Here is a 115343-nt window from a genome sequence, read left to right as displayed (position 1 = left end):
ACCCCGCGGTGCGTAGGCTGGATAAGCGCAGCGCCATCCGGCAGTTCTTATACGCCGTACGCTTCGCGATACGCCCGTACTGCGGCCAGGTGTTCTGCCATTTCTGGTTTTTCTTCCAGATACGCAATCAGATCTTTCAGGGTAATGATAGAAATCACCTTGCAGCCATAATCGCGTTCCACTTCCTGAATCGCTGAAATCTCGCCGCGACCGCGTTCCTGACGATCGAGAGAAATCAGTACCCCCGCCAGCGTAGCGCCGTTAGCCTGAATAATTTCCATCGACTCACGAATAGCCGTACCTGCAGTGATAACATCATCCACCAGCATTACACGCCCCTCAAGTGCGCTACCTACCAGATTACCGCCTTCACCGTGGGTCTTCGCCTCTTTACGGTTAAAGCAGTACGGCAAATCTTTATCGTGGTGTTCCGCCAGCGCAACAGCCGTGGTGGTCGCAATCGGGATACCTTTGTAGGCCGGACCAAACAGCAAATCGAACTCAATACCGGAATCCATCAGCGCTTCGGCATAAAAACGGCCTAACAGTGCCAGGCAGCGCCCGGTATTAAACAGCCCGGCGTTGAAGAAATAGGGGCTTTTACGCCCGGATTTCAGCGTAAACTCGCCAAACTTTAGTACCTGCTTGCTAAGCGCAAACTCAATAAACTGGCGCTGATACGGTTTCATGGATTCGCTCCTCATCTCACTTTATTACAGACAAAAAAAAGGCGACTCATCAGTCGCCTTTAAAATCAATTTTCTAACGCCGCCTTCTGCGTCGTTACAATGGATTCGATTCCCCCTCGGGCTAACGCCAGTAGGGTGAGAAGTTCTTCATGGCTGAACGGCTCGCCTTCTGCCGTACCCTGCACCTCTATAATGCGTCCGTCTTCAGTCATCACCACGTTCATGTCGGTTTCTGCGGCAGAGTCCTCAACGTATTCGAGGTCACAGAGCGCTTCACCGTTCACAATGCCCACGGAAACCGCGGCGACCATCCCTTTCATCGGGTTAGTTTTCAGTTTACCGCTCGCAACCAGCTTGTTCAGCGCATCAGCCAACGCCACACATGCGCCGGTAATTGATGCAGTGCGCGTACCGCCATCTGCCTGAATAACATCGCAGTCCAGCGTAATAGTGAATTCACCGAGCGTCTTCAGATCAACGGCGGCGCGCAGCGCACGAGCGATCAGACGCTGGATTTCCATGGTACGACCGCCCTGCTTACCTTTCGCCGCTTCACGGGCGTTACGGGTGTGCGTGGCGCGTGGCAGCATGCCATATTCTGCGGTGATCCAGCCCTGGCCCTGACCTTTCAGAAAACGCGGTACGCCTTCATCAATAGAAGCGGTACACAGCACTTTGGTATCACCAAATTCGACCAGCACGGAGCCTTCAGCGTGTTTTGTATAATTACGGGTCAGGGTGACGGGACGCACCTGGTTGGCACTACGACCTGCTGGACGCATGATAAAATCTCCGGCTTGAAACGAATGTGGCTGCGCATTATACGGACTTCCGACTGTTATTCCTATCCTGACAAGACGTGGATGGCTATAATCCTCCAATCTCATCTTTAAAAACAGGAACGTCTATGATCCGCAGCATGACCGCCTACGCCCGGCGTGAAATCAAGGGTGAATGGGGTAGCGCTACCTGGGAAATGCGCTCGGTAAACCAGCGTTATCTGGAAACTTATTTTCGCCTGCCGGAACAGTTCCGTAGTCTTGAACCCGTTGTTCGCGAACGTATTCGCACGCGTCTGACGCGCGGTAAAGTCGAGTGTACGCTGCGTTTTGAGCCTGATGCCAGCGCCCAGGGCGAGCTGATTCTAAATGAAAAGCTCGCTAAACAGCTCGTTAGCGCTGCTAACTGGGTCAAAATGCAGAGTGATGAAGGTGAAATTAACCCAGTTGATATCCTGCGCTGGCCAGGCGTAATGGCTGCCCAGGAGCAAGATCTGGACGCCATTGCCGCCGAGATCCTCGCCGCGCTTGACGGTACGCTGGATGACTTCATCGTCGCGCGTGAAACCGAAGGTCAGGCGCTGAAAGCGCTGATCGAGCAGCGTCTGGAAGGCGTCAGCACTGAAGTCGCTAAAGTGCGTGCACATATGCCGGAAATTCTGCAATGGCAGCGTGAGCGTCTGGTAGCCAAACTGGAAGACGCCCAGGTGCAACTGGAGAATAACCGCCTTGAGCAAGAACTGGTGCTGATGGCGCAGCGCATCGATGTAGCAGAAGAGTTAGATCGTCTGGAAGCCCACGTCAAAGAAACCTACAACATTCTGAAGAAAAAAGAGGCTGTTGGCCGTCGTCTGGACTTCATGATGCAGGAATTCAACCGTGAGTCGAACACTCTTGCATCCAAGTCTATCAATGCCGAGGTGACTAATTCCGCAATTGAACTGAAGGTATTGATCGAGCAAATGCGCGAGCAAATTCAGAATATCGAGTAAACTCCATTCCACGTAGCCCCCCCATAAACGGCGGGGCTACGTGTTTTTCCCAACACTTCGGTTGTGACCCATCCACTTCGAATTATATTTTCTCATCATTTATTGTCACCATTCATAAAGTAAAGCGCATGCCATAACGCATTTACAGCAAAATCACATTAGCTGTAGTTATTAAAATCGCTTCACCTTAGAAAATCTCAATCGTGACAATGCGCACAAATCGTTAACCTTAGCCCCAGCAAATCAGGGGGGAATACATGCTGTTACACGTTTTATATTTAATTGGTATTACTGCCGAAGCCATGACCGGTGCGCTTGCGGCTGGGCGTCGTCGTATGGATACATTTGGCGTCATTATCATTGCCACCGCGACGGCCATTGGCGGCGGCTCGGTACGCGACATCCTTCTCGGCCACTATCCGCTCGGCTGGGTAAAGCACCCTGAATACGTCATTATCGTGGCGACCGCTGCGGTACTCACCACCATTATTGCCCCCGTCATGCCCTATCTGCGTAAAATATTCCTCGTCCTGGATGCGCTGGGCCTGGTGGTCTTTTCTATTATTGGCGCCCAGGTGGCGCTGGATATGGGTCATGGACCGATTATTGCCGTGGTCGCGGCGGTCACTACCGGGGTCTTTGGTGGTGTATTACGTGACATGTTCTGCAAACGCATCCCATTAGTATTCCAGAAAGAACTGTATGCCGGCGTTTCATTTGCCGCTGCTGTGCTGTATATCGTGCTGCAACATTATGTCTCCAGCCACGATGTGGTGGTGATCTCTACCCTGCTCTTTGGCTTTACCGCCCGACTGCTGGCGCTACGCCTGAAGTTGGGGCTGCCGGTATTTTACTATCGCCATGAAGGCCATTAAGGCATAAAGCCCGTGATCCGCTGAGCAGCTAACCAGTTGTTCAGCGCTGTGATCTCTTTATCCTCCAGCCACTGAATAACCTGTCGTGCCCGTCGCTCCCCCATGAAAGGAAGTTGCCGCCAGCTTTGTTCACTGCGTTCCCGTAACTGCTGCCACGATCCATCCCGACTGCCATTCAACGTTGCCTGTGTTAACGGTATTCCCATGGCAATCACCCAGCGCGTAAATGGAAGATGGCGTGACAGATTGAACTGATGCCACAGCTTCCCCCCTTTGTTCACGCCAAATGTGGACTGTAGCTGCTCCTGCGTTAATCCAAGCCAGGAAAAGATATGTTCAAAGCGATACGTCTGATGTAGCTCCCGCCATCCCGCCTCGCCCATACCCTCCAGCCCTAACACATCTTTGGCCCCCAGCCAGACGAGCCTGGCAACAAACTGTTCCTGACACTCCGCTGTGGCATAAAAACAAGTTAGTGAATTGAAGCGCCCCTCAGGTGGTGCTGGCTTATTACGCTGGGTGCTGCGCCAGACCACCTCATCTATACGGGGAATCCCCTGTCCGGCCAGACTTATCAGAATCTGATCGCCAGGCGCAATATCCCATTCATTCCAGCGCCGTACTGAGCCAATATTGACGCGCTGCACCCGCTTATCATCCAGCATGACGGGGACCAGCAATGCAACCACCGCAATTTTCCCACTTTTGCCAACGGAGAACTGGATACCCGTCACCTCAGATACCCTGGCCACGGGAGGATATTTCCACGCAGCCAGCCAGTCTCCCTGTCCGGGTAGCCAGTATTGCGCCCGCGGTTCTTTTCCCGTTCGCACCACCACACCATCCGTCACAAAAGGTAATGCTGAAGTCCACCACCCGGCGCGCGCCTGCTCGACGTCATCCGCACTCTTCACGGCCTGAGTATATCGTTGCGTGAAACTGAACCCGGCAGCAGTGAGTTGCTCAAGTCTTTCCGACATGGCAACTGGACCATCAGGCCAGGCCCAGATAAAAATAGCCAGCGAACGTAACATTTCCGGGTTGCTCTGGCGCATCATCATTCCAGCAACCTTTGAGCGGGCGTTCATTCCCCCTCTCTGCTGCTGAATATGCCCTTGTTGCTGCAAAAATATCTCCCCCTGCAACGTACTGTCAGAGAGCAGCCCGCTGGTAGTACGTGGAACGGAAGGGATCTGAAGAACCTTTTGCGTCCAGTCTTCGCCTTTCAGACCGTTACCACGGCTAATCGCCCGTATCAGATTGCCATTGCGATAAACCAGCGTGACCGCCACGCCATCCACCTTCGGCTGCACCCAGAGATCGCTACGAGCATGCATCCATTGTTGTAGCGCTTGCTTATCGGCAAGTTTTCGAACTCCCGTGTGGGGAACGGTGTGCGAGACGGTTCCACTTATTGGGGGCGCAGATAGATCTGATGGGGCTTCATCGCCAAAACAGCGCTGCCACTGGATGAGCTGCGCATTGAGCTGGTCATAAACGGCGTCGTCTACGACACTTTCCCCTTGTTTCCAGTAACTGTCATTCCACTGTGTTATCTGCTGCTGTAGTCGTGAAATTTCCTCTTGTGCCCTGGCAGGCGACCAGACGGGGCATACCGCCCATGAGGGTAGATACCACATTAGCAAAACCAGCCCTATGCATTTCCATAATCCCATGCTATCTCCGCTGAACAGTACGTTTCCCGGCAGATATAACGCGAATTAAAATGGAAACAGAGCGGCAAAAACTCATCCTGCGCGCAACGTTCCTGACATTTGCACGAATTGCTGCAAATCGCGGATAAAACAGGAAACTGGTACGCAAAACGCAATAAACATGCGCAAAAAGTGTGACAAGGGCTACGTCACATAGCGGCTACGTGTATAATAAGCCCGTATGTAGGCTCTCTTTCGACAATCACATACATTAAGATACTCATGGCTCAAGGCACGCTTTATATTGTTTCTGCCCCCAGTGGCGCGGGTAAATCCAGCCTGATTCAGGCTTTATTAAAGACCCAACCGTTGTATGACACCCAGGTTTCTGTTTCGCACACCACGCGCGCACCGCGCCCGGGGGAAGTGCACGGTGAACACTATTTTTTTGTGAACCATGACGAATTCAGAACCATGATTGGCAGAGACGCGTTCCTGGAACACGCTGAGGTTTTCGGTAATTACTACGGCACCTCGCGTGAGACCATTGAGCAAGTATTAGCATCCGGCGTAGACGTCTTTTTAGATATCGACTGGCAAGGTGCGCAGCAGATTCGTCAAAAAATGCCGCATGCGCGCAGTATTTTTATTTTGCCGCCATCTAAGATTGAGCTGGATCGCCGTCTTCGTGGCCGCGGTCAGGATAGCGAAGACGTGATCGCAAAACGTATGGCGCAAGCTGTTGCAGAAATGAGCCATTACGCCGAATATGATTATCTTATTGTGAATGATGATTTCAATACCGCCCTGGGCGATTTGAAAACTATCATTCGCGCCGAACGTCTGCGCATGAGCCGCCAAAAGCAGCGTCATGACGCTTTAATCAGCAAACTGTTGGCAGACTGAACCCACATTCAGTATCATGCCCAGTCATTTCTTCACCTGTGGAGCATTTTAAGTATGGCACGCGTAACTGTTCAGGACGCTGTAGAGAAAATTGGTAACCGTTTTGACCTGGTACTGGTCGCCGCGCGTCGCGCTCGTCAGATGCAGGTAGGCGGAAAGGATCCGCTCGTACCGGAAGAAAACGATAAAACTACCGTTATCGCGCTGCGCGAAATCGAAGAAGGTCTGATCAACAACCAGATCCTCGACGTGCGTGAGCGCCAGGAACAGCAAGAGCAGGAAGCCGCTGAATTACAAGCCGTTACCGCTATTGCTGAAGGTCGTCGTTAATCACAAAGCGGGTCGCCCTTGTATCTGTTTGAAAGCCTGAATCAACTGATTCAAAACTACCTGCCGGAAGACCAGATTAAGCGTCTTCGGCAGGCGTATCTCGTTGCACGTGACGCTCACGAGGGCCAGACACGTTCAAGCGGTGAACCCTATATCACGCACCCGGTAGCGGTAGCCTGCATTCTGGCCGAGATGAAACTCGACTATGAAACGCTGATGGCTGCGCTGCTGCATGACGTGATTGAAGATACCCCAGCCACCTACCAGGACATGGAACAGCTTTTTGGTAAAAGCGTTGCTGAACTGGTAGAAGGGGTGTCGAAACTTGATAAGCTTAAGTTTCGCGACAAGAAAGAGGCGCAAGCTGAAAACTTTCGCAAGATGATTATGGCGATGGTGCAGGATATCCGCGTCATTCTCATCAAACTCGCTGACCGTACCCACAACATGCGCACGCTGGGCTCATTACGCCCGGACAAGCGTCGCCGCATCGCCCGTGAAACCCTCGAAATCTATAGTCCGCTGGCACACCGTTTAGGTATTCATCACATTAAAACCGAGCTGGAAGAGCTGGGTTTTGAAGCGCTGTACCCGAACCGCTATCGCGTGATTAAAGAAGTGGTTAAAGCCGCTCGTGGCAACCGCAAAGAGATGATCCAAAAAATCCTCTCGGAAATCGAAGGGCGTTTACAGGAGGCAGGCATTCCGTGTCGCGTAAGTGGCCGCGAGAAGCACCTGTACTCTATTTACTGCAAAATGGTGCTCAAAGAGCAGCGTTTTCACTCCATCATGGATATCTACGCTTTTCGCGTTATCGTTCATGATTCCGATACCTGTTATCGCGTACTCGGCCAGATGCACAGCCTGTACAAACCTCGTCCTGGTCGCGTGAAAGACTATATCGCCATTCCGAAAGCGAACGGATATCAGTCTTTGCACACCTCAATGATCGGCCCTCACGGCGTCCCGGTTGAAGTACAGATTCGTACCGAAGACATGGACCAGATGGCAGAGATGGGTGTAGCAGCGCACTGGGCTTACAAAGAGCACGGCGGCGAAAGCAGCACCACCGCACAAATCCGCGCTCAACGCTGGATGCAAAGTCTGCTGGAACTGCAGCAGAGCGCCGGTAGCTCGTTTGAATTTATTGAAAGCGTCAAATCTGATCTCTTCCCGGATGAGATTTATGTTTTCACACCGGAAGGGCGCATTGTCGAACTGCCTGCCGGTGCAACGCCTGTCGACTTTGCCTACGCCGTGCATACCGATATCGGTCACGCCTGCGTCGGCGCACGCGTCGACAGACAACCTTACCCGCTTTCGCAGCCGCTCTTTAGCGGCCAGACCGTTGAGATTATTACCGCTCCGGGCGCCCGTCCGAATGCAGCGTGGCTCAACTTCGTCGTCAGTTCGAAAGCGCGCGCCAAAATTCGCCAACTGCTGAAAAACCTCAAGCGCGATGATTCCGTCAGTCTGGGTCGTCGACTGCTCAACCATGCCTTAGGCGGTAGCCGTAAACTGGCTGAGATCCCGCCAGAGAGCATCCAGCGTGAGCTTGAGCGCATGAAGCTCGCCACGCTTGACGATCTGCTCGCGGAAATCGGTCTGGGTAACGCCATGAGCGTGGTGGTAGCGAAAAACCTCCAGCAGGGCGAAGCAATGGCAAACGTGCCAGCACAATCTGGTCACGGTCATCTGCCGATCAAAGGCGCAGATGGCGTGCTGATCACCTTCGCGAAATGCTGTCGTCCGATTCCTGGCGATCCAATCATTGCCCACGTCAGTCCGGGTAAAGGTCTGGTGATTCACCATGAATCCTGCCGTAACATTCGTGGCTATCAAAAAGAGCCAGAGAAGTTTATGGCGGTGGAATGGGATAAAGAGACAGAGCAGGAGTTCATCACCGAGATTAAGGTGGATATGTTTAACCACCAGGGTGCTCTGGCGAACCTGACGGCGGCAATCAACACGACCACCTCCAACATTCAAAGTCTGAATACGGAAGAGAAAGATGGCCGCGTCTATAGCGCCTTTATTCGCCTGACCGCTCGCGATCGCGTGCACCTGGCGAATATCATGCGCAAAATCCGCGTCATGCCGGACGTGATAAAAGTCACCCGTAACCGTAACTAGAACACGTTTTATGAATACTCAACGTTATGCACGTATTTGCGAGATGCTCGCACGTCGTCAGCCCGATCTGACCGTCTGCATGGAGCAGGTCCACAAACCTCATAACGTTTCTGCAATCATTCGTACTGCAGACGCGGTCGGCGTGCATGAAGTCCACGCCGTCTGGCCTGGTAGCCGTATGCGCACCATGGCCTCTTCTGCCGCAGGCAGCAACAGTTGGGTTCAGGTGAAGACTCACCGCACTATTGGCGATGCGGTCACACATTTAAAAAGCCAGGGTATGCAGGTTCTGGCAACACATCTGTCAGATAAAGCCGTGGATTTTCGCGAGATTGATTACACGCGCCCCACCTGCATCCTGATGGGCCAGGAGAAAACCGGCATCACTCAGGAAGCGTTGGATCTGGCGGATCAGGACATCATCATTCCCATGACTGGCATGGTGCAGTCGCTGAACGTTTCGGTCGCCTCCGCGCTGATTCTGTACGAAGCACAGCGCCAGCGGCAAAACGCCGGCATGTACCGACGAGAAAACAGCATGCTGGCGCAAGATGAGCAGCAGCGTTTGCTGTTTGAAGGCGGTTATCCGGTGCTGGCGAATGTCGCTAAGCGCAAAGGTCTTCCCTACCCCCACGTAAACACGCAGGGCGAAGTTGAAGCCGATGCAACGTGGTGGGCCACTATGCAATCTGCGAGATAAACGCGATGAAAGGCCGTTTACTGGATGCCATCCCACTCAATTCTCTGACCGGCGTTGGCGCTGCGCAAAGCAGTAAACTGGCGAAAATTGGCCTGCACACCGTGCAGGACCTTCTGCTCCACCTCCCTCTGCGTTACGAAGACCGCACGCACCTGTACCCGATTGGCGAACTGCTGCCGGGCGTTTATGCCACCGTAGAAGGCGAAGTGCTGAACTGCAATATCACCTTCGGCGGACGCCGGATGATGACCTGTCAGATCAGTGATGGCTCCGGCATTCTCACCATGCGCTTTTTCAACTTCAGCGCCGCAATGAAAAATAGTCTCGCCACCGGTCGCCGGGTGCTGGCCTATGGCGAAGCCAAACGCGGAAAATACGGCGCAGAGATGATCCACCCGGAGTATCGCGTGCAGGGCGATCTCAGCACGCCGGAATTACAGGAAACGCTCACACCGGTGTATCCAACCACCGAAGGCGTGAAGCAGGCCACGCTGCGCAAACTGACCGATCAAGCGCTGGACCTGCTCGATACCTGCGCCATTGCCGAACTGCTACCGCCAGAGTTGTTGCAAGGCATGATGAGCCTGCCGGAAGCTCTGCGCACATTGCACCGTCCACCGCCGTCACTGCAGTTGAGCGATCTGGAAACCGGTCAGCATCCAGCACAGCGACGTCTGATTCTGGAAGAACTGCTGGCGCATAACCTCAGCATGCTGGCACTACGCGCCGGGGCGCAACGTTTCCACGCCCAGCCGCTGCTCGCAAACAACGCGCTGAAAGATAAGCTGCTGGCGGCTCTACCGTTTAAACCCACCGGCGCCCAGGCCCGCGTTACCGCTGAGATCGAACGCGATATGGCACTGGATGTCCCTATGATGCGTCTGGTGCAGGGCGATGTCGGCTCCGGCAAAACGCTGGTTGCGGCGCTGGCCGCCCTACGTGCCATCGCACATGGTAAGCAAGTTGCACTGATGGCCCCTACCGAATTGCTGGCTGAACAGCACGCCAATAACTTCCGCAACTGGTTCGCGCCACTGGGCATTGAAGTAGGCTGGCTGGCAGGTAAACAGAAAGGCAAAGCGCGCCAGGCACAGCAGGAAGCTATCGCCAGCGGTGAGGTGCAGATGATTGTCGGCACGCACGCAATTTTCCAGGAACAGGTGCAGTTCAACGGACTGGCGCTGGTTATCATCGACGAACAGCACCGTTTTGGCGTACATCAGCGCCTGGCGCTGTGGGAGAAAGGCCAGCAGCAGGGTTTCCATCCACACCAGCTAATCATGACCGCCACCCCAATCCCGCGTACGCTGGCAATGACCGCCTATGCCGATCTCGACACGTCGGTCATTGACGAACTCCCTCCGGGGCGTACGCCGGTCACCACGGTGGCAATTCCGGATACCCGCCGCAGCGATATTATTGACCGCGTGCGCAACGCTTGTACCCATGAAGGGCGCCAGGCGTACTGGGTCTGCACGCTGATTGAAGAGTCTGATTTGTTAGAAGCTCAGGCCGCTGAAGCCACGTGGGAAGAGCTTAAACTGGTGCTGCCAGAGCTGAATATTGGCCTGGTACACGGCCGTATGAAGCCCGCAGAGAAGCAGTCGGTAATGGCGGCGTTTAAGCAGGGCGAACTGCAGCTGCTGGTTGCCACCACGGTGATTGAAGTGGGCGTAGACGTACCTAACGCCAGCCTGATGATTATTGAAAACCCGGAGCGCTTGGGCCTGGCGCAGTTGCACCAGCTACGTGGTCGCGTAGGTCGTGGCGCGGTGGCCTCCCACTGCGTCCTGCTCTACAAATCGCCGCTGTCAAAAACCGCGCAAAAACGTCTGCAGGTTCTGCGCGACAGCAACGACGGATTCGTGATCGCGCAAAAAGATTTAGAGATCCGCGGGCCCGGCGAGCTGTTGGGTACGCGCCAGACCGGAACGGCAGAATTCAAAGTCGCAGATTTGCTGCGCGATCAGGCGATTATCCCGGAAGTTCAGCGAATTGCCCGTCATATTCACGAACGTTACCCGCAACAGGCTGTGGCGCTGATTGAACGCTGGATGCCGGAAACCGAGCGCTACTCCAACGCATAGTAGATTCATAGCGGCGGCGGATGTGACTCCGCCGCACAGACATTATTGCGCAAAAATCGGCAGCAGCAGATACAGCTTAATCACCAGCGCATTGACGATATCGATAAAGAACGCCCCCACCATCGGCACCACCAGAAACGCCATATGGGATGGTCCAAAACGTTCTGTAATTGCCTGCATGTTGGCAATCGCCGTGGGTGTCGCACCGAGGCCAAAACCGCAGTGTCCGGCTGCCAGCACGGCGGCATCGTAGTTCTTACCCATCATGCGCCAGGTGACGAATATCGCGTACAGCGCCATGAAAATGGTCTGCACAACCAGGATTGCCAGCATCGGCAGGGCCAGAGAAGCCAGCTCCCACAGCTTCAGACTCATTAGCGCCATCGCCAGGAACAGCGACAGGCTAACGTTACCCAACACCGAAACTGCGCGCTCGAACACCCGATAAAAACCCATTAACGCCAGGCCGTTACTGAGGATCACCCCAACAAACAGCACGCAGACGAAAGTCGGCAGTTCCAGCACCGTTCCGACCAGCATTTGTGCAACGATTTTACCCACCGTCAGACAGATGGCGATCAGCGCAATGGTTTCAATCAGCACCAGCGAAGTGATTATGCGTCCGACATCCGGCTTTTCAAATGCGGTAGGCACAGCCTGATCGTCCGGCATGCCGTCTGGCGTGGTAGAGTGTTTGACCAGATAGCGGGCCACCGGGCCGCCAATCAATCCACCCAGCACCAGGCCAAACGTTGCGCAAGCCATCGCCACTTCCGTCGCATTAGCGAAACCATAGCGCTCAATAAACAGTTTGCTCCATGCTGCCCCGGTTCCATGCCCGCCAGAGAGGGTTATCGAACCGGCGATCAGACCCATCAGCGGATCCAGACCCAGCAGAGTCGCCATACCAATACCGATGGCGTTTTGCATCAGCAGCAGGCCAACAACCACAATCAGAAAGATACCCACCACACGGCCACCCGTGCGCAGGCTGGCGATATTGGCGTTCAGGCCGATAGTGGCGAAGAATGCCAGCATCAGCGGATCGCGCAGGGTCATATCGAAGTTCACTTCCCAACCCATGCTTTTTTTCAGTACCAGCAGCGCAATCGCCACCAGCAATCCGCCAGCTACAGGTTCGGGAATGGTGTATTTTTTCAGGAAGGAAACAGACTGGACGAGCTTACGTCCCAGCAGCAACACAAGGGTTGCCGCAACCAGCGTTGATAACGTATCGAGATAAAACATTTACAACTCCATTAGTGCGTTTAGCACAATCACGCACGATGCATTCCAGACCGATTTTTAGCTCTTATTGAGTTTTCGGTGTGGATTTTAAGCAGAAAATCATGAAAAGTTATATAAAAATGTTTGTTTATCCGTTTTAAATATTAAGAACACCTGGTAGCAAACGTTTGCATTTCCGCCATGGTCAGATAAAATCACCGCTTTTCCACCATGGGATTGCCTCTGATGTCCGTTAACGCCGTAGAGTCAACAAATGCGCAACCGGTTGCGCAGACTCACAACAGTGAACTGATTTACCGTCTTGAAGATCGCCCCCCACTAGCCCAGACCCTGTTTGCCGCCTGTCAGCACCTGCTGGCCATGTTCGTCGCGGTAATCACCCCAGCGCTGTTAATTTGCCAGGCGCTCGGTTTACCGGCTCAGGATACTCAACACATAATCAGTATGTCGCTGTTCGCTTCCGGCGTGGCTTCTATCATTCAGATCAAAGCCTGGGGGCCGGTCGGCTCAGGGCTATTATCCATTCAGGGCACCAGCTTTAACTTTGTTGCGCCACTGATTATGGGCGGTACAGCGCTAAAAACCGGTGGTGCAGATGTCCCAACCATGATGGCGGCGCTGTTCGGTACACTGATGCTGGCAAGCTGCACTGAGATGGTTATCTCACGCGTACTGCATCTGGCGCGTCGTATCATTACCCCGCTGGTCTCAGGCGTGGTGGTGATGATTATCGGCCTGTCGCTGATTCAGGTGGGTCTGACGTCGATTGGCGGCGGCTATGCGGCAATGAGCGACAACACCTTTGGCGCGCCAAAGAATTTACTGCTGGCAGGCGTCGTGCTGGCGCTGATTATCCTGCTTAACCGCCAGCGCAACCCGTACCTGCGCGTTGCGTCACTGGTGATTGCGATGGCGGCAGGTTACCTGTTGGCGTGGTTTATGGATATGCTGCCGCAAAATACCGCGCCGGTAAGTCAGGACCTGCTGATGGTGCCAACGCCGTTGTATTATGGCCTGGGTATCGACTGGAGCTTACTGCTGCCGCTGATGCTGGTGTTTATGATTACCTCGCTGGAAACCATCGGTGATATTACGGCCACCTCAGATGTCTCCGAGCAGCCCGTTTCTGGTCCGCTGTATATGAAACGCCTGAAAGGCGGCGTACTGGCGAACGGTCTGAACTCGTTTGTTTCAGCCGTATTTAACACCTTCCCGAACTCCTGTTTTGGACAAAACAACGGGGTTATTCAGTTAACGGGCGTTGCCAGCCGCTACGTTGGTTTTGTGGTTGCGCTGATGCTGATCGCGTTGGGCCTGTTCCCGGCGGTCAGCGGTTTTGTACAGCATATTCCTGAGCCGGTACTCGGCGGCGCAACGCTGGTGATGTTCGGTACTATCGCGGCATCCGGCGTGCGTATCGTATCCCGCGAACCGCTGAACCGCCGCGCAATTCTGATTATCGCGCTGTCGCTGGCCGTCGGCCTCGGCGTTTCCCAGCAGCCGCTGATCCTGCAGTTCGCTCCGGACTGGGTGAAAAACCTGCTCTCTTCCGGCATTGCCGCAGGCGGTATTACCGCTATCGTTCTGAATCTGGTGTTCCCACCAGAGAAGCAATAAGCAAAATGCGGCGTTGGTTCTGAATCAACGCCGCTGTAACGCTCTTTCACCATTCCCGCCTTGAGCATTGCGCCTAAATCGTGCATAACTTGACTATGTGCACTTCGCGGGATGGAAGACCATGAAATTTATTGGAAAGCTGCTTCTTTACGTGCTGATCGCCCTTGCAGTGGCGATCCTCGGCTTATATTTTCTACTGCAAACCCGCTGGGGCGCAGAGCACGTCAGCGCCTGGGTTTCGCAGAACAGCAGCTACCATCTGGCATTTGATGCCATCGATCACCGGTTTTCTTCTCCTTCCCATATTCTGCTGGAAAACGTCACCTTTGGCCGGGATGGTCAGCCCGCAACGCTGGTCGCCAAAACGGTCGATATTGGACTGAGCAGCCGCCAAATCACCGACCCGCTGCACGTAGACACCATTCTTTTGCAAAACGGCACGCTGAATCTTTCCCAGCAAACTGCGCCGCTGCCGTTCCAGGCCGATCGCCTGCAATTGCAAGATATGGCGCTTAACAGTCCCGGTAGCGAGTGGACCCTGAGCGCGCAGCGCGTTAACGGCGGAGTCATTCCCTGGAGTCCTGAGGCGGGTAAAATTCTCGGGAGTAAAGCGCAAATTCAGCTCAGCGCCAGTTCGTTGACGCTGAACGACGTCCCCACGACCAACGTATTGATTGAAGGCAGTATTGACCATGACCGTGTGACGCTGAGCAATATTGGCGCAGACGTGGCGCGTGGCGCATTAACCGGCGTGGCACAACGCAATGCCGACGGTAGTTGGGTAGTGGAGAATCTGCGCCTGAACGATATTCGGCTGCAAAGCGATAAATCGCTGGCCGAGTTTTTTGCTCCGTTAAGCACTATTCCTTCCCTGCAAATTGGTCGTCTGGAAGTAACAGATGCCCGTCTGCAAGGCCCTGACTGGGCGGTGACGGATCTCGATCTGAGCTTGCGCAACATGACCTTCAGCAAGGACGACTGGCAAACTCAGGAAGGAAAACTGTCGATGAACGCCAGCGAGTTTATCTACGGCTCTCTGCACTTTTTCGATCCGATTATGAACGCCGAGTTCTCGCCGCAGGGCATAGCGCTGCGTCAGTTCACCACCCGCTGGGAAGGGGGAATGGTCAGAACATCCGGAAACTGGCAGCGCAACAACAAAGCGCTGGTCCTCGATGATGCTGCCATTGCCGGTCTGGAGTACACGCTGCCGGAAAACTGGAAACAGCTGTGGATGAAACCTCTACCAGGCTGGCTAGCCAGCCTGACGCTGAAGAAATTCAGCGCCAGCCGTAATCTGGTGATTGATATCGACCCGAGCTTCCCATGGCAGCTCACCGCGCTGGACGGCTACGGTGCTAACCTCGGGCTGGTGCAGAACAATCAGTGGGGGATCTGGAGCGGGAGCGCTAACCTCAACGCCGCTGCCGGCACCTTTAACCGCACCGACGTGCGTCGTCCTTCGCTGGCGCTGACGGCGAACAGCAGCACCATCAATATCAGCGAACTAAGCGCCTATACGGAAAAAGGGTTGCTGGAGGCCACTGCCAGTATTTCACAGTTGCCTCAGCGTCAAACTCAGGTCAGCCTGAACGGGCGCGGCGTGCCAATGACGATTCTGCAGCAGTGGGGATGGCCCGCACTGCCGCTTTCCGGCGACGGTAACATCCAGCTTACCGCCAGCGGCAATATTCAAGCCGATGCGCCACTCAAGCCAACGGTCAGCGGCCAGTTGCATGCGGTGAACGTGGAGAAACAGCAGGTAACGCAAACCATGCAGGCGGGCGTGGTATCCGGTAGTGAAGTTACCGCCCCACCCGCTGCGCAGTAAAATCTGACGGCCCGGCGGCGATTTGCCGACCGGGTCGCCGTTTATCGCTGTAAGCGCGCATATTCACTGCACAACAGCCACTTCACCGGCTCATCCTCTTCTATCGCCGGGAAGCGACCGCCTGGCTCAAGGAAGTGATTGTCATGCAGGTCGTCATTGACCATCGAGATCTCCCAGCCCAGCACGAACGCTTTCTCCGCCCAAAAGCGATGATACAACCGCGGCGGCAGGCATACCCCCTGCCCCGGTTTCAATACCAGCGTCTCGCCAGCGTCAACGGAACGCCGCTGACCATCGACGCTAACCTCAACAATGCGCCGGGCATCATACCCGTCATCGGGCGTAGCCCACGCCAACTGCATACATAAATCACCGCCGCCGCGGTTAACAATATCTTCCATTTTATGGCGATGAAAATGCCATGGCGTCTGCTGATCCTGCTGAATCTGCAGCATCTTTTCGGCGTACGGTTTGGGGTAGCTGGCTGACCCTAACTGACCATTGCGCAACGTCAGTAACGTCAGCCCCGTTTGCGCAAAATCTCCGCGCCCAAAGTCGGTTATATCCCAGCCCAGTTGGAGATCGAGCACTTCACGCCACAGAGTGTGATCCTGTTGCCGCCAGGCGTCAGCCGTAAAATACGCAAAGTCAGGCAGGCAAACCCGAAAAGTCTCGGCGATGGCATGCGCTTTATCGACGGCATAATTAATGTGTGAACGCTTCATTCCACTTTTCCTTGTTGCGAACAAGGCGGGTCACCCCGCCTGTATGCGGTTAGTAAAGTGACGCTTTGCCGGTTGAGCCGAACAGTTTCATTTTGTGACGGATCACATCCCGCGCGGCGCTAATGGCTTCCGGGTAAATAACGTTCGGGTCCCACCAGGTTTCTTTCGCCAGGATTTCGCGGACTTTCTGGAAGTAAGCGTATTTCATATCGCTGGAAATGTTGATTTTGCCAACGCCCAGCGTAACGGATTCGGCAATTTCCGCATCCGGGTTCGCGGAACCTCCATGCAGCACGAGCGGAATGTCCACTCGCCCGGCAATCTCGCGCAGGATGTGCATTTGCAGCTCTGGCTGCATCCCTTTCGGGTAGATGCCGTGTGCGGTTCCAATCGCCACCGCCAGCGTGTCCGCGCCGGTACGGGCGATAAAATCCTGTGCCTGATCAGGATCGGTATAAGTGACCTTCGATACGCCACCTTCCACTGACGTCCCGGTTTGACCAATCGTACCCAGTTCCCCTTCCACCGAAACGCCTACCGCATGCGCCAGCTTGACCACTTCGCGGGTCAGCGCCACGTTCTCTTCATACGGCAACAGCGAGCCATCAATCATCACCGAGGTAAACCCACACTGAATCGCCCGCAGGACATGCTCGACCGAAGCGCCGTGGTCCAGATGCAGAGTAAAGGGAACCGGGCTGCGCAGAGTGATATCACGGACGTAGCTAAAAAACGCATCGCCTACAAAATCATGTTCGCTGGGGTGAATGGAGATAATCGCCGGGGTATTGGTTGCTTCCGCTTCTTCCACTACTGCACGTACAAAGCAGCTGTCCGCCACGTTGAATGCGCCGATGGCGAAACCGTGCTGACGGGTAGGTTGCAGTAATTCTTTCATCGAAACTAACATGTTAATTCTCCAGTTTCAGGGTGTAGAAAGCCCTGCCAGTGCGTCGTCGCAGAGGCATAGAAGGCGTTACAGAAAATGAATCAGGCTTTGTCGATAGCGCCGCTGGCCTGCAGGTACGGAATAATGGCTTCCTCGCAGGCCTGCTCCATCAGGGCCAGGGCATCAACGAGTTCACCGGATGTGTCGCGACACAGAGTATGCAGTAGTGCAGCCTTTCCGGCTTCGAAAACCGCCGCGCCAACGTTTATCTTGGCGACGCCAAACGTCGGGCAGCGCTGTAGCTGGTCAAACGGCGTCCCGCTGCCGCCATGCAGCGCCAGCGGCACCGTTGATAAACGGGCAATTTCCTCCAGTCGCTGGAAATCAATGGCGGGTATGACACCGGGCGCGTACATGCCATGTGCCGTGCCGACCGAGACCGCCAGTAAATCGATACCGGTCTGTTGGATAAAGGGCTCCACATCGGCGGCCTGGGTCATCAAATCAGCGTTAGCTGCGTGATCATAGCGCGGGGCGTCGGCCAGATGCCCCAGCTCACCTTCCACGCACAGAGAAACGCTGGTCGCGAGCTCAACCACCGCCCGGGTCTGGCGAATGTTCTCCTCCAGCGCAAAGGCGGAGGCGTCGATCATTAACCCGCTGAATCCGGCGCGAAAAGCCTGGCGAATGCGCACTGGGTCCTTTCCATGATCCAGCGCCAGCGCGACCGGTACCGACGCTTCCTCTGCCAGCGTTTTGACGACCGCCACCGCTATCGGTGCAGGAAAATGGCCCAGATGCCCCTGATACAGATTCAGAATGATGGGCGCACGGTGTTTCTCAGCCGCCCGCACCGCCGCACGGGCGCTTTCCAGGTTCATACAGTTGATGGCCAGCAGCGCGTACTGCTCGCGCCAGGCTTTCGTCACCATGCTTTTCATATCGGCAAACATACGGCCTCCGGTTATTCCAGGGTGAAGGTGATCTCTTCGTCTTTCAGCTTTTGATCGCTAAGTTCATCAAACTCTTCGTCACGTTCGGTCACCGGTTTCTTCCACAACGACAGCATGACGCCGCAAATCACCGTGCCGATCCCCAGCGCCAGGCAAAACAGTAGCGGATGCGTAAAGAGCGGGACCACGAACATACCGCCGTGCGGTACCGGGCTTTCGACGCCCCACACCATAATCAGACCGCCCGCTATCGCCGAGGCCACCACGCAGGACCCCACCACGCGCAGCAGGTCGCGCGCCGCAATGGGAATGACCCCTTCGGTAATCATGCAGATCCCCATCGGGAATGCCGCTTTCAGCGCCTCGCGCTCCGCACGGGTGTACTTGTGACGCGTCAGCAAAAAGGAGAGCGTAATGCCGAACGGAGGGATTATCGAACCGACAAACTTCACCGCTTCCGGACCGTACACGCCGCTGACTAACATGCCGTCAGCAAATAGCGACATGGTTTTATTCACCGGTCCGCCAAAGTCGAATGTCGCCATTGCGCCAAGGATGGCCCCCATTAAAAAGCGTGACCCGCCCTGCATGGACTCCAGCAGATGAATCAACGCGTCCTGCAGCCAGGCTATCGGTTTGCCAATGAGCGTCATCATCAACAGGCCACCAATGACGGTACTCAGTACCGGCAGCACCATGATGGGCATCAACCCCTGCATCGACTGCGGCAAACGGATATAGCGCTTGAGCAGCAGGACGGTATAACCGACCAGAAAACCGCCCAGCATCCCGCCGATAAAACCGGTATGAATTTCACCGCAGACAAAGCCGACAATCAGACCCGGCGCGAATCCGGGGCGGTCAGCAATAGAGTACGCAATCGCCGCGCTAATCAGCGGTACGATTAACCCCATCCCCCAGCCGCCAATCTGGTTGAGCATCCAGGGTATGGTTCCTGTTTTTTCACCCACGTTAGTACCGCCAAGTATTTGCCCGAGAGCAATACAGATCCCGGCGGCAACAATTAACGGGATCATCCACGAAATCCCGGTTAATAAATGTCTTTTTATTTCCTGAGATAGCGGAATTTTATTTTCACTCATGTGAAATCCCTCCAGAATGGGGATCGCTACTGGTTATTATTAACTAATGATTTTTCGACCTTTTCAAGAAACTGAATGGGCGACTTTATGACAATTTCAGTTTTCACTCGCACAATACGTTTATTTAAAAATCGTTCCTCCCCTTTTATTTTTACATCCACAGCAAGAATCACGACATCAGCAGCAGAAATGTCCTCTGTCAGCAGTTCGTTTTCCGTGCCGATAGTCCCCTGGGTTTCCACTCTTATATTATGACCAAGCGCTTTAGCACCTTTAATTAACTTCTCACGGGCAATATAGGTGTGCGCAATACCCGCCGTACAGGCGGCAACACAAACAATATTCATAACATGCTCCACGTTTTATTTAGCAGACATTGGATTCAGCATATTGGCTAAAAAGCTCAATAATTTTCTGTGGACTGCTTTCGACTAACAGTTGTTCAATAATGTCGTCATCCGCCAACGCGCCGGCAACCTGCGAAAGCAGACGAATATGGGTGGTGTTTTGATCTTCAAGGCGTACGGCAAACAGAATGATGCAGCGCACGTTGCTGCCGTCCAGGGTTTCCCAGGGAATATCCTGGCGGGTACGCCCAATCGCCAGCGTGGTATTGACCACCGCCGAGGATTTCCCGTGCGGAATCGCAATATGATTTTCGAAGCCGGTCGAGCCTTCTGATTCACGCTGCCAGACATCCTGAATAAACGTTTCCCGACAGCTAATTGCCCCATCTTTTTGCAGAATATCCGTCAGTTCCTCAATAACCTCCGTTTTGTTTGTGGCCTTCATGTCCAAAATAACGCGATTCGTATTGAGTATTTTCGTGATGTCCATAAATCATACCTCATGGAGTTCAGACATTAATTTTCAACGACCAGCGACGTCGCCCGATGTAATTTTTCCGTAATAACCGTTTCTGTTACCCGCTTAATATCCGCATCATTGAAGAAGGCGGTGACATACACGACCGGTATGGCAACGGCAGATAAATTGATCGTCGATACCACCAGTTCAATATCGTCCGTCAGGACGGAGGGCAAGCTGCCTGCCGACACCACGCCGACGATGGTCCAGTCCGGAAAGGCGCGCAGAATGCGGCTTTTGAGTAAGTGAGAGGTGCCGATACCGGTTGAGCAAACCAGCAGCACACGTTTACGCGCTATCTGACGCTCCATCGCGGCCTGAAAATGCACGGTTAAATATCCCACCTCATCATCCGACACGGCCCGTTCGCCCCAGCCGCTAAACACCCGATTCACCGCGCACTGAGTCAGACGCCAGACGTCCTGCAACTCGCCTTTAATGTCCTCCAGCAGCGGATTACGAATGCGGATCTGGTAGTTGAGGCGGTTAATCAGCGGCTTAATATGGATCAGCAATCCGTCATACAGCGCAGTGTCCTGGCTAAGATCGCAGTCAACCATTTCGGCGAAGGTGGCAATCAGCCGATGGGTGATCAAGCGTGCTTCGTCGCTGGAGTGCATATGGCCAATTACGCTCACATCGTTATGCTCTTCAATCACCATACCGGAAGAGATAATATATTGATAAATAAACCAGACTTCGTCTTCCGGCAGCGGGTGGGCAATGCGTTTTTCGATATGCTGAATCATGCGACTGGCAATGGAAAAGATGTTCTCATCACATGACGTGATGCTTTCTTCTTTTCTCGGTAGCGCATTGCCCCGCGTAATGCGGTACATCATGATCAGAATATGAGTAAAGATATTGACGTAATAAGGCTCGCCCAGCGACCAGCACAGATCGTTCTCCATTTCCTGCAACAGCGTCTGGACAAATAAAACGTCTTCTTCGCCAAAGTAATGCACTAACGCTTTATAACTGCCCGGATCAAGTCGTGAATAAATCACGCTTCCAGGTTCATTATGGTTAATCACACCGTTAATCAGCGACGCCATCGCCTGGCGCACGCCGCTCTCGCTGCCTTCAATGTGTGTGCCGCTCTGGCTGCGAATCAGCGACAGGCCCAGCGGGGTAATCCACGATTCAATCACTTTCAGATCGTTAACAATCGATGCACTACTAATAAAATAACGTTCGGATAATTTATTGATCGATGTTTCATGCGGCGTTTCACTTAATAATTGCGAGGCTATCTTAACCCGCCGTGAATTATTCATCATGCCGTCAGCATCATCACCCTCCGACCCTAATAACTGATCCAGATATAAAAGGTCAGTAATGTTATCGGCACTTAATATCACGCCCGCACCGGCACGTTTATCGATGGATATTTTCCATTCCGATAACCATTGTTCCAGTAACCGCAGATCGCGCTGGACGGTCTTCTCTGAAACAGATAAATATTCGGCAATTTTTAGCAGCGTAACATATTCCTTCCGGGACAGAAGAAACTTTAATAATCTGTTTTGTCGCGAGGTAATCATTTGCATTATTTACCCTTATTACATACCAGATTAAATATCTATACCCGTCATACTTCAAGCTGCATGTGCGTTGGCTTTCCTCGCTCACCCCTGTCACGTACTTATGTACGCTCAGGGGATTCGCTGCGTCGCCGCCTTCCTGCAACTCGAATTATTTAGGTTATAAAGAAGCGTTTATGCTCCACGTGTAATCCGTGATGATAAATATAAGAGGACTACGATGCGCCAACAATACTAAATCGTGTCCTGTATTCCGGACAGAAATAAGACAAAAAGAGGAAATAGTGAGATATTTACGGCGCAGATCACATTTTTCGCGGGAATTAGAGTGATAGCGCTCGCAAATATGGTGAGGTAAAAATTTAAGTCGGGATGTTTTTGATTTTCAGATCTGGAACGCTGCTCGCGGTGTGGGCCGGATAAGACGCATCCGGCACCACGTCGACACATGCTTACAAGGTAATCGTCAGCTCACTGCCCTGTGGAGTAATAACTACACCCAGCTCGCTGCCCATATGCGACCCGCATTTAATGCCGCCAATTTTCTGAATATTTCGCAGGCACAACGTCCAGTTACGTGCCTCACCATTCCCTTTCACAGTGATGGTATTACCTACACGCGTCGCCTTCAGCGTGAAGATAACCGAGCCGTCAGCAGCCGGAACTTCACAGAGTGCTTCCCGCCCCTCCTGCAGATGGAACAGCTGGAACGCTGTCCCTTCGTGCCAGGCGTAGTCCGGCTTCTGGTTATTGCTACCCAGCGCCAGCAGGGTATTGTCACGCACATAAACCGGCAGACTCAGGAAGTCATGCTGCTGCTTATGCCAGCGGCTGCCGGCCACCTCATCATTACGCCACAGATGCGTCCAGCGTCCTTCCGGCAGGTAGAACTGCACATCGCCCGCCTCGCTAAACACTGGCGCGACCATCACGCTATCGCCCAGCATGTACTGGCGGTCGAGATAATCACACGCCGGATCGTCCGGGAACTCCAGCATCATCGCGCGCATCATCGGGGTGCCCTGCGCATTAGCGCGCGCTGCTTCACGATACAGGTACGGCATCATGCGGCATTTCTGTTCGGTGAAGTAGCGCACCACATCGCAGGATTCGTCATCGTACGCCCATGGCACACGGTAGGATTTACTGCCATGCAGGCGGCTGTGGCTGGAGAGCAGCCCAAACGCACACCAGCGCTTGTAGACGTGCGCCGGAGCGGTATTCTCAAAGCCGCCGATATCGTGGCTCCAGAAGCCAAAGCCGGACAGGCCAATAGACAAGCCACCGCGCAGGCTTTCCGCCATCGATTCATAGTTGGCGTAGCAGTCGCCGCCCCAGTGCACCGGAAACTGCTGTGCGCCCACGGAGGCCGAACGGGCGAACAGCACCGCCTCTTCTTCACCGACGGTTTCTTTCAGCACGTTCCACACCAGTTCGTTGTAGATGTACGCATAATGGTTGTGCATCTTCTGCGGATCGGCACCGTCAAACCACTGCACATCCGTGGGGATGCGTTCGCCAAAGTCAGTTTTGAAGCAGTCAACGCCGATATCCACCAGACCTTTCAGCTTGTTGGCATACCACTCGCAGGCTTGTGGATTAGTGAAGTCATAAATCGCCAGGCCCGGCTGCCATTTATCCCATTGCCACAGGGAACCGTCCGGGCGCTTGAGCAGATACCCTTTCGCTTTCAGTTCATTGAACAGCGGGGATTTCTGACCGATGTAGGGGTTTATCCATACGCACACCTTCAGCCCTTTCTCTTTCAGGCGGCGGATCATACCTTCCGGGTCCGGGAAGGTCACCGGGTCCCACTCAAAGTCGCACCACTGGAAGGCCTTCATCCAGAAACAGTCGAAGTGAAAGACGTGCAGTGGCAGATTGCGCTCGGCCATGCCGTCGATAAAGCTGTTCACCGTCGCTTCGTCGTAATTGGTGGTGAATGACGTGGTCAGCCACAGACCGAACGACCAGGCTGGCGGCAACGCCGGACGGCCGGTAAAGCGGGTATAGCGATCCAGCACCGCCTTCGGCGTTGGGCCGTCGATGACGAAATATTCCAGATACTCGCTTTCAACGCTGAACTGCACTTTCGACACTTTCTCAGAGCCGATTTCAAACGACACGCACTGCGGATGGTTCACCAGCACGCCGTAGCCGCGGTTGGTGAGATAAAACGGGATGTTCTTGTAAGACTGCTCGGTACTGGTGCCCCCATCGCGGTTCCAGGTTTCCACCGTCTGGCCGTTACGTACCAACGCGGTAAAACGCTCGCCCAGCCCGTACACCGTTTCCCCCACGCCCAAATCCAGACGCTCAAACATATAATTACGCCCGCTGTGGGTATCCTGCACGTAACCGCTATTCTTTAGCTGACTGCCGGTAATACGTTCACCATTACGCAGGAAATCCAGCGACCAGAACTCGCCTTTGGTCACCCGAACGCTCAGATTGCCGCTCTTCAGTTCGGCAAATTCAGCGGTGTTTCGCATCTCAACATTGACGTCCTGCAACACATTCAACGGGTAATGTGGGCCGGTATCCAGCGCGCCCAGGAAGTGCTCCATACGTACGCCCACCACCCCTTCCTGCGGCGAGAAAAAGCGTAAGGTGAAGAGTGGGGTATCCAGTTGCCAGGTACGTTCACGCACATCGCGCGGCGCAACGTAGACAATCATCTCGTTACCCTGCTGTTCAACGTCGAACACCTGAATTGGGTGTATTAAATTCAGTCCAGGTTGGGTCAGCCAGTTTCCATCGCTAATTTTCATCGTCAGTTCCTTAGTTCTGTAATTCTTTCGTCGTGAAATCCTGCTGGTTGCGGCGCGCGCCCTGAGCCAACTGATTCATAATTTCCGTCAGATACGGCGTTTTCAGGGTATAGAAGCGTTTGGCAATCACGGCACTCAGCAGGTAACAAATCGCCGGGACAATGGTGAACAGGGCGATGATGATGCTAATGGTGGCGCTGTTCTGGGTTTTCGCGGCGGCGTCGTAGCCCCCGCCCGCCAGCATCCAGCCGATCAGCGCCCCGCCGAGCGCCAGACCCAGCTTGAGCACGAACAACGTGCCCGCAAAGCTGATCCCCGTCAGGCGTTTACCGTTGCACCATTCGCCGTAATCAACGGTATCGGACATCATTACCCACTGGATTGGCGTAACGAGCTGGTGCAGTACACCGATGACAAAAATAAAGATAAACATGGTGATGCTGGCGTGCATCGGCACAAAGAACATCGCCAGGCTCGCTACCGCCAGCGCAGCGTTGGTCCACCAGAAGACGCTGACTTTGCATTTCCAGTCGGTCAGCGGTTTTGCCAGCGCAGAGCCGATCAGGTTGCCGACGCAATAGGCGGTGAGAAAGGCGACAAACACCTCCGGCTTACCCAAAATCCAGGTGACGTAATACATCATCGCCCCGCCACGAACGCAGACGGCCAGAATATTGAGGATGGTCAGCAGGCCGACGATGCGCCATTGGTCGTTTTGCCAGATGTCGCGCAGGTCTTCACGCATAGAGGTGGTGCTCGGCGGCGCTTCCACGCGTTCTTTGGTAGTGAAGAAGCAGAACGCCAGCATCAGGAACGCCACCACGGAGAGCACCGCAATCCCACCTTGAAAGCCGAACGCTTTATCTTCGCCACCAATCAGATTCACCAGCGGCATCATCATCACGGTGGAGAGCATGCCGCCCGCCGTCGCCAGCACAAAGCGCCATGATTGCAGGGAGATACGCTGCGTTGGGTCATTAGTGATCACGCCGCCCAGCGCGCAGTAGGGAATATTGACCACGGTATAAAGCAGGGTCAGCAGCGTGTAGGTGATTGCGGCATAGATCATTTTGCCGTTCAGGCTGAGATCCGGCGTGCTGTAGGCCAGCACGCAAACCAGACCAAACGGCAGTGCGCCAAACAACACCCATGGGCGGAATTTCCCCCAGCGCGAACGGGTACGGTCAGCCAGCAACCCCATACAAGGGTCTGAGATGGCATCCAGCGCGCGGGCCAGTAAGAACATGGTGCCGACAAATCCGGCAGGAATACCAAAAATATCGGTATAGAAGAACATCATATATAACATGACGTTATCGAAGATAATGTGGCTAGCCGCATCGCCCATTCCGTAGCCAATCTTCTCTTTAACAGACAGAATTTCACTTTTCATTACGCATCCTTGTTAGCACTTTCACACGCCCTGATACCGGTTACAGTTCTTGTAAACCATCCCTGTGAGCGCGGGTATTCCGATATCTCGTTATCAAATTACGATTCTTGTTTTCTGTGATCAGCGTAGCGTCTAAAAATGTGTCTAAGTGTAAGTAATGGATTTTGCGGGGATTTATTTGAAACTGGTCATGGTATAGAGAAACGGAAGTTAAAAAAGTGAGTGAGGGGGTGTGGAAACGTTTGGAAGTAGCTATAATGCGCCCCGCCTCCATGTAGCAATCGAGGCGCGGAAGATCGTCATCTCCGGTGAGGTGGCTGGACTTCAAATCCAGTTGGGGACGCCAGCGTTCCCGGGCAGGTTCGACTCCTGTGATCTTCCGCCAATTAGCCTCAACTGAACTCCACTGTCTCAAGTAAATCCCCTATAATACCCGCAATTAACGCTTATTATGTTCTCCCGAGGTCTACTGTCTCTACCAGAATCAAGTGAATTCTGGGGGCATAATGGGGGGCATGATTTACAGCCCTATTTTGAGATGCCCCCAATGAAGCTAACAGTCAGACAAATTGATACAGCCAAGCCCAAAGAGAAGCCGTATAAGCTATCTGATGGTGGAGGCCTCTACCTAGAAGTAACTACCAACGGCTCACGTTACTGGCGTTTAAAGTATCGCTACGCTGGTAAAGAAAAGCGTCTTGCTTTCGGCGTTTATCCCGAGGTTTCTCTCGCTCAAGCACGCGAAAAGCGTGATGCTGCGAAAAAGCTGCTGTCTGCTGGAAGCGATCCCGGTGAAGTAAAGAAAGCAGAGAAAATTGCCCAAAAGCTTAACTATGAAAATACCTTCGAAGCTATTGCGCGTGAATGGCATCAGTTGAGAGCGGATCGTTGGTCATTACGCTATCGCGATGAAATTATTGATACCTTTGAAAAGGATATTTTCCCCTACATCGGTAAGCGCCCTATAGCTGAAATTAAGCCCATGGAATTGCTGGAAACCCTTCGTCGTATGGAAAAGCGTGGTGCATTAGAAAAGATGCGCAAAGTCAGGCAGCGCAGCGGTGAAGTATTCCGTCATGCGATTGTGACCGGACGCGCGGAATACAATCCAGCACCCGATCTCGCCACAGCCCTCGCAACACCAAAGAAAACACATTTTCCATTCCTGACTGCCGAAGAACTCCCTCACTTTCTTAGGGATCTTGCCGGTTACACCGGTAGCGTTATTACCAAGACTGCGACTCAAATCATCATGCTTACAGGGGTACGAACTCAGGAATTACGTTTTGCCCGCTGGGAGGATATCAATTTTGAAAAGCGGCTTTGGGAGATCCCCGCTGAAGTGATGAAAATGAAACGACCACATATCGTTCCGATGTCGAATCAGGTTGTCTCACTTTTTGAGTCACTAAAGCCTATTACGGGGCTATACCCACTGGTTTTCGTCGGACGCAATGATCGAACGAAGCCGATCTCAAAGGAAAGCGTTAATCAGGTGATTGAGCTATTGGGATATAAAGGAAGGCTGACGGGGCATGGTTTCCGCCACACGATGAGTACTATCCTTCATGAAAAAGGCTTTAACTCAGCATGGATAGAAACGCAGCTTGCGCATGTGGATAAGAATGCGATACGTGGGACTTACAACCATGCTCAGTATTTGGAAGGGCGGAGAGAAATGATGCAGAAGTATGCAGATTATGTAGAAAATTTAGCCTCTCAAGGTGTGTGAAAATTCAGCAGTATAAAGATTCTCAACCCATATTAGCATTCTTATAATAGAGATTGAGAATCTTTTTTTTTCCCACCTAGCTCAAAAGCTAAATACTTTATATTTAACTTACCCGAGCCCTGGAACGCTCCTGCTCACGAATTCGTGCCTCAATTTCGGCATAAAGATTAGCTTCAGCGTTTTCTCTGTCCGTTGCAGTAACAACTAATGCATAAGATTCATGTTGGCTATTAAGTGGGGTGCCCCACTCACGATCATTTCTAGTTACAACCACAAACCACTTTTCATCTGGAGACCTTTGCTTAAAAGTCCAACTAGAGGATTGTACTGTACCATGATCACGTTGTTGTGCAGTAATAGAACGATTGCTTACCGCATCGTCATTCCTAGAATCAGTACCATCTTGTATATCATGATTAAAGTATTGCTGAACTTCTTGCAACGAAGAACCTTTAACAAGCCTGTAAGATATTTGTGTTGCTGTATAATCTAATCGCGTTGTCCTGACTACTGGTGAATACGCTAAAGTAATGTGCAGTTCTCTTACTGCTCGCTGAGTTCTTAAAAAAGATGTAGGTAATGGAAGCTCAAAGAATTGATGAGTGTCATCAGAGATTTGCTCTTCACACATCATCACAACCACTTCCTCGGACGAGCGATATAAACCATCTTCCTCAACAATTCCATATCCAACGACATCTCGAATAACACTACGATTTCGGGTTGAAGGTTCAGATTTATAATTTTCTGTAACCTCTTCTGAGAATGTATTCTCCATCTGAGATGTCAGCGCAGCGTGATTGACAAGCATAGCTCGCAACATATTAGCAGACATATCTGGATATTCATTGAGTAAACGCGCAGCGAGGTGCGTGATATAAGGTGCAGAAAAACTAGTTCCACTTTGTTCAGAGAAAAGTGTACTTCCTTGGAATTGATGGTGGCAGCTTAGCACACCAAGTCCTCTTGCATGTTGTCGCCATTGACCCCCAGCATTACGCATAGGTGCCGCAAAGTTTCCACCGTGCGCAACTATTTCTGGTTTAAATGCACCTTTCACAGAAGGTCCATGCCGTGTGAATGGCGAAGGTTGATATTCACCTGCTGGGCTTAAATGGCTAATTTCATCAGCACGACGTTGAGCGTCAAATGTTGCATTATGCCTTGCATAACTTCCTGCCGTTAGAACATTGAGTGCGGGCGCTGGATCAATAATAACTGAGCTATCGTGGATTAAATAGATGGGATACTCTGTCCGCCAACTTTCTGCTGGAACATCAGGGTCGCTGCTACCATTAAAATTACCTGCGGAAACTACGAAAAGGATATTGTGACGCCTCGCCAGCACATCAAGCACATAAGCAATACCTCGGATGTGTTTTCCATCGTAAGGCGCATTTACATTGCCAAGTGATAAGTTAAAAATACGACATCCTAGACCAACGAAATATTCTACTGCTTCGGTCAAAGTTGTTTCAATCGTAGCAGTATCAAATTCCCCTTGGGCATTAAGAATTTTGCCATTATATAACCACATTGATGGTTGCCAGAAATTACTAGCGTCGCAAGCCTCAACATCACCATATAGGGCAATACCCGCAACAGCAGTACCATGTCCAAAATGGTCAGATTCATCTTCATTATCCACGAAGCAGGCACTCTCAGCTATTGCACTACGCAATAATGGATGTGCGGTATTAATTCCACTATCAAGGATGCAAACTTTTACGGCATTAGGTAATGGAGATGGGATATATTCGGGGATGAGATTGATATCTTTGTTCAATTTCTCATACGAGATTCCACTGACAGGGAGACGGTCCACCATTCGAACATCACGGTGCTCAAGCAGTTTTTCAGCTTGATCTAAATTTACTCTAACCCGGTACATCAGCAAACTATCAAGATTAATTCTATCCAAGCGATGAATCATATTTTCACGGAGCCAGTTTTCAAATTCTCCGCAGATCCGGTCTCGAGAAGGATGGTGTGTCGTTTCTACCGGCCACAGCTCAACATCTAGACCGAAGGTATCTGAATCAGGAAACCCATACTGTTTCACTGACCAGCTTTTGCGATCCTCATTAGTCCAAACATCAACGCTATCCAATGCGGTTAAAATTTGCTGGTAGGTTATATGAGCGTGACCAAGCTGTGAAAGGTGTTCCTCAAAAAGAGCGATTCCTCGTTCATCAGCAAAGGCAATACATATTGTTTTATCTTCTTGACTGACGAACTCTATTCCATGCCTATCCATATGAGCAATATCTAACATCCCGGTATACTGTAACTTCAGCATATACCGACCATCATTATCCTTTCCTGGAATTTGTGGATTAGCTAATTGTGTAATACTTCGTAATTGCTCAGACAAAATGCGTCCATGCAAGCGCAAGTCAGAACGCTGTGTTCTCGGAATTTTGAACTGGCGTGTGCGTCTAGGGTTCTGAAGAGATTCTTTAGCAATAATAAGATGTTGATATTGTTCCGTCATTTATTATCCCTGACGAGTTTTGTTTATATTTTCCCGTAAAAGTGCATTCTTAAGATCTTTGAGAGTCAAAAACTCTTGGCTACGTAAAATCATTCTCTTGATTGCACGTCTTACAATCCGTTCTAAATCAGCACCACTTTTTCCAATGAATAATGAGAGAACCTCATCGTCTTCAAGCTCAAACTGGCGGCGAATACCACGAAGTTTGAGTTTCATCAATTCTGACAACTGATGTTTATCGGGTAGTGGGAACTCGATAGCATCGTCAAAACGCCTCCAAATAGCACTATCCAGGATATGTTCATGGTTTGTTGCTGCAAGAATTAAGCTTTTTCCTTGGTACGCATCCATCATTTGTAAAACAGCATTCACAACTCGTCTTAACTCACCATGATCCCCACTATCCCCACGTTCTTTACCTATAGCATCAAACTCATCGAAGAGTACAACCATTGGGTATTGAGAGATAAAATCAAATATTTGGCGTAAGTTAGCAGCAGTTTCACCAAGATATGAAGAAACCAGAGTATCAAGCCTGACGATGGCCAACGGCATATCCAATTCACAAGCCACTACTTCTGCAGCAAGAGTTTTACCGCACCCAGGAGGACCAAAAAAAATAACTTTGCTGATAGCTTTCATTCCGTAAGTGCGTAACACATCAGCCCTACGATTTTCTTCAAGTATCTCTTCGACAGCATCTGAACTTGATTCAGGTAGTACGATTTCATCTAAAGAACGACTTGGCTGTCTAATATCTAGCAAAGGCAAGCCTCGCTCTTTGTCCACTGGCACTGGAGGTGCAGTTGGCACTCGAGAGGTTTGTATCGCGTGATCCCCATAAAGAATATGTTCAAGGTCATTGGCAAGAAGATGATGTTGTTTTTGTCGTTCTTCTTCAATGATCACTTCCGAAACACGACGGAAGGCCGCGACATCACCCGTCGCTCCAGCTTTTATAAGCTGTCTGAGAACCTTACCGTTAGCCATCTTTTTCCCCTGAGCATACCCATACAAACAAAACCTTTAGTTCAGTTTAGCATCGGCGTAACGCCATAAGAAGTTCGTTCTATCAACATTTCTTGAATCCCTGAAGATTTTATTTGCATATCAGAATGGGGGTTACATCCTTTAGGTAATTTTATAAAAATATGAATATCAATAAGTTAAGCAACTTACTGATATCATGATAAAAAAATCCCACAATAAGCGTTCCATCGACCCGTTGAACTCACAGTTCTAATGACTCTTCACATTAAGGCTTTTTAATCACTTCAACATTAACGCTCGTGGTGCCATTCTCACGGCTTATCTGCCCGCTCACCCGCACCAGATCCTGCGCATCGAAGTGCTGCCCGTTCCAGACTTTCTGCGGAATACGAACTTTGATGGTTCCGGTTGGATCGCGGAAGGTGTACCACTCTTCCTGCTGCTGGCTGATGACATTGCCTTCCAGCGTGATCCACGCCCCTTCGTGCATTGACGACACGGCCTGAATGCGACTTTGACTGTTTTCCTGTTGAACCTTATGACCGGCATACATGCGCTCAGTGGCGACTGGCTCTTTCTCTGCGGAGAAACCGCCTTGCGCCGCAAGGGCTGGAATGGCGATGAATGAAGTGAGCAACACGCCGGTGACGTTGATGAACTGACTGAAGTATTGTTTTTGCATAGCAGGTTCCATTTATGATTTTACATCCTCCCAGGGAGGATGTTTCGATGATAAATGAGCGCCTGTAAAAGCTCAATTGCTATCCCCGGTAGGGGGATAAAAATGTGACGGGCTTCAGAGATAAAAAACCCACCGATGGGTGGGTTCAGAGATGAGTCTCGTAAGGCGAAATCAGCGAGTCACGCCGATCCAGCCGTGATAACCCATGTAGATGCCGACCAGGGCAATCAGTACGCTTGAGAAGTACGGTGCCCGACGCGCCAGCGTATCCAGGCCACTCCAGCGTTTTGTCGCCTGACGAACGCTGAAAGCCGCCGCCGCGCCTACTGATACCAGCGTAATCGCCAGGCCGATACTGAAACACAGTACCAGTGCAGCGCCGAGCGTAAATTCCTTCACCTGGATGCAGAGCAGCAGAACGGTGATGGCCGCCGGGCAAGGAATGAGTCCACCGGTTAGCCCAAACAGGATAATCTGCCCTGTGGTTACGCTGCGATTGGCAAAACGTTTTTTGATGTCGTTAGCATGGGCTTTTTCGTGAGCGTCCTGGTATTCGCGGGAATTAACATCCAGCCCCTCCAGCGCGGAGTGGTCATGGTCGTGACCGTGCTTATGCTCACGAAACTCCACATCATAATCGTGTACATGCCCACGATGGCCTAAAGACAGGCGCACATCGAAACTGTGTGGCTCAGGGATTGCCAGGACTGATTCCATAAACCCGTCTTTTTCAACGAAGTCGAAAACCTGAGAATACGTTCCAGTCCCCCGCCTTGTGGCCACAGATATATTGCTGGCTTCCCATTTCCTGCCGCTGAGTGTGCGTAAACGCCAGTGAGGCGGTTGCCCTTCCTCGAAAATAGAGAGTTCAACGCTGCCGTGGCCGGTATCGATTATGCGGGTTTCGTCATGTTCGTGATGGCCGTGGCCATGTTCCTCTTCCTGCTCCATTTTCCACAGTTTTTCACCGCGCCAGGTGCGCCAGAACATCCATGCCGCCGTGACAAGAATGATGATGGCTGAAATCAGCTGGAACCAGGGTTCAGCGGACTCGGCGGTGAATTTCTGACTGATGTACATCCCGCCCATAGCAATGAGCCAGACCACAGACGTATGAGAAATGGTCGCGGCAAGCCCCAGTAATACGGCTTGTTTCACCGTTCCCCTGATAGCCACAATAAACGCGGCCATCATCGTTTTGGAGTGTCCCGGCTCCAGTCCGTGAAGCGCACCCAGCAGGATCGCACTGGGGATGAACAGCCAGGCATTCGCCACGCCTTGCTGTAAAAGAGCAGAAAAATCAGTCATGTTTCGCTTGCCTTAAAGATATTTAGTTATCTCTTTAAATTCGCTAAGCGTGTTATCAGACTCACTGTGGTCGGCATGAAGGGCGTCCTCCAGGCAGTGATCCAGATGGTCATGAATTAAGGTACGCTTCGCATTCGTTATCGCCTTTTCCACTGCGTGCAGTTGCTGGGCGATATCCAGACAGGCTCTTTCATCTTCGAGCATCTGGATGGTACTTTTCAGGTGCCCTGCGGCACGTTTAAGTCTTTTAATAATGTCAGGGTGTGATGCGTGAACGGTCATGATTTATCCTCTCCAGGTGGAGGGGATAAGATAATGTGTATCAACGCCAGGGTCACACTTTTTATCGGCTTATCCTCTCCTGATTCTTTGTCTTTTTGGGTTAATTACTTATCTTTCTTCGGCCATGACGGATGTTCATCGTCGATGACGAAATCATGCTCATGGGTTGTGTCTGAATCGGTATGACGGTGAATCTGAGCGTAAGCTTCATGCTCAGGACGCCAGATCAGTACGGCGGCAAGCAGCGACAGCACGGCCACAATAGTCAGGGCGACAAACGAAGCCTGTGTTCCCCATGTGGCACCTACCCACCCGGCCAGCGGATAAGTGACCAGCCAGCAGGAATGCGACAGTGCAAACTGGGCAGCAAACAGCGCAGGTCTGTCTTCAGCCGTTGATGAGCGGCGCAGCAGGCGACCACTTGGCGTCTGAGAAAGCGAATAGCCCACACCCAGCAGCGCCCACAGCACAACCAGCGTGACGTAATCCTTCAGGAAAATACCCAGCCCAAGTCCAATCACTAAAAGCGCGGTCCCCACAAGCATCGGCATGCGGTCGCTCATTTTGTCGAGGAGTTTTGGGAGAACCAGCGCCGACACCATGGAACCCACACCGAAGAAGGCCAGAGCAATGGCGGTAGATCGCTGTGAGAAACCAAAATCAGCCTGAACCAGAACAACGGTGTTGACGATAACCATCGCGCTCGCCGCTGCTACGGCCATGTTGAGTGCCAGCAGGCCACGCAGTCTTGGTGTTTTCAGGAAGATACGCATGCCTCGCGTCGTTTTGTCATAGATGCTGCGTTTAACCGTTAACGCTTTCATCTTTGGTAATGTGACGGAAACAACCAAAGCCGCAGAGGCGAGGAACCCGACCGCCGTCCCGGCAAACAGATTGTGGAAGCTCATGACCGTCAGCAGCGCCGCCGCCAGCATCGGGCTGATAACGCTTTCCAGATCGTAGGCCAGACGCGACAAAGACAGCGCCCGCGTATATTCGCGTTCGTCAGGAAGAATATCCGGGATAGTTGCCTGGAAGGTTGGCGTGAACGCCGCTGAGGCAGACTGAAGTACGAAGATCAGAATATAGATTTCCCAGATCTGGGTGACGAAAGGCAGCGCGATCGCCACCAGAGCGCGGACTAAGTCCAGCGTCACCAGCATGGCGCGGCGCGGGAATTTGTCGGCAAAGGCCGCCGCTACTGGCGCAACCAGAATGTAGGCGCTCATCTTGATAGCCAGCGCGGTACCCAGCACAGCACCGGCCCTGTCTCCGGCCAGATCATAAGCTAGCAACCCCAGCGCAACGGTCGCCAGACCGGTGCCGATAAGGGCGATAACCTGTGCCATAAACAGGTGGCGATAGGTACGATTAGAAAGAATATTGAGCATCAGGAATTCTCTTGGCTTAAATTTGCATCCCCCTGGGGGGGATATTGGAAGCATAGAGGGACCTGAAAAAAATGACAAGCATTATCCTGGTGGGGAGGATGAGTGATTTGTCAACCATCTGATATGTTGAATAAAAAAAGCTTCAGGTATCCCAGCGTTATACCTGAAGCAGCATAAAAAGTGTCGAAGGTGTTATCACCGCTTCCTTGCGAAGCCCCTACTGACGAGAAAGGTGTTAACTCAGAAGTCCCAGGCAGGTTTTCAGACTCAGCCGCGTGGCTTCAACATCGCTATGGACGATAGTGCACCAGTCATCACGGTTAGCCCGAACGTCGTCCAGCCAGCTATTCAGCGCCTGGTTGAAGGCCATGGTTTTCTCGCGCTGAGGCCAGCTCATCTGGTTAGCGCTGTAAATATCCTGCCCGGGCTGTGGCATCTGTACGGTTTGCTGCGTCGACATCCGGGAAGTCACCGACCAGGTATCAGAGTTGCCATCCCAGGAAGGCATCACCGGGAAACCCGCGCCGCGCAGGGCGATATCCCAGGTGGCATCAAACAGGCATGTTTTCCCGTTTAACTCAAAAGTCACTGTGTCATGAAATCCCTGGGTTTGCGGCAAAATAGCCAGTATTTCCGGAGGAACGGGCAAATCAGCCCAGTCAAACTGCACCAGTTTTCTCTTCGCCGTAATCCCACCGGCAACCAGCAATCGTTCGGCCGTGGCGGCTTTATGACGACAGTCGCCAAAACCCTGCTCAAACAGGCTCATGCTTTGGTTATTCCATGACCCCAGCTGATAGGGCACGCGCCTGACCAGTTCAAAAATGGCTCTCCGCAGTTCCGTTGAGCCCGGCTGAAGCCCGAGCGACTGCAAAATCCAGCCCGGCGTTATCGTCTCCTTAGCAGTGCGGCGAGCGATAATTCTTTGCCATGTATCACTGACTTTTTCGGCCAGAGAGGCTGCCAGGGTTTCCCCCGGCAGTAATGTTGTCATCAGCAACGCTCCTGTGGTGGTGAGAAAATGTCTGCGCGTCAACATATCGGGCGTTACACCTCCACGCTGCGACGAAGTGCCGACATAACCAGTGATTCACAGACCACTTCATCGTCCTGTTCCCGGTTTACGCCGGGGAAAACCATTTGACTCACTGGGGATGAACGAAGCCGGTGATAACGGGCAATCGCGCCATTCATTCCGCCCATTTGCTTACGTCTGACCAGCCGGAGTCCGTGCTCCCACGCGACTTCATCCATCGAGCTCGCCAGAACAGGATCATGGTTGAAGATTAAGACGCCATCCCCTTTCAGCAGACGGGCTGCGCTGCGAAGGAACGTTGTGTAGTCCTGCTCGAAATAGGCTGCGGCCTGGGAATAAATAATATCGACCCCACCGGCCTGAACGCCGCGATTTTCCAGTGCGCAGAGACCGGCTGCCGTCACGTAGGGATGCTCAGTCACCCCCTTTGGCAGCGATTCGTGCCATGGCGTGAGATTGGTGAAATGCAGGAATGCACTCTCCCCAAGCTGCTCCCTGAAACTCTGGGCAAGCCCGGAAATCGTCGCCTGATGGCTGGTCGCTTCTTCAGCACGAAAACCTGCCCAGGCAGCACCAATTTCAAGGAAGGTGACGGTACCGTTTTTGTGGTGAATATTTTTCGCATGGTGGGCAATGTCGAACCCAATTTCTCGCGCCAGACGAAACGAACCACCGCTGGAGGTCCAGGGACCATCGAAACCAAAAGCAAGAATAGCTTTCAACATCGAACCCGTTTCTTTGTGCATCATTTTCAGGAACGGAATGACCTTACGCCGCGAAGGAACAGGGACGTTCGGACGCAGTTTTTTGGCCTGGAGATCGCGATTCACGCCCATGCACAGTGTCTGCCAGTGCAGAGGGTTAATGCGATAATTAAGTTCAGTAAAATTACGCGCAATCTCACGACGCGCCTGTATGGAGTCTGTGTACATAGCTTCTCCGCTAAATCTGAAGTTGGTAAACGCCAGGCAGCAAACTGCTACCGGCAACAGCGATCAGATCTTGCGGGTGCTTGGAGGGCGGTAAATGATGTCCGTGGCCTTAACTGGGCAGCGAAGATCGGCAAGCGGCAACCATCTGTCTGCTACAGGAGAGAGGGAGATCTCCACAGAGGGCGGCTGCTGAGGGGTTTCATGGAAATGGTCTGTCTGATGATGGCCTGCGTGGCCAGACTGAGGGATGTCAGAGTCATGAGAGTGATCCAGCATTGACATGGTGACTTCTGCATCGTGCAGATTCATCTCGTAGCCTGTCAGGCCGTTTGTACCGTGCGACGCAAACGTCCCCATCGACGATATCATCATGCCAACGGCCATGATGACAATCATCAGAATATAACGGGGTGAACGTTTAAACATCAGGTACATCGCTGAGGGCTTCTCTCAATGGACAGTGACAACGGTTTAAAAATATTAGCATCCCCCTAGGGGGGATGTAAGAGGCTGGAGTGTAAAGTCTTGTATTGCCGAAGTGTGTAAAAAGGCCCGCATAATGCGGGCCTGATTAATCAGATTACGCGCTTAATGCTCTGGTATTCGCCATTGGTATCAAGCTGGATAGTAATCGTTTGTGAACCACGATTTCGCCAGAACCAGCCGTGCTTACCGTCAAAGGCGGCCTGCAACACACCATCCCTTGAGGTTATCTGCCGGTCCTTACCATAGCCGTGGTAAAACCCCTTCGGTGCGTTAACCGGATCGCCGTGTGCATCCACGTTGACAGGTCCAGAGCTTGTCCACTGGTAAGTCACCCGGGCATCCTTACGCATTTCCATCTTAACTTCAGCCGCTTCATTCGGTTTCAGAGTAATTAACAGTTGATTGCGCTGAGAACCGGCAGTTGGGGCTTCTGGCGCACGAGTTGTCGCCGGAACGCTCAGCTCCGGATAGTTGTTTTGCGTGATTGTCGGCGGGTTATCTGGCACCGGACGTTCATTCACCGGAGTGGTTGACTGTCCCCACTGGCTCGTACTCGCCTGTTTGTCCGTGGCGGCTTCCTCCGCCAGCTGCGTTTTGATTTCGCCCATCTGTTTAAGGCCCAGCAGACGGCCAACGCCCGTTGGATCGATACCGTATTCTGAAGGCATCACGATGGTTATCAGCAGCGTCAAAGCGACGATAGCCGCCAGAATAGTGGACTGCATCAGCTTCATTGCAGACGGCAGCTCTGCGCGGGTAGGTAAATCGGTGTTATACATTCTCTTTTCTCCCTCAGGCTAAAATGTAGCCACAAATCTGGTAACTCATTAACAGGAAACCGGCGCTCATCATCACCACGTTGGCGGTGTAGGCATGGCGGAAAAAGCTCGCCGTCTGCCGCCAGTAACTCATGATGATAAGGATGGCGCTCAGCGCCAGAAGCTGACCTATCTCGACCCCGACATTGAAAGCAATCAGGTTGACGAAAAGGCCATCGGGGGAAATTTCGAACTCCTTGATTTTGGTCGCCAGGCCAAAGCCATGGAAGAAACCAAAGATAAGCGTAGCCATCTTCGTATTAGGCTGAAAGCCAAACCAGCGCTGGAATGCGCCAAGGTTATCAAGGGCTTTGTAGACCACGGACAGTCCGATAATGGCATCAATGAGATAGGCGCTGACGCTGATATCAAAGAACGTACCAATAAGCAGCGTCGTGGAGTGCCCGATAGCAAACAGGCTGACGTACAGCCCGATATCACGCATTTTGTAGAGAAAGAAAATCACGCCGAACAGAAATAGCAGATGATCGTAGCCGGTGACCATATGCTTCGCGCCAAGGTAGATAAACGGGATGATGTTAATACCAGTGATTTCCTGGATATACCCTTTGTCGCCTTCGGCTACGCCATGTGCGGCCGCACCCTGGCTGTAGAAAAGCAATAACAATAAGAAAAACAGACAAGCCGAACGCGCCTGAGTCGAAAACAGGCCACCGCTCAACCGGCCTTGTAAATTAAGGCAGGTGTTCATACAAAATCCTTACAGTTTGAATAATAACGAATTAACAGCAGTTATTACGCAGACAGGGATCTCGGAGGGCGTTCGGGGGTGGCCTGTGGCATTCGCAGAATTTGTTCTGAACTCAGTGCAAACGTCGCGCGCATACCTGCGTTCCAGGCCTGCAAGGCAGTCAGAGTGAAGAGCTTGTTCAGATCGTGGGAATGATCGGCATTGAGGTGATGCACATTACCGTGCGAGTGGAACAGTAGCGGATCGTGTTCATTCAGCGGCTCATCGCTGTCGTGCTGATGCTCACTGACAGACGTTGTATCCTGAACATTATACATAGCCTGTGGTTTTGCCATAAGCGAACTGCTCAGCACGGCAACAGCCATGATGATAAGCACGATTCTGGAAATGACTTCGCGGCTAAAAAACACAGTCAACGACATCCTGATGATACAAGGTAACAACGTGCGTAATGTATCTGTTTTGCTGACCGCATTTCAATAGGTCTTTTGGAGCCGGATGTTGTTTTAATAATTACTTGGCATAACTTCCGCTTTTTGGCGTCAAGCAGTCGATACAGCTCTTACACATCAGTTGCATAGATCCAGTCAGCACATTGAGGACATATCTTCTCTCCATGCCAACAAACATGGCACCAACAGCATCGCCATTGCCTTATCGTCGTGTTAGTAGGTCGAATGGACTTTTCCGAAGATGGGATGATTTTTGGCGAGGTTTGCTCTGGTGCTGTTTGTAGCTTGTTAAATCGACATGTTTTGAGCCGAGCAACATTATTGATATGTCCCGGTAGGTGCACAAACGTTTTTGTAGATGTCAGTGGATCAACTTGAACGCCGATCTGCAGTTTGCAGTAAATACAATACATTGAATCAAAATCAACCTGTTGAACAGATTCTGGTGTAACCCATTCGCCCTTTGCGGTGACGGCATGAGTGGCTAAAACGAAGTAATTCATCATGAACTCCGGAGAAAAATAAAAAAGCCAGCATGGTTAGCTGGCTTTGTGTGTGGTTGAGAGATGTGGCTAGCGGTAACACTCTGACCAGCCCTTGTTCGATCAAGACTGGCTACAGCCAAATGACCGTTCCTCATTGCTGTATACTTTCGTACGTTCCTTTGCCAGGTAGCTAAGGCGGTACATTAAACCGTTATATGACTCAGAGTAGGCTGGAGGATTATTGATATTCAGGTGATAACAGGGGTTCTCAGGGAAGTGAATCAGCGTTAAATATTCAGTAGCTAAAGGTAGCTTTAAAGCGCTCAACCATGCAGCCTGAATCATAGAGGCCACGTTATAATCATTCCCCGTATAATCACCGAGACCGAGAAAGGCATCCTTATTGAGGAATAACACCACATGCCAGTGTGGTTTATCACTTTTATCTTTATCAATTTCTTTAACCCAGGCGTAGCGTAAATGGCACGGATAGACTCTCATGCCATTTTTAATTTTGTTCTTCAGGAATATCTGTATACGGGAATCAAGTGCTTCAATAAAACGGGACATGAGTCCTTTATTCATATCGATAATGCAAGAAATGCTATCACCGGTATCTTTATAATTGGGTACATGAAGGTCAACACGAATGGCTGTTGTTCTTGGATGTTCACGCACAGCGTTATGAATGACATTCGACAATCGATGTAAGTAATGAGTGTTGAATGGTGCATGGTTCATATTGAGTGTATAGATATTATTCATTGTTTCTTTTCTCAGAATGAAGAGCATCATTGCTGATGCCATAATGTTTTAAAGGATGGGAGTGATATCACTTCAGATTGTTAGAGTGTAGATGCCATGTTTAACTGATAAACGTATCGGACATATATCACTGATGTGATATTAATGAAGTTTATGTGGTAGTTATTGTTGCTTATTTTAGTGTAATGCTTGGTGTTGATTTTTATATTACGCATGTATAGCAGGTATGTACTGATGAGTATATATTACCATACCAACACAACTGGTGTATTAAACGACCGCTGAATTCCAAGAGATATTCACATTCTATATTTAGAATTCACTCCGAAGTTAGCTAGTTTTTCATAAGGAAAGGGCTTACTTGTTTTCCTCATTAAAGATTACAATAGAACCAGAACGCGATAATTTAATCCTCTCCTCGATCCACTCTTTTACTTCACTTTCAATCCAGCGGGAGCTGCGACCAAACTTCACCGGCTTTGGAAACTTACCTTCATGCACCAGCTTATAAAACCATTTATCAGATAACCCTGTTAGTTCAGTAATGAACTGCATGCTAACGAATTTATCTTCGTGAATATTAATAGTGCTCATGACATGTTTCCGTAATTTATTAGGAGGACACCGGTCGGCATCCTTTCATGTCATTGGTCGCGTATGTACGATTTAACATTCCCAGTGATCTGGGCAGCATTTGAAAAGCTGCAACCTTTTACTGCAGATGCTCAGAAGTCACCCTGTCGTCACACTATGATAAACTGGAAGCAGAAATCCATGCTGAAATCACATCCATAAATATGGTAAAAGCCCTGACGTTACGAGACTTACAGGCCAGTCATGTACTACATTTTTTACTACATAAAAAGCTACGTTTATAGCTATGAAAATAACTAGTTTTCGCTCTTCTTTTTTGACTATTTTTATACCTGACCTTATGATGATTGAAATTTAATCGAAACGTATTACAGGACGTAACTTGTGGAAAATTCACTGCACAGTGCAATAATAAATAACAGGAGAGCCATGAGATTATTCTTGTGGTATCTATCTGATCAGGATCTGGCCATACTGACCAATAAACTGGCATCAACTAAAAACATTTACAATGCAGATGACATATTTGGCAGTAATATTGAAATCGCTGAAGAGGCAATTAATCAGGCTGTGCGACTGATAAAAGATAATGAGGTCAAGAGGATCTACACAATAGATTTTAATGAGTTTAAATCACTCCAGATGCCCGCATCTGAATTTTCTTGGGTAAAAAAATCACCTGATGCTTGCTACTTCACATGGCTGTTTATCAAAAGCCAGATACACGATTCATTCAAATTGCTTGAGTTGGACGTTTTTATAGTTGGTAGAATAAGGAACCAACGCTATTCCAATATACATGATTCCCTTTACAATAAACTGGAACTGGATGCTTACCCTGTCGATAATAAAGAGCGTCTATCAGTTATAGAGGATTTTTTTGACCGTGCACCTGCGACCCTCAAAGCCAGGCTCGATCTGATGCGCCAGATTCGTAACAAGTGGGAGGAAATTTATCCTTCGAGTATAAATTTCCCTCTTTCACCAAAAAGCAAGAAAAAATGCGACTGGGCATGGAAATACATTCAGAAAGACAGAAGTCGAATGAATACCCGGAGAAAAGACCGTGAGGGGCATTATACAGGAGAAACCAATCCGGCACCTTTTACTAACAGCAGTATGCTATCCATGCTGAGGCCGTCAGGCTCCTTTGAAAAATACATGGCTGTTAAGTTTTATTTTTTGTTCATTTATTTGTTTTTAAAAGATGAACTATTTATGCAACGTTTTAAAAAGGCATGGCAGGTACATCAGTACAGAGCAACTTCTGATACCAGAGAAAGAAAAGCATCTTTGCGTGCCCGGATAAAGAATAAAACATCCGCGCCCAATCCCGTTTCTGAACCATTTACAGTCACAACACTTACCGAACTTGCTACTATCAGTAACATGTCCTTCATACCGGAAATACAGTCCTATAGCCAATATGCTCCGGTCAATGAAATAACGGAAAAGGAAGAAAAGGACTGTCAAACTCATAATGCAACGGTACTGCACGCCTCTCCTACTGATAATTCCAGCGATGGCCAGGTTACGCATATTTCCATTGGGGAAGCTCTGAAACGTATGGGGAAATTACCTCGCAGTGATGAACACTCAGCACCGATGCCAGATAAAAATCCGGGCTCAACCTCAAAAAGAATCTGGACGAGGTTGCAAAAAGCGATGATGGAAGGTGACAAGGACGAAGACTGAGCATCCCCGCGTTCTGACGCATCCCATTTTTTTTCAGACCTGTATTACCACGGTGAGATCATTCCGGACAGATTCTGGAGTGTCTCACCGCATTGATCTGCAACACCGATCGATACTTCAAGTGGTGATAATTGATACCTATTGATAGTGAATTATTGATCGCTATTTACATAGATAATAACGATCAATTTCTGGTAACTGATCTGTAATAACGATTATCCCGCCCCGGACAAAATGCATACGATCGAATGGCCCTTTGTACAACAAAAGGCCATTTTTCGTTTGTAAAACAATAGTAAGGAATCTCTATGTTGAAGATCACATCTGTACTTCTTTTCGGTGCAACATTGTTTAGCTGTGTTGTGCATGCCATGGGTCAGGAGCAGCAATGGGGCAACTGGTTTGGCACTGTCAATGCGATGGAGTTTGAACTTAACGCCGACAATAGCGCCGGAGAACGTATGACGATCACCTGCCGGGACAGCAATTTGATAGTGAGCTATAGCGGGTCTGATAAGGAGCCAATGGATATACCAGATAATGGACAAGAAGCCATGGGAATCAATATCGACGCTGTTCATTACCCGCTAGATGAGGCGGCTTTTATAGCGCTCAAAAGCACAGGCAACCATGGGCAAATTGAAATCACCCGGAAGAATAAACCCGTATCTCACCCGTTCAAAACCGCAGGGCTCAGGGACGCTCTGTCGGACCTCAACTGGGAAGACTGCATCAGCCATTAATCACCCCTTCCAGTAACTCATGCTCCCACATTGTTAATCATCAGTAAGGATATCTTTTATGGCGACATTCATTTCACGCCTGGTTTTAGTCTGCACCCTTTCGCTCCCGGCATTCAGCTCTGCCATCACCATTCAGGGGAACATTCATCCTGAGCGCTATACCTTCTTTCTGACAGAAAAAGGCGGCGAAATGCTGCGGGACATGAACAACGAGGCCGTGAACGTAAAACATAGCGGAAAGGCCAGTGCTTCGGTTGATGCGCAAAATAAGGCTGCGGCTGCAAACATATCGCCCCTGCTGTACCCGGGTGCACCGCTGGAGCAAAACTTTATCCGCTACGACGGTAAGCCAGTGAAAGCTCTGACCTGCCTTATTACCACCCGCACCATGCCGGGCCAGAATAAAGACTATGCATGGGAGGAAACTTACTGCCTGGATGAAACTGGTGCAGCCTACATTGGCACTAAAGGCTGGCCGTCTCGTACTATTTTCAGTAAGAGCTGTGCAGTGGGTGCTGCTGACTGCCCTGTTTACCTGAGCATGAACAACGACCCGCCAACCATGCGTAACGACGCTGTTCAATATGTTCCTTACAGCCGCGAGCGCGTAAGTGGGCAGACAGGACGTAGCCCTGAGCCAAAACTAACGACGACTGAAACCGTCGCTGAGCAGGACGGTTATGTAGTGAGTTTTGTTAAAGCCAGCAACTGTGCAGACAATAAACTGATTGTGAAAAATAAAAACTCAGGGAAAACTGCTGCAATTGCAGGATTAAATGGTTGCACTTTTGATCCGAAGAATAATGCAGTAATTATCTTCCCTCTAAATGAATACGTCGGCGTTTACAGTGGCCCCACAAACGCTTCTGAGGAAATAGCTTCCGTCGATCTCCCCTAATTATTTACCCGGTCCGGTATACGCTACCCGCGATACCGGACGTATTATGGACAGTCCTATGAAATACCCGAAATTCCCTGACGATATAGATACACAATCACTGGATCTGACCTGGCCCGTTGTTTTTAGCGTTGCAGGACTCACTCTGCTAAGGAGTAAGTCGGTCGTATGCCAAACATTGGGAGCCAGCCTGATGACCCTTAGCCTGATAAGGCTCATAAAAAAACTCGCTACTCTTGCCTGAAAAAGCCCCTATCTGGCAACACGGTTTGTGTGCCAGCTCCTGGATCACACGTACTATCGCCTTCCGACGTTCACCTGAAAGCTAATTCTCGACAAAAGCTGAAGCGCTCCTTTATCAAAGGGCTGGCTGCAATAGCAGAGGACAGAATTAATGATGATGCCTTTGTTTTATCGGTGTGCAGCAAAGCGTATGAACGCTTGCCTCTGATCATAAGGCGAGTCGTGAAGTACGAATGGTGTCTTCGATACATCCAGTACAGTAAACCCTTTATTCTGCAGCGATTACAACATTACCAGATCGACAAGCTAACTCCGCCGACATTACCTGACAGTGAACTGTCGCCACAGCAAGACCAGCCACCAGCTTCTCCCTGAATATTTTATCTTCCATCCGAAGCCACTCCAGTGGAGTGGCTTTTTTATGCCCATTTTTAAAGGAATTAACTATGACACGTTTAGCCAGCCGCTTTGGTGCAGTCAACCTTGTACGTCGGGACCGCCCATTAACCCGCGACGAACTGGCCCATTATGTGCCAAGCGTCTTCAGCGAAGAAAAGCATGAATCCCGGAGCGAACGCTACACCTACATTCCCACTATTACTTTGCTGAATAACCTTCAACGTGAAGGGTTTCGTCCGTTCTTTGCCTGCCAGACCCGCGTCCGGGATGAAAGTAAACGAGAGCACACGAAACACATGCTTCGTCTGCGCCGGGAAGGACAAATTACCGGCAAACAGGTGCCAGAAATTATCCTGTTGAACAGCCATGATGGTTCCAGCTCTTACCAGATGCTGCCGGGGTTATTTCGTGCCGTATGCCAGAACGGGCTGGTATGCGGGGAGAGTTTCGGTGAGGTGCGGGTGCCGCACAAAGGCAACGTAGTCGAGAAAGTCATTGAAGGAGCCTACGAAGTACTGGGGATATTTGACCGCGTAGAAGAGAAACGCGATGCCATGCAGTCGCTTTTGTTGCCGCCACCCGCACAGCAGGCAATGGCGAAAGCAGCATTAACCTATCGCTTTGGAGAAGAGCATCAGCCGGTGACGGAATCGCAGATACTTTCGCCACGTCGCTGGCAGGACGAGAGCAACGACCTGTGGACCACTTACCAGCGTATTCAGGAAAACCTGATTAAAGGCGGGCTATTGGGGAGAACAACCCAAGGAAAGCGCTCCCATACCCGAGCAGTGAAAGGTATTGACGGTGATGTGAAGCTCAACCGTGCCCTCTGGGTGATGGCTGAGAATATGCTGCAGCTTGCTTCATGAACCATTTCACCATTTTCCCTTAACGCCTTTCCGAAGATTCGGAAGGGCTTTTCTTTCTAAGGAGCAACCATGTCTACGATCAATTTGTCCCCGGTATTTCCTGCAAACGAGCAGCGAGTCATCCAGCGAGCATTACGTCTGCTGGAGAAATACCAGCGTCAACCGAGTGAGTCATTTACCTCAACCAGCCTCACAAAAACTTGGCTGCAACTACAGATGGCTCACCTGGAGCGGGAAGTCTTCGTCGTGATGTATCTTGACAATCAGCATTGCCTGCTGGAGCGAGAAACACTGTTTACCGGCACGCTCAGCCATACCGAAGTGCATCCCCGTGAAGTGGTTAAATCAGCCCTGAAACATAACGCCGCTGCGGTCATTCTGGCGCATAACCATCCATCCGGCACGACAGAAATCAGCCAGCAGGATAAACATGTTACCCAGCGGATTACTAAAGCCTTGGCTCTGGTGGAAGTGCGTGTGCTGGATCATCTTGTGGTCGGGAACGAAGTGGTGTCTTTTGCTGAATGTGGCTGGTTGTGAGGTGCAGAATGAAAATCATCAGTAAGCGCCAGGCGATGCATATTTATCGTCAGCATCCCGAATCCAGGCTATCTGCCTTCTGTTCAGAACACTACCAGTGGCATGGTAGTGTCCGCCATTACTACGGACGTGAAGTTCAGGATATAAGCGGTGTACTCGCTGTTTTTGTTGAACGTCGTCAGGATCGGGCAGGCCCGTACGCCATTCTTCGCAGCGTGACGGTGAACTAATCATCCCACTCAGTCATTAAGGAATATGTTAATGCAGTCGACCACCTTATCCGACACATCGGCGGAGAACGCAACCTGCCTTCAGTGGGGATTAAAACGTAATATCACGCCGTGCTTCGGCGCTCGCCTGGTTCAGGAAGGCAACCACCTATACTTTCTGGCTGACCGGGCAGGGTTTAATGGCTCATTCAGTGATGATGAAGCATTGAGTCTGGACCAAGCGTTTCCACTAATGACGAAACAGCTTGAGCGGATGCTGACCACTGGCGAGCTTGATACTCGCAGCCAGCACTGCGTCACACTGCATCACAACGGACTTACTTGTGAAGCTGACACTCTCGGCTCTTATGGTTATGTTTACATCGCTATTTATCCCCAGTCAGCTATAACCAGGTAACGCCTTCCTCTTCTTTTATCAGGGAATCAACTCATGCATATTTCAACTGTACCGGCAACAGTGACGGTTTCGTCACGCCTGTCTCCTGTCCAGATTTGGCAAAAACTATTAACGTATCTTTTAGAACATCATTACGGCCTCACGATCAACGACACACCGTTCAGTAACGATACGGCGATTCTTGAACATTTAGAGGCGGGAGTGAATCTTACTGATGCTGTTAATTTCCTAGTAGAACGATTCGAGCTTGTACGCATTGACCAGAAGGGTTTCTCCTGGCAGGATCAAGAACCTTGGCTAACACCTTTGGATGTTCATCGGGCACAGTTCAACCTTGGCTTGAAACGCTCATAAATCAGCCAATTGCTCCTTAAGGAAAAACATGTGGGGGCATAATTGGGGGCATGTTAGAAAAGTACATAGGAAAATAATTAATAAATTCAACATGATTAACTATCAAATGCGACTCCTGTGATCTCCGCCAAAATGCTCATATCATCCTCAAAGATTTTATTTCGTCTCAATTGTCATAACCTTCAGAATTAAGGAAAAGACAATAAATTTAGCACTAACTGCCGCTACTGTTTTGCTACACTTTTAAGTCCTTTGCTCGCAGTCCGAGTACAAAAACTTATCGAAAAACACTCCTTTATGCACACACTTTCCAGAAAGTGAGAGTGGTAACACGATATGGGATCAGACTAGCCATAGACTTTTTGCGAATTTACTTTCTGTTATGGCTAAAGATATAGGCTACGATTTTGATCGAGTTCATTTGCAGAATACTATTTATATAGCTGTTGCTCACGGGCAAATAAATTTAGATAATCTAAAAATTCGCAAAGGGATGGCTTCAATTTTCTCTGGTTAAACAGCATTGAAAATGGATGTAGTTTCTTTTCCCGAATCCTCTGACGCTCAAAATTCTTAATAGAACTAACCTACATTTCTGGCTCAATACCTAATTTACGTAATTCATTTCTCCCCAAGGTTTTGAGCCAATTCCCCAAACTCATCCCCTCTGCCTTTGCCGCAGCCTCGAACTGCGCCTTTAACTCGGGTGTGATACGAATCTGGAAAGTTGGTGCTTTTCCGGATTTAGACTGATTTGGGTCGCGTTTAGCTGTTGACATGTACGTACCTACAAGAGCAGTATACCACCAATCAGGTACGTACCTTTATATCTGACGACCTGACTCATAAACGCTCTCGCCCGGTATTCGCAGTACCCGACGAGAGCTAACCTCACCAACTATCAAGGAGTTGATTATGGCTGATTCGCATTCTACCCCAGACACCGACCAATCTGGAACCGAGCGTTCGGTAATTGTGGGATATCGCCCGAATGTTTTCGACAAATCCACACCCAAAATTATTCTTTCCGGCAAGTGGCTACGCGAAGCGGGGTTTGATACCGGGCAACAGATTACCGTAAAAGTGATGAATGGCTGCATCGTCCTGATGGTCTATGGTGAGCAGGAGCAACGGTTGCAGGATGAGTTGAAAGAGGCAAATCAGAAGCTGAATAGAATTGGGAGCACGCTGGCGACTCTTCAGTAACATATAACTGAACCTGTAAGCGTTACTTATAGGTTTACCAGGTGCCGGATGGCGCTAACGCTTATCCGGCCTACTTTCAAAATGAATCACTCTTCCATAACCAATCATCCTAATTATATATGGCTATTTTAAATTTAACTGTGGAATGATTTATTTATTTTTCTCTATTATTAATGTTTTCACTATTGCAAACCAATCGTAAAAACCCTCATATATTATTTTTCAACAAAATGAGTTGTTAAAATGGCAATTACTGTTTATCTCTGTCTCAAAGACGTCAGAGGTAAAGATAAGCTATGGTAAGTGATGATGATATCATCGCCTGGTACGATGAAACATTTAATAAACCCAGCTTATTCTTTAAAAAGCGTTGGCCAGTCACTCTCGATACCAGTCTTTCAACGGGAGATTATGTGTGGGCCAGTGAAACGGGCGCAGACATCATGGATGCTTACTTTGCAACTTTCAATGTTGATTGCGTCAATTTCGATTTCTATAAATATTGGCCTATTGAGACATTCATACTTTATGCAATGTTTACCTGTAGCAGAGATGACGATGAGCCACAGCCATTAACACTCCGCATGCTGGCAGAGTCTGCAAAAGCGGGTAAATGGCTTTATGACTGAACCTTATTGACGGATGCCATTTATCCGACCTACCGCTTCCCCAAAAAATAAAGCCGCCGATCGGTTAATCAGCGGCTTTCTGTCACCTGCAGTTACGTCAGAAGTTATATTTCACGCCCAGCATACCGCGAGTATCGCTGTAGCCTTTGTCACCAACCTGTTGGGCCACGTTGCTCCACACGTTGAGGCGCGGAGTGATTTGACCTTCAACGCCGACTTTCAGCTCACCAATGTTCTTGGTGCCACGCATGTCGTTGCTCACATCGTCCATCTTCACGCGAGTCGTCTGCGTGTTGTGGATCCAGTTGGCTTCAACAAACGGCTGGAACTCACGAGATTTACCGTCGTCGATGGCGTTGTGACCGTTAATAAAGGCTTTTACCCCCAGACGGGTCATCAGGTTGCCATCGGTGTTGTCCTTCACGCGGGTGCCGTTCGCTTCGCGGTGGCTGTCGGCCTGCACGTCCATCCACACCACCTGAGCTTTCGGTTGCAGCCAATAGCTGTTGCGCTCGTTTTCACCCAGTTTGAAGCTGTAACCGGCTTCAACAGAAGCGGTGATCCCGCTGGATTTATATTTCTCCGTCGCCTGCTCCTGACCCATCACCTTGTTATCAAACCAGTTGTACAGCATCCAGGTGTCTACATAAGTGCCGGTCTTGTCAGCGTCATTGGCATACCAGGTGCCGTACAGTCCCACGCTGTAACCAGTGACCTGACCACGTGAATGGTAGCCGGTCAGACTGGACTGCGTACGGTTCTGGCTGTTGGCATAACCAGCCATCGCGCCGAGGTGCCAGCGGTCGAGGCCGTCGCTGCTCCACTGCGCCAGGTCACCGCCTAACTGCAGGACATAGCTGTTGCTTTGGGTTTTCAACTGTCCGCTACCGTCTTTGAAGCGGGTATGTGCCCCGACGTTACGCATCCACAGACTGGTGACTTTTTTCTCGCCCGTCAGCATATCGACGTACTGCGTTTCCCCCAGACGATCGTGGAGTCGGGTCATGAACAGCGTGTTAGCAGCGTAGTTGTTCGCCAGATAACTGCCTGCTTCCGGGCGGTACTGCTGCTCAGTGACAGGGGGCTCAACAGGTTCTTCCGGCTCAGGGATAATCGGGTCGACAGGATCGACCGGGTCCGGGTCAACAGGACCTGGGTCAATAGGGTCAACCGGGTCCGGGTCAACGGGATCTGGGTCAATAGGGTCAACCGGGTCCGGATCGACAGGGTCCGGCTCTTCCGGATCCGGCGGAGCAGGAATAAAGCTGGTCAGATACCAGTTGCTGCCCTTTTGCACCACGTTATAGTCGTACGCACCGGCAACAATACGGCCCGCTTTCTCAAAAGTACCGTCAGAATTACCGGCCACTTCGATGATCTCAATTCCCTCAACGGTTTGCGCCCCGGTTCCGCCAATATTGTTCACCGCCACAAACGCGTTACCCGCGGTGTTGCCGAGCACTTTCAGCTTGTCGGTTTCGGAGGCATCGTCATTCAGGACGGTATTGAAAACGAGTTTTCCGCCGTTGCCGGTAAAATCTTCATTGATAGTAAGCGTCTGCCACGGTTCGCCGTCAGCATGCCCAAAGTTCACCACTGACCCGCCGTTCAGCGTCAGGTCAGTGAGCGTTGAGCTGTTGGTCATGTTCCAGGTCGCATCGCTCATTTGCAGCGAGATAACCCCCGTCCCGGCAGTGGCGCTGGTGACGTATGACGCCCCACTCCACAACGAGTTGTCAGTCATATTGAGTTTGATGGTACTGTTTTGCTGCGGCTGGGTGTTGTTTGCGGCAGTAGCACCGGCGGCGTGAAGATCGCCGTCGATAAGGAAACGCCCGCCAGCAGAACCGTCGACGATGCCGCCCGTTTCTGTACTGATGGCATAGCTTTCATTGCTGTGATTGCCCGCCATAGCAATAGTAGCGCCGCCACCGAGATTTACCGTGCCGCGTGAAATCGCATACAGGCCGCGTGGGGCCTTGCTGAATGAGTAAACTTTATCGATGCTGTTAACACGAATCGTCGCATTATCACCCAGATTCACCGTCGCATTATAGGAATAGACCGCATGGGCGCTGGCTCCGCTCACCGAAATAGTGGCGTTATTGCCCAGTTCCGTTTTGGAAGATGAGGCGGCGTAGACCCCTATTGAGGAAGTGCCCGATGTCTCGATGGTGGCGTCATTGCCAAGGCGGATTGAGGACCCGCTCTGTCCGGAGCGGATTCCCTCTGAGCTGTTACCGGTAGTCACAATGTGGGCACGATCGCCGACAATAATCGTATTTTTGGCAAGCGTTGCGTCTCTAAACGCGTTGGCGGTGATGCCACGTCCCTGGTTACCGGTGGTTTGAATATACAGATCGTCGCCGACGTAGATGTTTGCTGAGCCTATCCCACCCTGACCGATGGCGTTGTATCCGGCGTTAATACCATCACCATCCTGGCCGTCCACATAAATACTGGTGCGATCCCCGGTGATAATAAAGACTGGATTATCCGGCGTATTAGCCCCGTGCGTGCGGATACCGTCAACATCTTTACCATTATTAGCGGCATTCTTTGACTGTGTGCGAATCGTAAGGTCGTCACCGAAAATAACGCCCGGGCTACCCGTCGCGCTGTTCTGAATAACGGTAATGGTGTGTTCGAAGGCTTCTCCTCCTGGCCCATTCAGCGTTAATCCATGACCATAAACGGGAATGGTACCGGCACTCCACTGATAAACATAATTCGGCGTTTCGCTGTTTTTTTTGAAACTGTCATTCGTCTGTGCAGGAAATAAAGCCTGCAACTCCGGCGAAAGACTGCTCACCAATCCACTGGCAGGAAGACTATCAATATCAATCCAGGCCGCGTGGGTTGAAAATACCATTGACGTTAACGCGGTTGATACCGCTATCGCAATGCGTGAGTAATGCTTAGGTTTTTTCATAATAGCCTCCTGCTTTCGGGCGTAGGGCGTCCACCACATCGCAAAGATGTGAAAATAGTAAGAATCAAAAATGCGTTATAAAATATTCGACAGTATTTGATGAATGCTATGGCCTAATTTATCTTCAAGCCTGAGCTTGTAGACATATATTTTCTTAATATCTATATTATCTATTTTGGTAATTTGCTGAATACTTTTCCCTGACACAAACCGCTTCAGTAATATCATTTCTGTATAGTTGAGTGAGCGTCCGCGTTTACTGTTCGCAAGGTGGCCGGTAAATAATCGGCGAATTTTCTGATGCTGAACTTCATCATCATCATCGGAATATATAATCCCTTGTATTTTATTGCTTTTCGACAGCCAGTAGTTGGCTAACGGCGCGAGATTCCTGTCCGCTATCAACACAATATACATACCGCTGTAGGCCAGCCGGTCAACCCATTGCGGATCGGCGAACAGGCGCAGGTTTGGGAAGGAAAAGTCCACAAAAATAAACCCACGCGACAAATGATTTTGATTATTAAGGAGAAGTTTTTCAATAATTCCTTTTTGCAGAAAACTATTTCCCTCTGGCCAGATCGCAAAAGTGGCTCGGTGACAGTAGCTGGCGCGTACCACAGTATCCGGAAATAATTGACAGGATAATTCACAGCTTATGCAACGAACACTCTGTGATGGTGATCTCTTCATCAAAAATGACTCCTGTTATTTTTCCATAAATATTTCATTGGTAAATAAATGTGTCAATCCGACACGTGTGACATTCCTTGTCAGTTAATAACAGTGACACCTAAAAAATGTAATAAACTCCTGATATGTTATTATGTATAGGGTGTAAGTAATGCGATTGCGCTAAGCTTTTTTCTGCTTTATCTCAGAATAACAGTCTGGGTATTAGGAATTTTATGCATAAATCCAAATCCCAGAATAAAAATTAAAAAAGCACTATTTGCTAAAAATTAACCAATGAAAGGGGCTCTTATTAATTACACAATCCTGATAACTCAATCCCCCTTGAAGTGCTGTTGATAAATATAATGAGAATTCAGATAAAACTGTAATGAATTCTCATTATTTAACATTAGTTAATACTTACCTAAGAATTTACACATGTAACGCATTGTATTTAAAGTGTTTTTAATCCTTAAGTGAAATTCTTATCTTCGATCACGTACAAAGAGTGAGGCATATTCACGATTTGGATGTAAAATTTAAGGTATGTGTAGGCACACGCGGTGATACGTTATAGTTACTGAGGGCTGGGCAATTGTACCTTATCAATCAGTTGGTCGAATTTAATCCTGACAGCAAAAGTCTGGTCAATCGTCAGACCGGGCGCGCAATACAACTTCAGCTCCCAGCTTCGCTTTGCTTTCTCTATTTAATTACTCACGCAAATGACATTGTTTCGCAGAACACATTGATAAAAGTGGGTTGGGGTGAGAGAAATAATGTGACCACAACCAACACATTTTACCAGGCTATTCTGACGCTACGTAACGCGCTGGCGGATGTGGGTCTGCCACGTGATACGGTGAAGACTATTTCACGACGCGGACTCAGATTAAATGGAAATACGCAGGTAGAGGCGATAACGCATCCTCAGAGTGAAGTTTTCCAGCCTCCGCTAATAGAGGAATACGCCCCCCCAAAGATAATTCCTCCCGCGGCACAACAAACGACGCGGGTCCCCTGGTGGAATATTATATTTAGCGCTGGCATCGTTATTGCCACATTGGTTATCTGGCTGGTGTGGTATCAGACACGTCCTGTTATGCCGTTTAGTAAATTCATTTCTGTTTCTATGCAGGTCCCATCTCGGCAAAACTGTAAAATTTATTACTCACTGAATGATCACGATCAGGGAAATTATTTCAATCTGATGCAACTGCACCCTTCTCTCTGTGAAAACAACAAGCATGTTTTCCTTTCCGGCTACCGTAAAGCGGAGAGGATCGTGGCATTTGTTTGTGATAAAGATGCACGGGTAGATGCGTACGCGTTTTGTACTACCCATTATTACTGGATGCGCGGGCAATGAAAAAAATACACCACCTTATTTTAATCGTAATCGGCGTGGCGACATTGCTCGGCTCAGGCGGATGGCTATGGCATTCACGCTATGCCGAAAAGCAGCTAAATTGCGTTGGAAATGTCGAATGGAATATTGGCAGCAACCGCTTTGCAGGTACGGTTTCATTTCGGATGTACAAAGATGCAGGGCTAGCGACCATTACCGGAAAACTGTACGGACGTAATACCTCAGACATTAGCAGGAACATCTATTTCAGTTATACCCGGCAGCACGAAGCCCGAGTGCTACAGGCAATGCAGGTGGTCAAAACCTTCGCTGATAGCGCCGATGAAGCTGATATTAACAACACATTACCCGGATTTTACCGTCAAAGCGGACGAAACCTGAGCCTGGTCATGGAGGAGTATAAGGGCGCATGGATTTTTGCCAGCTCAAATGTCCCCTCACTGTATTGCCGCAAAAGGTAACGTCATATCCGGATACAAAAAGCACGCCCCCTTCAATAGAATTCATATTTGCCATCATCGACTTACGCGACATGGGTCACTGAATCCACTCATATCCCATTGCTATTCTTCATCCCGAATCAGGAAACATCCTGAATACCACGATATCCATTGCGCAATAATTAAGCGAAATGGGCGTTTTATTTTGCCCAGAAGACTTCAACCTACGGATGGATATTTGGAGAAGACGTGGACAGGGGCGTTTATCTCTCTCGCGAGCAATGTCTGAGCGTTCAGGCGTTATCGCATTTCAGGAAACGGTGTGTTTCCGGTGTATTTTTGGCGTACATATGAGGGATACGTAATGTTTACTTTTAAAAAGTGCCTGATTGCACTTTCTATAAATTTGGCCGTTGTTTCATCAGGTTTTGCTTGTACGACCCTATTGGTCGGTAATGAAGCATCAGCGGACGGTTCCATGCTGGTAGCCCGTAGCGCTGACAGCGATGCCCTGAAAGCGCAGCATTTTGTCATTCATCCGGCCAAGCAGAATCAGACCGGGATATACAGCACCAAAGCACATAATGGCGCGAATGACTTTACCTGGCCGCTACCCAAAAACTCTCTGCGTTATACCACCGTTCCAAACTGGAAAACCCAACTGCACGGCGCGACCGGATTTAACGAATTGGGCGTTGGCGTGAGCGGTACAGAATCTATTTTTGCCTCAGCAAAAGCGCTGGCTGCCGACCCCTACGTTGAAGATAAAGGGATCACCGAAGATGATATCCCGGATATTCTGTTGTCCCAGAGCAAAACCGCGCGTGAAGCCGTGGCGCTACTGGGTCATATCGTTGAGACCGTCGGCGCTGGGGAAGGTTTTGGCGTGGCCGTCGTCGACGATAACGAAATCTGGTACCTGGAAACCGGCAGCGGTCACCAGTGGATGGCGCAGCGCCTGCCGAATAACCAGTATTTTGCCACCGGTAATCAGGGCCGCTTACAGGATTACGACCCTAAAAACCCGGACATGATGGCGTCAAAAAACCTGATTCAATTTGCGACCGAAAAAGGTCTGTACGAACCGGCAAAAGATGGCAAATTCAACTTCTCTAAAGCCTATACCCGTGATGATGAGCGTGACCGCACGTATAACGATCCTCGCGTATGGACCATCCAGAAAGAGTTCAATCCTTCCGTAAATCAGGATATGGCCAAAGGGCGCGAATTCCCGGTGTTCATGACGCCAGAGAAGAAGATGACGCTGGACGATGTGAAGGCCGTGCTGCGTAACCATTACGAAGGCACCAGCCATGACCCGTACACCAACGGTCTGAACGGCAAAGAGCCATGGCGTCCGGTTAGCGTTTTCCGCACCTATGAAGCGCACGTGATGCAGGTCCGTCCGTGGTTGCCAAAAGAGATTGGTGAAACGACCTACATTGGTCTGGGTATGGCCGACCTCACCGCGTTTGTTCCGTACTACAGCGGCCTGAAAGCATATCCGGCAAACTATACGATGGGTACCGATAAAGCGGACGATCAGTCCATTTACTGGAAATACCGTAAGTTACAGACGCTGACGATGACCGATTATCCGAAGCTCGCGCCAATCGTCAAAAAAGCCTACAAAGCATGGGAAGATAAAGTGGCGAAGGAGCAAAAAGAGGTCGAAGCAAAATATCTGAAGATGGCAAAAACCGATAAACCTGCCGCAGATAAGATGCTGAATGACTTCAACTTGCGCATCATGGCCGATGCCGAGAAGCTGACGGAAGATCTGACTAATCAGCTCTTTACCATCCGCACTAAGGACATTCAGTCTGATATCTTCTTTGCAAACGCTGCGAAAAAAGACTGAGTAACGACACGATGACATGCTGGCGCAAAGTAAGCTTCAAAACTTTGCGCCAGTAGTACGGCTTACATTTCCTTCCGCGGCAGTTGATCGAGAACCAGGCTTCTTAGATGCAAATTGGCCCAGCAGGCTGCCTGTGTTCGGTTATTCACAGATATCTTTTTAAAGATATTATAAATATGCGTTCTCACTGTATTTTCACTAATAAAAAATGCGTTAGCAATTTCTACATTAGACGCACCTTTCGACAACTCGGTCAAAATTTCATATTCTCTTTCGGTTAAAACGCCGTAGTTATTATCTGATGGCGTGAGGTTTACATACTCTGGCAGCGGTGACAGTGAGCGTGGTGGACGGGAGGTTTTTAGCCCCTCTTTAAGGAGTTCTAACAAATATTCTGTAGAGCAATTATTTGGTACGATCGACTCAAAATTTGGCCATAGCATGCTCTCATAGAGTGGGAGCGACCGCAGGCAGTTAATAATATAAACGCGCAAACTATATGCGCTGTCATTGAGTAATTTTGACCAGACATTTTTTAATTTACGGCTTGATGCCTGTATATCATAGAGGATGATACTTCCCTCAACGATAAATGACATGTCTGGTCTGCTAATGTTAACAAAATCAACCAAGATATCGTTTTGCTTATTGAGATAATCCAGCAAGAGTTGCGTCTGTATTGATTGGTTACTAATGAGTATTATCTTACTGTCCATGTTAAGCATATGTAGCCTTCATTCAAATGATGATTGACAATATTCCTTATCGTTATTGCATGCCAAGCCAATAACAAGTCACTACTTAAGATTAAAGATAATCTGATTGAATTATAAGAATTTAGCTAATTGTGCAATTCGATCATTCGCTTTTTCCGAGCGCAGGATTCGATTTTTCTTTATAGCACTTAAAGAAGTATCACAATACAAACATAACATATTGTATTCCAAGTATTTTTATTTGACCTTTGAGTAAAGGACTATCTTACTCACAATCTGCTTATAGATAATAATAATTCATTAATACTCATAGTTAATGATCATTATTAATATTATAGGATGAGTGAAATACGTCCAATCTACGATGTACAACAATAATTTATCTAACATAATTGATAGCGGGCGACTGCCTTACGGGGCGCAAGAAAAAAGGAGCCCAGACAATGTTACTGATAATAGGGACGATCTATCTCTAAATGAGGAGCGCATTATGAGTAAACTATCCATTATAAATTTAATTAGCTGTGCCATCGCAATTCCTTCCGCTATGGCAGATGTTGGACATGGCCCCAACAGGGATCAAAAAGGCGTTGTTAATTTTTCCGGTCATGTTTATTCCAATTCGTGCATAATTGAAGCCGGTGATAAAGATAAACAGGTAAAATTAAACCCAGTTCTCAATACATTAGTTAGCAAATTACATGCAACGCAACTCCAGCAATTCAGTATTAAAGTGAAGGGTTGTTATATTAATGAAAAAATAGTTCCCAAATTAGCCTGGAATGTTAATTCCCCTCTAACTCACGATGGATATCTCAAAAATACGACAAGGGGTGGAGCCCAAAACGTAGCGCTAGTCCTTAAGGATAATCGTGAAAAAAATATTAACCTGAGGAATAAGAATGACCGATTTGAACCTGAGAAAGATTATCTCCTACATGGCAATGATAGCCCGACTTTAACTTATAAATTCAGCGTAGGTTACATTATACCACGTGAAAATAGTGGTTCATCATATGTTCAACCGGGACCGGTAAGCGCTCAGGCAAACTATAGCATTACTTATCTCTAAATACACAATGCTATAGCTGCCTTGCGCTATAGCATTTATTTTAATAGAGGCTTCATGAAAATTTTCATTTATTTATTAGCTCTATTTGCTCTCTCTACCGCACATGCAAATAATATCATTGTCAATGGCACCCGATTTATTTACTGTGAAGATTCCGCAGAAATCACGATACTAATGACGAATACGGGAAACTATCCATCGTTGGCCCAGGTATGGTTGGATGACGGAAATCCAGAAAAGTTACCGGAAGAAATTTCCACTCCATTTATTATTTCTCCACCCATTGCCCGCGTTGACGCAGGCAATGGGCAATCACTCAGAATAAAAAAAGCCGTTGATAAAAATATTGTCGCCACCGACCGTGAGTCTATGTGGTGGCTTAACATACTGGATATTCCTTCCGTGGATAAGAATAGCGTCACGGACAATTCAGCTGTGCTCAATTTAGCCATTCGCTCACGCTTTAAGTTTTTCTGGCGACCCAGTGGGTTAGGTGACCGTCAAAACGCGGAAAATAAGATAAAAATTATTGCTAACCAACGTGACATAACGCTGGTAAACCCCACCCCCTTCTTCATCACGGTTGCGGATATTGTGACGTCATCAGGCCATGGACTCATAAACGAAGGGGTCATGGTCGCCCCGAAAAGCAGAACGACTATCAATGCAAAACAACAAGTCAGCCAGGGTGAATCGGTTGTTTTACAAGCAATCAGCGATTACGGCGGAATTGTGGAACACAAAACAACCATTAATTAATAAAAAGGGATAAAAGGAATTAGTAATGGGTTTATGTAAAAGGATCCTCACCATACCCTGTTTCATTATTTTTCATGGTTCATTATTTTCCGTTGGAGCTCACGCAGAAGACAGCACTCGCTACGAGTTCGATAACGCCATCTTAATGGGCAATGCTTCACTTAACGATTTGCAGTCCTTTAATGTCGCAGGCTTATTGCCCGGGACATATATCGTAGATATTTATATTAATGATAACTGGCGTGGACGTCGTGAACTCTTATTCAAAAAAGATAATCACGGCGATTTAGTTAGCTGTTATTCAGAAGCATTTCTCAAAGGCATGGGCATTAACCCAGAAAAAATGAATCAAACGCTGGCAGCTCACCCTTCACGCTGCGGCAGCATTGCCGATTGGGACACCAGCGGGAAAGCAACGGAGAGACTCAACACCAGCCAGCTTGAGCTGCGCATCACCATCCCGCAGGCTTATGTTGATAATATCGAAAACAATTATGTCCAACCTGAACTCTGGCAACCAGGGGCGCCGGCGATTAATTTCAGCTATAACGCCGATTACTACAGCACCCAGCAACGTGGTAACGATCGTTCAAGTACGGACAGCGCCTGGGTGGGAATGGATATACGAAGCTCTGCTGGAGGGTGGCTAATTGAACATTTTGGTAGCCAAAATTGGGACAGCAAAACAGGTAGCCATTACGCCAATAATCGCACGACGCTAAAACGGCCCATCACTCGTTGGAAATCCATGTTAAGCGCTGGCAAGTTCTATACTGACAGCCAGATGTTCGACAGTATGGCTATTCTCGGAGTGGGATTGGCTTCTGAGGATTTAATGCGCCCGGATAGCACGCTGAACTGGGCGCCGATTATTCGCGGCGTAGCTGAGACCAACGCCCGCATCACCGTCACCCAGGATGGTCAAACCATTCATCAGTCCTCGGTTCCGGCTGGGCCATTCTCGATTGATTCCGTGTTGCCCGCGAATACTGGCGGCGAGTTGTTGGTCACGATTCAGGAATCAGACGGGCGTATCCGCCGCTTTACCGTTCCATACTCTTCGGTACCACAGCTACTAAAACCCGGCATTTCGCGCTATGGCATCACTCTCGGGACCGTCGATGAAGATAATTATGATGAAGATCCGTTTTTAGCCCAGGCCTACTGGCAGTATGGCCTGAACAACTATTTAACGTTGTATACCGGGGCCTCTGGATTCGAGCGCTATCAGTCAGCCCTCATCGGTAGCGGTCTGAACACCCAGCTCGGCGCATTCGCCCTTGATATCACCCAATCGCGCCTGAAGCTTGAGGACAATCGTCAACAAGGACAACAGTATCGTCTGACATGGAATAGCACCCTACCCTGGTCGGCAACCGCGCTCTGGCTGGAAGCAAAATACAGTTCACATCACTTTTACGGTCAACGCGATGCCCTGGATGCACAGGCATTCGTCAGCCAATATTTCTCGTCACGCGAGAAGCAGTCGTTTAGCGCCAGTATTAATCAGCCGTTATCCGATACCTGGGGTTCATTCTATTTATCCGGCTCTCTTAAGAAGTTCTGGGATCAGCAGGATAATTATCGCCAGTATGCCGTGGGATACACCAATGCCTGGGGCAACCTGACCTGGAGTATATCCGCCCAGCGTTTCTGGAATGAGGATCAACAGGGTTCGGTCACCAAAGATGACCAAATCATGCTCTCATTCAGCTATTTCCTGCCCCGGGATAACGCCGGTTTTACGCAGATCTCCTCTGATAGCTACAGCAATAACGGCAAAGCCAGCAATACACGCCTCGGCTTCACGACCTCGACTGATGAGGAAAACAATATCGTTTGGGGGGTCAATACCGGCTATCTCCGCGGCGGTAGTGTGGAATGGGGAGCAAACGGCATGGTGCGTACGCCTTATACCTCGCTGAACGGGACGTGGAGTCAGAGTAACTCATGGCACCAGGTAAGCGGTGGAATGAGTGGCATGCTGGTTGGGCACGCGGGGGGAATAACCTTCTCGCCAGAGCGCTCAGATACCGTCGCGCTGGTCTATGCGCCTGATGCGCATGGCGCTCATCTTGAAGGCGTACCTGGAACCCGCTTCGATAAAAATGGCTACGCCATTCTGCCCTGGCTTCGTCCGTGGCGCGTGAATGACGTTACTATCGATCCAAAAGGTTCAACTGAAGGTCTGAACTTTACTAAAACCCAGGCCAAGATTGCGCCTTACGAAGGTAATGTCATTCCAGTCACCTTTGAAACGACGCTCAGAAAACAGAACATTATTTATCCCCGCCTGCAGGGTCAGCAGAGAATGCCATTCGGTGCCATCATCCGCGACAATGCCAATAATCATGTCGGCTACGTCGGACAAGGCGGTGCGCTTTATATTGATGAAACCACCTCACCAGAAGTGTTCGTTTCACTGGAAACAGGGAAATGCACGATCGTGTTAAAAAACCAGGAGGCCACATGTCGGTAATACGTACCGCTTTAATTCTGGGCTGTGCCTTGGGCATTCATCAGACAGCCAGTGCTGCATGTACCCTGACCACACAAAAGTTTATTTTGTCGCCGGAAATCGTTAACGATAAGCAATCAATCCAGTCAGGGGGAGTTATTCAGACGCGCACGCTTTCGCTACAGAATATTCAGGCGTCAGGCTGTACTGACAACCAGCCTTTTTCCGCACAGATTATTGGCGATCGGTCCGCAATGAAACAACCCGGTATTATACGCAGCAATGTGAGTGGAATTGGCATTAAAGTCACTCTGGAAACCTCAACCGGACAAACGATCCAGTGGCCATCAACTTTCAGAGCGACGGCAGATGAATTCAGGAACAGCAAAATAAAGATTGAGCTGATCAAACTGGATGATCAGCTTGCGGCAGGAGCCGCTGCGGGTTCCATCAACCTGCAAATCAGAAGTGAGGCTCAATCGTTGCCCGTGGTGGATATCATTGTGCCGGCAAAATATATCACGATGCTCAACCGGTCATGCGCAATCAAAGGTAACCGCTCGATCAACGTCAAACTGCCCGATATAGCACTTGAGCAATTCAGAGGCTATGGAAGCACTGCGGGAAGAAAACCATTTACTATCGACCTTCTCTGTAAAAGTGATTTTACGACGCCTTCCCGGGTTATTCTAAGCTGGAGCGACACAGAGAATGGTCACCGCAGTATTATCGGTGTACTTAAGAATATCCACCCCAAAGGTGCTGCTGGCATCGGCATTCAGGTGTTAGATCAACAACAACAGCCTGTTAAATTCAATACACCTTCATATGTCTATTTAGCGCCTCAAGATAAAGGTAATCATTCCATCCCGTTTTATGCTCAGTATTATCAAACAGCTAACAATGTCAGTCCCGGCATTGTACGTTCAGTTTTGTATTTCAATGCTGAGTACCAATAATCAATCCTAATCTAGGTGTACTGCGATGTCTTTGCTCCACGCAAGTGGAGCTTTTTTACATTACACATCTATCGGAATGTAATGTTCACAGGTGATTATTTTATTTTTAAGATCCTCTTGGTTATAATGGAATATTTCAATATCATAGCCTGCCTTTCTTTTTAATTTACTCTCCGGCAACATCTTAAAATAAATATATCTTGAATAGAGTGGATAGTCCTCTTTCTTGAATCTGAATGAAAAACAGGCATACGTTCCCGAAGGACACTCATAACGATTATAGGCATTGGGCGAATGATGACTTTTATTACCAATGATGCTTTTAACTTTCAACCGCATCATTGAGTTTGGATTAGACGAGAAATCAGTTAATGCCCACACATTTTGTTTTGAACTGGTAAGTTGCTCAAATATTAGATTTAATCGATGCAGATGTGAGTCACTGGCAGGCGGGATTGGTGTGTCATAATTGTACTGAAATCCATGCACGGTATCAGCAGGTAAGGTACGTAGTTGCAATTCGCCGACAACAATATCACTGCGCAGTACAAACGACATTAACGGCGAAAGGTCCCAACTGGGATTTTTACGGTATTCTGTGGGGGTATAACCGGTTAGTTTTTTAAATTCACGGCAGAAAGATTGCTGAGAATCGAATCCCACCCGCACTGAAATATCGATAATATCCATATGAGTAAGGCGTAACAAGCTTGCTGCTTTGGTTATCCGTCGCCTACGAATATAAAGCCCCACAGGCATATTTATTCGCTGCTTTAAAATATTCTGTATATGTCTGCGACTGTATCCGGAAAACTGTGAAATGTCATCAATACCAATGCCTGAAACAAAATTATCTTCTATATAATACAATACATCATTTATAGTCTTTGACTTCAATGGCCCTCTCCTACCCCAATAAATAACGTAATAACAAAAAGCATCAATGCGTTTAACAATCAGGCAAAGAAATAGGTATGTATCGGGGCTATTATGTTTTATATCGTAGCGGAAGGTATCTCGTCAAATACCTTTTAATAAATATACAAGTCATTAAATCATCGACCAAAAAATTCTTAACATAAATATTATAAACACTGCATTAATTTAAGAAATAATATTTATCGAAGAAACTATACTCAATGAAACAATTATCACTAACTGATCGGCGTTCCGATCAGATTAATGCCTGCAACAGAGATTAGCTATTATTTATGCGTATGGCTATCGAATAATATTCCTGCGATTGAACACTTCACGGGGAAATGCCCAACGTGTCACACCGCGCCTTCACGGCGTCATGCAGCAGACGGACAGCCGTTGAAAGCTGCTTACGATGTGGGCAAATCATATTCAGCGGGGCTTTCTCGCCCAGGTAATCAGGCATCAGTAGCTGCAATCGTCCATCACGCACATCCTCGCTGACATCCAGCCACGACTTGTACGCGATGCCTTCTCCGGCAATCGCCAGCCGTCGGATTACTTCAGCATCGTCGCTCATAATGGTGCCATTAACCTGCACACTGCTAACCTCGCCGTTATGCGTAAACGTCCAGCGATCGTGCAGGCGTCCGCGTAAGACGAAGGTCATGGCGTTGAGCTGTGTTAAATCATCCGGAGTTTGCGGCGCGCCGTTTTGCACAACCCATTCCGGTGATGCCACCAGCACGCGTCGGTTACCCGGTGCGACAGGCAGCGCAATGTAAGATGCGTCTTCGGTGTTGCCATAGCGAAACGCTACATCGACGGGGTCTTTGAAGACATCCGTCACCTGGTCGGAGAAAAAAATCCGCAGGCGCAGCGCGGGATAGCGGCGTCGAAACGACTGAAAGACCGGCAGCAGTAGGTTCCGACCGAGATCGGAAGGTACAGCGATTTGCAGCGTGCCTGAAACTTCATTTTCCGGGGTCTGAATTTTTTGCAGTCCGGCATGCATCACGTCCAGCATCTGGCGGGCATAGGGTAGCCAGACCTCACCTTCCGGCGTCAGGCGCAGACTGCGCGTGGAGCGGGCGAACAAGCGGATAGCCAGCGTAGATTCCAGGCGCTTAATAGCAGAACTGACCTGAGCAGGCTGAACGCCGACTTCGCGTGCGGCATCGCTAAAACTATTCAGCGCCGCGGCGCGGACAAACAACGTGAGATCTTCAAGCCGGAACATTTTCACTCCCCGAGTATAAGTCCTGTCGCCGAAGGGCTATTTTTCCCGTTCTGCTACCGGTTTACCATCGAATTATTCAACAGATAGAAGGTTTATTAACCGGAGAGATTATGAAAGCCATCGCTATTACCCGCGCCGCAACCGACGGCAGTAACATTGAATTTTTACAAGAGATTGACCTGCCCATGCCCGTCGCCTCCGGGCACGATCTGCTGGTTGAAGTGAAGGCCATTTCCGTCAATCCCGTTGACACCAAGGTCCGCGAAGGTTTTAACACTGATGTGCCCCGCGTGCTGGGTTGGGACGCCGTTGGCGTAGTGAAGTCCGTGGGTGAAGCAGTCACTCTGTTCGCTCCTGGCGATGAAGTCTGGTACGCCGGTGCGCTGGGTCGCGCTGGCAGTAACAGTGAATTTCAGCTGGTTGATGAACGTATTACCGCGCTGAAGCCGCAATCTCTGGACAACGCTTCTGCTGCGGCACTGCCGCTGACCGCCATCACCGCCTGGGAAATGCTGTTCGACCGCCTGGGCGTTGAGGAAAATGGCAATGAAAATGATGTGTTATTGATTGTTGGCGCTGCTGGCGGCGTCGGTTCTATCCTGACGCAACTGGCCAGTAAGCTGACCAAAATGACTGTCATCGGTACCGCTTCACGTCCACAGAGCCAGAAATGGGTACGTGAAGCAGGCGCTCATCATGTGATTGACCACAGCAAGCCGCTGATGGAAGAGCTGGCTCGGATAGGCATTAAAGAGGTGACGCACGTTGCCAGCCTGAACAATACCGAGCAGCACTACCCGCAAATTATTGCCGCCCTGGCGCCGCAGGGCAAACTGGCGCTGATTGACGATCCGCAAACCCTCGATGCACGTCCACTGAAGGCCAAAAGCATTTCGCTGCACTGGGAATTTATGTTTACCCGTTCGATGTTTACCACCCACGACATCATTGCGCAGCATCAGCTATTAACCCGCGTGGCACAGTTGATCGATGACAACACCATTCGCACCACGCTGGGCGAGCATTTTGGCGCAATCAACGCGGCGAATCTGCAAAAAGCGCACGCGCAAATTGAAACCGGTCGTTCAGTCGGCAAGATTGTGCTGGAGGGGTTTTAACATGTCTGATTCAGAGGTGATTTCAATTATTGCGGTACTGAAAGCCAGACCGGGGAAAATCGACGCACTAAAACAGGCGCTGCAGGCTCTGCTGCTGCCCACGCGCCAGGAGCCGGGCAATATTGAGTATGCCCTGTTCCAGTTGCGCGACACACCGGATGTCTTCTACGTTCGTGAATCCTGGCGCGGTCAGGCCGGTCTGGACGAGCATATCGCCCTGCCCCATTTCCAGGCGTTTATTCTGCAAATGAACGAGCTGCTGGCCGAACCGCTACGACTGGATTATCTGACGCCGATTGCGCCGTAAGATGACTGCCGAAGCCCCCTGCGGTGTGGGGGGCTGTGCCCGTCATGTCTCACTCGCTTCGCTATCTCTGCTATGATGCCTGCACACAAATAAAACAAAACAACATGCAGAGGGAAAGATGAGTTCCACCAGAAGAGGGATGATGAACGTCCTGATTGCCGCCGTATTATGGGGAAGTTCAGGCGTTTGCGCGCAGTACATCATGGAACAAAGCCAGATGTCGTCGCAGTTTCTGACCATGACGCGCCTGATTTTCGCGGGGCTAATTCTGCTGATGCTCTCTTTCGTTCACGGCGACAACGTATTCTCCATTATCAAAAACCGCAAGGACGCCATCAGCCTGCTGATTTTTTCCGTGGTCGGGGCACTCACCGTACAGCTAACCTTCCTGCTGACCATCGAAAAATCCAACGCCGCCACCGCGACGGTGCTGCAATTTTTGTCACCGACCATTATCGTGGCGTGGTTCTCCGTGGTGCGCAAAGCGCGGCCGGGGGTTTTAGTGCTGACGGCGATCTTCACCTCGCTCATCGGTACTTTCTTACTGGTCACCCACGGTAACCCGACGTCGTTATCTATCTCAGCTGCCGCGCTGTTTTGGGGAATAGCCTCGGCGTTTGCTGCCGCGTTCTATACCACCTACCCCTCAACGCTCATCGCGCGCTACGGCACGTTGCCGGTCGTCGGCTGGAGTATGTTAATCGGTGGAATGATCCTACTGCCGTTCTATGCCGGGCAGGGAACTCATTTCGTGGTGAATGGCAGTTTAATTCTGGCGTTTTTCTATCTGGTGGTCATCGGCACGTCACTCACGTTTAGCCTGTACCTGAAAGGCGCGCAGATGATTGGCGGACCGAAAGCGAGCATTTTAAGCTGCGCGGAACCGTTGAGCAGTGCGTTGCTGTCCCTGCTGCTGTTAGGCATCACCTTTACCCTGCCAGACTGGCTGGGTACGCTTTTGATCCTCTCATCGGTAGTGCTTATCTCAATGGACTCACGTCGCCGCGCCAGAGCGGTTTAACCCCAACCGGCGCGGCAACGGGTGACGATTACCAGCCCGGAACTGCGCCGCCGTTAAAGATAGTTTCTGCCGCCTTCGCCACTTCCGGTGACTGATAAGATTGCAGGAATTCTTTCACATTCTCGGCATCTTTATTGTCTTCTCGCGCCACCAGAATGTTCACGTACGGTGAATTTTTGTCTTCGATAAATACGCTGTCATGTACCGGAGAAAGCCCGGTTTGCTGGATGTAGGTGGTACTGATAATCGCCACATCCACTTTTTGATCGTCCAGCACGCGCGGTAGCTGCGCCCCTTCCAGTTCCATAATTTTCAGATGTCGCGGATTATCCGTAATATCCAGCGCCGTTGGCAGCAGGCCGGTATCCGCTTTCAGAGTGATTAACTTCTCTTTTTGTAGCAGCAACAGCGCCCGCCCAAGGTTGGTCGGATCGTTAGGTATCGCAATCGTCGCACCGTCTTTTAGTTCAGCAACGGTTTTGATTTTCTTCGAATAACCCGCCATCGGGAACACAAAGGTATTGCCCACCGCTACCAGCTTATAGCCGTGCGCTTTATTATCTTGTTCAAGGAACGGACGATGCTGGAAGACATTGGCATCCAGCTCACCATGATTAGTGGCATCGTTGGGCAGCAGAGAACCGCTAAACCCCACCAATTCCACCTCCAGGCCATATTTTTCTTTAGCGACTTTCTTCGCGACTTCCGCCACATCCTGCTCTGCACCGTTAATCACGCCCACTTTAATATGCTTTGCATCATTGTTCTGCTGATCGCATCCTGCCAACAATAATCCCGCCAGTAATAACGCCGCCCCAGCCCCGAAATAAGGTATCTTCAGTTTCACGTTTTTTCCTTTTGCAATAACCGCCTGATGAGTAATGAAATGACTATAGCGGGAAGGCCGCTGCGGTTTAAAAAACGAAAAAGCATCAGCAAGAAGAAAAAAGCATAATGCGAAAAGGAAAATGAGTCGGAATGTGCCGTTAGGTCATCAAAGGAAAGCCCAGTAATAATTAGCACCAGTTCACGATCAATCCCCTTTTCAAGCATGGCTTGGGCTATCCGCAACGCTTCTTCCTGTTTGCCTTCAAGTCATCCCTTTTGCAGTCCTTCCGGTCATCAAAACGTTTTCGACAAATAATGGCGCGCGGAACCGGTTTCTGGAAAGTTATCGAGGGTCATTTGCAACTGATAGCCGTTTTTCTGATAAAACGGCAGCGCCTGGAAACTCATCGTGTCCACCAGCGCATGCAGGCATCCTCTCTCACGCGCCGTCTGTTCAGCGGCCTGCATCAACTTTGTGCCGTAACCGCCTTTACGCAGCGAGTCATGCATCCACAGGAAATCAATACACAGCCATTCGCCTTTGATTTTACCGATCAGCCCGCCCAGTATTTCATTGTGCTCATCGCGCCAGTACACCGCCAGGTCGCCAAAATTGGTGGTCCTCAGGAACTGGCGATTGTAGGCGCGCAGTCCAACAAGCAGAGCATTTTGATCGTCTTCAGTAATGGTATCTGTAATCTGTATTTGCATCCTATCCTCCTGAAAAACTAAAACTTCTGGCTGATTTTCTTTTTAGAAATTAACACAGGCTGATGAGTGAGGCGCATGCCGTCTACACTTACTCTTGAGATGATGCGCATCGACAACAAGGATTATTATCATGAAACAAGCCGTTTTACCGCTTATTGCCATTCTTTTCATGCTGCCGGGTTTGGCGCAGGCCGATTCGGCTTATGGCTCTCTACAGTCCGTTCATGAAAAAAACACCGTATTGAAGGATTTACGCAAGATTTGTACCCCGCAGGGGTCGCCATCGGATGAGGTGTGGGAAAAAACGATTATGGCTGATACGCGTAATCAGCAACACATCCGCGAAGCCATTCTGGCAATACAAAGAAACAATCAGAACAACTACTGGGAAGCGCTGGGCAAAGTTGAATGCCCGGATTTGTAACTATCGCATTGAAAAACGAGTGCTGTAACCGGTTTCTGTTTTGCAAAATCGCCTATTGTGTAGGGAAATGAAACACATCAAGGAGCAAGATAATGCGATACCGTTTTCCCGAAAACTTTTGGTGGGGCAGTGCCTGCTCGGCGCTGCAAACCGAAGGGGATAGTCTGAACGGCGGCAAAAGCCAGACGACATGGGACGTGTGGTTCGACCGCCAGCCAGGGCGTTTCCATCAGGGGGTTGGCCCGGCGAACACCTCGACCTTTTATCAGCACTGGAAACAGGACATCGCACTGCTCAAACAGCTGAAGCATAACAGCTTCCGCACTTCAATCAGTTGGTCACGACTGATCCCGGACGGTACTGGCGACGTCAACCCGCAGGCGGTTGATTTCTATAACAACGTCATCGATGAGCTGCTGGCGCAAGGCATTACGCCATTTATCACCCTGTTCCACTTCGATATGCCGATGGTGATACAGGAGAAAGGTGGCTGGGAAAACCGTGATGTGGTTGAGGCGTTTGGTCGCTACGCACAAACCTGTTTTACCTTGTTCGGCAATCGGGTGAAGCACTGGTTCACCTTTAACGAACCGATTGTCCCGGTAGAAGGCGGCTATCTGTATGACTTCCATTACCCTAATGTGGTGGATTTCAAACGCGCGGCCACCGTGGCGTATCACACCGTACTGGCGCATTCCACGGCAGTGCGCGCATATCACGCCGGTAGTTATGACGGTGAAATCGGTGTGATCCTGAATTTAACGCCCTCTTATCCGCGCTCACAACACCCGGCAGATGTAAAAGCTGCGCACCATGCGGATCTGCTGTTTAACCGCAGCTTCCTTGACCCGGTGCTAAAAGGTGAATATCCGGCGGATCTGATAGCGCTGCTAAAAGAGTACGATCAACTCCCAGCATGTCAGCCAGGTGACCGTCAGCTCATCGCCGATGGCAAAATCGACCTGCTCGGTATTAATTATTATCAGCCGCGCCGCGTGAAATGTCGTGATACTGCCGTCAATCCTGACGCGCCGTTTATGCCGGAGTGGCTGTTTGATTATTACGAAATGCCAGGGCGTAAAATGAACCCTTACCGTGGCTGGGAAATTTACGAGCCAGGTATTTACGATATTATTACTAATCTGCGTGATAACTACGGCAACCCGCGCTGTTTTATTTCTGAAAACGGCATGGGAGTCGAAAATGAGCAACGTTTTATTCAGCAGGACCAAATCAACGACAGCTACCGTATTGAATTTGTTTCCGCGCATCTTAAATGGCTACATAAAGGCATTAGCGAAGGGTGTAATTGTCTTGGCTACCATATGTGGACCTTTATTGATAACTGGTCCTGGCTCAACGGATATAAAAACCGCTACGGTTTTGTCCAGTTAGATTTAGATACGCAAAAACGTACGGTGAAGAAAAGCGGCGAATGGTTTGCCCATACCGCCGAAAACAAGGGTTTTGATTGAGTCAGTCGTCAGATAGCGGTGTTGCCTGAAAGCTGCGCGCCATCAGGCAACAATCTCACTGTATTCTGACCTTCATCGTGACCAGAAGCGCCGTCAGCAGCATCAGGCTGCCGGACAGCATCAGGGGTGAAAGCAGTCCGAGGTTATCGAGCGCATAGCCTCCCACCGCTGCCCCGCAGGTATTGGCAAGTTGGATCACGGCGACCTGGACGGATCCGGCTTTTTCTGCCTGATCGGCAAGCGATCGGGTGATCCACGTCGACCAACCGACCGGAACCAACGCAAACGCCAGGCCCCAGATAATCGCAATACCTGCCGCCACAACTTTGTCGCTACCCCACAGGATCAGGACCAGCGCGCTAAGCGCCAGCACCAGCGGCGCACCGGCTAAGGCCAGTTTGACCGATTGCTTCAGGACCACCGAGGAGAGCGACGTCCCGACAAAGCTGGCGATACCAAAACTCAGCAGCACCAACGTCAGGCCATCAACTTCAAAGCCTGCCAGATTCATATAGATCGGGCGAATATAGGTAAAGAAGGCGAACTGTCCGGCAAAGGACATAAAGATGGCAATCATCCCGGCCATCACCCCCGGGCGCTGCAGCAGGCTGAACATATTTTGTTTCTGATGAGAAGGTTCACCTGGCAACGACGGCAGCGCTCTCACCACCCAAATCGTGCACAGCACGCCCATTACCGCCGCCGCATTAAACACGTTGCGCCAGCCGATAATACCGCCCAAAAAACTCCCCAGCGGCGCGGCAATCACCAGCGCGACAGAGACCGCGCCAAAAATCACCGACAGCGCTTTCGGTACCGTACGGGCGGGAACCAGACGCATGGTCAGCGACGCTGACATCGCCCAGAATCCGCCAAGCGCCAGACCGAGGCAGGCGCGGCCAATGAGCAGCAGTGAAAAAGAGTTGGCAAAGGAAACCAGCAGGCAGGAGAGCGTCAGCAGCACCGAAAACACAATCACCACGTAGCGACGATCGGTCGCCTGGATAATTTGCGTCACAAACAGGCTGGCGAACATGGCAACAAATGCCGTCACAGTCACCGATTGTCCGGCAACCCCTTCAGAAATCCCCAGATCCTGCGCCATCGGCGTTAACAGGCTAACGGGCAGAAACTCAACGGTTATCAGGCAGGCAACGCAGAACGCCACGGCGAATACCGCCGACCAGTTCGGTCGGGTATTTGCCTCAGCGCGGGATTTTTGTTCAACAGCTTCACTCATTTTGTTACCTGCGTGGGGTTATTGCAGAAAAGTTACGCAGTGTAACATTAAATTTGTGACGCATTTAACGTTTTGGCAACTTTACCGCTGAATGTCGACGTGTCTTATTCGACCAGCGGCAGGGTCCCTTTGTCGGCCTGAGTCACGTAACGCCAACAGGCATGACTGTCAGTGCAGCCAGTGCACGCCATCTTCGGGCTGGAAAAAGGCGTTATAGCGCATCTGAAACGCATTAAACTCCTGCATATCCGGCTCTATCTCGCGCAGAAAACCGAGCGCCAGACGCACCTGTGCGTCAGTAATCGGCGTGGCCAATCGGGCTTTTTGCAGCCAACGGTGCCATTGCAGCAGATTCGACTCACTGCCGTCGACAATAACGATTTGCCAGATCAACAACACCTGGGCAGCATTTTGCAGATGTGATTCATCTGGGCGGTGGAGGTACTGTAAAAAAGCCTCACCCTGTACTTTTCCCATCTGATCGATCATCGACTCTACCGGCACAACATCAATATTCAGTCGCTCGCTCAGACGGCGAATTGCCCGTCGAGATCCGGACGTCAACACCCGAAAACCCACTACAAAAACAACGACCAATGTGGCCAGCATTATCCAAATCATGCGCACATCCATTACCAGACAGGATGCCCATCATAACGGCAAATTCCTCTCTGTCGACGACTGAACGTATCAACACGATTCAGGATGGATCCGCGACATAAAAAAGCCCGCCATCCAGGCGGGCAAAAGTTACCAATGCACACTTAACTTAAGCGACTTTCAATTGTTGAATTTTTTTCTCGCGGCGAATTTTACGTTCTTCAAACACGGCCACGATGGCCATCAGGCAGATACAACCGATGGCGGCGGTATCCAGCGCGGCGAACGTGCCCGCCCAGCCGGTCAGACCAAAAATCGGCGTGCCGTCAGCAATCATCCCCAGACCCAGCTTGGCGAAGCTGTCACCAATCAGATATGCGAAGGTGCCTTTAATCCCATCGGCTGCGCCGATCGCTTTTTTCGGTACGAATCCGACGGCTGCAACGCCGATTAACAGCTGAGGACCAAACACCAGGAAGCCCAGCGCAAACAGCGAAGCCAGATAGACATACTGGTTGCTGGCGTGCTGATAAACGCCCAGGGTCGCGATAATCAACGCCAGCGCCACGCAGGCTACCAGCGCACGACGACCGTTAGCCAGGTCAGAGAGCCAACCCCACAATAGCGTGCCGACCAACGCGCCCACTTCAAACAGGGTAAAGCCCTGAATCGCCACCTCTTTGGAGAGCTTCAGCTCCTGGAAAGCGTAGACAGTGGACCACTGGTCGATACCGATGCGCACCACGTACAGGAAAATGTTGGAGAAGCACAGCAGCCAGATCACTTTGTTTTTCAGCACGTATTCAACAAAGATCTGCCATTTGGTCATCTCATTTTCTTCAGTCTCTTTGTCTTCTTCGCTTATCTCCTCGCCGAACAGCTCTTCAGCTTTACCGAGGCCATAAGACTCCGGGGAGTCGCTGCCGTAGCGCAGGCCGATAAAGCCGACAATCAGGGCGATAATTGACGGGAAGATAAACATACCAATGACGTGACCGTCGAACAGATAGTTGGCGCCAAACAGCGCCACGCCAGCCGCACCCGCACCACCGAGGTTATGGGAGATATTCCACATACCGAGGTAAGAACCCCGCTTGCGACGCGGCGTCCATTTGGTGATGGTGGAATAGCTACACGAGCCACCGGTACTCTGGAAAAAACCGCTCAGCGCGTAGAAGGCGATCATCAGGAACAGGCTGGTTGAACCCGCCCCCATGCTGGCGCTGAAGCCGAGCATACAGATGGCGGAGAGGATCAGCATAAACGGCAGGAACTGCTTGGTATTTTTGCCGTCGGCATAGTAAGAAACCAGCGTTTTACCCACGCCGTAGGTGATGGAGAAGCCCAAGCCAATCATCCCCAGCTGCGTCATGCTCAGCCCGTAGGTGGAGATCATGTCGTTCTGCGCGATGTTGAAGTTTTTGCGGATCAGATACATGGTCAGGTAGCCAATAAAGACCACCAGATAGGACTGCATGAACGGTTTGAACCACATTTTGCGCCGCACATCGAGCGGCAGATCCAGGGTCGGCTTGCGTACCTGGTTTAGAAAGGCCAGCATTTGACACTCCCGAGCTAATTTTTATACCTGCGAATGGCAGGCATTGTAAAAATCAGCCGGGGGACACGCCTGAGACAGCGTCCAGGTGAAACCGGGAAAATTTCTTAGTTTTACCTTACTCGGGGCAAAAAGGTGAGGTGCATCACGCTTCGTTGAGTTCGCGTGGAGCCTGGGCGTTCAAAAACGGCAGCAGCAGCAGCGCGGAAATCCCCGCCGCAATGGCGATCACCACAAAGAATCCGGTCCAGTGCCAGACCTCCATCACCTTCGCCAGCGGCCAGCCGGAAAGCGATGCCCCCAGATAGGCAAACAGCCCGACAAATCCGGTTGCCGCGCCCGCTGCCTCTTTGTGCGAGCACTCCGCCGCCGCCATGCCGATCAGCATTTGCGGGCCGAAGACGAAGAATCCGGTGGTGAAGAAGCACGCCGCCTGCATCACGTAACTGGCGAACGGCATCAGCCACAACGAGCCCACGGAGAGCAAAATTCCGGCAGCGAAAATCAGGTTCATTGGACCGCGGTTGCCGTTAAACAGTTTGTCCGAGCCCCAGCCTGCGACCAGCGCGCCGATAAATCCGCCCAATTCGAACATGGTCACGGCGGTATTGGCGGTCACCAGATCCACGCCGAGCGTCTCCGACATATACAGATTGCCCCAGTCGTTGATGGCGGCGCGGACGACGTACACCAGCACGTAACACAGCGACAGCAGCCAGATGTAGGGATTCAGCAATACATAGCGGGTGAGAATCTCTTTACGGCTCAGCCCTGCGCCTTCCTGCTGCTGGGCGATTTCCAGCTCATCATGGCGCCAGTCGCCAATCGGCGGCAGACCAATCGCCTGCGGCCTGTCGCGCAGCCGCCAGCAGAGAAAAATCCCCACCACAATCGCCAACAGCCCAGCGATCATCATCCCGGCACGCCAGCCGTAGTGCAGCGCCGTCGCCGCCATCACGATAGGGATCAGCGCCCCGCCAACATTGTGCGCAGTATTCCACAGCGCCCACCAGCCTCCGCGTTCGGTACGCGAATACCACGAGGTCAATAAACGCGCGCAGACCGGCGATCCCCAGCCCTGGAAAAAGGCGTTCAGCGCCCAGAGCACCGCAAAAGCCCAGAGCGAGGTGGAGAAGCCAAACAGAATGTTCACCACGCCGGTGGCGATAAGCCCAAACCCCATAAAATAACGGGCGTTGGAACGGTCACTGACGATACCGGAAACAAACTTCGACAGGCCGTAGGTGATGTAAAACAGCGTCGCCAACAGACCAATGTCGCTGCGGGTCAGCACGCCGCTGGTGAGGATATCCGGTACGGCGGCGTTGAAGCTCTTGCGTGTGAAATAGAACAGCGCGTAGCCGAGCCAGATAGTGGTCAGAATATGCCGCCGCCAGTAGCGGTAGAGGGCATCCACTTCACGCTTATCGGTGATGAGCGGCGCGCTGACTGGGGATTTTAAAAACGAAAACATGACCGCTCCTTACACATAACGCTGGGGTAACGACACGCTGACCCGCGTGCCGTGCGTACAGGAAATCGAGAGCGATCCCCCGAGGGCGGTAATACGTTCACGCATCCCGGTGAGGCCAAATCCCTGCTGATTCGACCCCGGCGGCAGGCCGCTGCCGTCGTCCTCAATCACCAGCATCAGCCGTTCATCCTGCTGCCAGCCCTGAAGCGTCACCGCGCTGGCGTTGGCGTGCTTAACGATGTTGTTCAGCCCTTCCTGACAGACGCGAAACAGCGTCACCCGCTGACTTTCGCTGAGTGCAGATTCGTCAATTCGCCAGTCAAGGTGGCTGACAATGCCACGGCTTTCCAGCTCCATTTCACGCATCAATGAGCGGATCGCTTGTTCCAGCGTGAGATCATCCAACTGGCGCGGACGCAGACGACCCAACAGACGACGCACCGAATCGTACACGCCAAGAGAAAGTTGTTCGATATGCGCCCCGCTGCGCTTCACCCCTGCGTTTTCCGGTGCCAGCCGCTGGACAATGCCCGCCTGGGTGCGAATGGCGGTGATGGTCTGACCGATATCATCGTGCAGTTCGCGCGCCACATCCCGGCGCACGCTCTCTTCGGTCTCCAGCAGGCGTTCAGCCAGACGGTGGTTGCGCGCTAATTCGTTTTGCAGCGACTGGTTAAGCTCGCGCAGACGCTGGATCCCCGCGCCGAGCAGCAGCCCGGTCAGGCTTTGCACCAGCAGGGAGAGCAACAGGTCGACGGGATGATCGTGCCAGGTCTGGCTGGCAATCAGCGCAATGGCGTTCATTAACGTGGCAATCAGTGCCCCCTGCCAGCCGTAGTGCCAGGCGAGCGCAATGATCGGCAGCGCGAGGCAAAACGGCGTGAAGCGCGACAGTTCATCGGGCAGGCCAAGCTGCAACCACAGGCTGACGCTAAACAGCAGCAGATACCAGACCAGATGCCGCCCGCGCCAGTTCACCGGCTGAGACACCACCGCCGGACCCAGCGGCAACCAGGTGGTGCTGGTAAGATAGTGCCAGAAAACCAGACAGATCGGAGCCAGCGTTAATCCACCGGTGAGCGTCAGCAGTAGGGCATTCCACGCCTCTTCGCCTTGCCCAAGCCAGGGCAGCGATTGCAGCAACGCCGCCGCCGTCAGCGCCGCGCCCTGCAACAGCAGCGTGCGCCAGTCGCGCTGATGGCGGTAGCGCGAAATCAGCATCACCGGGAGTAACGTGAGGAAGCTCCCGATCATCAAAAGTGGCAAGTGAGCCAGCGCCACTTCCTGCGCCAGCCAGAAAAGAAGCAGCCATTCCGCACCCAGCAGCACCGGCCAGTAGCCGCGTGGACATTGCAGCATCAGCCCCAGACGCAGGCCAAACGGAAACAGCAGTACCGCCAGCTCCGGGCGCTCAACCAGGTGCAGGCTGATACTCCACAAGCAGAACCACGCGGCAGAGAAGATAAAGAAGCAGGCAACAACGGTGATTAACCGGGAACAGAGCGTGTTCATTGCCAGCCGTCAAACATCCGGCGGGCCAGTTCGACATCGTTGCTAACGCCCAGTTTTTCCATCAGGTTAGCGCGATGCACGTGCACCGTTTTCGGCGACAGGCCCAGTTCGGCGGCAATCTCTTTTACCGCCATGCCTTGCGCCAGTTTCTCCGCCACCTGACGTTCGCGTTTGGTCAGCGGATCCTGACGACCAGCCGCCAGTTTGACGGCGATATCCGGCGTCAAATAGCAGCCGCCGGTCGCCACGGTATGCACCGCCGCGATCAGCTCATCAGGACTACAGCGTTTAGAAAGGAAACCACGCGCGCCCGCGTTGAGCGCCTGCTCCACCAGCGCGGGGCTGTCGTGGACGGAGAGCATGATAATCGCCATCCCTTTTGGCAACTGGCTTAACAGTTCAAGACCGGAGATATCAGGCATCGAGATATCACAGATACATACCTGCACGCCACGTCCCGGTAATCCCACCAGCGCCTCACTGCCTGAGCCGAACTCAGCCACAACCTGCAAATCAGGTTCCAGCCCCAGCAACTGGGCAAAGCCGGAGCGGACGATAGTGTGGTCGTCAATAAGGGCAACGGTGATCATGGGTTCTGTCCTGGGGGATAAAAAACGTGCTTACCTTAACGATATACACTTTATCCTTCAAGCAGCCTCTGCGTTGGCTTGGTCTGCTCACCCGAGTCACTGACTTGAGTAAGCTTCTGAGGTGAGCAGACTTGCCGCCTTATGCAGCTTGAAGGATTTTGTGTTCCGACGCGCTGCTGTTTAAGCCTTGAGCGATCAGGCGATGCCAGTTGTGACGGTAAATGTGCGGGTGTGCTGCGGTTCTAGCTGAATCAACGTGCCTTTTCGCTGCGCCGCCAGGAAGCCTTCAGGGCGACAGGTCGCAGGTAGGGCGAAGGCTGCCACCTGTTGATCGCCGTTATAGAGGATCCAACGGGTGACATAATTCAGCTCCGCGCTGGAGAAACGCGTCACGAACGTGGTGCCATCAGGTGCGATCATGCGAAATTCAGGCTTATCCGTGTATCGGTCCAGTTGGTCAGCGAAGAAAACGATTTCCGGATCGTAAAAATCGGGCTCGTTGAGGCGCCCCAGCGAGGTCTCGCCCTGGATGATCCGCTGATTAAACGCCAGCCACTGCTCGGTAGGCTTAACATGCGCGGGTACCGACTCACGCAACTTCATGGCTTCATCCGGGATATTCTGGCTGAAGGTCGCTTCCGGTACGTAGGCATAGTTCATATGGCACATATACTGTAAAGGCATTGCCACTGAGGCGAGGTTGGTGACCGCCATCTGAATATCAAACAGCGCACTCGCTTTGCGCATAACCACCGCAGGATGCGCCTGATAATGATGACCGAACCCCATCACATACTCGTAGCGTCCGCTCACGCGCAAATTCTCTCCCTCCAGCTCCAGCCAGGCCTCATCCATCGCGGCACAGGCCATTTCGCCATGCAACGGGTGAGAATCTTCCGGCGAAGGGCAGCCATTAGCCAATATACCCGAGTGGAAAGCAAAGCAGCCGTAAGTCGCTACCACTTCCGCAGCCGGTTTTGGCTGACTGAACATGTTGCGCATGGTCAGTTCATGCCCGTCAAACTGAGCATCCCAGATCATCTGCCCCATCCAGGGCAGAATAACCAGATGTCCACGACTGTTTTCTACCTTCAGCCCTTCCACACCGCTGGCGTAACGAAATGCGGTAACCGTGAAGTCGCTATTCTTCAGTAAGATTCGCGGATGCTCTGCAAAGAGTTCCCGCCACAGCGTGATACGTGTTGTCATGATCGCTCTCCTCAGGAAACAGTCGCTTCAGCCAGGTTATTGCGCACTTTGCTTTCACGCCAGAAGTAGATACCGACGTACACGAAGCACAACATGGAGACCAGGAACGAGAGTTGTAGCGAGTGGAACATATCGGCCACATAGCCCTGAATTGCCGGAACCACCGCTGCACCAACAATCGCCATGACAATGACTGCTCCCGCCATTTCAGTATGTTCGTTATCCACGGTATCCAGCGTACCGGCATAGATTGTCGCCCAGCAGGGTCCAAACAGGACGCTCACCAGTACGGCAACGTACACGGCGCTGAAGCTTGGCGCCAGCGCAACATAGACCAGAAACAGTGCGCCAATGATGGAGTAGAGGATCAGCACTTTTTCCGGATTGAAGCGTGTCATCAATATGTTGGCGATAAACTTGCCGATAAAAAAGCAGGCAAAGCTATAGACCATGAAGGTTGAGGCGTCGCGCTCGTTGATATCACCCAATTCCAGCGCCAGACGGATGGTAAATGACCACACCGCGACCTGCATCCCCACGTACAGGAACTGCGCCACAATCCCACGGCGGAAACGGGCATTGCTGGCCAGATAACGCAGCGTATCCATCGCTGACGGACGTTTATGACTCGCCGTTTGCGCGACTTTACAGGTCGGGAAGCGGGTCAGCAGGAACAACACCATCACCACAACCAGCACCATAATCATGTACTTGTAAGGCTCAAGGGTATTTTCCAGCATCAACACTTTAAAGTTGTGGATCTGCTCCGCGTTCATCCCAGCCATCTGTTTTTCCAGACTCTCGCCTTCAGAGAAGACCAGATATTTACCCAGCAGAATACCGGCGGCTGCGCCAATGGGGTAAAAGGTCTGGCTGATGTTCAGGCGCAGGGTGGCATACGCTTTTGGGCCAATCATGGAGCTGTAGGTGTTGGCTGCGGTTTCCAGGAAGCTCAGGCCAATCGCAATCGCAAAAATTGCCGCGAGGAACATGGTGTAGGTGGCCATGTGCGATGCCGGGAAAAAGAGCGTACAGCCAACAATATAAAGGGTCAGTCCCATTAAGATGGCGATTTTATAACTGGTCTTTTTAATCACCAAAGATGCCGGAATCGCAATTAAAAAATAACCGCCATAAAAGGCACTCTGAACTAATGCCGAAGCAAAGTTGCTGAGTGAAAATACGCTTTTGAATTGCGTAATCAGAATATCATTTAATGCGGCTGCGCATCCCCATAAAGGGAATAAACAGGATAACAAAATAAACTGGAACAGAGGCGTCTTATTCAGATAGCCGTCGGGCATCTGAATGATGTTTTTATCGTTCATAGTGCTACCTTTTACAATGCAGGAGTATTATTCGTTTAAGGTAAGAAACTCATTAAATTGTTCGATGCTTGGATAAGATGATTGAGTGCCTTTCCCGGTAACGCTGAATGCAGCGAAGAGAGCGGCTTTTTTCATGGCGGCTTCGACATCACCGCTTTGAACGTAATAGTGGGCAAAACAACCGATGAAAGCGTCACCTGCGCCACTGGTATCGACAGCGTTCACTTTAAACGCCGGGACATGGACTTCCTGGTCACGCGTCATCCACAGAGCGCCTTTCTCCCCCATGGTGACGATAATATTGTTCAGACCTTTATCGACCAAAGAACGTGCCGCAGCGCGAATATGGTCATAGGTATCCACCGGCATACCGGTTAATATTTCGAGCTCGGTTTCATTTGGCACGAAGAAATCGCATTTACAGGCATAAGACATATCTAATTCCCGTAATGCAGGGGCGGGATTTAATAACACTTCAATACCGTGTTTTTTACCGAATTCAATCGCGTGATAAACCGTTTCCAACTGTACTTCCAGCTGCAGGACAATAAGTTGACACTTTTTCAGATCTTCCGCCGCGCGATCGATATCTTCCGGGGAGAGAAACTTGTTGGCACCTTTAATAATCAGAATGCTGTTGCTGGAGTTTGCATTAACAAAGATCGGTGCAACGCCGCTGCTGGTGCAGGGTACCTTTTCGACATAGGTCGTATTAATCCCCCAGGATTCGAGATTACGAATGGTGTTATCCGCAAAAATATCATCACCGACTTTCGTCAGCATCAGCACTTTGGAATTGAGCTTAGCAGCCGCAACGGCCTGATTTGCTCCTTTACCGCCACAACCAATTTTAAAGGCGGGTGCTTCCAGCGTTTCCCCTTCTTTGGGCATCTGGTTGATGTAGGTGATGAGATCCACCATGTTGGAGCCAATAACCGCGATATCCATTTTACTACCTCTCAGAAACAATCACACAACAATGATATTAAAATAACATTATCATGTTACTTCCGTATCATTTGTGACTAGGATCGCGATTGGAGGATCATTTTATTGTTTATTTATTATGCTAAATGTTGCGTCTCTATCACACTCAAAATGATTAACTTGCTTACAATTGACTGAAAACTCGCTGCTTATAATCAATAAAACGTGTAAAAACACGCTTTTATTTCCCAATGGTCAGACGTATAGTAATGCAGCAATGTCATGTTCCCAGAAACACATAAATGTTACTGAAGGAACATGAAAACATGATTCGTGGAGAGTGTGCATGGAAACCAAGCAAAAAGAACGTATTCGACGTCTGATGGAATTGTTGAAGAAGACCGACAGAATCCATCTGAAAGAGGCGGCGCGCATGCTGGAGGTTTCCGTGATGACCATCCGTCGGGATCTCAGCCAGGATGACGAACCATTGCCGCTTACGCTACTCGGTGGTTACATCGTGATGGTGAACAAGCCCGCCACCCTCGTTAACGCTCCGCTCCCCGTGCAAAAGCAGTATCATCGCGACGATTTACCGGTTGCCATTCTGGCCGCGGGACTGGTCAGTGAAAACGATCTGGTCTTTTTTGATAATGGTGCGGAAATGCCATTAGTCGTCAGCATGATCCCGGACGATATTACCTTTACCGGAATTTGCTACTCACACCGGGTATTCGTGGCGCTAAATGAAAAACCCAACGCCACGGTGATTCTTTGCGGGGGCACCTATCGGGCGAAAAGTGATGCCTTTTACGACACCAGCAATCCCTCTCCGCTGGATGCGCTCAACCCACGAAAAGTGTTTATCTCTGCCAGCGGAGTCCATGAGCATTTCGGCGTTAGCTGGTTCAATCCGGACGATCTGGCCACCAAACGCAAAGCGATGGAACGCGGATTGCGCAAAATTCTGCTAACCCGCCACGCCCTGTTTGATGAGGTTGCTCCCGCCAGCATTGGTCCGCTTTCCACTTTTGACGTACTGATAAGCGATCGCCCGTTGCCGGCAGATTACGCAACCCACTGCCGGAACGGCTCTGTCAAAGTCATCACCCCGGATTCAGACGGCGACTAACTCACTCAAAGAAAACCGTGATTTTGTTAAACATCGACGGGTCGGACTGGTTGCGGGCCACTTTCACCACATCTTCCAGCTTGTCGATCTGGCTTATCATCTGCTCAAGACGCTGATCGTCGTTGACCAGTAGCCAGATGCGGCTCTTGTCGCTGTCCTGAATCGGTAGACAGAGAATGCCTTCCACGTTGAACGCGCGGCGGGCAAACAGCCCGCAGACGTGGGTCATTACGCCCGGATGGTTGCGTACGGTGAGTTCCAGGATTACGTTGTCATGAGTCTGCTGTTGCATGGCTTATTCCCCCACCATTTCTGTGTTTGCCGCACCCGGCGGCACCATCGGGTACACTTTTTCTTCGGCATCGATGCGCACGTGGATCAGCGCAGGTCCAGGGCGATTAATAATCTCCTGCAACGCTGCCTGTGGATCCGCTTCGTTATTCAAATCGCAGGTTTCGAGGCCAAACCCGGCGGCTATCTGCATAAAGTTAATCATCCCCGGATATGTCGCTGCAAAAACGCCCTGCTTATAGAACAAACTCTGCTGCTGATACACCAGACCCAACGCTTCGTTATTCATCAGGATGATTTTAATATCCAGCTGATTTTCGCTGGCCGTCGCCATTTCCTGAATATTCATCATCAGGCTACCGTCGCCGGAGAAGCACAGCACCTTTTTGTCCGGGTTGACCAGCGCTGCGCCAATTGCCGCCGGCAGGCCAAAGCCCATGGTTCCCAGACCGCCGGAGGTCAGCCACTGACGCGGACGGTTCAGCGGGTAAGCCTGTGCGGCCCACATCTGATGCTGGCCTACGTCGGTGGTGATAATGGCATTGTCATCCACGCAGGCCGCTACGGCGTTGATCAGTCCATAGTGGCTGAGCGGGTCGCTTTCCTGCGGAATGCTGCAGGGGAATTCGCGTTGTAAATCGGCCACCATTTGATGCCACGACTCTCGCGGCTGCGCGTCAATTAATGGGATCAGTTGCGCCAGAACCTCATCGACATCCGCCTGAATCGCCACGTGTGGCTGTTTGATTTTACCCAGCTCCGCGCGGTCGATATCCACATGGATGATTTTGGCGTTCGGACAGAACTGCTCGGTTTTACCAATCGCCCGGTCATCAAAACGCGCGCCCAGAACAATCAATAAGTCCGCTTCTTGCAGAATAAAGTTAGTGCTGCGCGCGCCGTGCATACCCAGCATGCCTAACGACAGCGGATGCGCTTTCGGCAACATACCGAGCGCCATTAAGGTCATGGTGGTGGGCAGCATGGCTTTTTCTGCCAGTTCACGAACCCGCTCAGGCGCGTTAATCACGCCGCCGCCGAGATACAGCACCGGACGCTGTGCGGCGTTAATCATAGCTGCGGCATCGCGAATGCTGTCCTGGCTGAACGCCGGTGCCGCCATTTTCTGCGCGGGCTCCGGCATCTCTTCAATTTCAAAAACGGCGGTTTGAATATCCTTAGGAATGTCTATCCACACCGGGCCCGGACGGCCGGACTGCGCAATGCGGAACGCATCGCTCATGACCTGCGGTAATTCACTGATATGGCGGACCAGATAGTTGTGCTTGGTGATGGGGATAGAGATGCCGTAGGTATCGACTTCCTGGAAGGCGTCGGTCCCGATCATTGAGGCCGGAACCTGCCCGGTGATACACACCAGCGGGATGGAATCCAGCCGCGCGTCGGCAATGGCGGTCACCAGGTTGGTCGCGCCCGGTCCGCTGCAGGCCATACAGACGGCGGGTTTACCATCGGTTCTCGCCATCCCCTGCGCGATAAACCCCGCGCCCTGCTCGTGGCGCGCCAGGATATGACGGATTTGCGTGCTTTGGCTCAAGGCGTCATACACGGGAAGAATCGATCCGCCAGGAATACCGGTGACCACCTGAATCCCCTGGCGTTCCATGAAATGAACGATGAATTCTGCGCCCGTAAAACGCGTACGCTTGGATGTTATGCCCGAACTTGCCATGCTCCAGTCCTTTTATTCTGGGCCTTTGCTTCGGGCAGGTCTCTTAAACGAAAAACCCCGCCCGGTTTGCGCCGGCGGGGTTTTGGAATCGTGTGTTGATCCGGACCCTACGGCGCATTGCCGACGACCACCACCACACGCACGACGACCGCTGCGCGAGATGGCGCAGTTTTTAGTAGGATCGCAGTCAGCATGGAAGGGTTCATTAGGGACCTGTCTGTTTGTTGATTAACTGGATTTATACAAACACAGGTTTTTCAGCGTGACAATGGAAAAATTTTCATCTGCATAAAAATGCGTCAACGATCACATTTCGCTGTGCAGAGTCGGAAAACAAAAAACCCCGCCGGAGCGAGGTTTTTTTCAGCGCTGTGCGGTTGGTAGCCGCCGAACACACTGTGTTATGTCAACGGAAAAAGTATACGCGTTCTGCGAAGAACACGCAATTTCGGCACGAATTTTGATGGTTTTGAGTATGGAATATGAATGGCACAATGTCCACAAAATACTGTTAATTTATACAGTGTTTATATATAATGTCTCGGTACGCAATGTGTTATGCGGGGGCCGCATCGTAAACCGGCGCATCAAAGTCCTGGCTGAAACGGGTGGTGCCGTCAGCGCCTTAACCCCCGTGTGAGCACACTGTGTTATGTCAACAAAGGTGCTGGCAACAGGCAGCGGCGAGGTACGTCAGCACCGTGCTCCTTGTACCAAAAGGAGAGCGTATGAGCCTCGTGGATATCGCTATTCTTATCCTCAAACTCATTGTTGCAGCACTGCAACTACTTGATGCCGTTCTGAAATACGTTAAGTAATTCGGATTCAAGTCGCACCTAAGGGGAGCGGGTAACACTCCGCTCCCCTTTCACCTTCTCCCTGGTGCTTGTCTCGCGCCAATATGTTACGTTTTTATGACATTCTCAGGGAAGAACGCCACCATGACGCTTTCTGTTTTCTGCATTTTGCTGTTCGCCGCACTGCTGCACGCCAGTTGGAATGCCATTGTTAAAGCTGGAAACGATAAACTGTACTCGGCGATTGGCGTCAGCGGCTCCGCGGCGATTATGGCACTGATCTGCTTACCCTTCGCGCCTCAGCCTTCCACCGCCAGCCTGCCGTTTTTGGCCATCTCAACCGCGTTGCAAGTGGTGTATACGGTCCTGGTCGCCAAAACCTATCAGGTTTCGGATATGAGTCAGACCTATCCTCTGATGCGTGGGACAGCACCGCTGCTGGTTGCGATTATCAGCGTCTTGTTCCTTGGCGATAGCCTGTCTGTGTTTGCCTGGGTGGGGATTGCTACGATCTGTCTGGCCATTCTCGGCATGGCATTTAACGGACGCAGCAGCTCACAACGCGGGATCGTACTGGCGCTCATTAACGCCTGCTTTATCGCCGGCTACACGCTGGTTGATGGCACCGGCGTACGCTTATCAGAAACCGCGCTCGGTTATACGCTGTGGACCTTCTTTCTGAACGGTTCCTGTCTGCTGGGCTGGGCGATGATCGCCCGGCGCCGGGAAGCGTCACGCTATCTGGTACAGCAGTGGAAGAAAGGTATTCTGGGCGGGATTGGTACGATGGGTTCTTACGGTCTGGCGCTGTGGGCCATGACCCAGGCTCCGTTGGCGGTGGTCGCAGCGCTGCGTGAAACCTCCATTCTGTTTGGCGCTCTGCTCGCCTGGCTACTGCTGAAAGAAAAGGTTGCCGGAATACGCCTTGTCGCGGCCGCCGGTATTGCCGTAGGCGCTGTCTTACTTCGCTTGTCATGATCGCGCCGTAAAGCCGATGCAATCCGGCAACATTTGTTGCCGCTTTTTGTTTACATTTCCTGCCGTTCATCGCGTAAACATTCCAGCCCACTATCTGGCCTTCTTTTTCTGTTGTGGTAGATTCCACGCGCATTTACGGGAAAGTACAGCACCTTATTCTTCTTTTTTCTCTTTTTTAAAAGTAATCAGCGAAATGAAAAGGCATAGAAGCGTCAATTTGTTGTTGATGTTGGTATTACTGGTGGCGGTAGGTCAGATGGCGCAAACCATTTATATCCCCGCTATTGCTGATATGGCGCGTGAACTGAACGTTCGCGAAGGAGCGGTGCAAAGCGTAATGGCCGCCTACCTGCTGACATACGGCCTGTCACAACTGTTTTACGGCCCACTTTCCGATCGCGTTGGCCGCCGTCCGGTGATCCTCGCCGGAATGTCTATTTTTATGCTGGCCACGCTGGTCGCGATTACCACCCACAGCCTGACGGTACTGATTATCGCCAGTGCAATCCAGGGCATGGGCACAGGCGTCGGCGGTGTAATGGCGCGAACCTTACCGCGCGATCTGTACGAAGGCACGCAGCTGCGCCACGCGAATAGTTTGTTAAACATGGGGATTCTGGTGAGTCCGCTGCTGGCCCCGCTGATTGGCGGCATGCTGGATACCTTGTGGAACTGGCGCGCCTGTTACATTTTCCTGCTGGTTCTGTGCGCGGGCGTCACGTTTAGCATGGCGCGCTGGATGCCGGAAACGCGTCCTGCGGGCGCACCGCGTCCACGCCTTATCGCCAGCTATAAAACGCTGTTTGGTAACAGTTCTTTCACCTGTTACGTGCTGATGCTGATCGGCGGCCTGGCGGGCGTTGCGGTCTTCGAGGCCTGCTCCGGGGTATTGTTGGGCGCAAGGCTCGGTTTAAGCAGCATGGTGGTCAGTATCCTGTTTATTCTGCCCATCCCGGCGGCATTTTTCGGCGCCTGGTTCGCCGGTCGCCCGAATAAGCGTTTCTCGACGCTGATGTGGCAGTCGGTTATCTGCTGTCTGGTAGCCGGTTTAATGATGTGGATCCCGGGCCTGTTTGACGTGATGAACGTCTGGACGCTGCTGGTTCCCGCCGCACTATTTTTCTTCGGTGCCGGGATGCTGTTTCCGCTGGCAACCAGTGGCGCAATGGAGCCTTTCCCATTCCTGGCAGGCACTGCCGGTGCGCTGGTTGGGGGATTACAGAATATTGGTTCCGGCGTGCTGGCGTGGTTTTCTGCAATGCTGCCGCAGACCGGGCAAGCCAGTCTGGGCCTGCTGATGACCCTTATGGGACTGTTGATTTTTGTTTGCTGGCTTCCGCTGGCGTCACGCGTGTCGCATCAGGGGCAGGCGGTTTAAGCGTATGATGGCCCGGCTTATCGCCGGGCTTTTCGCATTCAGGCACGATCATCGTCGTAAGTAACGGCTCCAGCGCCGGACGCCAGGCGCCTTCCTCGCCATCATAAAACTGCGTATCCGCATTGATAGCATAGGGAATTTTCGCTTTTTTCAGTTCGCACGCCATAAATTGGGCAAACGCCATTTGCGAGGCAGAAGGCGCGTTCCTGATGGTTTCTCCTGGCGACCAGCCTCCCACCCAACTGACATGACCCGTTTTCTGCTGCCAGTGAAGGGCGGTATTGATACGGGCGCGAATAGCGGCCTTTTCTGCCGCTGTGCCTGAGGTCCACGGATATTTACCGTTATTTTTCAGCGGCCCCCACGGAAAAATATGCCATTGAGCCAGCACGGTATTCTGACTTTGCGGCGGCAGTTTCAGGTCAGGCAAATCTTCCGGCGCGGCGCGTAGTCGCGGCGCGATAAAAATCATCCGCTGCGGGTCGATGGCATGGACAGTACGAATGGTTTTGTCATACACCCGATTGAGCGACACCTGATTATGGTTGAGCTTATCAGAGGGTTCGTATATCAGGTCGAAACCCAGCAACGGCGAGCTTTGACCAAAGTAATGCGCCACCGCCACCCACCAGTTAACCACCTCTTTTTCGTTACCGGTACTGGGATCTTTTTTATATTCGTCAGCCTGATAGGCAATTATCGGGATCACGCCATACTGCTCGCAGGCTTCCACCAGCTTGCGCAGATGTATAAGCCGCGCCTCCGTGGGCTCTCCCGCCACGCGAATACGCACGTGGGTTAACCCTTTAGCCCTGTAATCCCGCACCACCAGCGGATCGAATTCACGGATACCCCGATCGGTGCGCGCCCAGTCTACGTCCATCCCAACGCCAAGCTGCTGCGCATACTGCGCCGCGGTCAGCACAGGTTGCGCGGCACACACGGTGGCGCTGGCTAACAGTAAAAGGGAAACAATCGGCTTTAACACGGTCGTCCTTACGCAAATCATCAGGAGTGATATCACGTATTTAGCATGCTTTTTCACTTTGCGTGTAGCGAGAAAGCGTAAAAAATATTCGCGGCCCGCTTATTTAACCTGTTCCTGAAGCCAGCGAATAAACGCCTCGATTTTCGGCCACTGTCTGCCAGGCAGGGTGGTGATGTAGTAGTGCTGATGGCATTTCAGCGCCATATCGCCAAAAGGCGCAACCAGCTCTCCGCTGTCGAGGCGTTTTTGCACCAGCCGCTTTCGGCCCATCGCCACGCCGATATGATTCATCGCCGCAATCACCGCCAAATCAGAACGATCGAAACCAATTCCCGACGATGTCGGCAGATTCACCGAAAAATGCTGCGCCCAACTGTGCCATTCATCGGTCCCGGAGTCGTTACTCCACGCCTGTCTGTCATGCAGCAACGTACAGTGCGGTAAATTCACCATCGAAACGGTAAGGTCATGGCGGCGAGCGTAGTCCGGGCTGCATACCGGCAGGATCTCTTCATCCATCAGGAAGTGGTGCGTGAGCTGCGCGGAGGGTGCGTCGTCAAAATAGATAGCCAGATCGACCCCGGCACGCTGCAGATTGACGTTGTCGTTCCCGGTCAGCATGGTCAGCGAAATCGACGGATAGCGACGGGTAAAGTCGCCGAGCGCCGGAACCAGCCAGCACTGAGCGATAGAAGGCCGTGAGTAGACGGTGAGCGTCCCGGACAACTCCTGATTTTTAATATCAAGGATTTCCTGATTCAGCGTATCCAGCGATGATTTCAGCGCCCAGAACACCCGCTTGCCTTCGTGGGTGAGTTCCACTTTACGATGCGAACGAACAAACAGCTGAATACCCAGCTCATCTTCCAGCTGATTAATGCGATGGCTGACAGCGCTGGGGCTTAATGACAGCTCACCTGCCGCCAGCGCAAACGACTGATGTCGGGCCGCCACTTCAAAGGTATACAGCTTTGACAACTGCCAGCCGTTGAGCAGCCGATTTCTGACCTCGCGTAAGGGATCCATGTTCACCTCCTGTCCTCCTGATTCATTCGCCGGAGTGTAAAAAAGTTCGCTGCAAAAATCAGCACGAAGATGAATCAAGGTGAACCATATCGCATAAACAAAGCGTAATTAGACGTAAATCACCTACTTGATGCAATCTGGTTCATGTGAAAGGGGATTTATATCGTTTGTCAGACCATGCCTTATTTTTGTCCAATAACCCTATATTAATCACAGGGCAAGGTGAGTTATGCACTCTCAAATCTGGGTTGTGAGCACGCTGCTGATAAGCATCGTGTTAATCGTTTTGACCATCGTGAAGTTCAAATTCCACCCGTTTCTGGCGCTGCTGTTAGCCAGCTTCTTCGTGGGTACGATGATGGGTATGGGGCCGCTGGATATGGTCAATGCCATTGAGAGTGGCATCGGCGGTACGCTGGGCTTCCTCGCCGCGGTTATCGGTCTTGGGACCATTCTTGGCAAAATGATGGAAGTATCCGGCGCGGCCGAACGCATCGGCCTGACGCTACAGCGCTGTCGCTGGCTTTCCGCTGACGTCATTATGGTACTGGTCGGGCTGATTTGCGGGATCACGCTGTTTGTTGAAGTCGGCGTAGTGCTGTTGATTCCTCTGGCCTTTTCAATTGCCAAAAAAACCAATACCTCGCTACTGAAGCTGGCGATTCCGTTATGTACAGCGCTGATGGCAGTACACTGCGTCGTGCCGCCGCATCCAGCCGCCCTGTTCGTGGCGAACAAGCTGGGCGCGGACATTGGCACCGTGATTGTCTACGGCTTACTGGTGGGCTTAATGGCCTCGCTGATCGGCGGTCCGCTGTATCTGAAATTCCTCGGTAACCGTCTGCCGTTTAAACCGGTTCCGGCTGAGTTTTCCGACCTCAAGGTGCGCGACGAAAGTACGCTGCCATCGCTGGGCGCTACGCTGTTTACCGTACTGCTGCCGATTGGCCTGATGCTGGTAAAAACCGTCGCTGAGCTGAACATGGCGAAAGGCAGCACGGCTTATACGTTGTTGGAGTTTATTGGTAACCCGATCACCGCGATGTTTATTGCCGTTTTCGTGGCCTATTACATTCTCGGTCTGCGTCAGCACATTGGCATGGGTGCGCTGCTGACCCACACCGAAAACGGTTTTGGCTCCATTGCTAACATTTTGCTGATTATCGGCGCAGGCGGCGCATTCAACGCTATCCTCAAGAGCAGCGGACTGGCGGATACCCTCGCGCTGATCCTCTCGAACATGCATATGCACCCGATTCTGCTGGCTTGGCTGGTGGCGTTAATCCTGCATGCTGCGGTGGGCTCTGCCACGGTGGCGATGATGGGCGCGACGGCAATCGTGGCCCCGATGCTGCCGCTCTACCCCAACGTTAGCCCGGAGATCATCGCCATTGCCATCGGTTCCGGCGCGATTGGCTGCACGATCGTCACCGATTCCCTCTTCTGGCTGGTGAAGCAGTACTGCGGCGCCACCCTAAATGAGACGTTCAAATATTATACGACCGCGACATTTATCGCGTCCGTTATTGCACTGGTTTGCACATTCCTGCTTTCCTTTATTATCTAAGCGCAAAGAGACTGACTATGGAAAACATTCAAACACTTATCGCCCAGCATCCTTTAGTGGAAGATCTGGTCGCTCTCAAGGAGACGACCTGGTTTAACCCTGGCACTACCTCTCTTGCGGAAGGTTTACCGTATGTTGGCCTGACAGAGCACGATGTTCAGGATGCCCACGCTCGTCTGACGCGCTTCGCGCCGTATCTGGCGCAGGCATTCCCGGAAACCGCAGCCACCGGCGGCATTATCGAATCTGAACTGGCCGCGATCCCGGCGATGCAAAAGCGGCTGGAAAAAGAGTATGGGCAGCGCATCAACGGCGAAATTCTGCTGAAGAAAGACAGCCATCTACCGATTTCCGGCTCAATTAAAGCGCGAGGCGGTATTTATGAAGTGCTAACCCACGCGGAAAAACTGGCGCTGGAAGCCGGTCTGCTGACCACACAAGACGATTACAGCATTCTGCTTTCGCCTGAGTTTAAACAGTTCTTCAGTCAGTACAGCATCGCCGTAGGCTCCACTGGCAACCTTGGGATGTCGATCGGCATTATGAGCGCCCGTATCGGCTTTAAGGTAACTGTTCATATGTCTGCCGACGCTCGCGCATGGAAAAAAGCCAAACTGCGCAGCCACGGTGTGACGGTCGTGGAGTATGAAGAAGATTATGGCGTGGCGGTTGAGCAGGGCCGTAAGGCGGCACAGTCCGATCCGAACTGTTTCTTTATCGATGATGAAAATTCCCGCACGCTGTTTTTAGGTTATGCGGTCGCCGGCGAGCGTCTGAAGGCGCAGTTCGCGCAGCAGGGGCGCGTGGTGGATGCCGACCATCCGCTGTTTGTTTACCTGCCGTGCGGCGTCGGCGGTGGGCCTGGCGGGGTGGCTTTTGGCCTGAAGCTGGCATTCGGCGATAACGTGCACTGCTTCTTCGCAGAACCGACCCATTCACCGTGCATGCTGCTGGGGATTTATACCGGGCTGCACGATACGATTTCTGTGCAGGACATTGGCATCGATAACCTGACAGCGGCAGATGGGCTGGCGGTGGGCCGCGCGTCCGGCTTTGTTGGCCGGGCAATGGAACGTCTGCTCGACGGTCTGTACACCCTGGACGATCAGACTATGTACGACATGCTGGGCTGGCTGGCGCAGGAAGAAGGCATTCACCTTGAGCCGTCGGCGCTGGCCGGGATGGCCGGTCCGCAGCACGTTTGCGCTTCTGCTGACTATCAGCAAATGCACGGCTTCAGCGCGGAGCAGCTCAATAACGCCACCCACCTGGTGTGGGCGACCGGCGGCGGCATGGTGCCGGAAGCCGAAATGGCGCAGTATCTGGCCAAAGGACGTTAAACGCCGCTGAACTTAACGCAGCATCGCCATCAGTTCCATCGGTGAGCGATGTTGCTTCAGAAGGTCACGCATCACGCGCATATGCGGCGCGGTATGATTGAAGAAAGCGCTGTATCCGCCGCAAATCGCACTCTTTCCACTGCTGTCGCGATGCTTTGGACAATCGCCATAGCAAAAGCGTAATAGCGAACACGCCTGGCATTCCGCGCTCAGCGTGGTTCTCTTGGACTGACCAAACGCCGCTGCCCACGGGCTGGCGTTGAGCTCACTCAACGACGTGCGATGAATATTACCCAGGCGAAAATCTGGGTCGACATAGTGATCGCACTGATACAAATCGCCATTCGCTTCCAGAGCAAAAGCATGTCCGCAGGTGGAGCTTAGCGAACACATCTGCGCCGGGTGTCCGCACCATACGCCCAGAGTTGAATCAAATAACTGGACGAATACGCGGCCAATATCTTCTCTGACCCAGATATCAAAGACGGAATTCAGGAAGGTTCCCCACTCCTGAGGCGGGACGGATTCGGCGGTAAGCTCGCCGTCTTCATCATATTCAACCAGCGGAATGAACTGCAAAAAAGGTGTGCCAAGCTGGCGAAGGTAGCGATACATCAACTCAGGTTGCTGGCTGTTCAGAGAATTAACCACTACCAGCAGATTGAACTCCACCTGATGCTTACGGAGCCTGGCAATGGCGTCCACCACCTTATGGTTAGTCGGTTTTCCGCTGCGGTTAACACGATAAGCATCGTGCAACTCGGCGGGGCCATCCAACGAAATCCCCACCAGCCAGCCGTTATCGTGCAAAAACTGACACCATTCGTCGTTGAGCAAAATCCCGTTGGTCTGGAACGCGTTATGGATTTTCTTCCCTTCCCCGTACTGTTTTTGCAACGTCACTACGCGGCGAAAAAAGTCGATGCCACAGAGGGTTGGCTCTCCGCCCTGCCAGGCGAACATCACGTCAGCCCCCGGCTGTGCGGTGATATGCTGACGAATAAACGTCTCTAAGGTGGCGTCATCCATTTCGGGTTGAGTGGGTTTATCGATGTAAAAACAGTAACGACAATCCAAGTTACAACGAGAGCTGGCTGGTTTGGCCATGACCTGACATCCTGTCATGCTAAATTCCCGATAAACGCAATAAGTTGGCGGACATGCGTTACAGCAAACAGTATTGCGAGGGATAACACCGCGAGGGAGATCATAAATTTGTCACGCACCGCGCGAGATTCAGAAAAATCGCTATGCGTAACATCCATCAGATTACGGCTGCGGGTATAGCGCCACAGAACGATCGCCACCATCGCCAGCACCACAATTGAAACCCAAAACAGGAAGCCCGCCTGATGCCAGTTGTGCTTCAGCGCCAACGCCATTAGCGCGCCATAACCCAGAAGCGTACGAAACCAGGCCAGCGATGTTCGCTCCGGTTGTAACCCCGGATCGGCGATACGTCGCGACTTACGGCTATCCGGCATACAGCACCAGTCCCATGACAATCACCGCGACAATAAACAAAATCAGACTGACGATTAACAGGCTATGGGTATAGGGCAAATCCTCTTTCAGGCGCATCGCCCTCTCATTACGCAGCCAGCGCAGGTAGCCATAAATCGCCAGACCACCGGCAAACAGGCACAGCAACAGCGCCAAAAGCTCACGAATTACCGGCGTGGCAAAATCCGGAGCCAGTTGGTCGAGACCAACCCCCGCCGCCAGAAACCCCAGCGCGGTACGGATCCACGCCAGAAAGGTACGCTCATTTGCCAGTGAGAAGCGGTAATCCGGGGCTTCTCCAAGGCGGGAAATTTTCATTCAAACTCCTCTGGCTGTCATTGCCGGATGGCGGCTAATGCCTTATCCGGCCGACAGGTAAGTGCAAATATGAGTATCTGCGCCAATTGGCATTGTAGTCAGAACTTCTGCTTTTTCTCCTCCACTTTTACGCCCTGGGTTGGTAAACCGGTGTCGTAATCGCGTACCACCGGAGAATAGCCGTCTTGCGGGCGCGGGCGAAAAGCGCCCATCCAGCGCGGTACGGCGTCAGGACGCCAGGGACGTAAACTCCACTGATAGGTGCGGAATGGATCGCGGATTTTATCCATATAGTCCAGCAGCGCGTCGTGCATCTGGCAGCGAACATCGGCTAATTGCGGCGAATCTATCTGGTTGTGTAGCTCATCGGGATCGTTTCGTCTGTCGTAAAGCTCATCACTGGTAAACAGGTTCAGCACCAGCTTCCAGTCATCCGTCACCCAGCAACGTACCGGTATAAATCCGCCAAAACTGTCATGTTCAATCTCATAACGATTGAACTCCACCATCACACCGCGTGGTTTTTCAACGGTAAGGATGTTTTCACCCGGCAGGATTTGTGGCTTCTCAATACCCGCCAGCGCCATCATCGTCGGCAGCAGATCGATATGGCTGACCGGCGTGTCTACCTGCATGGATTCTCCCTGAGGCGAGCGCATAATCAGCGGAATTCGCGTGATGTCGTCATACATCGCTGCCCCCTTACTGATGAGCTTATGCGCCCCCATCATCTCGCCATGATCGGAGGTGTAAATGACCCAGGTGTTGTCCCGCTGCATGGGCGTTAAGGTATTAATAACCCGGCCAATCTGGTCATCGACAAAGTCGTTGCAGGCAAAATAGAGCGGATGGTGATAGCGCCCATCATCACCTACCGGCGAAGGCATCGCTTCAGACCAAAGACGATGATGTTCAGGTTTGTTACTCAAAGAGTCGTGCGCCTTCATCCCCAGGTCATAATAAAAATCCTGATATTTCTGCAGATACTCCACGGGACAGGTAAACGGGTGATGCGGCTCGTCGTAGGAAACTACCATCAGGAAGGGTTCTTCATCACGTGCAGGGTGGCGGAGGAAATCAATCGCCCGGTTACTGATGCGGTGCGCCCAGGTAAAGGTTTCATTGATATTGTTAGCCAGCAAATCCTCCACGCTGTTCAGACCGTTACGCCACAAACCGATCTCTTTGTCCGTCAGTTCCGCGAGGTAATTTGCCCCGTCATACCAGTAGTCAGCATCCCATTCGGGCGGGCACTCGCCGGTACCAAAGTAATCGTGCCCGTCGAGATGCCACTTGCCGATGTAGCAGGTGTGATAGCCCGCATCCTTAAAATAGCGTCCCATGGTGGAGATATTTTTCCCCGGCGCGACGTTATTGGTCCACGGGCCGGACTGGTTGGCATAAATCCCGGTAAACAGCCCAGCGCGGGCCGGAGTGCACACCGGTGAGCAGGTATAAGCAGAATTGAAGCGAATACCTTCCGCCGCCAGGCTATCAATGTTATTGGTATTCAGCGACTTACCACTATAACAGCCGACCATATTGGTCGCCTGAGTATCAGTCATAATGAACAGGAAATTAGGGCGGGTCATGCTTTATCCTTAGCGTCAGAGACAGAAAGTGCAGTGGCCAAACGACGCGTCTGCCAGGTGCTGTAAATTAAATACATCATCACTGCCGCCGTAATTGAGTAGCAGAGAATCGTCAGCCATTGGGTGTTGTACCCTCCAAACTGCGCCAGTCCAGCATAGACGCCGAGCATCGCGGTCAGGATACCGACAGAGGCAAGTTTGGCGTTTTTCCACGGCTTCATGTCTACCGCAAAAGCATCATGGAATTTAAACGGCGTCGCACGCGGCTTGATAATGCCGATAACCAGCATCACCACCACGTTGATGCAGAAGGTACAGGCCAGTACGTAAAGGAAGTGAAAGTCGAACTTCACCAGATAATTAATGGTGATGTAGCTGACGATACCGAGTCCCATAGCGACTTTCGCTGCCAGCGCAGGAATGCGCGGGAAAAAGAATCCCATGATGATGATGGTCACCAACGGCACGTTATAAATACCGTTGAGCTGTTTCATCCAGCTGTAGAGTCCTTCCGGTGCATTAGCGATCCACGGTGCTACCAGCACGGAAATTACCGCGATAAAGAATCCGAACTTACGCCCAACCCGAACCAGCTGTTCCGGTTGGGCGTGTTGATTAATAATCCGCCGATATATTCCCATGCTAAATAAGGTACTGGCGCTGTTTAAAAATCCATTGAATGTACTGATTACCGCGCCGAATAAAACGGCACCGAAAAACCCCACCAAAGGGACAGGAAGCACGTTATTTACCAGTGTCGGATATGCCATATCCGCCTTTGGCAGATCCTGGTATAGATGAAAAGCAATTAAACCTGGTAATACCAGCACCAGTGGATCGAGCATTTTCAATACCGCTGTGAGCAATGCTCCTTTCTGGCCTTCGGCGAGGCTTTTGGAAGCCAGCGTACGTTGTACGATGCCCTGATTAGTACACCAGTAGAAGGTATTCACCAGAATCAAACCGGTAAAGGCTGCACCTATCGGCAGCGGATCGTTCGCTCCACCAATTGAGTTTAATTTCTCCGCATGTACGGTGGTCAGTTGCTCAACACCTTGTAAAAAACTGCCTTTTCCCATCGCAATCAGGCCGAACACGGGGACCATCAATCCACCAATCACCAGCCCTATACCATTGATAGAATCGGCCACCGCCATCGCACGTAAACCGCCGATCACCGCATAAATAATCCCGGCAAGGCCCAGCAAAATAACCAGTAACCAGATTGCTGTACCCTGAGAAATATTCAGCGATTCACCGATGTGAAAAAGGCTATTCAGCGCCAGCGCCCCTGAATAAAGCACAATCGGCAGGAAGCAGACGCCAGTGGCAATAAGAAAGCAAAAGTCGATAATGATTCGCGTGGTTTTATCGTAACGCTCTTCCAGAAAATCTGGGATCGTAGCGATACCACGTTGCAGATAGCGAGGTAGAAAAATCAGCGCCAGAAAGATAAGCGTCACCGCAGAGGTGACTTCCCAACCCATAACCGACATTCCGCTTTTGTAAGCCTGACCAGACAGACCAACCAACTGTTCGGTTGAAAGGTTAGTTAACATCAATGACGCGGCAATCACCGGCGCTTTCAATGAACGCCCGGCAAGAAAATACCCTTGTTGCGATCCGGTATCCGTTTTACGTACCTTCCACCAGGTGATTAGCGCCACCAGCAGCGTAAAGCCCACAAAGCTCAGAATTTGTAGCGTATTCATCTCATAGCCCTTATTTTTCATTATGTCCCGGCAGCTGTAGGGGGAATGCAAGGTAATGTGCGCCGGGTCAGGCAGTCAGATTTCTTAAAATAAAAACGTCATATCCCTGAACAGATTTTTTCTGTTAAGTTCAGGTTGTGGGCATAATTCTCCGGTGGGAAATTAAAATGAATGGAAAGATGCAAAGTTCGCATGTAAAAAACGAAACTACGTACAATATTCCCCTGTTGATTCATGAAAGTGTGATCTCCAGCGGGATTTCATTGATCTCGCTGTGGCACACCTATGCCGACGAACATTATCGGGTTATTTGGCCACGTGATAAGAAAAAACCGCTGATTGCTAATTCATGGGTTGCGGTCTACACCGTCCAGGGCTGTGGAAAAATCCTTCTTAAAGGCGGTGAACAAATCACGCTTACCGGAAACTGTATAATCTTTTTAAAACCAACCGATATACAGTCTTATCACTGTGAAGGGTTGGTATGGGAACAATACTGGATGGAATTCACACCAACCAGCGTAATGGATATTCCGCTACGACAACAAAGCATTATTTATAATGGTGATATTTATAATCATGAGCTGACCGAAGTTTCGCGATTAATTACATCCCCAGATTCAATAAAAAATAATCTGGCAGTCGCCTTTCTCACAAAAATAATTTATCAATGGATTTGTCTTATTTACGCCGAAGGTAAAAAAGACCCACAGCGAATACAGATTGAAAAACTGATTGCCACTCTACATGCCAGTCTACAAAAACGGTGGAGCGTGGCGGATATGGCAGCCACTATCCCCTGTAGCGAAGCCTGGCTACGTCGTCTTTTTTTACGCTATACCGGAAAAACACCGAAAGAATACTATCTGGATGCGCGGCTGGAACTGGCGTTATCGCTGCTAAAGCAGGAGGGAAATACGGTCGGGCAGGTCGCTGATATACTTAACTTCTTTGACTCGTTTCATTTCAGCAAGGCGTTTAAACACAAATTTGGCTATGCACCGTCGGCGGTATTGAAACATGCGGACCGGCACCCAGAGGATGCCGGTCAACTGGGTTAGCGCAGTTCCGGCCAGTACTCTTTGTTAGCGTCGATCAAATCATCCAGAATCGCTTTAGCTACAGACGCACTCGGCACGGTTTTCGACAGGGTGATAGCCTGCCACAAACGCTGGTAAGAGCGGTGCTCCCAGGCATCGACCACCAACTTCTCAACCGCCACCTGCTGGCTCATCAACCCTTTCTGGAACTGCGGGATATCCCCCACCGTCAGCGGCTCCGGGCCGTTATGCCCCACCAGGCATGGGATCTCGACCATCGCTTCATCATCAAAGTTATGAATCGCACCATTATTTGGCACAATCAGCAGCATCCGCTCCTGAGTGTTAAAGGCGATGGCCGCCGCCAGATCGACAATGTAGGAAGCATGTTCGTCAATCTCCAGTTCACCGGCCGCAGAATGGCCCGCCTCAATAATGGCCCGGCAGGAACCGAACACCTGTTTTTCGCGGTGATCCATAACCTCGTTGGCACGGGTACGCTGCGGATTGGAGTGCTGGACCACGTAATCCGGGAACAGATAGTATTTCAGGTAGGTATTTGGCATGGTGTCCGGATCCAGCGCCTGCACATCCTTCGCCTTAGCGAAGGTATCGTTCCAGCTCGCCTCCGTATGCGGGTCGTTCGATGGCGGCACATAGCCATGCTTCGCCACGTATTCACGCAGCTTCGGCATCAAATCGTTACCCTGGAGATCTTCAATTGATGTCCACCAGCCAAAGTGGTTCAGCCCGTAGTAGCGCACGCGCATCTGTTTACGATCTTTAAGGCCGACGATCTGCGCCATCCGTCCTTCAATACCGATGGGCATATCGCAAATATTGAGGATTTTCGCATTTGGACGCAGTCTACGCGTGGCTTCAGCCACAATTGCCGCCGGGTTAGAGTAGTTAAGCATCCAGGCGTTTGGTGAATATTTTTCCATATAATCCACCAGTTCCAGCACACCGCCAATAGATCGCATGCCGTAGGCAATCCCGCCCGGCCCACAGGTTTCCTGGCCTAACACCCCGTGACGTAATGGGATTTTCTCGTCTTGTTCACGCATTGGGTATTTACCCACGCGGATATGTGCCATCACAAAATCAACATCGGTAAACGCAGTTTTGGGATCGGTGGTGTAACTAAACTCTATCTCCGGCGCCTGCTCTTTGAGGATGATTTTACACGCCTCGGCAATCACCTCCTGACGCGCGCCATCGTTGTCATAAAATTTCAGCGCACGAAGCGGGAAACGGTCCTGATTTGCCAGCAACATCAGCACGATGCCCGGCGTAAAGGTACTACCACCACCTGCGATAACCACTGAGAATTTTTTCATGATACTGCCTCCGTCATGGGGATCTGTTCGTTTGATAAAGTAGATTTCATTAGCGTTTCGAGCTGGTCGCGTACCTGAGGGACGTGTAAACCAACAATGACCTGAATACCATTGCCGCGACGCACAACACCGTGTGCACCCAGCGCTTTGAAGACGTCATCGCTTTGCGTTTTCGCCATGTCGTGAAGCGCAATCCGCAGGCGAGTGGCGCAGTTATTAATACTTCCGATATTGCCTGCGCCGCCTAACGCTTGCAGAAAACCGGCCGCCTGTCCCAGTTTGGTGTCTGGCGTAGCGGCGGTGGTTTGCCCACGCGCGGCTTTATAGTCAGCTTTGGTGTAGAGTTTGATTTCGCTGTCTTCCCGGCCCGGCGTTTTCAGGTTGAAGCGCAGGATCAGCGCGCGGAAGATGGTGAAATAGATCGCGGTAAAGGCCAGGCCAATCGCTATCTGGGTGAACATCATTCCGGCATGGTTGTGGAACATTGGGATCCAGTTTTGCGGTAAGAACTGGTCAAGCAGGCCGCCACCCATATTGCCTACCACGCCGCAGAGATACATTACCGTCGCCATGGAGGCCGCCAGCACGGCGTGTACCGCAAACAGCAAGGGTGAGATAAACAGGAAGGTGAACTCCAGCGGTTCGGTAATCCCAACCAACACAGCCGTTAGCGTAGCGGGGATCAATAATCCCGCCACCTTCACCCGGTTTTCCGGAGAGGCAGTGAAGTAAAGCGCCAGAGCAATACCTAATGAACCAAAGATTTTCGAATTGCCGTGCAGAGCAAAACCCCCTTCCGGGAACAGCGTTTTCAGCGACTCTGTGCTTTGGCTGAATTCCTGCAAGTGCTGCGCCCAGTAGACCTGGATGCCGCCTTCCACCGCCGCAGGGCCGAAGATAAATGGACCATAGACGAAGTGATGCAGCCCGGTCGGAATCAAAATACGCTCAAGGAAGGTATAAACCCATACCCCCAGCGCACCCGCAGAACGCAGAAAAGCTTGCAGAGATTCAATCCCCATCTGCACCTTTGGCCAACCCAGCAGCGTCAGCCAGGCACAGGGAATCATCACCAGGAAGGCAATGATCACCACAAACGATGTTCCCTGAAAAATACCGAGAAATACTGGCAAGGGTTTGTCGAAATAACGGTTATGCAAGGCAGTAACAATACCGGAAATGACAATGGCGCCGATAATGCTGGTATCAAGTGTTTTAATCCCGGCCATCATCGTTAAGCCGCTACCTGCCGTCGGGTCTGCGCTAAAATCCACGCCGAAGAAATCTCCCCAGGTCATGCCCATGGCATTGATGAAGTAATTCCACGTAAGAAAGCTGACCAGTACCGCCAGACAAGCGCGCCCCTGAGCCTGTTTCGCCAGACCGATCGGCAGACCAACGGCGAAAATCAGCGGCATATTGCGAAATACCGTCCAGCCACCTTCTTCGATGATATGAACGATTTGTGCGAACAAACTGTTGGGATCGGTAAGCGCTTCACCCACAAACAGCGGGTTGCGCAGCATAATAGCGATACCGACGACGATACCGGCAAAGGGAAACAGCAACACCGGGGTGAACATCGCGCCGCCAAAGCGTTGTATTTGACTGAGCATTTTCACATCCTCATATAACAACCAGTAGGGGAGAGGCCTTTTTTGTAGTGATTGCTGGCCTGATACGAGAATAGAAAGTTGCGATCCTTCAGACATGGCGTGCCGCTGCGATTCGTGATCGCTTTCATGGTTTTAATTTCGGCAATGAGGTCTACTTTTTACGTAAAAGTTAGACATCAAAAGGTTTATGGTGCAGTAATTAAAAGAAAAAAGAGGTCTGGTAGTGATCTACAAATCAATTGCGGAACGACTACGAATTCGCCTGAATTCGTCTGATTACAACATCGGTAGCCCGTTGCCTGGTGAAAAAAAGCTTGCCCAAGAGTTCGCGGTTTCACGAATGACGATCCGTAAAGCAATTGATATGTTGATTGGCTGGGGATTGGTCGTACGCCGTCATGGGAGTGGAACTTATGTGGCGCGCAAAGATGTCCATCATGAAACCACAAACCTTACCGGACTGGCGGAAGTACTGAAGCGACAAGGGAAAGAGGTCACCAGTGAAGTACTGGTATTTGAAGTGATGCCCGCACCACCAGCAATTGCCAGCCAACTGCGTATCCAGATTAATGAACGCATCTACTTCTCACGTCGCGTTCGCTATGTGGACGGCAAGCCGCTGATGCTTGAAGACAGCTACATGCCGGTAAAATTATTCCGTAATTTATCGCTGGCGCATCTGGAAGGGTCAAAATTCGATTACATCGAGAAAGAGTGCGGAATAACTATCAGCGGCAACTATGAAAGTCTGACTCCCGTTCTTGCCGATAAGCAGCTTTCCGCGCAGATGAACGTACCTGAACAGACGCCATTGCTGCGGATTACCTCACTGTCCTACAGCGATAGCGGGGAGTTTTTGAATTATTCGGTGATGTTCAGAAACGCCAGCGAGTACCAGGTGGACTACCACTTACGGCGCGTCCACCCAGACTCAGCCTGACTAACCCATCCCCCAGAAAATCACCGCCAGCAGTTGCGGCGTGATAATTCGCAGGAACATCACCAGCGGATAAACGGTCGCATACGACAGCGCCGCCGCCCCGCTGGTGGCATGCAGGTTGTTAGCAAATGCCAGTGCAGGCGGATCGGTCATTGAGCCAGCCAGCATGCCGCACAGCGTCAGGTAGTTCATTTTGACGAAAATCCTCGCCAGCAGCCCCACGGTAATCAGCGGAATCGCGGTGATGAAAATACCGTAGCCCACCCAGCTCAGGCCATCCCCCTGCGTCAGGGTATGAACAAAATCACCGCCTGACTTCAGACCAACCACTGCGAGAAACAGCACGATACCCAACTCTCGCAGCGCCAGGTTAGCGCTGGGGGGCATAAACCAATACAACTTACCGATGCTGCCAATACGCCCCAGGATCAACGCCATAATCAGCGGCCCACCGGCCAACCCCAGTTTAAGCGCCACCGGGAACCCAGGAATGAACAGCGGGATTGAACCCAGCAGAACACCCAGCCCGATCCCGATAAATACCGGCAGCATCTGCACCTGCTGCAGTTTTTGCTGGGCGTTACCCACCACATTAGCAACAGCATCAATCGAGGAAGGTCGACCGACCAGATTGAGGATGTCGCCAAACTGCAGGCTGGCGTCGCTGCTGGCTACCAGCTCAACCCCCGCACGGTTCAGACGGGAGATAACCACGTCGTAACGTTCTTTGAAATGCAGGTCGCGGATTCGTTTCCCCAGCACCTGTTCGTTGGTCACCACCACGCGCTCAACGCGTAAATCGGTGCCTCGCGTCGACAGCGATGTGTCCACCTCCTGCCCAATCACCACCTGCGCGTTGTGCAGATCTGCAGGCTGACCAACCAGGTGTAGCAGGTCGCCCATCTGGATAATCGTCCCCGGCGACGGCACCATCAATGTTTCTTCACGTTTCAAACGTGAGCAGATGATTTTGTCGCTGTTCAGGATTGGGACATCCTGAATAGCCATATTGTTGAGGTTCGGGTTTTCCACACGGATATTCATCGTCTGAATCAGCGCGTGTCCGTTGGTCAGCGTGGATTCATGCTGATGGGCTTCGGCATCGACGTTAACGCGAAAAATAAGGCGCATCAGCCACATAGTGAGCAAAATACCGCAGATACCAAAAGGATAAGCCATGGCATAGCTCATCCCCATCTGATCCACCACATCAACAGGAGTACCCAGATCGCGCAGAATCTGCTGCCCCGCGCCTAACGCCGGAGTATTGGTGACCGCACCGGAAAAAATGCCCAGCACCACGGGAAGGGGAATGGCAAAAATCTTATGCAGGATCGCGGTGACCAGGCCACCCATGATAACAATCAGCACGGCAAACAGATTCAGCCGTAGGCCCGAAACGCGCAGTGACGCAAAAAAGCCCGGCCCCACCTGAATACCGATGGTGTAGACGAAAAGAATCAGGCCAAATTCCTGAATAAAATGCAGCATGTCGCCGCTCAGGGTCATCCCTGCCTGATCGACAAAATGCCCGACAATAATACCGCCGAACAGCACGCCTCCGATGCCAAAACCAACACCACGTATTTTTATGTTGCCGATCCATAATCCGACAACTGCCACCATTGCCAGAACGCTGACCGTCAATGCTATATCACTCATTTTCCTGTTCCCTGTGAATAACATTTTATGTAACGAGGATTATGACTGAACCGTTCAGGCATGAATGCAGAGTGGCGCACATTATCATGCTACAGAGCGCCCAGGAGCGCTTAAGAAGGGCGTTCTTTACTGTTTTTCTTCACGTCGATTTGAAATTGCTGAATGCTTTTTTCTGGCAATGGCAGCGCTTCCGGCATCCTGCCCTCCCAGATCATAGTTTCATGTGGGCTGACGCACAAAAAAGCCCCGTCATTTCTGGCGGGGCAAAGGCATGGAGCTATTTAACTGTCTAATGCGGGACGTTCGCTGATGGCGATACGTTGTGGAGCGATGGTTTCAGGTTCATTCCGGGTCAAATCGATATGCAGCAAGCCGTTAGTGAAGCTTGCGCCGGAGACTTCCATATTTTCAGCCAGCGTAAAGCTCAGGCTGAACGGCTGAGTGACCAGCCCCTGATGCAACCATTTGGTCTCTTTTTCCGGCTGCTGCGGCGTACCTTTCACGGTCAGGCGCGTGCCTTCCAGTTGAATATCCAGATCTTCCTGGCGGAAACCGGCTAACGCAAGGGTAATGCGGTAGTGGTTATCATCGCTCTTTTCGATGTTATAAGGCGGGAAGCTCTGGCTTTCGCCCGTGTTTTGCAAGGCATTGGCCAGTTTGTCAAAACCGATCCATTGACGCAGCAGTGGGGATAAATCGTAGTTACGCATAATAATCTCCTTCTAAGAAGCGAGTAAGTACCTTTTGGCTCCCTGACGGCAAGCCGATTGCTTAGCAGGGCCGCCTGAAGCGGCCCACAGAATTAGTTGATTTCGATGCGGCGCGGCTTATTCGCTTCGGGAATCACGCGTTCGAGATCGATATACAGCAGACCATTCACCAGGTTCGCGCCGCGAACATGAATGTTCTCCGCTAACTGGAACTTACGTTCGAAGTTGCGCTCGGCAATACCCTGATACAGGTAAGTACGTTCTTTTTGATCGTCCGCATGGGCGCCTTTCACCACCAGCAGATTGTCCTGGGCAGTAATTTCCAGTTCGCTTTCAGCAAAACCAGCAACGGCAATCGCAATTCGGTAATGGTTTTCGTCTACCAGCTCAACGTTATACGGAGGGTAGCCGCCATTGCTCTGGCCCTGATTGTTTTCCAGCAGGTTAAACAGGCGATCAAAACCAATAGCAGAACGGTACAGTGGGGATAAATCAAAGTTACGCATAATCAATAGCTCCTGAAATCAGCGAGAATAATAGACCTTCCATCATGGACAGGTCAGGTAGCCAGGACACCCATCAGGCATGCCCTTCATTTGTCTACACTCTAAAAATGGGTCTTAATACAAACTTTTCAAGCGTATTCATCTGACTTTTTTTGCAGTTTGTTGTCTATTGCATACACTGGTGGGAGCAGTTGTTATCGTTAAATCGCGATAGCCGCCACAGTGTGACGAAATGGTGATGTTATTTTCGCAACGGATCGCTTTAACTCACCATGCAAACACAATAAATACAGATGAAAAAATGATGATAAAAAAAATGTTGGTAACACTGACAATGTGCAGCGGGATGGCGTTTGTGAGCGGCTGTTCCAGCATTATGTCGCATACCGGGGGCAAAGAAGGGACGTATCCTGGCACGCGCGCCAGCGCCACAATGATTAGCGAAAGTGATACAAACTGGGGAACCAAGTCACTGGCGATTCTGGATATGCCGTTTACCGCAGTACTGGATACAGTATTACTTCCGTGGGATCTCTTTCGCAAAGATAACTCGGTGAGATCCCGTGTAGAAAAAAGCGAGGAGAGAACGCAGGCCGCGAACGCCGTTATCCCTCCGGCTGAAATGCCTGCTCCTTAAGCTAACGCCCAGTCTCTGTTACCCACAACTGGCGGAAACCCTCGACGTCTTCCATCCACGCAACCTGTCGACCATCAGGAGAGAAGATGATCGCATCGCCCGATGGTGGGTTGCCGTGACGGTCCGTTAGAAAATCAACCTCTCCCGTCTGAGCATCACAACAAGCAATTTTGTTATCCAGTACAAACCCCAGCCATTTCCCTGACGGATGCCAGTTGAATGCTGACTGAATATCCGTGGCGCAGCGGGTAAGCTGACGCGGTTCTCCTCCTTGTGGGGAAATCAGCCACAGTTGCACAATGCCGACGTCATCACGCATTAAAAATGCAATCTCAGATGCCTTTGGATTACTGCGCACCCAATGGCGCGGCTGATTTACCAGACCGGGAAAGGCGCGCGCATGAGTAAACGTCAGGCGGCGTTGATTAATACCAAATGGCGGCGCAGGCATTGTCGCCTCAGTGCCCTCCAGCGGAGCGTCGCCCGGCTGTTTCCAGCCGCTTTCATCCTGTGGTAAATCAACAATAAATAACTCCGGCACTTTCTCGCCCGTGACTGATAACGTATCACCGATAAACGCCAGTCTGTTTTCCCCTACCCAGCCCTCTTCATAGGCGCGGTTAATCTCATCGCTACCCGGTTTAGGCGTGGGTGTCGTCTGGGTTACCAGCACGCACCAATGGCTCCCGCTGTACTCACGGGGATGCTGCGCGGAGACCATCACCGGACCATAGGGCGCAGCCACACCGACATTGCGTAGATCCAGCGCCGGTGAGCGCTCATGCAGCACATGGTCGTTATAGGTGAAACTGACAAACTCGCCGCTCGGGCTAAATACATGCACATGGCTACCACCGCGCAGCGCACCCGGCGTATATGGGGCGGTAATATCCATCGCATCCAGATTCTCCACTTTTGCCTGCGTAGCTATCACCCCACGCCGATGATGGAAGTCGTAATGCCATGTTTCATCAGGATTTTCAGGCCCATGAATAAACACATATTTTTCCGACTTTGGATGAACGGTCACCACGCCAACGTGCGATCCCTGCATGGCCCGATAAATCACCTCCAGCTCGCTAGTATGAATATTGACGCGCTCAATTGTGTCGCCGATAAAAGAGGCACCGGAAGGGCGCACATCAAAGACCAGCCACTGGCTGTCCGGTGTCCAGGTATTGATATTGGTAAGCTGATGATTACGCGGCGTAAAGGTGATTTGCTTCATGGAATGCCCTGATACAAGACGATTTCAGCAATCATACTTCACAAGCACTTCACTTTCAGGCTTTAGCGTATCGCCATCTTCATTTTTGCGGACAGAAAGATGGAACATTTTGACGTAGCCATTATCGGGTTAGGCCCGGCAGGCGCGGCAGTTGAGTGGAAAAATGCGCGTGATCGCGTTGGATAAAAAACACCAGTGCGGCAACGAAGGTTTCACCAAACCCTGCGGCGGTCTGTTGGCCCCGGATGCCCAGCGTTCGTTTATCCGCGACGGGATAACCTTACCCGTTGATGTCATCGCTAACCCACAAATATTTAGCGTTAAAACGGTTGATGTTGCAGCCTCTTTGACGCGTAACTACCAGCGCAGCTACATTAATATCAACCGCCATGCTTTTGATTTATGGCTTAAATCTCTCATTCCTGGTGATGTACAGGTGTACCACGACAGCCTGTGTCGGAAAATCTGGCGCGAGGGCGATAAATGGCATGTTATCTTCCGCGCCGACGGTTGGGAGCAGCAGATCACCGCGCGTTATCTGGTGGGAGCCGACGGCGCGAACTCACTGGTACGCCGTCATCTCTATCCCCGGCACCAGATCCGTAAATATGTTGCTATTCAACAATGGTTTGCGGAAAAGCATCCCGTCCCGTTCTATTCCTGCATTTTTGATAACGACGCAACCGACTGTTATTCCTGGAGTATCAGCAAAGATGGCTATTTTATCTTTGGCGGTGCCTACCCGATGAAGGACGGTCAGGCGCGCTTTGACGCGCTGAAAGCGAAAATGGAAGCGTTCCAATTTCAGTTCGGCAAACCGGTGAAAAGTGAAAAATGTACGGTGCTGTTTCCTTCACGCTGGAAAGACTTCGTCTGTGGCAAGGACAACGCATTTTTGATTGGCGAAGCGGCCGGTTTTATCAGCGCCAGCTCACTGGAGGGGATTAGCTATGCGCTGGACAGCGCGGAGGCGCTCAAATCTGTATTGTTGCGGGATGCACCAGATATGAATCACGCTTACCGCAAAGCCACCCGCAAGTTACGTTTCAAACTGTTTGGCAAGATCCTGAAAAGTCGGGCCCTGACGTCGGCGTTTTCCCGTAAATGGATAATGCGCAGCGGCGTGGCGCATATTCCTCAAGGTGACCACTCAGTATCACAACTAATTGCTGAAACAGGGCAAATGCGCCAAGGCATTTGCCCATAACATCTTATTTCAGCGCAAACTTCTCAATGGCATACGCGACGCCATCTTCAAGGTTAGATTTCGTCACAAAGTTGGCGATTTCTTTGACTGACCCAATAGCGTTGTCCATGGCAACGCCCACGCCTGCGTATTCAATCATCGCGATGTCGTTTTCCTGATCGCCAATCGCCATCACCTCTTCGGCTTTTATACCCAACGCATCGGCCAGCGATTTCACGCCAGTCCCTTTATTGACGCGTTTATCGAGGATTTCGAGGAAATACGGTGCACTTTTCAGCACGGTGTACTTCTCTTTTACTTCCGCAGGTATGCGCGAGATAGCTTTATCGAGGATCTCCGGCTCGTCAATCATCATCACTTTCAGGAACTGGGTTGCGGGATCCATTTTCTCGGCTTCACAGAACACCAGCGGAATCGTCGCAACAAACGATTCATGCACCGTGTAGTAGCTGATATCACGGTTCGCGGTATACAGGGTGTTGCGATCGAGAGCGTGGAAATGCGAGCCAACGTCCCGGGAGAGCTGCTCCAGATAACGATAATCATCATAGCTCAGCGCGGTTTGCGCGACAGTACTGCCATCCCCTGCTTTCTGCACTAGCGCGCCATTGTAGGTAATGCAGTAGTCACCGGGTTCTTCCATATGCAATTCTTTCAGATAGCTGTGGACGCCGGCATACGGGCGCCCCGTGGTCAGCACCACATTTACGCCACGCGCGCGCGCTGCGGCAATCGCCGTTTTGACCGCGGGTGAAATGGTGTGATCGGGCAGCAGAAGTGTGCCATCCATGTCGATAGCAATAAGTTTGATAGCCATGAGTTCCCCGGATTAAATGAGTCCGTCCTCATGCTAACGCGATTCCGCTCAAAAAACAGCTACGAAAAGGGGGATAGAAAGGGGAATCGAGATTCCCCTTTTGCAGGACGGTTGTAGACCTGGGTGCAAGTTAGATATCGATGTTCGCCGCTTTCAGGGCGTTTTCTTCGATAAACGCGCGACGCGGTTCAACGGCATCGCCCATCAGCGTAGTGAAGAGCTGGTCGGCGGCAATCGCATCCTTCACGGTAACGCGCAGCATACGACGGCTTTCCGGATCCATGGTGGTTTCCCACAGCTGATCCGGGTTCATCTCGCCCAGACCTTTATAACGCTGGATAGCGAGGCCGCGACGTGACTCTTTCTGCAGCCATTCCAGCGCCTGCTCAAAGCTGGCAACCGGCTGGCGGCGCTCGCCACGTTCGATAAACGCATCGTCTTCGATCAGCCCGCGCAGCTTCTCACCGAGCGTACAAATACGACGGTATTCGCCACCGGTCACAAACTCGTGATCCAGAATATAGTCGGTATCCACACCGTGAGTACGGACGCGCACAATCGGCTCAAACAGGTTCTGCTCTGCGTTGTGGTGGATATCAAACTTCCACAGGCTGCCGTGCTGTTCTTTTTCGTTCAGCTCGGTAATCAACGAATTAACCCAGCGGGTAACGGTCTGCTCGTTCGCCAAATCAGCTTCCGGCAGCGTCGGTTGATAAACCAGTTCTTTCAGAAGCGCTTTCGGGAAACGACGTTCCATACGGCCAATCATTTTCTGCGTCGCGTTGTATTCAGAAACCAGTTTTTCTAACGACTCACCTGAAAGAGCAGGTGCGCTGGCATTAGTGTGTAGCGTTGCGCCATCCAGAGCGATAGAAATTTGGTACTGATCCATCGCTTCGTCATCTTTAATGTACTGTTCCTGCTTGCCTTTTTTCACTTTGTACAGCGGTGGCTGTGCAATGTAAACGTGGCCGCGTTCCACAATTTCCGGCATCTGACGATAGAAGAAGGTCAACAGCAGCGTACGAATATGCGAGCCGTCGACGTCCGCATCGGTCATGATGATGATGCTGTGATAACGCAGTTTGTCCGGGTTGTACTCGTCACGACCGATGCCACAGCCGAGCGCGGTGATCAGCGTTGCCACTTCCTGAGAAGAGAGCATTTTATCAAAGCGCGCTTTCTCGACGTTGAGGATTTTACCCTTCAGCGGCAGAATCGCCTGGTTTTTACGGTTACGGCCCTGCTTCGCAGAACCTCCCGCGGAGTCCCCTTCCACAAGGTACAGTTCGGACAGCGCCGGGTCGCGTTCCTGACAGTCCGCCAGCTTGCCCGGCAGGCCCGCTAAGTCCAGCGCGCCTTTACGACGGGTCATTTCACGCGCGCGACGTGCCGCTTCACGGGCACGTGCAGCATCGATAATTTTGCCCACGACGATTTTCGCGTCAGACGGGTTTTCCAGCAGGTATTCGCTCAGCAGTTCGTTCATCTGCTGTTCTACCGCCGATTTCACCTCAGAGGAGACCAGCTTGTCTTTGGTCTGTGAGGAGAACTTCGGATCCGGTACTTTCACGGAAACAACGGCAATCAGGCCTTCACGGGCATCGTCACCAGTGGCGCTGACTTTAGCTTTTTTGCTGTAGCCTTCTTTATCCATGTAGGCGTTCAGGGTACGGGTCATCGCCGCACGGAAGCCTGCCAGGTGAGTACCGCCGTCACGCTGCGGAATGTTGTTGGTGAAGCAGTAGATGTTTTCCTGGAAACCATCGTTCCACTGCAGCGCAACTTCAACGCCAATACCGTCTTTTTCGGTGGAGAAGTAGAAGATATTCGGGTGGATCGGCGTTTTGTTTTTGTTGAGGTATTCAACAAACGCCTTAATGCCGCCTTCGTAGTGGAAATGGTCTTCTTTACCGTCGCGCTTGTCGCGCAGACGAATGGAGACGCCGGAGTTCAGGAACGACAGCTCGCGCAGACGCTTAGCCAGAATCTCATATTCAAACTCAACGACATTGGTAAAGGTTTCGTGGCTTGGCCAGAAACGTACCTGAGTACCCGTCGCTTCTGTTTCGCCGGTTACCGCCAGCGGCGCCTGCGGCACACCGTGCACGTAAGTTTGCTGATGCACTTTGCCTTCACGACGAATCACCAGCTCCAGTTTCTGTGACAGGGCGTTAACTACGGAAACACCCACGCCGTGCAGACCACCGGAAACTTTATAGGAGTTATCATCGAATTTACCGCCTGCGTGCAGAACGGTCATGATAACTTCCGCCGCCGAAACGCCCTCTTCCGGGTGAATACCGGTTGGGATACCACGGCCATCATCGGTAACGGACACGGAGTTGTCAGCGTGAATCGTTACAACGATATCTTTACAGTGACCCGCGAGCGCTTCGTCGATAGCGTTATCTACCACCTCGAATACCATGTGGTGCAGACCGGTGCCGTCATCCGTGTCGCCGATATACATACCCGGGCGCTTACGCACCGCATCCAGTCCTTTCAGGACTTTGATACTGGAGGAGTCATAAGAATTCGACATCAACGTTTCTCGCTCATTTAAACTTGGGTTAATCCGTTATTTTACCCTTTTCCACGGTGAACATCTTCGAATTTTTGTCCGACATGTCCAGAACGTGTTCAGCGCTGATTGCGCTGACAAAGACCTGAGATTGCGTCGCTTTTAAGCGGCTGGCTAACAGCCCACGACGGGCATCATCAAGTTCAGAGGCAAAATCATCTATCAGGTAGAGACACCGCCGCCCACTTTCGCGGGTGAGGAACTCCCCTTGCGCCAGACGTAAGGCGCACATCAGCAGCTTTAGCTGCCCACGCGACAACGTGTCTTCCACCGGCGCACCGTCAGCGCGAATGCGAAAATCCGCTTTGTGCGGACCGTGTGCGGTGTAGGTCAACATGCGATCGCGTTCAAAACTGCGTTCCAGCACTTCGGCATAATCGGTCTCTTTCTCCCAGCCGCGCTGGAATGAGAAGGAGAGAGAAAACTCGGGTAGAAACTGCTGACAGGTATCCGCCATATCCTGCGCGATACCGGCGCTGTACTCCGCGCGCCAGGTGCTGATTTGTTCCGCCAGCGGGATCAGTTCTTTATCCCACGGACGCAGTTGCTCATAACGACTCACCTGGCGCAGGGCTGCGTTGCGCTGCTTGAGCAGTCGCTTCAGATTGCTCCAGGCGGTGAAAAATCCGGCTTCATTGTGAAAGCATCCCCAGTCAAGGAATGCTCTTCTGTATTTGGGGCCGCCATTGAGTAAAGTAAACCCCTCTGGCGTGATCAGCTGCATCGGCATCAGGTGCGCCAGTTCCGCGACCTTGTGCCCGTCAGTGCCGTCAATGCGCACTTTGCTGTCGCCCAGTTTGTCTTTCGTCAGGCCAATCGATGTCTCACGCTCTTCCCCCTGCAAACGCCCGTGTAAAACAAACGACTCCTGCTCGTGGCGAATTACGCGGCCAATCTGCAAACTGCGAAACGCCCGGCCGTGGCCGAGCGTATAGATGGCTTCCAGCACGCTGGTTTTGCCGCTGCCGTTCGCGCCAACCAGGAAGTTAAAGCCAGGGGATAAAGCGAGATCCGCGCTTTCGATATTGCGAAAGTCGCGGATCAACAGACGGGTGAGCGACATTACAGTCTCATTGGCATAACAACATAAGCCGCGCTCTGGCTGGCAGCATCTTCAATCTGTACGCTCGATACGGAATCGGTCAGCAGAATACGAACGTTCTCGCACTTCAGCGCGTTTAGTACGTCCAGTACGTAGCTAACGTTAAAACCGATTTCCAGTTCAGTGCCAGGATAGGAGACATCCAGAATTTCTTCCGCTTCTTCCTGCTCCGGGTTGTTGGCGGTGATTTTCAGCTGGTTTTCACTGACATACAGACGCACGCCGCGGAATTTCTCGTTAGAGAGGATCGCCGCACGAGCAAATGCCTGTTTGAGGATATCGCAACCGGCTTCCAGATGTTTGTCCGGATTCTTCGGCAATACGCGGCGATAATCCGGGAAACGGCCATCAACCAGCTTGGAGGTAAAGATGAAGTCACCCACGTGCGCACGAATGTTGTTGCTGCCAATCTGCACGCGCAGCGGGTTGTCGCCGCCGTCGAGCATACGCATCAGTTCAATTACGCCTTTACGCGGAACGATCACCGAATGGCTGGGTAACTGCTGACCGACAGGCATTGAACAGACCGCCAGGCGGTGACCGTCGGTCGCCACGGTACGCAGCTCTTCCCCTTCGGTTTCAAACAGCATGCCGTTTAAGTAGTAACGCACGTCCTGATGCGCCATCGAAAACTGCGTGGCTTCAATCAGGCGCTTCATCGTGGCCTGCGGCAAAGTGAATTCGACTTCGCTCTGCCAGTCGTCCAGATTCGGGAAGTCGGCGGCAGGCAGCGTAGACAGGGAGAAACGGCTGCGGCCAGACCGCACCAACATGCGATCGCCTTCCAGTTGAACGGCAATTTCCGCGCCTTCCGGCAACCCACGGCAAATATCGAAGAATTTACGCGCCGGAACGGTGGTCGCACCAGGTTCATGAGGCTGGATCAGCGCCACGCGCGCCACCATCTCCATTTCGAGATCGGTACCGGTCAGAGAAAGCGCACCGTCAGCAACCTGCAGCAGCAGATTTCCGAGAATAGGCAGTGTAGGACGTCCACCCAGCGGGCCGCTGACCTGCTGAAGCGGTTTTAATAAATGTTCACGTTCAACGGTAAATTTCATAGCGTCACGAAGATAATGTTCTGATTAAATTGGAGAAATCTTCTTTAATATCATGGCTTTCTTCACGCAGCTGCTCAATCTTTCGACAGGCATGAAGCACGGTAGTATGGTCACGCCCACCAAACGCGTCGCCAATTTCCGGCAGACTGTGGTTAGTGAGCTCTTTTGCCAGCGCCATCGCCATCTGGCGCGGACGAGCTACCGAGCGAGATCGACGCTTAGAAAGCAGATCCGCAATTTTGATTTTGTAATACTCCGCCACCGTCTTCTGAATATTGTCGATGGTGACCAGCTTTTCCTGCAAAGCCAGCAGATCGCGCAACGCTTCGCGCACGAAATCGATGGTAATCGCCCGGCCGGTAAAATTAGCGTTGGCGATCACGCGGTTCAGTGCGCCTTCCAGCTCACGTACGTTAGAGCGTAGACGCTTGGCAATAAAGAACGCCACTTCACCCGGCAGACGAATGTCGTTTTCGTCGGCTTTTTTCATCAGGATCGCGACGCGCGTTTCCAGCTCAGGCGGCTCGATCGCAACAGTCAGTCCCCAGCCGAAGCGGGATTTCAGACGATCTTCAACGCCGTTGATCTCTTTCGGATAGCGATCCGAAGTCAGGATGATCTGCTGATTGCCTTCCAGCAGGGCGTTAAAGGTGTGGAAAAACTCTTCCTGCGATCGTTCTTTATTCGCGAAGAATTGGATATCGTCAATCAGCAGCGCATCCACGGAACGGTAGTAGCGTTTAAACTCTTCGATCGCGTTGTTTTGCAGGGCCTTAACCATGTCCTGCACAAAACGTTCGGAGTGCATATACACCACTTTCGCGTTTGGCTTACGCGCCATAATACCGTTACCGACAGCGTGCAGCAGGTGGGTTTTACCCAGACCCGTACCGCCATAAAGGAATAACGGATTGTAGGCGCCTCCAGGATTGTCCGCCACCTGACGTGCCGCCGCGCGCGCCAGTTGGTTAGATTTACCTTCAACGAAGTTATCAAACGTGTGTTTGACGTTGACGTTAGAACGATAGGTAGGTTCTGCCGGTGCCGGGACGTTATCCCAGCCTGAGCGCGCCGACGGAGCGGCACGTTGCGGTTGCACTTGCTGAGCCACGTAGGCGGGCGCAACAACGTTGTTCACCGGCGTTTTCAGCGTTTGCGTGACGGGTTTAGTACCGACTTCAAAGCGCAGCTGCGGGGCATCCGCTCCACAGAAGTTATTGAGTAATCCATTAATATTATTAAGGTATTTATCCCTTACCCAATCAAGCACGAAACGGTTTGGCGCATACAAAGCCAGCGTGTTATCGCTCAGTTCCGCCTGCAACGGGCGTATCCACATACTGAACTCTGTGGCTGGTAACTCATCCTGCAATCGGGCAAGACACTGCTGCCAAAGCGAAAGTGACAC

At 51.3% G+C, this 115343-nt stretch carries 108 protein-coding genes, 1 tRNA gene, 2 pseudogenes and 1 other annotated feature; of the genes and pseudogenes, 45 read left to right on the top strand and 66 right to left on the bottom strand.

The annotated features are described in order from the left end of the window. Nucleotides 1-47: 47 nt before the first annotated feature. Both pyrE and rph read right to left on the bottom strand, forming a co-directional pair. A complete protein-coding gene (pyrE, locus tag HV243_RS00550; RefSeq protein ID WP_016157763.1) occupies nucleotides 48-689 on the bottom strand; it encodes an orotate phosphoribosyltransferase in 642 nt (213 codons plus the stop codon). Nucleotides 690-754: 65 nt separating this feature from the next. Continuing rightward, nucleotides 755-1471, bottom strand: a complete 717-nt coding sequence (gene rph / locus HV243_RS00545; RefSeq protein WP_016154991.1) for a ribonuclease PH — start codon at nucleotides 1469-1471, stop codon at nucleotides 755-757. 125 nt (nucleotides 1472-1596) lie between these two features. On the opposite strand from rph, the gene HV243_RS00540 reads away from it, so the two are divergent. Then, nucleotides 1597-2460 (top strand): YicC/YloC family endoribonuclease, encoded by an 864-nt coding sequence (locus HV243_RS00540; protein ID WP_019078038.1) that lies wholly within the window; start codon nucleotides 1597-1599, stop codon nucleotides 2458-2460. Between the two features lie 257 nt (nucleotides 2461-2717). Further along, the gene (locus tag HV243_RS00535) at nucleotides 2718-3335 is read left to right on the top strand and encodes a trimeric intracellular cation channel family protein (protein WP_003024049.1); all 618 of its coding nucleotides are present in this window, start codon (nucleotides 2718-2720) and stop codon (nucleotides 3333-3335) included. Here HV243_RS00535 and ligB read toward each other — a convergent pair. Then, complete coding sequence (gene ligB, locus HV243_RS00530) at nucleotides 3332-5011, bottom strand: NAD-dependent DNA ligase LigB (protein ID WP_053388717.1); 1680 nt, start codon at nucleotides 5009-5011, stop codon at nucleotides 3332-3334. The genes HV243_RS00535 and ligB overlap by 4 nt on opposite strands. A 261-nt stretch (nucleotides 5012-5272) precedes the next feature. Between ligB and gmk the strand changes: the two genes are divergently transcribed. The 5 genes from gmk to recG are packed head-to-tail and all read left to right on the top strand — an operon-like array spanning nucleotide 5273 to nucleotide 11146. Continuing rightward, complete coding sequence (gmk, locus tag HV243_RS00525; protein ID WP_053388718.1) at nucleotides 5273-5896, top strand: guanylate kinase; 624 nt, start codon at nucleotides 5273-5275, stop codon at nucleotides 5894-5896. A gap of 54 nt (nucleotides 5897-5950) precedes the next feature. After that, nucleotides 5951-6226: a DNA-directed RNA polymerase subunit omega gene (gene rpoZ, locus HV243_RS00520; protein ID WP_000135058.1), complete on the top strand. Its 276-nt coding sequence runs from the start codon at nucleotides 5951-5953 to the stop codon at nucleotides 6224-6226. 18 nt (nucleotides 6227-6244) lie between these two features. Beyond that, nucleotides 6245-8359, top strand: a complete 2115-nt coding sequence (gene spoT, locus HV243_RS00515; RefSeq protein ID WP_047358799.1) for a bifunctional GTP diphosphokinase/guanosine-3',5'-bis pyrophosphate 3'-pyrophosphohydrolase — start codon at nucleotides 6245-6247, stop codon at nucleotides 8357-8359. A 10-nt stretch (nucleotides 8360-8369) separates the two neighbouring features. Continuing rightward, nucleotides 8370-9059: a tRNA (guanosine(18)-2'-O)-methyltransferase TrmH gene (gene trmH, locus HV243_RS00510; protein WP_053388719.1), complete on the top strand. Its 690-nt coding sequence runs from the start codon at nucleotides 8370-8372 to the stop codon at nucleotides 9057-9059. A gap of 5 nt (nucleotides 9060-9064) precedes the next feature. Further along, nucleotides 9065-11146 carry an ATP-dependent DNA helicase RecG gene (gene recG, locus HV243_RS00505; protein WP_047358798.1) on the top strand — a complete coding sequence of 694 codons (2082 nt, stop codon included), beginning with the start codon at nucleotides 9065-9067 and terminating at the stop codon, nucleotides 11144-11146. A 42-nt stretch (nucleotides 11147-11188) separates the two neighbouring features. Here the strand turns inward: recG and gltS are convergent, their stop codons facing one another. After that, complete coding sequence (gene gltS, locus HV243_RS00500; RefSeq protein WP_053388720.1) at nucleotides 11189-12394, bottom strand: sodium/glutamate symporter; 1206 nt, start codon at nucleotides 12392-12394, stop codon at nucleotides 11189-11191. 225 nt (nucleotides 12395-12619) lie between these two features. Here gltS and xanP point away from each other — a divergent pair, with 225 nt between their 5' ends. Further along, nucleotides 12620-14011: a xanthine/proton symporter XanP gene (gene xanP / locus HV243_RS00495; RefSeq protein WP_003024026.1), complete on the top strand. Its 1392-nt coding sequence runs from the start codon at nucleotides 12620-12622 to the stop codon at nucleotides 14009-14011. Between the two features lie 121 nt (nucleotides 14012-14132). Beyond that, the gene (locus HV243_RS00490) at nucleotides 14133-15842 is read left to right on the top strand and encodes an AsmA family protein (RefSeq protein ID WP_053388721.1); all 1710 of its coding nucleotides are present in this window, start codon (nucleotides 14133-14135) and stop codon (nucleotides 15840-15842) included. 41 nt (nucleotides 15843-15883) lie between these two features. Here the strand turns inward: HV243_RS00490 and HV243_RS00485 are convergent, their stop codons facing one another. The 9 genes from HV243_RS00485 to HV243_RS00445 all read right to left on the bottom strand — a co-directional run bounded on the left by HV243_RS00485 (nucleotide 15884) and on the right by HV243_RS00445 (nucleotide 26087). Then, nucleotides 15884-16567, bottom strand: coding sequence for a D-lyxose/D-mannose family sugar isomerase (locus tag HV243_RS00485; RefSeq protein ID WP_016155011.1), 684 nt, complete (start codon nucleotides 16565-16567; stop codon nucleotides 15884-15886). Between the two features lie 49 nt (nucleotides 16568-16616). After that, nucleotides 16617-17477 (bottom strand): ketose-bisphosphate aldolase, encoded by an 861-nt coding sequence (locus HV243_RS00480; RefSeq protein ID WP_016155012.1) that lies wholly within the window; start codon nucleotides 17475-17477, stop codon nucleotides 16617-16619. Nucleotides 17478-17557: 80 nt separating this feature from the next. Then, nucleotides 17558-18409, bottom strand: coding sequence for a class II fructose-bisphosphate aldolase (locus HV243_RS00475; RefSeq protein ID WP_053388722.1), 852 nt, complete (start codon nucleotides 18407-18409; stop codon nucleotides 17558-17560). A gap of 11 nt (nucleotides 18410-18420) precedes the next feature. Beyond that, a complete protein-coding gene (locus HV243_RS00470; protein WP_016157774.1) occupies nucleotides 18421-19512 on the bottom strand; it encodes a PTS fructose transporter subunit IIC in 1092 nt (363 codons plus the stop codon). A gap of 26 nt (nucleotides 19513-19538) precedes the next feature. Further along, complete coding sequence (locus tag HV243_RS00465) at nucleotides 19539-19859, bottom strand: fructose PTS transporter subunit IIB (protein ID WP_016155014.1); 321 nt, start codon at nucleotides 19857-19859, stop codon at nucleotides 19539-19541. 19 nt (nucleotides 19860-19878) lie between these two features. After that, on the bottom strand, nucleotides 19879-20349 hold the full coding sequence (locus HV243_RS00460) for a fructose PTS transporter subunit IIA (RefSeq protein WP_003842172.1): 471 nt from the start codon (nucleotides 20347-20349) through the stop codon (nucleotides 19879-19881). Nucleotides 20350-20375: 26 nt separating this feature from the next. Continuing rightward, complete coding sequence (locus tag HV243_RS00455) at nucleotides 20376-21929, bottom strand: PRD domain-containing protein (protein WP_053388723.1); 1554 nt, start codon at nucleotides 21927-21929, stop codon at nucleotides 20376-20378. 446 nt (nucleotides 21930-22375) lie between these two features. Beyond that, nucleotides 22376-24694, bottom strand: a complete 2319-nt coding sequence (yicI, locus tag HV243_RS00450; protein WP_053390201.1) for an alpha-xylosidase — start codon at nucleotides 24692-24694, stop codon at nucleotides 22376-22378. A gap of 10 nt (nucleotides 24695-24704) precedes the next feature. Continuing rightward, complete coding sequence (locus tag HV243_RS00445; protein WP_053390200.1) at nucleotides 24705-26087, bottom strand: glycoside-pentoside-hexuronide family transporter; 1383 nt, start codon at nucleotides 26085-26087, stop codon at nucleotides 24705-24707. A 290-nt stretch (nucleotides 26088-26377) separates the two neighbouring features. Between HV243_RS00445 and HV243_RS00440 the strand changes: the two genes are divergently transcribed. Both HV243_RS00440 and HV243_RS00435 read left to right on the top strand, forming a co-directional pair. Beyond that, a tRNA-Sec gene (locus HV243_RS00440) sits at nucleotides 26378-26472 on the top strand. 162 nt (nucleotides 26473-26634) lie between these two features. Continuing rightward, nucleotides 26635-27819, top strand: coding sequence for an integrase arm-type DNA-binding domain-containing protein (locus HV243_RS00435; protein WP_181603917.1), 1185 nt, complete (start codon nucleotides 26635-26637; stop codon nucleotides 27817-27819). A 103-nt stretch (nucleotides 27820-27922) separates the two neighbouring features. Here the strand turns inward: HV243_RS00435 and HV243_RS00430 are convergent, their stop codons facing one another. The 14 genes from HV243_RS00430 to HV243_RS00360 form a co-directional block, all read right to left on the bottom strand. Next, a complete protein-coding gene (locus tag HV243_RS00430) occupies nucleotides 27923-30313 on the bottom strand; it encodes a S8 family peptidase (protein ID WP_181603916.1) in 2391 nt (796 codons plus the stop codon). Between the two features lie 3 nt (nucleotides 30314-30316). Beyond that, nucleotides 30317-31303, bottom strand: coding sequence for an ATP-binding protein (locus HV243_RS00425; RefSeq protein WP_181603915.1), 987 nt, complete (start codon nucleotides 31301-31303; stop codon nucleotides 30317-30319). A gap of 265 nt (nucleotides 31304-31568) precedes the next feature. After that, on the bottom strand, nucleotides 31569-31997 hold the full coding sequence (locus tag HV243_RS00420) for a NirD/YgiW/YdeI family stress tolerance protein (RefSeq protein WP_181603914.1): 429 nt from the start codon (nucleotides 31995-31997) through the stop codon (nucleotides 31569-31571). A gap of 159 nt (nucleotides 31998-32156) precedes the next feature. Then, nucleotides 32157-33293: a nickel/cobalt efflux protein RcnA gene (locus tag HV243_RS00415; RefSeq protein ID WP_181603913.1), complete on the bottom strand. Its 1137-nt coding sequence runs from the start codon at nucleotides 33291-33293 to the stop codon at nucleotides 32157-32159. A gap of 12 nt (nucleotides 33294-33305) precedes the next feature. Then, the gene (locus HV243_RS00410) at nucleotides 33306-33575 is read right to left on the bottom strand and encodes a metal-sensing transcriptional repressor (protein ID WP_023303133.1); all 270 of its coding nucleotides are present in this window, start codon (nucleotides 33573-33575) and stop codon (nucleotides 33306-33308) included. A gap of 104 nt (nucleotides 33576-33679) precedes the next feature. Beyond that, on the bottom strand, nucleotides 33680-34966 hold the full coding sequence (gene nirA, locus HV243_RS00405) for an MFS transporter (RefSeq protein ID WP_181603912.1): 1287 nt from the start codon (nucleotides 34964-34966) through the stop codon (nucleotides 33680-33682). 235 nt (nucleotides 34967-35201) lie between these two features. Beyond that, the gene (locus HV243_RS00400) at nucleotides 35202-35960 is read right to left on the bottom strand and encodes a Tat pathway signal sequence (RefSeq protein WP_181603911.1); all 759 of its coding nucleotides are present in this window, start codon (nucleotides 35958-35960) and stop codon (nucleotides 35202-35204) included. 53 nt (nucleotides 35961-36013) lie between these two features. Beyond that, a complete protein-coding gene (locus HV243_RS00395) occupies nucleotides 36014-36934 on the bottom strand; it encodes a hypothetical protein (RefSeq protein ID WP_181603910.1) in 921 nt (306 codons plus the stop codon). A gap of 63 nt (nucleotides 36935-36997) precedes the next feature. Continuing rightward, on the bottom strand, nucleotides 36998-37360 hold the full coding sequence (locus tag HV243_RS00390) for a hypothetical protein (RefSeq protein ID WP_249415224.1): 363 nt from the start codon (nucleotides 37358-37360) through the stop codon (nucleotides 36998-37000). Nucleotides 37361-37509: 149 nt separating this feature from the next. Continuing rightward, entirely contained in the window at nucleotides 37510-38199 is a 690-nt protein-coding gene (locus HV243_RS00385) for a hypothetical protein (RefSeq protein WP_023303138.1), read from the bottom strand. 13 nt (nucleotides 38200-38212) lie between these two features. Further along, complete coding sequence (locus HV243_RS00380) at nucleotides 38213-38950, bottom strand: HupE/UreJ family protein (RefSeq protein WP_023303139.1); 738 nt, start codon at nucleotides 38948-38950, stop codon at nucleotides 38213-38215. A gap of 44 nt (nucleotides 38951-38994) precedes the next feature. Continuing rightward, nucleotides 38995-39360: a hypothetical protein gene (locus HV243_RS00375; protein ID WP_029463789.1), complete on the bottom strand. Its 366-nt coding sequence runs from the start codon at nucleotides 39358-39360 to the stop codon at nucleotides 38995-38997. 647 nt (nucleotides 39361-40007) lie between these two features. After that, nucleotides 40008-40652, bottom strand: coding sequence for an inovirus Gp2 family protein (locus HV243_RS00365; RefSeq protein ID WP_181603907.1), 645 nt, complete (start codon nucleotides 40650-40652; stop codon nucleotides 40008-40010). A gap of 357 nt (nucleotides 40653-41009) precedes the next feature. Then, entirely contained in the window at nucleotides 41010-41246 is a 237-nt protein-coding gene (locus HV243_RS00360) for an AlpA family transcriptional regulator (protein ID WP_023303142.1), read from the bottom strand. 384 nt (nucleotides 41247-41630) lie between these two features. On the opposite strand from HV243_RS00360, the gene HV243_RS00355 reads away from it, so the two are divergent. From HV243_RS00355 to HV243_RS25680, 9 genes are all read left to right on the top strand, one after another. Continuing rightward, nucleotides 41631-42941: a hypothetical protein gene (locus tag HV243_RS00355; RefSeq protein ID WP_181603906.1), complete on the top strand. Its 1311-nt coding sequence runs from the start codon at nucleotides 41631-41633 to the stop codon at nucleotides 42939-42941. Between the two features lie 308 nt (nucleotides 42942-43249). Beyond that, nucleotides 43250-43684, top strand: a complete 435-nt coding sequence (locus HV243_RS00350; protein ID WP_181603905.1) for a hypothetical protein — start codon at nucleotides 43250-43252, stop codon at nucleotides 43682-43684. Between the two features lie 58 nt (nucleotides 43685-43742). Further along, nucleotides 43743-44582: a hypothetical protein gene (locus tag HV243_RS00345; protein ID WP_023303145.1), complete on the top strand. Its 840-nt coding sequence runs from the start codon at nucleotides 43743-43745 to the stop codon at nucleotides 44580-44582. A gap of 689 nt (nucleotides 44583-45271) precedes the next feature. Next, nucleotides 45272-46093, top strand: a complete 822-nt coding sequence (locus tag HV243_RS00340; protein WP_181603904.1) for a DUF932 domain-containing protein — start codon at nucleotides 45272-45274, stop codon at nucleotides 46091-46093. Nucleotides 46094-46162: 69 nt separating this feature from the next. Further along, entirely contained in the window at nucleotides 46163-46633 is a 471-nt protein-coding gene (radC, locus tag HV243_RS00335; protein WP_181603903.1) for a DNA repair protein RadC, read from the top strand. 8 nt (nucleotides 46634-46641) lie between these two features. After that, on the top strand, nucleotides 46642-46863 hold the full coding sequence (locus HV243_RS00330) for a DUF987 family protein (protein WP_181603902.1): 222 nt from the start codon (nucleotides 46642-46644) through the stop codon (nucleotides 46861-46863). A 31-nt stretch (nucleotides 46864-46894) separates the two neighbouring features. After that, on the top strand, nucleotides 46895-47260 hold the full coding sequence (locus HV243_RS00325; RefSeq protein ID WP_181603901.1) for a type IV toxin-antitoxin system YeeU family antitoxin: 366 nt from the start codon (nucleotides 46895-46897) through the stop codon (nucleotides 47258-47260). A gap of 33 nt (nucleotides 47261-47293) precedes the next feature. Next, nucleotides 47294-47614, top strand: a complete 321-nt coding sequence (locus tag HV243_RS00320) for a TA system toxin CbtA family protein (protein WP_181603900.1) — start codon at nucleotides 47294-47296, stop codon at nucleotides 47612-47614. Between the two features lie 334 nt (nucleotides 47615-47948). Further along, entirely contained in the window at nucleotides 47949-48131 is a 183-nt protein-coding gene (locus HV243_RS25680; protein WP_308457948.1) for a DUF6680 family protein, read from the top strand. 70 nt (nucleotides 48132-48201) lie between these two features. Here the strand turns inward: HV243_RS25680 and HV243_RS00315 are convergent, their stop codons facing one another. Then, nucleotides 48202-48393 carry a toxin-antitoxin system HicB family antitoxin gene (locus HV243_RS00315; RefSeq protein WP_003844491.1) on the bottom strand — a complete coding sequence of 64 codons (192 nt, stop codon included), beginning with the start codon at nucleotides 48391-48393 and terminating at the stop codon, nucleotides 48202-48204. Nucleotides 48394-48529: 136 nt separating this feature from the next. On the opposite strand from HV243_RS00315, the gene HV243_RS00310 reads away from it, so the two are divergent. Together HV243_RS00310 and HV243_RS00305 are read left to right on the top strand one after the other, a co-directional pair. Next, the gene (locus HV243_RS00310) at nucleotides 48530-48820 is read left to right on the top strand and encodes a SymE family type I addiction module toxin (RefSeq protein WP_047415746.1); all 291 of its coding nucleotides are present in this window, start codon (nucleotides 48530-48532) and stop codon (nucleotides 48818-48820) included. 296 nt (nucleotides 48821-49116) lie between these two features. Further along, a complete protein-coding gene (locus tag HV243_RS00305) occupies nucleotides 49117-49449 on the top strand; it encodes a DUF1493 family protein (protein WP_053389776.1) in 333 nt (110 codons plus the stop codon). A gap of 97 nt (nucleotides 49450-49546) precedes the next feature. On the opposite strand, the gene misL is transcribed toward HV243_RS00305, so the two are convergent. Continuing rightward, nucleotides 49547-52381: an intestinal colonization autotransporter adhesin MisL gene (misL, locus tag HV243_RS00300; protein WP_053389775.1), complete on the bottom strand. Its 2835-nt coding sequence runs from the start codon at nucleotides 52379-52381 to the stop codon at nucleotides 49547-49549. 75 nt (nucleotides 52382-52456) lie between these two features. Further along, a complete protein-coding gene (locus HV243_RS00295) occupies nucleotides 52457-53074 on the bottom strand; it encodes a helix-turn-helix transcriptional regulator (RefSeq protein ID WP_046276006.1) in 618 nt (205 codons plus the stop codon). Between the two features lie 577 nt (nucleotides 53075-53651). Between HV243_RS00295 and HV243_RS00290 the strand changes: the two genes are divergently transcribed. The 3 genes from HV243_RS00290 to HV243_RS00280 all read left to right on the top strand — a co-directional run bounded on the left by HV243_RS00290 (nucleotide 53652) and on the right by HV243_RS00280 (nucleotide 56726). Beyond that, nucleotides 53652-54425: a winged helix-turn-helix domain-containing protein gene (locus HV243_RS00290; protein ID WP_053389774.1), complete on the top strand. Its 774-nt coding sequence runs from the start codon at nucleotides 53652-53654 to the stop codon at nucleotides 54423-54425. After that, a complete protein-coding gene (locus tag HV243_RS00285; protein WP_016155024.1) occupies nucleotides 54422-54886 on the top strand; it encodes a hypothetical protein in 465 nt (154 codons plus the stop codon). The genes HV243_RS00290 and HV243_RS00285 overlap by 4 nt, the downstream gene beginning before the upstream one ends. A gap of 343 nt (nucleotides 54887-55229) precedes the next feature. Beyond that, entirely contained in the window at nucleotides 55230-56726 is a 1497-nt protein-coding gene (locus tag HV243_RS00280; protein ID WP_047498724.1) for a C69 family dipeptidase, read from the top strand. A 62-nt stretch (nucleotides 56727-56788) separates the two neighbouring features. Here HV243_RS00280 and HV243_RS00275 read toward each other — a convergent pair whose 3' ends face one another. Further along, nucleotides 56789-57451: a LuxR C-terminal-related transcriptional regulator gene (locus HV243_RS00275; protein ID WP_053389773.1), complete on the bottom strand. Its 663-nt coding sequence runs from the start codon at nucleotides 57449-57451 to the stop codon at nucleotides 56789-56791. Nucleotides 57452-57932: 481 nt separating this feature from the next. Between HV243_RS00275 and HV243_RS00270 the strand changes: the two genes are divergently transcribed. The 4 genes from HV243_RS00270 to HV243_RS00255 are packed head-to-tail and all read left to right on the top strand — an operon-like array spanning nucleotide 57933 to nucleotide 62690. Then, nucleotides 57933-58514 (top strand): fimbrial protein, encoded by a 582-nt coding sequence (locus tag HV243_RS00270; protein ID WP_053389772.1) that lies wholly within the window; start codon nucleotides 57933-57935, stop codon nucleotides 58512-58514. 54 nt (nucleotides 58515-58568) lie between these two features. Next, the gene (locus HV243_RS00265) at nucleotides 58569-59273 is read left to right on the top strand and encodes a molecular chaperone (RefSeq protein ID WP_053389771.1); all 705 of its coding nucleotides are present in this window, start codon (nucleotides 58569-58571) and stop codon (nucleotides 59271-59273) included. Nucleotides 59274-59298: 25 nt separating this feature from the next. Next, nucleotides 59299-61752: a fimbria/pilus outer membrane usher protein gene (locus HV243_RS00260; protein WP_053389770.1), complete on the top strand. Its 2454-nt coding sequence runs from the start codon at nucleotides 59299-59301 to the stop codon at nucleotides 61750-61752. Next, nucleotides 61743-62690 (top strand): fimbrial protein, encoded by a 948-nt coding sequence (locus tag HV243_RS00255; RefSeq protein ID WP_053389769.1) that lies wholly within the window; start codon nucleotides 61743-61745, stop codon nucleotides 62688-62690. Before HV243_RS00260 ends, HV243_RS00255 begins: the two co-directional genes overlap by 10 nt. Nucleotides 62691-62750: 60 nt before the next feature. On the opposite strand, the gene HV243_RS00250 is transcribed toward HV243_RS00255, so the two are convergent. Continuing rightward, nucleotides 62751-63587, bottom strand: coding sequence for a helix-turn-helix domain-containing protein (locus HV243_RS00250; RefSeq protein ID WP_046275320.1), 837 nt, complete (start codon nucleotides 63585-63587; stop codon nucleotides 62751-62753). A gap of 355 nt (nucleotides 63588-63942) precedes the next feature. Then, nucleotides 63943-64848, bottom strand: coding sequence for a LysR family transcriptional regulator (locus HV243_RS00245; protein ID WP_053389768.1), 906 nt, complete (start codon nucleotides 64846-64848; stop codon nucleotides 63943-63945). A 110-nt stretch (nucleotides 64849-64958) separates the two neighbouring features. Between HV243_RS00245 and HV243_RS00240 the strand changes: the two genes are divergently transcribed. From HV243_RS00240 to HV243_RS00230, 3 genes are all read left to right on the top strand, one after another. Continuing rightward, a complete protein-coding gene (locus HV243_RS00240) occupies nucleotides 64959-65966 on the top strand; it encodes a zinc-binding alcohol dehydrogenase family protein (RefSeq protein WP_053389767.1) in 1008 nt (335 codons plus the stop codon). A gap of 1 nt (nucleotide 65967) precedes the next feature. Next, the gene (locus tag HV243_RS00235) at nucleotides 65968-66273 is read left to right on the top strand and encodes a putative quinol monooxygenase (RefSeq protein WP_046276186.1); all 306 of its coding nucleotides are present in this window, start codon (nucleotides 65968-65970) and stop codon (nucleotides 66271-66273) included. 118 nt (nucleotides 66274-66391) lie between these two features. Next, nucleotides 66392-67294, top strand: a complete 903-nt coding sequence (locus HV243_RS00230; RefSeq protein ID WP_016155035.1) for a carboxylate/amino acid/amine transporter — start codon at nucleotides 66392-66394, stop codon at nucleotides 67292-67294. 28 nt (nucleotides 67295-67322) lie between these two features. Here HV243_RS00230 and nlpA read toward each other — a convergent pair whose 3' ends face one another. From nlpA to HV243_RS00220, 3 genes and pseudogenes are all read right to left on the bottom strand, one after another. Next, nucleotides 67323-68141, bottom strand: coding sequence for a lipoprotein NlpA (nlpA, locus tag HV243_RS00225; protein ID WP_016157795.1), 819 nt, complete (start codon nucleotides 68139-68141; stop codon nucleotides 67323-67325). A 125-nt stretch (nucleotides 68142-68266) separates the two neighbouring features. Beyond that, nucleotides 68267-68407, bottom strand: a pseudogene (locus tag HV243_RS25435) (ISNCY family transposase); the annotation flags it as partial. A gap of 9 nt (nucleotides 68408-68416) precedes the next feature. Next, entirely contained in the window at nucleotides 68417-68833 is a 417-nt protein-coding gene (locus tag HV243_RS00220) for a GNAT family N-acetyltransferase (protein WP_016155037.1), read from the bottom strand. A gap of 130 nt (nucleotides 68834-68963) precedes the next feature. Between HV243_RS00220 and HV243_RS00215 the strand changes: the two genes are divergently transcribed. Both HV243_RS00215 and HV243_RS00210 read left to right on the top strand, forming a co-directional pair. Beyond that, nucleotides 68964-69257 carry a YicS family protein gene (locus HV243_RS00215; RefSeq protein WP_019078023.1) on the top strand — a complete coding sequence of 98 codons (294 nt, stop codon included), beginning with the start codon at nucleotides 68964-68966 and terminating at the stop codon, nucleotides 69255-69257. A 92-nt stretch (nucleotides 69258-69349) separates the two neighbouring features. After that, entirely contained in the window at nucleotides 69350-70732 is a 1383-nt protein-coding gene (locus HV243_RS00210; RefSeq protein WP_053389764.1) for a glycoside hydrolase family 1 protein, read from the top strand. Between the two features lie 55 nt (nucleotides 70733-70787). Here the strand turns inward: HV243_RS00210 and nepI are convergent, their stop codons facing one another. The 9 genes from nepI to rbsK all read right to left on the bottom strand — a co-directional run bounded on the left by nepI (nucleotide 70788) and on the right by rbsK (nucleotide 81191). Beyond that, nucleotides 70788-71972, bottom strand: coding sequence for a purine ribonucleoside efflux pump NepI (gene nepI / locus HV243_RS00205; protein WP_053389763.1), 1185 nt, complete (start codon nucleotides 71970-71972; stop codon nucleotides 70788-70790). Between the two features lie 168 nt (nucleotides 71973-72140). Next, nucleotides 72141-72593: a DUF1198 family protein gene (locus HV243_RS00200; protein ID WP_016157801.1), complete on the bottom strand. Its 453-nt coding sequence runs from the start codon at nucleotides 72591-72593 to the stop codon at nucleotides 72141-72143. A 148-nt stretch (nucleotides 72594-72741) separates the two neighbouring features. Next, complete coding sequence (uhpT, locus tag HV243_RS00195; RefSeq protein WP_003023929.1) at nucleotides 72742-74133, bottom strand: hexose-6-phosphate:phosphate antiporter; 1392 nt, start codon at nucleotides 74131-74133, stop codon at nucleotides 72742-72744. Between the two features lie 142 nt (nucleotides 74134-74275). Then, a complete protein-coding gene (locus HV243_RS00190) occupies nucleotides 74276-75604 on the bottom strand; it encodes an MFS transporter (RefSeq protein ID WP_053389762.1) in 1329 nt (442 codons plus the stop codon). 9 nt (nucleotides 75605-75613) lie between these two features. Beyond that, a complete protein-coding gene (uhpB, locus tag HV243_RS00185; RefSeq protein ID WP_016157802.1) occupies nucleotides 75614-77116 on the bottom strand; it encodes a signal transduction histidine-protein kinase/phosphatase UhpB in 1503 nt (500 codons plus the stop codon). Next, complete coding sequence (gene uhpA, locus HV243_RS00180) at nucleotides 77113-77706, bottom strand: transcriptional regulator UhpA (protein ID WP_016157803.1); 594 nt, start codon at nucleotides 77704-77706, stop codon at nucleotides 77113-77115. The genes uhpB and uhpA overlap by 4 nt, the downstream gene beginning before the upstream one ends. Nucleotides 77707-77901: 195 nt before the next feature. Continuing rightward, the gene (locus HV243_RS00175; RefSeq protein WP_019078019.1) at nucleotides 77902-78915 is read right to left on the bottom strand and encodes an aldose 1-epimerase family protein; all 1014 of its coding nucleotides are present in this window, start codon (nucleotides 78913-78915) and stop codon (nucleotides 77902-77904) included. 11 nt (nucleotides 78916-78926) lie between these two features. Then, on the bottom strand, nucleotides 78927-80243 hold the full coding sequence (fucP, locus tag HV243_RS00170; protein ID WP_003023919.1) for an L-fucose:H+ symporter permease: 1317 nt from the start codon (nucleotides 80241-80243) through the stop codon (nucleotides 78927-78929). A 27-nt stretch (nucleotides 80244-80270) separates the two neighbouring features. Next, entirely contained in the window at nucleotides 80271-81191 is a 921-nt protein-coding gene (gene rbsK, locus HV243_RS00165) for a ribokinase (protein ID WP_003827124.1), read from the bottom strand. 325 nt (nucleotides 81192-81516) lie between these two features. On the opposite strand from rbsK, the gene HV243_RS00160 reads away from it, so the two are divergent. Beyond that, nucleotides 81517-82302, top strand: a complete 786-nt coding sequence (locus HV243_RS00160; RefSeq protein ID WP_016157805.1) for a DeoR family transcriptional regulator — start codon at nucleotides 81517-81519, stop codon at nucleotides 82300-82302. A gap of 1 nt (nucleotide 82303) precedes the next feature. Here HV243_RS00160 and ilvN read toward each other — a convergent pair whose 3' ends face one another. From ilvN to ivbL, 3 genes are all read right to left on the bottom strand, one after another. Next, nucleotides 82304-82594 carry an acetolactate synthase small subunit gene (gene ilvN / locus HV243_RS00155; protein ID WP_003023914.1) on the bottom strand — a complete coding sequence of 97 codons (291 nt, stop codon included), beginning with the start codon at nucleotides 82592-82594 and terminating at the stop codon, nucleotides 82304-82306. A 3-nt stretch (nucleotides 82595-82597) separates the two neighbouring features. Continuing rightward, nucleotides 82598-84286 carry an acetolactate synthase large subunit gene (gene ilvB / locus HV243_RS00150; RefSeq protein ID WP_016155049.1) on the bottom strand — a complete coding sequence of 563 codons (1689 nt, stop codon included), beginning with the start codon at nucleotides 84284-84286 and terminating at the stop codon, nucleotides 82598-82600. Nucleotides 84287-84393: 107 nt separating this feature from the next. Continuing rightward, entirely contained in the window at nucleotides 84394-84492 is a 99-nt protein-coding gene (ivbL, locus tag HV243_RS00145) for an ilvB operon leader peptide IvbL (protein WP_072161049.1), read from the bottom strand. A 522-nt stretch (nucleotides 84493-85014) separates the two neighbouring features. On the opposite strand from ivbL, the gene tisB reads away from it, so the two are divergent. From tisB to emrD, 3 genes are all read left to right on the top strand, one after another. Continuing rightward, nucleotides 85015-85104 (top strand): type I toxin-antitoxin system toxin TisB, encoded by a 90-nt coding sequence (gene tisB / locus HV243_RS00140; protein WP_003023909.1) that lies wholly within the window; start codon nucleotides 85015-85017, stop codon nucleotides 85102-85104. Nucleotides 85105-85227: 123 nt separating this feature from the next. Next, nucleotides 85228-86061, top strand: a complete 834-nt coding sequence (locus HV243_RS00135) for a DMT family transporter (RefSeq protein ID WP_049042671.1) — start codon at nucleotides 85228-85230, stop codon at nucleotides 86059-86061. Nucleotides 86062-86254: 193 nt separating this feature from the next. Further along, the gene (gene emrD, locus HV243_RS00130; protein WP_075848952.1) at nucleotides 86255-87439 is read left to right on the top strand and encodes a multidrug efflux MFS transporter EmrD; all 1185 of its coding nucleotides are present in this window, start codon (nucleotides 86255-86257) and stop codon (nucleotides 87437-87439) included. Here emrD and HV243_RS00125 read toward each other — a convergent pair. After that, a complete protein-coding gene (locus tag HV243_RS00125; RefSeq protein WP_053389253.1) occupies nucleotides 87366-88448 on the bottom strand; it encodes a cellulase family glycosylhydrolase in 1083 nt (360 codons plus the stop codon). The genes emrD and HV243_RS00125 overlap by 74 nt on opposite strands. Before the next feature lie 78 nt (nucleotides 88449-88526). Continuing rightward, nucleotides 88527-89453, bottom strand: a complete 927-nt coding sequence (gene dsdC / locus HV243_RS00120; RefSeq protein WP_131351612.1) for a DNA-binding transcriptional regulator DsdC — start codon at nucleotides 89451-89453, stop codon at nucleotides 88527-88529. A gap of 229 nt (nucleotides 89454-89682) precedes the next feature. On the opposite strand from dsdC, the gene dsdX reads away from it, so the two are divergent. Continuing rightward, nucleotides 89683-91020, top strand: coding sequence for a D-serine transporter DsdX (dsdX, locus tag HV243_RS00115; RefSeq protein ID WP_053389254.1), 1338 nt, complete (start codon nucleotides 89683-89685; stop codon nucleotides 91018-91020). Nucleotides 91021-91037: 17 nt separating this feature from the next. Beyond that, nucleotides 91038-92360, top strand: coding sequence for a D-serine ammonia-lyase (gene dsdA / locus HV243_RS00110; RefSeq protein WP_053389255.1), 1323 nt, complete (start codon nucleotides 91038-91040; stop codon nucleotides 92358-92360). A 12-nt stretch (nucleotides 92361-92372) separates the two neighbouring features. Here dsdA and HV243_RS00105 read toward each other — a convergent pair whose 3' ends face one another. The 5 genes from HV243_RS00105 to HV243_RS00085 form a co-directional block, all read right to left on the bottom strand. Beyond that, complete coding sequence (locus HV243_RS00105) at nucleotides 92373-93485, bottom strand: anaerobic sulfatase maturase (RefSeq protein WP_181603899.1); 1113 nt, start codon at nucleotides 93483-93485, stop codon at nucleotides 92373-92375. Continuing rightward, nucleotides 93482-93844, bottom strand: a complete 363-nt coding sequence (locus tag HV243_RS00100) for a DUF202 domain-containing protein (protein ID WP_019078012.1) — start codon at nucleotides 93842-93844, stop codon at nucleotides 93482-93484. Before HV243_RS00100 ends, HV243_RS00105 begins: the two co-directional genes overlap by 4 nt. Continuing rightward, a complete protein-coding gene (locus HV243_RS00095) occupies nucleotides 93834-94181 on the bottom strand; it encodes a YidH family protein (RefSeq protein WP_053389257.1) in 348 nt (115 codons plus the stop codon). The genes HV243_RS00100 and HV243_RS00095 overlap by 11 nt, the downstream gene beginning before the upstream one ends. A 98-nt stretch (nucleotides 94182-94279) precedes the next feature. Next, nucleotides 94280-95773: a sulfatase-like hydrolase/transferase gene (locus HV243_RS00090; protein ID WP_046276199.1), complete on the bottom strand. Its 1494-nt coding sequence runs from the start codon at nucleotides 95771-95773 to the stop codon at nucleotides 94280-94282. Beyond that, nucleotides 95770-97485: a solute:sodium symporter family transporter gene (locus tag HV243_RS00085; RefSeq protein ID WP_046276207.1), complete on the bottom strand. Its 1716-nt coding sequence runs from the start codon at nucleotides 97483-97485 to the stop codon at nucleotides 95770-95772. Before HV243_RS00085 ends, HV243_RS00090 begins: the two co-directional genes overlap by 4 nt. A 167-nt stretch (nucleotides 97486-97652) precedes the next feature. On the opposite strand from HV243_RS00085, the gene HV243_RS00080 reads away from it, so the two are divergent. Next, nucleotides 97653-98546, top strand: a complete 894-nt coding sequence (locus HV243_RS00080) for an AraC family transcriptional regulator (RefSeq protein ID WP_029139706.1) — start codon at nucleotides 97653-97655, stop codon at nucleotides 98544-98546. Here HV243_RS00080 and HV243_RS00075 read toward each other — a convergent pair. Together HV243_RS00075 and HV243_RS00070 are read right to left on the bottom strand one after the other, a co-directional pair. Continuing rightward, nucleotides 98543-99865, bottom strand: coding sequence for a 6-phospho-alpha-glucosidase (locus HV243_RS00075; RefSeq protein ID WP_019078008.1), 1323 nt, complete (start codon nucleotides 99863-99865; stop codon nucleotides 98543-98545). The genes HV243_RS00080 and HV243_RS00075 overlap by 4 nt on opposite strands. Next, the gene (locus HV243_RS00070) at nucleotides 99862-101481 is read right to left on the bottom strand and encodes an alpha-glucoside-specific PTS transporter subunit IIBC (RefSeq protein WP_046276200.1); all 1620 of its coding nucleotides are present in this window, start codon (nucleotides 101479-101481) and stop codon (nucleotides 99862-99864) included. The genes HV243_RS00075 and HV243_RS00070 overlap by 4 nt, the downstream gene beginning before the upstream one ends. Before the next feature lie 223 nt (nucleotides 101482-101704). Here HV243_RS00070 and HV243_RS00065 point away from each other — a divergent pair, with 223 nt between their 5' ends. Continuing rightward, a complete protein-coding gene (locus HV243_RS00065) occupies nucleotides 101705-102421 on the top strand; it encodes a GntR family transcriptional regulator (RefSeq protein ID WP_046276201.1) in 717 nt (238 codons plus the stop codon). Here the strand turns inward: HV243_RS00065 and HV243_RS00060 are convergent, their stop codons facing one another. Then, entirely contained in the window at nucleotides 102422-104083 is a 1662-nt protein-coding gene (locus HV243_RS00060) for a putative transporter (protein WP_016155061.1), read from the bottom strand. A gap of 41 nt (nucleotides 104084-104124) precedes the next feature. Here HV243_RS00060 and HV243_RS00055 point away from each other — a divergent pair, with 41 nt between their 5' ends. Then, nucleotides 104125-104376: a hypothetical protein gene (locus tag HV243_RS00055; RefSeq protein WP_131382568.1), complete on the top strand. Its 252-nt coding sequence runs from the start codon at nucleotides 104125-104127 to the stop codon at nucleotides 104374-104376. Here the strand turns inward: HV243_RS00055 and ibpB are convergent. Both ibpB and ibpA read right to left on the bottom strand, forming a co-directional pair. Beyond that, nucleotides 104365-104793 carry a small heat shock chaperone IbpB gene (ibpB, locus tag HV243_RS00050; RefSeq protein ID WP_003827096.1) on the bottom strand — a complete coding sequence of 143 codons (429 nt, stop codon included), beginning with the start codon at nucleotides 104791-104793 and terminating at the stop codon, nucleotides 104365-104367. The two genes, HV243_RS00055 and ibpB, sit on opposite strands and share 12 nt — an antisense overlap. A gap of 92 nt (nucleotides 104794-104885) precedes the next feature. Beyond that, nucleotides 104886-105299: a small heat shock chaperone IbpA gene (gene ibpA / locus HV243_RS00045; protein ID WP_003023882.1), complete on the bottom strand. Its 414-nt coding sequence runs from the start codon at nucleotides 105297-105299 to the stop codon at nucleotides 104886-104888. Further along, nucleotides 105293-105365: a sequence feature (ROSE (Repression Of Heat Shock gene Expression) occurs in the 5'-region of heat shock genes and acts as an RNA thermometer to modulate expression.), on the bottom strand. It overlaps the preceding gene by 7 nt. A 238-nt stretch (nucleotides 105366-105603) precedes the next feature. On the opposite strand from ibpA, the gene HV243_RS00040 reads away from it, so the two are divergent. Next, nucleotides 105604-105936, top strand: a complete 333-nt coding sequence (locus HV243_RS00040) for a YceK/YidQ family lipoprotein (RefSeq protein WP_172864455.1) — start codon at nucleotides 105604-105606, stop codon at nucleotides 105934-105936. Nucleotide 105937: 1 nt separating this feature from the next. On the opposite strand, the gene HV243_RS00035 is transcribed toward HV243_RS00040, so the two are convergent. Beyond that, nucleotides 105938-107164 carry a DUF3748 domain-containing protein gene (locus tag HV243_RS00035; protein WP_053389258.1) on the bottom strand — a complete coding sequence of 409 codons (1227 nt, stop codon included), beginning with the start codon at nucleotides 107162-107164 and terminating at the stop codon, nucleotides 105938-105940. Between the two features lie 99 nt (nucleotides 107165-107263). Between HV243_RS00035 and cbrA the strand changes: the two are divergent. Further along, nucleotides 107264-108371, top strand: a pseudogene (cbrA, locus tag HV243_RS00030) (colicin M resistance lipid reductase CbrA). A gap of 4 nt (nucleotides 108372-108375) precedes the next feature. Here cbrA and yidA read toward each other — a convergent pair. The 5 genes from yidA to dnaA all read right to left on the bottom strand — a co-directional run bounded on the left by yidA (nucleotide 108376) and on the right by dnaA (nucleotide 115343). Further along, nucleotides 108376-109188: a sugar-phosphatase gene (yidA, locus tag HV243_RS00025; RefSeq protein ID WP_016155065.1), complete on the bottom strand. Its 813-nt coding sequence runs from the start codon at nucleotides 109186-109188 to the stop codon at nucleotides 108376-108378. A gap of 130 nt (nucleotides 109189-109318) precedes the next feature. Beyond that, complete coding sequence (gene gyrB, locus HV243_RS00020) at nucleotides 109319-111733, bottom strand: DNA topoisomerase (ATP-hydrolyzing) subunit B (RefSeq protein WP_016157816.1); 2415 nt, start codon at nucleotides 111731-111733, stop codon at nucleotides 109319-109321. A gap of 28 nt (nucleotides 111734-111761) precedes the next feature. Beyond that, nucleotides 111762-112835, bottom strand: coding sequence for a DNA replication/repair protein RecF (gene recF, locus HV243_RS00015; protein WP_016155067.1), 1074 nt, complete (start codon nucleotides 112833-112835; stop codon nucleotides 111762-111764). Beyond that, the gene (gene dnaN, locus HV243_RS00010) at nucleotides 112835-113935 is read right to left on the bottom strand and encodes a DNA polymerase III subunit beta (RefSeq protein ID WP_016155068.1); all 1101 of its coding nucleotides are present in this window, start codon (nucleotides 113933-113935) and stop codon (nucleotides 112835-112837) included. Before dnaN ends, recF begins: the two co-directional genes overlap by 1 nt. Nucleotides 113936-113939: 4 nt before the next feature. Continuing rightward, entirely contained in the window at nucleotides 113940-115343 is a 1404-nt protein-coding gene (gene dnaA / locus HV243_RS00005; RefSeq protein ID WP_047498800.1) for a chromosomal replication initiator protein DnaA, read from the bottom strand.

Origin of the sequence: Citrobacter sp. RHBSTW-00599 (genome assembly GCF_013784065.1) — a bacterium.
Lineage (GTDB): Bacteria > Pseudomonadota > Gammaproteobacteria > Enterobacterales > Enterobacteriaceae > Citrobacter > Citrobacter braakii.
The sequence above is the reverse complement of the archived record's forward strand: the minus strand, read 5'-3'. Positions and strand labels throughout refer to the sequence as shown.

Coding starts and splice junctions, on each gene's coding strand:
- HV243_RS00265 (WP_053389771.1), top strand. CDS start 58,569: ATGAAAATTTTCATTTATTTATTAGCTCTATTTGCTCTCTCTACCGCA.
- HV243_RS00485 (WP_016155011.1), bottom strand. CDS start 16,567: ATGAAGCGTTCACACATTAATTATGCCGTCGATAAAGCGCATGCCATC.
- HV243_RS00260 (WP_053389770.1), top strand. CDS start 59,299: ATGGGTTTATGTAAAAGGATCCTCACCATACCCTGTTTCATTATTTTT.
- dsdA (WP_053389255.1), top strand. CDS start 91,038: ATGGAAAACATTCAAACACTTATCGCCCAGCATCCTTTAGTGGAAGAT.
- HV243_RS00060 (WP_016155061.1), bottom strand. CDS start 104,083: ATGAGTGATATAGCATTGACGGTCAGCGTTCTGGCAATGGTGGCAGTT.
- HV243_RS00480 (WP_016155012.1), bottom strand. CDS start 17,477: ATGTTAGTTTCGATGAAAGAATTACTGCAACCTACCCGTCAGCACGGT.
- HV243_RS00345 (WP_023303145.1), top strand. CDS start 43,743: ATGGCGACATTCATTTCACGCCTGGTTTTAGTCTGCACCCTTTCGCTC.
- uhpB (WP_016157802.1), bottom strand. CDS start 77,116: ATGAACACGCTCTGTTCCCGGTTAATCACCGTTGTTGCCTGCTTCTTT.
- trmH (WP_053388719.1), top strand. CDS start 8,370: ATGAATACTCAACGTTATGCACGTATTTGCGAGATGCTCGCACGTCGT.
- HV243_RS00070 (WP_046276200.1), bottom strand. CDS start 101,481: ATGCTCAGTCAAATACAACGCTTTGGCGGCGCGATGTTCACCCCGGTG.
- HV243_RS00430 (WP_181603916.1), bottom strand. CDS start 30,313: ATGACGGAACAATATCAACATCTTATTATTGCTAAAGAATCTCTTCAG.
- HV243_RS00035 (WP_053389258.1), bottom strand. CDS start 107,164: ATGAAGCAAATCACCTTTACGCCGCGTAATCATCAGCTTACCAATATC.
- HV243_RS00400 (WP_181603911.1), bottom strand. CDS start 35,960: ATGACAACATTACTGCCGGGGGAAACCCTGGCAGCCTCTCTGGCCGAA.
- HV243_RS00255 (WP_053389769.1), top strand. CDS start 61,743: ATGTCGGTAATACGTACCGCTTTAATTCTGGGCTGTGCCTTGGGCATT.
- uhpA (WP_016157803.1), bottom strand. CDS start 77,706: ATGATCACCGTTGCCCTTATTGACGACCACACTATCGTCCGCTCCGGC.
- HV243_RS00365 (WP_181603907.1), bottom strand. CDS start 40,652: ATGAATAATATCTATACACTCAATATGAACCATGCACCATTCAACACT.
- radC (WP_181603903.1), top strand. CDS start 46,163: ATGTCTACGATCAATTTGTCCCCGGTATTTCCTGCAAACGAGCAGCGA.
- nirA (WP_181603912.1), bottom strand. CDS start 34,966: ATGCTCAATATTCTTTCTAATCGTACCTATCGCCACCTGTTTATGGCA.
- HV243_RS00475 (WP_053388722.1), bottom strand. CDS start 18,409: ATGTTTGCCGATATGAAAAGCATGGTGACGAAAGCCTGGCGCGAGCAG.
- dnaN (WP_016155068.1), bottom strand. CDS start 113,935: ATGAAATTTACCGTTGAACGTGAACATTTATTAAAACCGCTTCAGCAG.
- gmk (WP_053388718.1), top strand. CDS start 5,273: ATGGCTCAAGGCACGCTTTATATTGTTTCTGCCCCCAGTGGCGCGGGT.
- HV243_RS00055 (WP_131382568.1), top strand. CDS start 104,125: ATGACTGAACCGTTCAGGCATGAATGCAGAGTGGCGCACATTATCATG.
- HV243_RS00350 (WP_181603905.1), top strand. CDS start 43,250: ATGTTGAAGATCACATCTGTACTTCTTTTCGGTGCAACATTGTTTAGC.
- xanP (WP_003024026.1), top strand. CDS start 12,620: ATGTCCGTTAACGCCGTAGAGTCAACAAATGCGCAACCGGTTGCGCAG.
- recF (WP_016155067.1), bottom strand. CDS start 112,835: ATGTCGCTCACCCGTCTGTTGATCCGCGACTTTCGCAATATCGAAAGC.
- ibpA (WP_003023882.1), bottom strand. CDS start 105,299: ATGCGTAACTTTGATTTATCCCCACTGTACCGTTCTGCTATTGGTTTT.
- pyrE (WP_016157763.1), bottom strand. CDS start 689: ATGAAACCGTATCAGCGCCAGTTTATTGAGTTTGCGCTTAGCAAGCAG.
- HV243_RS00455 (WP_053388723.1), bottom strand. CDS start 21,929: ATGCAAATGATTACCTCGCGACAAAACAGATTATTAAAGTTTCTTCTG.
- HV243_RS00105 (WP_181603899.1), bottom strand. CDS start 93,485: ATGACAGGATGTCAGGTCATGGCCAAACCAGCCAGCTCTCGTTGTAAC.
- HV243_RS00395 (WP_181603910.1), bottom strand. CDS start 36,934: ATGTACACAGACTCCATACAGGCGCGTCGTGAGATTGCGCGTAATTTT.
- recG (WP_047358798.1), top strand. CDS start 9,065: ATGAAAGGCCGTTTACTGGATGCCATCCCACTCAATTCTCTGACCGGC.
- rph (WP_016154991.1), bottom strand. CDS start 1,471: ATGCGTCCAGCAGGTCGTAGTGCCAACCAGGTGCGTCCCGTCACCCTG.
- HV243_RS00285 (WP_016155024.1), top strand. CDS start 54,422: ATGAAAAAAATACACCACCTTATTTTAATCGTAATCGGCGTGGCGACA.
- ligB (WP_053388717.1), bottom strand. CDS start 5,011: ATGGGATTATGGAAATGCATAGGGCTGGTTTTGCTAATGTGGTATCTA.
- HV243_RS00445 (WP_053390200.1), bottom strand. CDS start 26,087: ATGAAAAGTGAAATTCTGTCTGTTAAAGAGAAGATTGGCTACGGAATG.
- nepI (WP_053389763.1), bottom strand. CDS start 71,972: ATGAGTGAAGCTGTTGAACAAAAATCCCGCGCTGAGGCAAATACCCGA.
- HV243_RS00175 (WP_019078019.1), bottom strand. CDS start 78,915: ATGACAACACGTATCACGCTGTGGCGGGAACTCTTTGCAGAGCATCCG.
- fucP (WP_003023919.1), bottom strand. CDS start 80,243: ATGAACGATAAAAACATCATTCAGATGCCCGACGGCTATCTGAATAAG.
- HV243_RS00040 (WP_172864455.1), top strand. CDS start 105,604: ATGATAAAAAAAATGTTGGTAACACTGACAATGTGCAGCGGGATGGCG.
- ibpB (WP_003827096.1), bottom strand. CDS start 104,793: ATGCGTAACTACGATTTATCCCCACTGCTGCGTCAATGGATCGGTTTT.
- rpoZ (WP_000135058.1), top strand. CDS start 5,951: ATGGCACGCGTAACTGTTCAGGACGCTGTAGAGAAAATTGGTAACCGT.
- ilvN (WP_003023914.1), bottom strand. CDS start 82,594: ATGCAACAGCAGACTCATGACAACGTAATCCTGGAACTCACCGTACGC.
- HV243_RS00125 (WP_053389253.1), bottom strand. CDS start 88,448: ATGATTTGCGTAAGGACGACCGTGTTAAAGCCGATTGTTTCCCTTTTA.
- dsdC (WP_131351612.1), bottom strand. CDS start 89,453: ATGGATCCCTTACGCGAGGTCAGAAATCGGCTGCTCAACGGCTGGCAG.
- tisB (WP_003023909.1), top strand. CDS start 85,015: ATGAGCCTCGTGGATATCGCTATTCTTATCCTCAAACTCATTGTTGCA.
- HV243_RS00210 (WP_053389764.1), top strand. CDS start 69,350: ATGCGATACCGTTTTCCCGAAAACTTTTGGTGGGGCAGTGCCTGCTCG.
- uhpT (WP_003023929.1), bottom strand. CDS start 74,133: ATGCTGGCCTTTCTAAACCAGGTACGCAAGCCGACCCTGGATCTGCCG.
- ivbL (WP_072161049.1), bottom strand. CDS start 84,492: ATGAACCCTTCCATGCTGACTGCGATCCTACTAAAAACTGCGCCATCT.
- HV243_RS00420 (WP_181603914.1), bottom strand. CDS start 31,997: ATGGAACCTGCTATGCAAAAACAATACTTCAGTCAGTTCATCAACGTC.
- HV243_RS00230 (WP_016155035.1), top strand. CDS start 66,392: ATGAGTTCCACCAGAAGAGGGATGATGAACGTCCTGATTGCCGCCGTA.
- HV243_RS00160 (WP_016157805.1), top strand. CDS start 81,517: ATGGAAACCAAGCAAAAAGAACGTATTCGACGTCTGATGGAATTGTTG.
- HV243_RS00220 (WP_016155037.1), bottom strand. CDS start 68,833: ATGCAAATACAGATTACAGATACCATTACTGAAGACGATCAAAATGCT.
- HV243_RS00415 (WP_181603913.1), bottom strand. CDS start 33,293: ATGACTGATTTTTCTGCTCTTTTACAGCAAGGCGTGGCGAATGCCTGG.
- HV243_RS00460 (WP_003842172.1), bottom strand. CDS start 20,349: ATGGACATCACGAAAATACTCAATACGAATCGCGTTATTTTGGACATG.
- ilvB (WP_016155049.1), bottom strand. CDS start 84,286: ATGGCAAGTTCGGGCATAACATCCAAGCGTACGCGTTTTACGGGCGCA.
- HV243_RS00425 (WP_181603915.1), bottom strand. CDS start 31,303: ATGGCTAACGGTAAGGTTCTCAGACAGCTTATAAAAGCTGGAGCGACG.
- HV243_RS00190 (WP_053389762.1), bottom strand. CDS start 75,604: ATGTTTTCGTTTTTAAAATCCCCAGTCAGCGCGCCGCTCATCACCGAT.
- HV243_RS00235 (WP_046276186.1), top strand. CDS start 65,968: ATGTCTGATTCAGAGGTGATTTCAATTATTGCGGTACTGAAAGCCAGA.
- HV243_RS00340 (WP_181603904.1), top strand. CDS start 45,272: ATGACACGTTTAGCCAGCCGCTTTGGTGCAGTCAACCTTGTACGTCGG.
- HV243_RS00540 (WP_019078038.1), top strand. CDS start 1,597: ATGATCCGCAGCATGACCGCCTACGCCCGGCGTGAAATCAAGGGTGAA.
- HV243_RS00465 (WP_016155014.1), bottom strand. CDS start 19,859: ATGAATATTGTTTGTGTTGCCGCCTGTACGGCGGGTATTGCGCACACC.
- dsdX (WP_053389254.1), top strand. CDS start 89,683: ATGCACTCTCAAATCTGGGTTGTGAGCACGCTGCTGATAAGCATCGTG.
- HV243_RS00080 (WP_029139706.1), top strand. CDS start 97,653: ATGAATGGAAAGATGCAAAGTTCGCATGTAAAAAACGAAACTACGTAC.
- yidA (WP_016155065.1), bottom strand. CDS start 109,188: ATGGCTATCAAACTTATTGCTATCGACATGGATGGCACACTTCTGCTG.
- HV243_RS00075 (WP_019078008.1), bottom strand. CDS start 99,865: ATGAAAAAATTCTCAGTGGTTATCGCAGGTGGTGGTAGTACCTTTACG.
- HV243_RS00280 (WP_047498724.1), top strand. CDS start 55,230: ATGTTTACTTTTAAAAAGTGCCTGATTGCACTTTCTATAAATTTGGCC.
- HV243_RS00410 (WP_023303133.1), bottom strand. CDS start 33,575: ATGACCGTTCACGCATCACACCCTGACATTATTAAAAGACTTAAACGT.
- HV243_RS00490 (WP_053388721.1), top strand. CDS start 14,133: ATGAAATTTATTGGAAAGCTGCTTCTTTACGTGCTGATCGCCCTTGCA.
- HV243_RS00295 (WP_046276006.1), bottom strand. CDS start 53,074: ATGAAGAGATCACCATCACAGAGTGTTCGTTGCATAAGCTGTGAATTA.
- HV243_RS00435 (WP_181603917.1), top strand. CDS start 26,635: ATGAAGCTAACAGTCAGACAAATTGATACAGCCAAGCCCAAAGAGAAG.
- HV243_RS00360 (WP_023303142.1), bottom strand. CDS start 41,246: ATGAGCACTATTAATATTCACGAAGATAAATTCGTTAGCATGCAGTTC.
- HV243_RS00320 (WP_181603900.1), top strand. CDS start 47,294: ATGCATATTTCAACTGTACCGGCAACAGTGACGGTTTCGTCACGCCTG.
- HV243_RS00215 (WP_019078023.1), top strand. CDS start 68,964: ATGAAACAAGCCGTTTTACCGCTTATTGCCATTCTTTTCATGCTGCCG.
- HV243_RS00245 (WP_053389768.1), bottom strand. CDS start 64,848: ATGTTCCGGCTTGAAGATCTCACGTTGTTTGTCCGCGCCGCGGCGCTG.
- HV243_RS00270 (WP_053389772.1), top strand. CDS start 57,933: ATGAGTAAACTATCCATTATAAATTTAATTAGCTGTGCCATCGCAATT.
- rbsK (WP_003827124.1), bottom strand. CDS start 81,191: ATGGATATCGCGGTTATTGGCTCCAACATGGTGGATCTCATCACCTAC.
- HV243_RS00380 (WP_023303139.1), bottom strand. CDS start 38,950: ATGAACACCTGCCTTAATTTACAAGGCCGGTTGAGCGGTGGCCTGTTT.
- emrD (WP_075848952.1), top strand. CDS start 86,255: ATGAAAAGGCATAGAAGCGTCAATTTGTTGTTGATGTTGGTATTACTG.
- HV243_RS00315 (WP_003844491.1), bottom strand. CDS start 48,393: ATGTCAACAGCTAAACGCGACCCAAATCAGTCTAAATCCGGAAAAGCA.
- HV243_RS00310 (WP_047415746.1), top strand. CDS start 48,530: ATGGCTGATTCGCATTCTACCCCAGACACCGACCAATCTGGAACCGAG.
- HV243_RS00330 (WP_181603902.1), top strand. CDS start 46,642: ATGAAAATCATCAGTAAGCGCCAGGCGATGCATATTTATCGTCAGCAT.
- HV243_RS00535 (WP_003024049.1), top strand. CDS start 2,718: ATGCTGTTACACGTTTTATATTTAATTGGTATTACTGCCGAAGCCATG.
- HV243_RS00275 (WP_053389773.1), bottom strand. CDS start 57,451: ATGCTTAACATGGACAGTAAGATAATACTCATTAGTAACCAATCAATA.
- HV243_RS00095 (WP_053389257.1), bottom strand. CDS start 94,181: ATGAAAATTTCCCGCCTTGGAGAAGCCCCGGATTACCGCTTCTCACTG.
- HV243_RS00085 (WP_046276207.1), bottom strand. CDS start 97,485: ATGAATACGCTACAAATTCTGAGCTTTGTGGGCTTTACGCTGCTGGTG.
- yicI (WP_053390201.1), bottom strand. CDS start 24,694: ATGAAAATTAGCGATGGAAACTGGCTGACCCAACCTGGACTGAATTTA.
- gyrB (WP_016157816.1), bottom strand. CDS start 111,733: ATGTCGAATTCTTATGACTCCTCCAGTATCAAAGTCCTGAAAGGACTG.
- HV243_RS00385 (WP_023303138.1), bottom strand. CDS start 38,199: ATGTATAACACCGATTTACCTACCCGCGCAGAGCTGCCGTCTGCAATG.
- HV243_RS00240 (WP_053389767.1), top strand. CDS start 64,959: ATGAAAGCCATCGCTATTACCCGCGCCGCAACCGACGGCAGTAACATT.
- HV243_RS00470 (WP_016157774.1), bottom strand. CDS start 19,512: ATGAGTGAAAATAAAATTCCGCTATCTCAGGAAATAAAAAGACATTTA.
- HV243_RS00305 (WP_053389776.1), top strand. CDS start 49,117: ATGGTAAGTGATGATGATATCATCGCCTGGTACGATGAAACATTTAAT.
- gltS (WP_053388720.1), bottom strand. CDS start 12,394: ATGTTTTATCTCGATACGTTATCAACGCTGGTTGCGGCAACCCTTGTG.
- HV243_RS00100 (WP_019078012.1), bottom strand. CDS start 93,844: ATGCCGGATAGCCGTAAGTCGCGACGTATCGCCGATCCGGGGTTACAA.
- misL (WP_053389775.1), bottom strand. CDS start 52,381: ATGAAAAAACCTAAGCATTACTCACGCATTGCGATAGCGGTATCAACC.
- HV243_RS00135 (WP_049042671.1), top strand. CDS start 85,228: ATGACGCTTTCTGTTTTCTGCATTTTGCTGTTCGCCGCACTGCTGCAC.
- HV243_RS00325 (WP_181603901.1), top strand. CDS start 46,895: ATGCAGTCGACCACCTTATCCGACACATCGGCGGAGAACGCAACCTGC.
- HV243_RS00090 (WP_046276199.1), bottom strand. CDS start 95,773: ATGACCCGCCCTAATTTCCTGTTCATTATGACTGATACTCAGGCGACC.
- HV243_RS00200 (WP_016157801.1), bottom strand. CDS start 72,593: ATGATTTGGATAATGCTGGCCACATTGGTCGTTGTTTTTGTAGTGGGT.
- HV243_RS00390 (WP_249415224.1), bottom strand. CDS start 37,360: ATGTTTAAACGTTCACCCCGTTATATTCTGATGATTGTCATCATGGCC.